Source organism: Micromonospora sp. PRAS1 (assembly GCF_059553435.1).
The window spans coordinates 1-115,343 of record NZ_JCANNB010000007.1; the positions used below are offsets into that span (position 1 = coordinate 1).

Annotated in this window: 101 protein-coding genes, 2 pseudogenes and 1 riboswitch (1 of these 104 running past the window's edge); of the genes and pseudogenes, 51 read left to right on the forward strand and 52 right to left on the reverse strand. The window is 71.5% G+C overall.

The window, feature by feature from the left end; all coding sequences use genetic code 11:
- Both AC507J_RS08675 and AC507J_RS08680 read right to left on the reverse strand, forming a co-directional pair.
- Nucleotides 1-1,170, reverse strand: a 1,170-nt coding sequence (locus AC507J_RS08675) for a helix-turn-helix domain-containing protein (protein WP_496288554.1), incomplete at its 3' end; no start/stop codon positions are given.
- A gap of 10 nt (nt 1,171-1,180) precedes the next feature.
- Nucleotides 1,181-1,378 (reverse strand): hypothetical protein, encoded by a 198-nt coding sequence (locus AC507J_RS08680; protein ID WP_496288555.1) that lies wholly within the window; start codon nt 1,376-1,378, stop codon nt 1,181-1,183.
- A gap of 271 nt (nt 1,379-1,649) precedes the next feature.
- Here AC507J_RS08680 and AC507J_RS08685 point away from each other — a divergent pair, with 271 nt between their 5' ends.
- The 4 genes from AC507J_RS08685 (at nt 1,650) to AC507J_RS08700 (ending at nt 6,836) form a co-directional block, all read left to right on the forward strand.
- The gene (locus AC507J_RS08685; RefSeq protein WP_496288556.1) at nt 1,650-1,877 is read left to right on the forward strand and encodes a winged helix-turn-helix domain-containing protein; all 228 of its coding nucleotides are present in this window, start codon (nt 1,650-1,652) and stop codon (nt 1,875-1,877) included.
- 181 nt (nt 1,878-2,058) lie between these two features.
- Nucleotides 2,059-4,098, forward strand: a complete 2,040-nt coding sequence (locus AC507J_RS08690; RefSeq protein WP_496288557.1) for an alpha-1,4-glucan--maltose-1-phosphate maltosyltransferase — start codon at nt 2,059-2,061, stop codon at nt 4,096-4,098.
- Nucleotides 4,086-6,188: a 1,4-alpha-glucan branching protein GlgB gene (gene glgB, locus AC507J_RS08695; protein ID WP_496288558.1), complete on the forward strand. Its 2,103-nt coding sequence runs from the start codon at nt 4,086-4,088 to the stop codon at nt 6,186-6,188. The genes AC507J_RS08690 and glgB overlap by 13 nt, the downstream gene beginning before the upstream one ends.
- Nucleotides 6,189-6,305: 117 nt before the next feature.
- Complete coding sequence (locus tag AC507J_RS08700) at nt 6,306-6,836, forward strand: hypothetical protein (protein WP_496288559.1); 531 nt, start codon at nt 6,306-6,308, stop codon at nt 6,834-6,836.
- Between the two features lie 33 nt (nt 6,837-6,869).
- Here the strand turns inward: AC507J_RS08700 and AC507J_RS08705 are convergent, their stop codons facing one another.
- Entirely contained in the window at nt 6,870-7,910 is a 1,041-nt protein-coding gene (locus tag AC507J_RS08705) for an App1 family protein phosphatidate phosphatase (protein WP_496288560.1), read from the reverse strand.
- 226 nt (nt 7,911-8,136) lie between these two features.
- On the opposite strand from AC507J_RS08705, the gene AC507J_RS08710 reads away from it, so the two are divergent.
- The 4 genes from AC507J_RS08710 (at nt 8,137) to AC507J_RS08725 (ending at nt 12,427) form a co-directional block, all read left to right on the forward strand.
- Nucleotides 8,137-9,726 carry a glycosyltransferase family protein gene (locus AC507J_RS08710; protein ID WP_496288561.1) on the forward strand — a complete coding sequence of 530 codons (1,590 nt, stop codon included), beginning with the start codon at nt 8,137-8,139 and terminating at the stop codon, nt 9,724-9,726.
- 60 nt (nt 9,727-9,786) lie between these two features.
- Complete coding sequence (gene yaaA, locus AC507J_RS08715) at nt 9,787-10,581, forward strand: peroxide stress protein YaaA (protein WP_496288562.1); 795 nt, start codon at nt 9,787-9,789, stop codon at nt 10,579-10,581.
- Nucleotides 10,582-10,717: 136 nt separating this feature from the next.
- Entirely contained in the window at nt 10,718-11,386 is a 669-nt protein-coding gene (locus AC507J_RS08720) for a hypothetical protein (protein WP_496288563.1), read from the forward strand.
- A gap of 48 nt (nt 11,387-11,434) precedes the next feature.
- Nucleotides 11,435-12,427: a TAXI family TRAP transporter solute-binding subunit gene (locus tag AC507J_RS08725; protein WP_496288564.1), complete on the forward strand. Its 993-nt coding sequence runs from the start codon at nt 11,435-11,437 to the stop codon at nt 12,425-12,427.
- Between the two features lie 9 nt (nt 12,428-12,436).
- Here the strand turns inward: AC507J_RS08725 and AC507J_RS08730 are convergent, their stop codons facing one another.
- From AC507J_RS08730 to AC507J_RS08750, 5 genes are all read right to left on the reverse strand, one after another.
- On the reverse strand, nt 12,437-12,691 hold the full coding sequence (locus AC507J_RS08730) for a helix-turn-helix transcriptional regulator (protein ID WP_496288565.1): 255 nt from the start codon (nt 12,689-12,691) through the stop codon (nt 12,437-12,439).
- 152 nt (nt 12,692-12,843) lie between these two features.
- On the reverse strand, nt 12,844-13,707 hold the full coding sequence (locus AC507J_RS08735; protein WP_496288566.1) for an ABC transporter permease: 864 nt from the start codon (nt 13,705-13,707) through the stop codon (nt 12,844-12,846).
- Nucleotides 13,704-14,588, reverse strand: coding sequence for an ABC transporter ATP-binding protein (locus AC507J_RS08740; protein WP_496288770.1), 885 nt, complete (start codon nt 14,586-14,588; stop codon nt 13,704-13,706). Before AC507J_RS08740 ends, AC507J_RS08735 begins: the two co-directional genes overlap by 4 nt.
- 180 nt (nt 14,589-14,768) lie before the next feature.
- A complete protein-coding gene (locus AC507J_RS08745) occupies nt 14,769-16,193 on the reverse strand; it encodes a sensor histidine kinase (protein WP_496288567.1) in 1,425 nt (474 codons plus the stop codon).
- Between the two features lie 10 nt (nt 16,194-16,203).
- A complete protein-coding gene (locus AC507J_RS08750; protein WP_496288568.1) occupies nt 16,204-16,872 on the reverse strand; it encodes a response regulator transcription factor in 669 nt (222 codons plus the stop codon).
- A gap of 94 nt (nt 16,873-16,966) precedes the next feature.
- On the opposite strand from AC507J_RS08750, the gene AC507J_RS08755 reads away from it, so the two are divergent.
- A complete protein-coding gene (locus AC507J_RS08755) occupies nt 16,967-17,509 on the forward strand; it encodes an acyltransferase (RefSeq protein WP_496288569.1) in 543 nt (180 codons plus the stop codon).
- Between the two features lie 104 nt (nt 17,510-17,613).
- Here the strand turns inward: AC507J_RS08755 and AC507J_RS08760 are convergent, their stop codons facing one another.
- From AC507J_RS08760 to AC507J_RS08770, 3 genes and pseudogenes are all read right to left on the reverse strand, one after another.
- The gene (locus AC507J_RS08760) at nt 17,614-18,897 is read right to left on the reverse strand and encodes a nucleotide sugar dehydrogenase (RefSeq protein WP_496288570.1); all 1,284 of its coding nucleotides are present in this window, start codon (nt 18,895-18,897) and stop codon (nt 17,614-17,616) included.
- Nucleotides 18,898-18,901: 4 nt separating this feature from the next.
- On the reverse strand, nt 18,902-20,458 hold the full coding sequence (locus AC507J_RS08765) for a glycosyltransferase family 2 protein (protein ID WP_496288571.1): 1,557 nt from the start codon (nt 20,456-20,458) through the stop codon (nt 18,902-18,904).
- Nucleotides 20,455-20,636: pseudogene (locus AC507J_RS08770) on the reverse strand (glycosyl transferase family 1); the annotation flags it as partial. The gene AC507J_RS08765 and the pseudogene AC507J_RS08770, both read right to left, overlap by 4 nt.
- Nucleotides 20,637-20,916: 280 nt before the next feature.
- Between AC507J_RS08770 and AC507J_RS08775 the strand changes: the two are divergent.
- A complete protein-coding gene (locus tag AC507J_RS08775; RefSeq protein WP_496288572.1) occupies nt 20,917-22,101 on the forward strand; it encodes a putative hexosyltransferase in 1,185 nt (394 codons plus the stop codon).
- 31 nt (nt 22,102-22,132) lie between these two features.
- Here the strand turns inward: AC507J_RS08775 and AC507J_RS08780 are convergent, their stop codons facing one another.
- The 5 genes from AC507J_RS08780 to AC507J_RS08800 form a co-directional block, all read right to left on the reverse strand.
- Nucleotides 22,133-23,971 (reverse strand): hypothetical protein, encoded by a 1,839-nt coding sequence (locus tag AC507J_RS08780; protein WP_496288573.1) that lies wholly within the window; start codon nt 23,969-23,971, stop codon nt 22,133-22,135.
- Between the two features lie 21 nt (nt 23,972-23,992).
- Nucleotides 23,993-26,527 carry a glycosyltransferase family 4 protein gene (locus AC507J_RS08785; RefSeq protein ID WP_496288574.1) on the reverse strand — a complete coding sequence of 845 codons (2,535 nt, stop codon included), beginning with the start codon at nt 26,525-26,527 and terminating at the stop codon, nt 23,993-23,995.
- 112 nt (nt 26,528-26,639) lie between these two features.
- Entirely contained in the window at nt 26,640-27,680 is a 1,041-nt protein-coding gene (locus AC507J_RS08790; RefSeq protein WP_496288575.1) for a Gfo/Idh/MocA family protein, read from the reverse strand.
- Nucleotides 27,677-28,786, reverse strand: coding sequence for a DegT/DnrJ/EryC1/StrS family aminotransferase (locus AC507J_RS08795; protein WP_496288576.1), 1,110 nt, complete (start codon nt 28,784-28,786; stop codon nt 27,677-27,679). The genes AC507J_RS08790 and AC507J_RS08795 overlap by 4 nt, the downstream gene beginning before the upstream one ends.
- A 199-nt stretch (nt 28,787-28,985) precedes the next feature.
- Nucleotides 28,986-29,615: a TetR/AcrR family transcriptional regulator gene (locus AC507J_RS08800; protein WP_496288577.1), complete on the reverse strand. Its 630-nt coding sequence runs from the start codon at nt 29,613-29,615 to the stop codon at nt 28,986-28,988.
- 156 nt (nt 29,616-29,771) lie between these two features.
- On the opposite strand from AC507J_RS08800, the gene AC507J_RS08805 reads away from it, so the two are divergent.
- The 5 genes from AC507J_RS08805 to AC507J_RS08825 all read left to right on the forward strand — a co-directional run bounded on the left by AC507J_RS08805 (nt 29,772) and on the right by AC507J_RS08825 (nt 35,450).
- Nucleotides 29,772-30,668: an ABC transporter permease gene (locus AC507J_RS08805; protein ID WP_496288578.1), complete on the forward strand. Its 897-nt coding sequence runs from the start codon at nt 29,772-29,774 to the stop codon at nt 30,666-30,668.
- A gap of 10 nt (nt 30,669-30,678) precedes the next feature.
- Nucleotides 30,679-31,479: an ABC transporter ATP-binding protein gene (locus AC507J_RS08810; protein WP_496288771.1), complete on the forward strand. Its 801-nt coding sequence runs from the start codon at nt 30,679-30,681 to the stop codon at nt 31,477-31,479.
- A gap of 162 nt (nt 31,480-31,641) precedes the next feature.
- Nucleotides 31,642-33,150 (forward strand): D-ribitol-5-phosphate cytidylyltransferase, encoded by a 1,509-nt coding sequence (locus tag AC507J_RS08815; RefSeq protein ID WP_496288579.1) that lies wholly within the window; start codon nt 31,642-31,644, stop codon nt 33,148-33,150.
- A 34-nt stretch (nt 33,151-33,184) separates the two neighbouring features.
- The gene (locus tag AC507J_RS08820; RefSeq protein WP_496288580.1) at nt 33,185-34,882 is read left to right on the forward strand and encodes a CDP-glycerol glycerophosphotransferase family protein; all 1,698 of its coding nucleotides are present in this window, start codon (nt 33,185-33,187) and stop codon (nt 34,880-34,882) included.
- Between the two features lie 55 nt (nt 34,883-34,937).
- Entirely contained in the window at nt 34,938-35,450 is a 513-nt protein-coding gene (locus AC507J_RS08825) for a hypothetical protein (protein WP_496288581.1), read from the forward strand.
- Here the strand turns inward: AC507J_RS08825 and AC507J_RS08830 are convergent.
- A complete protein-coding gene (locus AC507J_RS08830; protein WP_496288582.1) occupies nt 35,438-36,463 on the reverse strand; it encodes a hypothetical protein in 1,026 nt (341 codons plus the stop codon). The genes AC507J_RS08825 and AC507J_RS08830 overlap by 13 nt on opposite strands.
- A 119-nt stretch (nt 36,464-36,582) precedes the next feature.
- Between AC507J_RS08830 and AC507J_RS08835 the strand changes: the two genes are divergently transcribed.
- On the forward strand, nt 36,583-37,230 hold the full coding sequence (locus tag AC507J_RS08835) for a TetR/AcrR family transcriptional regulator (RefSeq protein WP_496288583.1): 648 nt from the start codon (nt 36,583-36,585) through the stop codon (nt 37,228-37,230).
- 67 nt (nt 37,231-37,297) lie between these two features.
- Here AC507J_RS08835 and AC507J_RS08840 read toward each other — a convergent pair whose 3' ends face one another.
- The 3 genes from AC507J_RS08840 to AC507J_RS08850 all read right to left on the reverse strand — a co-directional run bounded on the left by AC507J_RS08840 (nt 37,298) and on the right by AC507J_RS08850 (nt 40,792).
- On the reverse strand, nt 37,298-38,158 hold the full coding sequence (locus AC507J_RS08840; protein ID WP_496288584.1) for a C39 family peptidase: 861 nt from the start codon (nt 38,156-38,158) through the stop codon (nt 37,298-37,300).
- Between the two features lie 226 nt (nt 38,159-38,384).
- Nucleotides 38,385-38,527: riboswitch (cyclic di-AMP (ydaO/yuaA leader) on the reverse strand.
- 342 nt (nt 38,528-38,869) lie between these two features.
- On the reverse strand, nt 38,870-39,655 hold the full coding sequence (locus AC507J_RS08845) for a hypothetical protein (RefSeq protein WP_496288585.1): 786 nt from the start codon (nt 39,653-39,655) through the stop codon (nt 38,870-38,872).
- A gap of 12 nt (nt 39,656-39,667) precedes the next feature.
- A complete protein-coding gene (locus AC507J_RS08850) occupies nt 39,668-40,792 on the reverse strand; it encodes an acyltransferase family protein (RefSeq protein ID WP_496288586.1) in 1,125 nt (374 codons plus the stop codon).
- 258 nt (nt 40,793-41,050) lie between these two features.
- Between AC507J_RS08850 and AC507J_RS08855 the strand changes: the two genes are divergently transcribed.
- The 3 genes from AC507J_RS08855 to AC507J_RS08865 all read left to right on the forward strand — a co-directional run bounded on the left by AC507J_RS08855 (nt 41,051) and on the right by AC507J_RS08865 (nt 43,823).
- Nucleotides 41,051-41,686 (forward strand): alpha-ketoglutarate-dependent dioxygenase AlkB, encoded by a 636-nt coding sequence (locus AC507J_RS08855; RefSeq protein WP_496288587.1) that lies wholly within the window; start codon nt 41,051-41,053, stop codon nt 41,684-41,686.
- 82 nt (nt 41,687-41,768) lie between these two features.
- Nucleotides 41,769-43,112 carry a uracil-xanthine permease family protein gene (locus tag AC507J_RS08860; RefSeq protein WP_496288588.1) on the forward strand — a complete coding sequence of 448 codons (1,344 nt, stop codon included), beginning with the start codon at nt 41,769-41,771 and terminating at the stop codon, nt 43,110-43,112.
- Between the two features lie 480 nt (nt 43,113-43,592).
- On the forward strand, nt 43,593-43,823 hold the full coding sequence (locus AC507J_RS08865; RefSeq protein ID WP_496288589.1) for a hypothetical protein: 231 nt from the start codon (nt 43,593-43,595) through the stop codon (nt 43,821-43,823).
- A gap of 175 nt (nt 43,824-43,998) precedes the next feature.
- Here the strand turns inward: AC507J_RS08865 and AC507J_RS08870 are convergent, their stop codons facing one another.
- Complete coding sequence (locus AC507J_RS08870) at nt 43,999-46,482, reverse strand: DNA gyrase/topoisomerase IV subunit A (protein WP_496288590.1); 2,484 nt, start codon at nt 46,480-46,482, stop codon at nt 43,999-44,001.
- A 31-nt stretch (nt 46,483-46,513) separates the two neighbouring features.
- Nucleotides 46,514-48,571: a DNA gyrase/topoisomerase IV subunit B gene (locus AC507J_RS08875; protein ID WP_496288591.1), complete on the reverse strand. Its 2,058-nt coding sequence runs from the start codon at nt 48,569-48,571 to the stop codon at nt 46,514-46,516.
- Between the two features lie 351 nt (nt 48,572-48,922).
- Here AC507J_RS08875 and AC507J_RS08880 point away from each other — a divergent pair, with 351 nt between their 5' ends.
- A complete protein-coding gene (locus AC507J_RS08880; RefSeq protein WP_496288592.1) occupies nt 48,923-50,182 on the forward strand; it encodes an SGNH/GDSL hydrolase family protein in 1,260 nt (419 codons plus the stop codon).
- Nucleotides 50,183-50,217: 35 nt separating this feature from the next.
- On the opposite strand, the gene AC507J_RS08885 is transcribed toward AC507J_RS08880, so the two are convergent.
- Nucleotides 50,218-50,691 (reverse strand): RrF2 family transcriptional regulator, encoded by a 474-nt coding sequence (locus AC507J_RS08885; protein WP_496288593.1) that lies wholly within the window; start codon nt 50,689-50,691, stop codon nt 50,218-50,220.
- Between the two features lie 148 nt (nt 50,692-50,839).
- On the opposite strand from AC507J_RS08885, the gene AC507J_RS08890 reads away from it, so the two are divergent.
- The 4 genes from AC507J_RS08890 (at nt 50,840) to AC507J_RS08905 (ending at nt 54,222) form a co-directional block, all read left to right on the forward strand.
- On the forward strand, nt 50,840-52,054 hold the full coding sequence (locus tag AC507J_RS08890) for a globin domain-containing protein (RefSeq protein ID WP_496288594.1): 1,215 nt from the start codon (nt 50,840-50,842) through the stop codon (nt 52,052-52,054).
- A 75-nt stretch (nt 52,055-52,129) separates the two neighbouring features.
- Entirely contained in the window at nt 52,130-52,987 is an 858-nt protein-coding gene (locus AC507J_RS08895) for an alpha/beta hydrolase family protein (protein WP_496288595.1), read from the forward strand.
- Nucleotides 52,988-53,084: 97 nt separating this feature from the next.
- Entirely contained in the window at nt 53,085-53,726 is a 642-nt protein-coding gene (locus tag AC507J_RS08900; RefSeq protein ID WP_496288596.1) for a hypothetical protein, read from the forward strand.
- A 118-nt stretch (nt 53,727-53,844) separates the two neighbouring features.
- The gene (locus AC507J_RS08905) at nt 53,845-54,222 is read left to right on the forward strand and encodes a hypothetical protein (protein WP_496288597.1); all 378 of its coding nucleotides are present in this window, start codon (nt 53,845-53,847) and stop codon (nt 54,220-54,222) included.
- Here the strand turns inward: AC507J_RS08905 and AC507J_RS08910 are convergent.
- Nucleotides 54,209-55,108 carry a DUF72 domain-containing protein gene (locus AC507J_RS08910; RefSeq protein WP_496288598.1) on the reverse strand — a complete coding sequence of 300 codons (900 nt, stop codon included), beginning with the start codon at nt 55,106-55,108 and terminating at the stop codon, nt 54,209-54,211. The genes AC507J_RS08905 and AC507J_RS08910 overlap by 14 nt on opposite strands.
- 155 nt (nt 55,109-55,263) lie before the next feature.
- Between AC507J_RS08910 and AC507J_RS08915 the strand changes: the two genes are divergently transcribed.
- Entirely contained in the window at nt 55,264-56,310 is a 1,047-nt protein-coding gene (locus tag AC507J_RS08915; RefSeq protein ID WP_496288599.1) for an NAD(P)-dependent alcohol dehydrogenase, read from the forward strand.
- Between the two features lie 138 nt (nt 56,311-56,448).
- Here the strand turns inward: AC507J_RS08915 and AC507J_RS08920 are convergent, their stop codons facing one another.
- Genes AC507J_RS08920 through AC507J_RS08935 form a run of 4 tightly spaced genes read right to left on the reverse strand, consistent with a single transcriptional unit; the run spans nt 56,449 to nt 61,376 of the window.
- Nucleotides 56,449-57,384, reverse strand: a complete 936-nt coding sequence (locus AC507J_RS08920; protein ID WP_496288600.1) for a siderophore-interacting protein — start codon at nt 57,382-57,384, stop codon at nt 56,449-56,451.
- A 28-nt stretch (nt 57,385-57,412) separates the two neighbouring features.
- Nucleotides 57,413-59,521 (reverse strand): iron ABC transporter permease, encoded by a 2,109-nt coding sequence (locus AC507J_RS08925; protein WP_496288601.1) that lies wholly within the window; start codon nt 59,519-59,521, stop codon nt 57,413-57,415.
- Nucleotides 59,518-60,501: an ABC transporter substrate-binding protein gene (locus AC507J_RS08930; RefSeq protein WP_496288602.1), complete on the reverse strand. Its 984-nt coding sequence runs from the start codon at nt 60,499-60,501 to the stop codon at nt 59,518-59,520. Before AC507J_RS08930 ends, AC507J_RS08925 begins: the two co-directional genes overlap by 4 nt.
- 41 nt (nt 60,502-60,542) lie before the next feature.
- Nucleotides 60,543-61,376, reverse strand: coding sequence for an ABC transporter ATP-binding protein (locus AC507J_RS08935; RefSeq protein WP_496288603.1), 834 nt, complete (start codon nt 61,374-61,376; stop codon nt 60,543-60,545).
- A 313-nt stretch (nt 61,377-61,689) separates the two neighbouring features.
- Between AC507J_RS08935 and AC507J_RS08940 the strand changes: the two genes are divergently transcribed.
- Nucleotides 61,690-63,372, forward strand: a complete 1,683-nt coding sequence (locus AC507J_RS08940) for a hypothetical protein (protein ID WP_496288604.1) — start codon at nt 61,690-61,692, stop codon at nt 63,370-63,372.
- Between the two features lie 122 nt (nt 63,373-63,494).
- Here AC507J_RS08940 and AC507J_RS08945 read toward each other — a convergent pair whose 3' ends face one another.
- A complete protein-coding gene (locus AC507J_RS08945; RefSeq protein WP_496288605.1) occupies nt 63,495-64,151 on the reverse strand; it encodes a hypothetical protein in 657 nt (218 codons plus the stop codon).
- A gap of 324 nt (nt 64,152-64,475) precedes the next feature.
- Between AC507J_RS08945 and AC507J_RS08950 the strand changes: the two genes are divergently transcribed.
- The 4 genes from AC507J_RS08950 to AC507J_RS08965 all read left to right on the forward strand — a co-directional run bounded on the left by AC507J_RS08950 (nt 64,476) and on the right by AC507J_RS08965 (nt 69,431).
- On the forward strand, nt 64,476-65,438 hold the full coding sequence (locus AC507J_RS08950; RefSeq protein WP_496288606.1) for a helix-turn-helix transcriptional regulator: 963 nt from the start codon (nt 64,476-64,478) through the stop codon (nt 65,436-65,438).
- A 70-nt stretch (nt 65,439-65,508) separates the two neighbouring features.
- Nucleotides 65,509-68,295 (forward strand): AAA family ATPase, encoded by a 2,787-nt coding sequence (locus tag AC507J_RS08955; protein ID WP_496288607.1) that lies wholly within the window; start codon nt 65,509-65,511, stop codon nt 68,293-68,295.
- A gap of 57 nt (nt 68,296-68,352) precedes the next feature.
- Nucleotides 68,353-68,880, forward strand: a complete 528-nt coding sequence (locus AC507J_RS08960; RefSeq protein WP_496288608.1) for a hypothetical protein — start codon at nt 68,353-68,355, stop codon at nt 68,878-68,880.
- 20 nt (nt 68,881-68,900) lie between these two features.
- Complete coding sequence (locus AC507J_RS08965) at nt 68,901-69,431, forward strand: DUF3558 family protein (protein WP_496288609.1); 531 nt, start codon at nt 68,901-68,903, stop codon at nt 69,429-69,431.
- A gap of 5 nt (nt 69,432-69,436) precedes the next feature.
- On the opposite strand, the gene AC507J_RS08970 is transcribed toward AC507J_RS08965, so the two are convergent.
- Entirely contained in the window at nt 69,437-70,651 is a 1,215-nt protein-coding gene (locus AC507J_RS08970; protein WP_496288610.1) for an FUSC family protein, read from the reverse strand.
- A 279-nt stretch (nt 70,652-70,930) separates the two neighbouring features.
- Between AC507J_RS08970 and AC507J_RS08975 the strand changes: the two genes are divergently transcribed.
- The 3 genes from AC507J_RS08975 (at nt 70,931) to AC507J_RS08985 (ending at nt 74,326) form a co-directional block, all read left to right on the forward strand.
- The gene (locus tag AC507J_RS08975; protein WP_496288611.1) at nt 70,931-73,030 is read left to right on the forward strand and encodes a cellulase family glycosylhydrolase; all 2,100 of its coding nucleotides are present in this window, start codon (nt 70,931-70,933) and stop codon (nt 73,028-73,030) included.
- A 61-nt stretch (nt 73,031-73,091) separates the two neighbouring features.
- The gene (locus AC507J_RS08980) at nt 73,092-73,472 is read left to right on the forward strand and encodes a YccF domain-containing protein (RefSeq protein WP_341720120.1); all 381 of its coding nucleotides are present in this window, start codon (nt 73,092-73,094) and stop codon (nt 73,470-73,472) included.
- Nucleotides 73,473-73,531: 59 nt separating this feature from the next.
- Nucleotides 73,532-74,326 carry a polysaccharide deacetylase family protein gene (locus AC507J_RS08985; protein ID WP_496288612.1) on the forward strand — a complete coding sequence of 265 codons (795 nt, stop codon included), beginning with the start codon at nt 73,532-73,534 and terminating at the stop codon, nt 74,324-74,326.
- Here AC507J_RS08985 and AC507J_RS08990 read toward each other — a convergent pair.
- Nucleotides 74,323-76,665, reverse strand: coding sequence for a lysylphosphatidylglycerol synthase domain-containing protein (locus AC507J_RS08990; RefSeq protein ID WP_496288613.1), 2,343 nt, complete (start codon nt 76,663-76,665; stop codon nt 74,323-74,325). The two genes, AC507J_RS08985 and AC507J_RS08990, sit on opposite strands and share 4 nt — an antisense overlap.
- Before the next feature lie 139 nt (nt 76,666-76,804).
- On the opposite strand from AC507J_RS08990, the gene AC507J_RS08995 reads away from it, so the two are divergent.
- Nucleotides 76,805-77,413, forward strand: coding sequence for a DedA family protein (locus tag AC507J_RS08995; protein ID WP_496288614.1), 609 nt, complete (start codon nt 76,805-76,807; stop codon nt 77,411-77,413).
- 147 nt (nt 77,414-77,560) lie between these two features.
- Here AC507J_RS08995 and AC507J_RS09000 read toward each other — a convergent pair whose 3' ends face one another.
- The gene (locus tag AC507J_RS09000; RefSeq protein ID WP_496288615.1) at nt 77,561-77,989 is read right to left on the reverse strand and encodes a helix-turn-helix domain-containing protein; all 429 of its coding nucleotides are present in this window, start codon (nt 77,987-77,989) and stop codon (nt 77,561-77,563) included.
- A 338-nt stretch (nt 77,990-78,327) separates the two neighbouring features.
- Between AC507J_RS09000 and AC507J_RS09005 the strand changes: the two genes are divergently transcribed.
- Both AC507J_RS09005 and mgtA read left to right on the forward strand, forming a co-directional pair.
- Complete coding sequence (locus AC507J_RS09005) at nt 78,328-78,750, forward strand: cation-transporting P-type ATPase (protein ID WP_496288616.1); 423 nt, start codon at nt 78,328-78,330, stop codon at nt 78,748-78,750.
- Nucleotides 78,732-80,894, forward strand: a complete 2,163-nt coding sequence (mgtA, locus tag AC507J_RS09010; protein ID WP_496288617.1) for a magnesium-translocating P-type ATPase — start codon at nt 78,732-78,734, stop codon at nt 80,892-80,894. Before AC507J_RS09005 ends, mgtA begins: the two co-directional genes overlap by 19 nt.
- Here mgtA and AC507J_RS09015 read toward each other — a convergent pair whose 3' ends face one another.
- Entirely contained in the window at nt 80,895-81,266 is a 372-nt protein-coding gene (locus tag AC507J_RS09015) for a winged helix-turn-helix transcriptional regulator (protein ID WP_496288618.1), read from the reverse strand.
- 47 nt (nt 81,267-81,313) lie between these two features.
- Here AC507J_RS09015 and AC507J_RS09020 point away from each other — a divergent pair, with 47 nt between their 5' ends.
- The gene (locus tag AC507J_RS09020) at nt 81,314-82,072 is read left to right on the forward strand and encodes an SDR family NAD(P)-dependent oxidoreductase (protein WP_496288619.1); all 759 of its coding nucleotides are present in this window, start codon (nt 81,314-81,316) and stop codon (nt 82,070-82,072) included.
- A gap of 103 nt (nt 82,073-82,175) precedes the next feature.
- Here AC507J_RS09020 and AC507J_RS09025 read toward each other — a convergent pair whose 3' ends face one another.
- From AC507J_RS09025 to AC507J_RS09050, 6 genes are all read right to left on the reverse strand, one after another.
- Nucleotides 82,176-82,793, reverse strand: coding sequence for a vitamin K epoxide reductase family protein (locus AC507J_RS09025; protein WP_496288620.1), 618 nt, complete (start codon nt 82,791-82,793; stop codon nt 82,176-82,178).
- On the reverse strand, nt 82,790-83,458 hold the full coding sequence (locus AC507J_RS09030; protein ID WP_496288621.1) for a DsbA family protein: 669 nt from the start codon (nt 83,456-83,458) through the stop codon (nt 82,790-82,792). Before AC507J_RS09030 ends, AC507J_RS09025 begins: the two co-directional genes overlap by 4 nt.
- 82 nt (nt 83,459-83,540) lie before the next feature.
- Nucleotides 83,541-85,559, reverse strand: coding sequence for a bifunctional copper resistance protein CopD/cytochrome c oxidase assembly protein (locus AC507J_RS09035; RefSeq protein ID WP_496288622.1), 2,019 nt, complete (start codon nt 85,557-85,559; stop codon nt 83,541-83,543).
- A gap of 71 nt (nt 85,560-85,630) precedes the next feature.
- Entirely contained in the window at nt 85,631-86,545 is a 915-nt protein-coding gene (locus AC507J_RS09040) for a cation diffusion facilitator family transporter (RefSeq protein WP_496288623.1), read from the reverse strand.
- Between the two features lie 186 nt (nt 86,546-86,731).
- Nucleotides 86,732-88,108: an FAD-dependent oxidoreductase gene (locus tag AC507J_RS09045; RefSeq protein ID WP_496288624.1), complete on the reverse strand. Its 1,377-nt coding sequence runs from the start codon at nt 88,106-88,108 to the stop codon at nt 86,732-86,734.
- Nucleotides 88,109-88,283: 175 nt separating this feature from the next.
- The gene (locus AC507J_RS09050) at nt 88,284-89,180 is read right to left on the reverse strand and encodes a bile acid:sodium symporter family protein (protein ID WP_496288625.1); all 897 of its coding nucleotides are present in this window, start codon (nt 89,178-89,180) and stop codon (nt 88,284-88,286) included.
- A 123-nt stretch (nt 89,181-89,303) separates the two neighbouring features.
- Here AC507J_RS09050 and AC507J_RS09055 point away from each other — a divergent pair, with 123 nt between their 5' ends.
- From AC507J_RS09055 to AC507J_RS09085, 7 genes are all read left to right on the forward strand, one after another.
- Nucleotides 89,304-89,873: a nucleosidase gene (locus AC507J_RS09055; RefSeq protein ID WP_496288626.1), complete on the forward strand. Its 570-nt coding sequence runs from the start codon at nt 89,304-89,306 to the stop codon at nt 89,871-89,873.
- Between the two features lie 112 nt (nt 89,874-89,985).
- Nucleotides 89,986-91,029 (forward strand): Rieske 2Fe-2S domain-containing protein, encoded by a 1,044-nt coding sequence (locus tag AC507J_RS09060; protein WP_496288627.1) that lies wholly within the window; start codon nt 89,986-89,988, stop codon nt 91,027-91,029.
- Nucleotides 91,026-91,259, forward strand: coding sequence for a hypothetical protein (locus AC507J_RS09065; protein WP_496288628.1), 234 nt, complete (start codon nt 91,026-91,028; stop codon nt 91,257-91,259). Before AC507J_RS09060 ends, AC507J_RS09065 begins: the two co-directional genes overlap by 4 nt.
- Complete coding sequence (locus AC507J_RS09070; RefSeq protein ID WP_496288629.1) at nt 91,256-92,209, forward strand: PDR/VanB family oxidoreductase; 954 nt, start codon at nt 91,256-91,258, stop codon at nt 92,207-92,209. The genes AC507J_RS09065 and AC507J_RS09070 overlap by 4 nt, the downstream gene beginning before the upstream one ends.
- A gap of 10 nt (nt 92,210-92,219) precedes the next feature.
- On the forward strand, nt 92,220-93,005 hold the full coding sequence (locus AC507J_RS09075; RefSeq protein ID WP_496288630.1) for an IclR family transcriptional regulator: 786 nt from the start codon (nt 92,220-92,222) through the stop codon (nt 93,003-93,005).
- 111 nt (nt 93,006-93,116) lie between these two features.
- Nucleotides 93,117-94,001: a PaaX family transcriptional regulator gene (locus AC507J_RS09080; protein WP_496288631.1), complete on the forward strand. Its 885-nt coding sequence runs from the start codon at nt 93,117-93,119 to the stop codon at nt 93,999-94,001.
- A 174-nt stretch (nt 94,002-94,175) separates the two neighbouring features.
- Complete coding sequence (locus AC507J_RS09085; RefSeq protein WP_496288632.1) at nt 94,176-96,320, forward strand: DUF6351 family protein; 2,145 nt, start codon at nt 94,176-94,178, stop codon at nt 96,318-96,320.
- Between the two features lie 68 nt (nt 96,321-96,388).
- Here the strand turns inward: AC507J_RS09085 and AC507J_RS09090 are convergent, their stop codons facing one another.
- Complete coding sequence (locus tag AC507J_RS09090; RefSeq protein WP_496288633.1) at nt 96,389-96,856, reverse strand: MarR family winged helix-turn-helix transcriptional regulator; 468 nt, start codon at nt 96,854-96,856, stop codon at nt 96,389-96,391.
- An 84-nt stretch (nt 96,857-96,940) separates the two neighbouring features.
- Here AC507J_RS09090 and AC507J_RS09095 point away from each other — a divergent pair, with 84 nt between their 5' ends.
- From AC507J_RS09095 to AC507J_RS09115, 5 genes are all read left to right on the forward strand, one after another.
- The gene (locus AC507J_RS09095; protein ID WP_496288634.1) at nt 96,941-97,867 is read left to right on the forward strand and encodes an SDR family oxidoreductase; all 927 of its coding nucleotides are present in this window, start codon (nt 96,941-96,943) and stop codon (nt 97,865-97,867) included.
- A 20-nt stretch (nt 97,868-97,887) separates the two neighbouring features.
- Entirely contained in the window at nt 97,888-98,784 is an 897-nt protein-coding gene (locus tag AC507J_RS09100; RefSeq protein WP_496288635.1) for an amidohydrolase family protein, read from the forward strand.
- A 19-nt stretch (nt 98,785-98,803) separates the two neighbouring features.
- Complete coding sequence (locus AC507J_RS09105; protein ID WP_496288636.1) at nt 98,804-99,256, forward strand: MaoC family dehydratase; 453 nt, start codon at nt 98,804-98,806, stop codon at nt 99,254-99,256.
- 62 nt (nt 99,257-99,318) lie between these two features.
- Nucleotides 99,319-100,848 carry an o-succinylbenzoate--CoA ligase gene (gene menE / locus AC507J_RS09110; protein WP_496288637.1) on the forward strand — a complete coding sequence of 510 codons (1,530 nt, stop codon included), beginning with the start codon at nt 99,319-99,321 and terminating at the stop codon, nt 100,846-100,848.
- A gap of 179 nt (nt 100,849-101,027) precedes the next feature.
- The gene (locus AC507J_RS09115) at nt 101,028-101,687 is read left to right on the forward strand and encodes a lytic polysaccharide monooxygenase auxiliary activity family 9 protein (RefSeq protein WP_496288638.1); all 660 of its coding nucleotides are present in this window, start codon (nt 101,028-101,030) and stop codon (nt 101,685-101,687) included.
- 75 nt (nt 101,688-101,762) lie between these two features.
- Here AC507J_RS09115 and AC507J_RS09120 read toward each other — a convergent pair whose 3' ends face one another.
- The 7 genes from AC507J_RS09120 to AC507J_RS09150 all read right to left on the reverse strand — a co-directional run bounded on the left by AC507J_RS09120 (nt 101,763) and on the right by AC507J_RS09150 (nt 107,511).
- A complete protein-coding gene (locus AC507J_RS09120) occupies nt 101,763-102,644 on the reverse strand; it encodes a PaaX family transcriptional regulator (RefSeq protein ID WP_496288639.1) in 882 nt (293 codons plus the stop codon).
- A 38-nt stretch (nt 102,645-102,682) separates the two neighbouring features.
- Nucleotides 102,683-103,495, reverse strand: a complete 813-nt coding sequence (locus tag AC507J_RS09125) for an ABC transporter ATP-binding protein (RefSeq protein WP_496288640.1) — start codon at nt 103,493-103,495, stop codon at nt 102,683-102,685.
- Nucleotides 103,488-104,312, reverse strand: a complete 825-nt coding sequence (locus tag AC507J_RS09130) for an ABC transporter permease (protein WP_496288641.1) — start codon at nt 104,310-104,312, stop codon at nt 103,488-103,490. Before AC507J_RS09130 ends, AC507J_RS09125 begins: the two co-directional genes overlap by 8 nt.
- Nucleotides 104,309-105,109, reverse strand: coding sequence for an ABC transporter permease (locus AC507J_RS09135; RefSeq protein ID WP_496288642.1), 801 nt, complete (start codon nt 105,107-105,109; stop codon nt 104,309-104,311). Before AC507J_RS09135 ends, AC507J_RS09130 begins: the two co-directional genes overlap by 4 nt.
- A 72-nt stretch (nt 105,110-105,181) precedes the next feature.
- Nucleotides 105,182-106,141, reverse strand: coding sequence for an ABC transporter substrate-binding protein (locus tag AC507J_RS09140; protein ID WP_496288643.1), 960 nt, complete (start codon nt 106,139-106,141; stop codon nt 105,182-105,184).
- Nucleotides 106,142-106,397: 256 nt separating this feature from the next.
- A complete protein-coding gene (locus AC507J_RS09145) occupies nt 106,398-106,808 on the reverse strand; it encodes a DUF2071 domain-containing protein (protein WP_496288772.1) in 411 nt (136 codons plus the stop codon).
- A gap of 145 nt (nt 106,809-106,953) precedes the next feature.
- Nucleotides 106,954-107,511: a dihydrofolate reductase family protein gene (locus AC507J_RS09150; protein ID WP_496288644.1), complete on the reverse strand. Its 558-nt coding sequence runs from the start codon at nt 107,509-107,511 to the stop codon at nt 106,954-106,956.
- Nucleotides 107,512-107,737: 226 nt separating this feature from the next.
- Between AC507J_RS09150 and AC507J_RS09155 the strand changes: the two genes are divergently transcribed.
- Nucleotides 107,738-108,451 (forward strand): SDR family oxidoreductase, encoded by a 714-nt coding sequence (locus AC507J_RS09155; RefSeq protein WP_496288645.1) that lies wholly within the window; start codon nt 107,738-107,740, stop codon nt 108,449-108,451.
- A 98-nt stretch (nt 108,452-108,549) separates the two neighbouring features.
- Here the strand turns inward: AC507J_RS09155 and AC507J_RS09160 are convergent, their stop codons facing one another.
- From AC507J_RS09160 to AC507J_RS09180, 5 genes and pseudogenes are all read right to left on the reverse strand, one after another.
- Nucleotides 108,550-108,939: a nucleotidyltransferase domain-containing protein gene (locus tag AC507J_RS09160; protein WP_496288646.1), complete on the reverse strand. Its 390-nt coding sequence runs from the start codon at nt 108,937-108,939 to the stop codon at nt 108,550-108,552.
- 122 nt (nt 108,940-109,061) lie between these two features.
- On the reverse strand, nt 109,062-109,766 hold the full coding sequence (locus tag AC507J_RS09165; protein ID WP_496288773.1) for a uridine kinase: 705 nt from the start codon (nt 109,764-109,766) through the stop codon (nt 109,062-109,064).
- 131 nt (nt 109,767-109,897) lie between these two features.
- Nucleotides 109,898-110,029, reverse strand: a pseudogene (locus tag AC507J_RS09170) (prevent-host-death family protein); the annotation flags it as partial.
- A 60-nt stretch (nt 110,030-110,089) separates the two neighbouring features.
- On the reverse strand, nt 110,090-111,118 hold the full coding sequence (locus AC507J_RS09175) for a LacI family DNA-binding transcriptional regulator (protein WP_496288647.1): 1,029 nt from the start codon (nt 111,116-111,118) through the stop codon (nt 110,090-110,092).
- A 317-nt stretch (nt 111,119-111,435) separates the two neighbouring features.
- A complete protein-coding gene (locus AC507J_RS09180; protein WP_496288648.1) occupies nt 111,436-114,822 on the reverse strand; it encodes a beta-L-arabinofuranosidase domain-containing protein in 3,387 nt (1,128 codons plus the stop codon).
- A 160-nt stretch (nt 114,823-114,982) separates the two neighbouring features.
- Here AC507J_RS09180 and AC507J_RS09185 point away from each other — a divergent pair, with 160 nt between their 5' ends.
- Nucleotides 114,983-115,343, forward strand: the 5' portion of a protein-coding gene (locus AC507J_RS09185) for a cytochrome P450 family protein (RefSeq protein ID WP_496288649.1). Its footprint extends 830 nt past the window's final position; 361 of the gene's 1,191 nt are visible here — the first part of the coding sequence; the start codon lies at nt 114,983-114,985; the stop codon falls past the right edge of the window.

Here is a 115,343-nt window from a genome sequence, read left to right on the forward strand (position 1 = left end):
GCGGGACAGGGCGGCGGGCGCGACGGCGGAGCGGGCCACGGCGGCGACCAGGTCGCGGGCTGCCGGGCGATCATGTACCTCGCTGCGTGCGGCGCGCTCCGCGTCGAGCAGGGCTCGGCACGCCCGGGACATTTCGCCAGCCGAGGCGTACGCGCGGGCCACGTCGAGCAGGTGCGCGGCCCGATGCTCGGGCGGCAGCCACCGCCAACCGTCACTGGCCAGCAGCCGCTCGTGGCGTACCGTCGCCACCGGAAGGTCTCCACGCGCGGCCTCGACGAGCACGTGGGCGGCCTGCACCGCGGCGCGTCCGAACCCGCCGTTGCCGGTGAAAGCGTCGGCGACCTCGACGGCCTGGTCGATCAGCTTCCGGGCGCTGTCGTGGTCGGCCCGCTCGGCGGCGGCCAGGGCTGCCTGAATCAGCAACGTCCCGCGCAGCGACCCGACGCCGGACCCGGGCGGCGCGATGCCGGTAGCGGAGCCGGAGGGACCGAGGCTGGTAGCGGAGCCGGAGGGCCCGAGGCGGTGGGCGGCCACGGCGGCGGCTCGCAGCGCGGCCCCGTTGCGGTCGCAGCAACGTAGGGCCTGACACAGCGGTACGGTCGCGACCGCGCTCACCTGCGGGTCCTCGGAGGAGCGGGCGACGGCCATCCCCCGGTCGGCGGCCAACCACGCCAACTCTGCCTGATCCACCTTTACCAGGGTCAACGCGATGAGGCCGTACACCGGCACCAGCAGTGTGTCGGTGGCCCGCCCGGCCCGGGTGATCCGCACGGCGTCGAGCAGACCGGGCAGCAGGGTGAGCAGCGCCGGATAGCGGGCGTGCCGGTAGCTCTGCTTCGCGTGTTCGAGGCTGGCCCGCAACTGCGCGAGGTCGGGCGGCCGAGCGGCCTTCTCGACGTGGTACCGCGCCAGGGCGGCCCGGATCCGTTCCACACCGGCGTCGGCGGGTGCCGGCTGTTCGGGTCGCTCCGCCAACAGGACCTGCACGTCGATCCGGAGCGCGTCGGCGATCTCCCGCAGGTTGGAGACCCGTTCCAGCCGGCGTACCCCGCGCTCCACCTTGTCGACCCAACTCTTGGACTTGCCGAGCCGGTCGGCGAACTGCTGCTGCGTCATGTTGCGCCGGACCCGCCACTGCGCGACCCGCCGGCCCACCGGTAACTCGTTCACCGCCGGCCCCTCACCGCAGCGCCCAGACCAGGATCAGCAGGAGTACGAGCAGCGCCACGCCGACGCCGTGGGCGTACCGCCGCCGGGTGAACGCCGCACGACCAGGATGCGGCGGCATGGGCACCCGGTCACCATCGGGATGTCGCGGACGACCACCCGGAACCGGGTACGCCGGTGGCAGCGGCCCGTCATGTTGACGCTCACGCATCTGTGCCTCCTCCATTGGGTGCCTTTGTTGTCGTCAGGGCAACAAGAAACGCACCCAGAGCCGTGCAGATCAGGGGCAGATCGGGGGCAGGGCGGGGGCAGGGCGGGGCGGGGCGGCACGGGACGCCACCCCGCCCACTTTCGAAGGCGCTCCGTTGCTGACGAGAGAGCCAGACTAGAAACTAGCGTGCAGTGTATACACAGCCAACACTGCACGCACAGGATGCAGGATTGGCGTGGCATGCTCGACGGGCTGACGAGAGGCCGTTGCCATGCCCAGACAACCCGTATACGAGCAGATCATCGCCGATGTGATCGCGTCGATACAGTCCGGCGCGCTGCAACCTGGAGACAAGTTGCCGTCCATCGCGCAACTGTGCGAGCAGTACCAGGCCAGCCCGACGCCGATCAGGTTCGCGCTACGAATCCTCGATGAGCGGGGCTGGATCGAGGTGCACCAGGGCAAGGGGTCGTTTGTGGCGGCGGAGCCGCCTGCCTGAGCCTCGCATGCTCGCCCCTCGCCCGACGTGAGCGTTGATCGTTGACGTTTTTGCTGCCCTTTTCTCGGCGTGTCGAGTCGCCCCGACGTCAACGATCATGGCTGGGCGGGGCAGCCCGGGTCCAAGATCTTGTTTGCTGGTCAGACGAGCGCGAGGCGATCTCGCACAGTAGGTTGAGGCGGTGAGCGGACGGTTCCCGATCGAAGACGTCTCCCCCCTCGTCTCCTGCGGTCGCTACCCGGCCCGTGCCGTGGTCGGCGAGCTGGTGCCGGTGTCAGCAACGGCGTACCGCGAGGGGCACGACGCCCTCGGCTGCAACGTGGTCTGGCTCGGCCCGGACGGGCTGGCCCGGCCGTTCACCCGGATGCGGCCGGGCGAGCCCGGTAAGGACCGCTGGCACGCCACGATCACACCCGACGCGGTCGGCGAGTGGATCTTCACGGTGGAGGCGTTCAGCGATCCCTACCTGACCTGGCACAACGCGGTGACCAAGAAGATCGCCGCCGGCCAGGGCCCGGCAGAGTTGGCAAACGACCTGGCCGAGGGCGTACGCGTGCTCACCGCCGCCACCGACCTGGTGCCCGCAGCCGACCGGGCGAGCCTCGACCAGGCCGTGAAGGCCCTGCGGGACACCGAGCGGGCGCTGCCCGAACGGGTCGGCCCGGCGCTGGAGCTGGCCGAGTTGCTCTGGGCGCATCCGGTGCGGGAGCTGGTCACCACCGGCGAAACGTACCGGATCTGGGTGGACCGTGAGCGGGCCCTCTTCTCCGCCTGGTACGAATTTTTCCCCCGCTCGGAGGGGGCGATCCCGGCCACCGGCGCCACGCCGGCCCGCTCCGGCACCTTCGCCACCGCCACCGAGCGGCTGCCCGGGGTGGCCGCGATGGGCTTCGACGTGCTCTACCTGCCGCCGATCCACCCGATCGGCCGAGTCAACCGCAAGGGTCCCAACAACAGTCTGGTCGCCGGCCCGGACGACGTCGGCTCGCCGTGGGCGATCGGCGCCGACGAGGGCGGGCACGACGCCATCCACCCCGATCTGGGTACGCCGGAGGACTTCCGCGACTTCGTCGCCGCCGCTGCCGAGCACGGCCTGGAGGTGGCGATGGATCTGGCGTTGCAGTGCGCCCCGGACCACCCGTGGGTGACCGAGCACCCGGAGTGGTTCACCACCCGGGCCGACGGCAGCATCGCGTACGCGGAGAACCCGCCCAAGAAGTACCAGGACATCTACCCGCTCAACTTCGACAACGACCCCGAGGGCATCCGGGCCGAGATCCTGCGGGTGGTGCGGCACTGGGTCGGCGAGGGCGTGCGGATCTTCCGGGTGGACAACCCGCACACCAAGCCTGTCGACTTCTGGCACTGGCTGATCTGGGAGGTCAAGCGGACCGACCCGGACGTGCTCTTCCTGGCCGAGGCGTTCACCCGACCGGCGATGATGCACGGGCTGGCCAAGGTGGGCTTCACCCAGTCGTACACCTACTTCACCTGGCGGACCTCGGCCGCCGAGATGCGCGAGTACTGCGCGGAGCTGGTGGCGGCGGCCGACTACATGCGGCCGAACTTCTGGCCCAACACCCCGGACATCCTGCACGCCTCGTTGCAGTACGGCGGGCCGCCGATGTTCAAGATCCGGGCGGTGCTTGCCGCGCTGCTCTCCCCCTCCTGGGGCATGTACGCCGGCTTCGAGCTCTTCGAGCACGTGGCCCGGCCGGGCGCGGAGGAGTACCTCGACAACGAGAAGTACGAGCTGCGGCCCCGGGACTGGGCGGGTGCCCAGGCGCAGGGGCGGTCCCTGGCACCGTTCATCGCCACCCTCAACCGGGTACGCCGAACCAATCCCGCCCTGCACCGGCTGCGCAACCTGGTGTTCCACGACATCGACAACCCGGCGCTGCTCTGCTGGTCCAAGCGGGATCCGGTCACCGGCAACACGGTGCTTGTGGTCTGCTCGTTCGACTCGCACACCGTGCAGTGGGGCAACACCACCCTGGACATGCCGGCGCTCGGGTTGGACTGGCACGACCGGTTCACCGTGCACGACGAGCTGACCGGGGCAAGCTACGACTGGGGACAGCGCAACGCGGTACGCCTCGACCCGTACCTGCAACCCGCGCACGTCTTCACCCTGCCGGCCGCCACCGGTACCGACACCGCCGCCGCTCCCCGCAGCGACACCGACTCCGCCACGAAGGACGACACCCGATGGACCAGCTGATCTCCGGGGAGACCCACGACCCGCACGCCGTGCTCGGGGCGCATCCGGCGGACGGGCGTACGGTGATCCGCACCATGCGCCGGGGCGCGGGCGAGGTGAACGTGCTGGTCGGCGAACGGCGGTACCCGACGAAGCGGGTGCACGACGTCGGCGTCTTCGAGGCGATCGTCCCCGGTGAGGTGCTCGACTACCGCATCGAAGTGGACGGGCAGGCACACGACGACCCGTACCGCCATCCGCCGACCCTGGGCGAGCTGGACCTGCACCTGATCGGCGAGGGTCGGCACGAGCGGCTCTGGGCGGCGCTCGGTGCCCGCGTCCTCGACGGCGGGGTGGCCTTCGCGGTCTGGGCGCCGAACGCCCGGGGCGTACGGGTGATCGGCGACTTCACCGGCTGGGCACCCGACGACGGCTGGCCGATGCGTTCGCTCGGCTCCTCAGGCGTGTGGGAGATCTTCGTGCCCGGAGCACCGGCCGGTGCCCGGTACAAGTACCGGATCCTCGGTGCCGACGGGCACTGGCGGGACAAGGCCGACCCGCTGGCCGCGTACGCGGAGGTGCCGCCGGCCACCGCATCGGTGGTGCACCGCTCGACGTACCGGTGGACGGACGCGGACTGGCTGGCCCGGCGGGCGCAGCGGCAGCCGCACCAGGAGCCGATGAGCGTTTACGAGGTGCACCTCGGCTCGTGGCGGCCCGGCCTGGGCTACCGGGAGTTGGCCGAGCAGTTGGCCGCGTACGTGGTGGAGCTGGGCTTCACCCACGTGGAGTTCCTGCCGGTGATGGAGCATCCCTTCGGCGGCTCCTGGGGCTACCAGGTGACCGGCTACTTCGCCCCGACGTCCCGGTTCGGCGACCCGGACGACTTCCGCTACCTGGTGGACCGGCTGCACGCCGCCGGGATCGGGGTGATCCTGGACTGGGTGCCGGCACACTTCCCCAAGGACGACTGGGCGCTGGCCCGCTTCGACGGCACCCCGCTCTACGAGCACCCCGACCCGCGTCGCGGCGAGCATCCCGACTGGGGCACGTACGTCTTCGACTTCGGCCGCCGGGAGGTCCGCAACTTCCTGGTCGCCAATGCGCTGTACTGGCTGGACGAGTTCCACGTCGACGGGCTGCGGATGGACGCGGTCGCCTCGATGCTCTACCTGGACTACTCCCGCTCCGACGGGCAGTGGGCGCCGAACCAGTACGGCGGCCGGGAGAACCTTGAGGCCATCGCGTTCATGCAGGAGACCAACGCGACCGTCTACAAGCACCATCCCGGCGTGGTGATGATCGCCGAGGAGTCCACCGCCTGGCCGGGGGTGACCCAGGCGACAAGCGACGGCGGGCTGGGCTTCGGCTTCAAGTGGAACATGGGCTGGATGCACGACACCCTGCTCTACACCTCGAAGGACCCGATCTACCGGCAGCACCACCACAACCAGCTCACCTTCTCCCTGGCGTACGCCTGGAGCGAGAACTACGTGCTGCCGATCAGCCACGACGAGGTGGTGCACGGCAAGGGTTCGCTGCTGGCCAAGATGCCCGGCGACCAGTGGCAACGGCTGGCCAACGTACGCGTGCTGCTGGCGTACATGTGGGCGCACCCGGGCAAGCAACTGCTCTTCATGGGCTGCGAGCTAGCCGACGACCGGGAGTGGAGCGAGGAACGCGGCCTCGACTGGTACCTGCTGCACGACCCGGCCCGCGCCGGCGTGCAGCGGCTCGTCGCCGACCTCAACCGGGTCTACCGGGACGCGCCGGCCCTCTGGGCACAGGACACCTCCCCGGCCGGTTTCCGCTGGCTCGCCGGCGACGACGTCGCCAACAACACCGTCTCGTTCATCCGGATCGCCCCCGACGGAAGCACCCTGGTCTGCGTGGCCAACTTCTCGGCGCTTCCGCTGGAGGACTATCGGATCGGCCTGCCGGCCGCCGGGGCCTGGTCCGAGATCCTCAACACCGATGCCCACCACTACGGCGGCTCCGGCGTCGGCAACCTCGGCACCGTGCACGCCGAGCCGATCCCCTGGCACGGCCAACCGGCCTCCGCCGCCCTCCGCGTCCCCCCACTCGGCGCCCTCTGGCTCCACCTGACGTGAAAGGAAGGGCCCCCTATTAACGCCTCGTGTATAGGAAGGGTCCCTTATTAACGCTGAACCGTCCGCGCTCTGCGTCCGTACCCCTGGGGGCAAGTGACGCGACCGGGCGGAGGATCGATGGCAGGCAGCGGACGCACGGCCGGAAGGCGCGGGACCTCGCCGCGACAGCGGAAGATCGCGGGCGTCGCGGCGATCGGGGTGACCCTGGGGATGGCCTTCGCGGTGGCGACGGGAACCAGTTCGGCCAGCGAGAACTGCGACGGCCTGGACACCGCCGTGGGTAACAACCTCGCGTTCATCGCCGACCAGTTGGTGTTCCCGGACGCGCTCTCCGAGGCCCGCATCGCCAACCGGCAGGCCGTCATCGACCAGCTCGAACAGCGGCGCGCGGCGGCCGGCTGCACCGGCGAGGTGGAGGTGCCGGACGCGGACCCGAACGCGGCGCTCAACGGTGGCGCGGCGGAGGACTGCGACGGCCTGGACAGCGCCGTACGCAACAACCTCGCCTTCATCGCGGGCCAGCGACAGGCCCCCGACGCGCTCTCGGAGGCGCGGATCGCCAACCGGCAGGCCGTCATCGACCTGCTTGAAGACCGTCGTACGCTGGCCGGCTGCACCGGCGAGGTCGAGCTGACCCCGGGTAGCTGACGCCCCGCACAGCGGGTAGCGGCGGGAGGGGGATCAGACCAGGCCGGCGCCGCGCAGCAGGGTCCAGAGTCCGGCCCCGTCGGGCGCGGAGAGCCACTTCTGCCCCACCGGCCCCTCTTCCGGACCGTCGTGCGGAACCGGCAGGCTACCGGCGAGCACCGCCTGGGTCGGCGAGAGACGGCGGATCGCCACGCCCGCCACATTGTCCGGATGGGCGGCAGCGAACTCCCGGTAGATCTCCTGGTCGTGCTGTCCGTCGTCGCCGACGAGCAGCCAGCGTACGTCGGGGAACTCCTTGGCCAGCCGGGCCAGGGTGGCCCGCTTGTGCTCTCGGCCGCTGCGGAACCAGCGGTCGTGGGTCGGCCCCCAGTCGGTGAGCAGCAGCGGCCCGGCCGGGTAGAGGTGCCGGGACAGGAACCGGGTAAGCGTCGGTGCCACGTTCCACGCACCGGTGGACAGGTAGAACACCGGGGCACCGGGGTGGGCGGTCACCAGCCGCTCGTAGAGCACCGCCATGCCGGGCACCGCCGCCCGGGCGTGCTCGTCCAGGACGAAGGTGTTCCAGGCGGCGAGGAGCGGTCGGGGTAGCGCGGTCACCATCACCGTGTCGTCGATATCGGAGAGGATGCCGAAGCGGACCTCCGGGTCCAGAATGCGTACGGGGGCGTCCACCGGCTCGGCATCCGGCATGCTGAGCCGTACCGAACCCCAGCCTGGCGGCAGGTCCGCCGCCAGCGTGGTGTCGATGAAACCGCTGCGGTCGGCCTGCGCCTCGTGCACCACCCCGCCCGTCTCGATCGTCACGGTGACGTGCTTGGCCGGCAGGGTGGTGAAGCTGCGCCAGCCGCGGACCTTCTCCAGCCGACCCCGCTGCCGGGTGTCCGGCCGCCCCAACAGCACCCGGCACATCACCCGCACCCAACCGGGCGCACCATAACCGGTGTACGCGATGATGTTGATCCGCCAGCCGGTCCGCCGCAGCCGGCGCTCGACCAGCGAGTGCACGGCGTCCTCGATCCGCGCGGCCCGGTGCAGGTTCGGTATGGCCAGTTGGCCAGCGGCAGTGGGTGGCACGCTGCAACCCTGCCACACGCCAGCGACCTCGGCCACGCGAGCCGCCCCGGCACCCGGGACCAGCCCATCCGGCAGCTCGCCCAGGCACGACGCACCCACGCCAGGTGCGCCGGTTCGTCGCCGGTCCCGCATCCGCGCTCCCGGTACGCCAGTTGTTAAGAAGGGGCCCTTCCTATACACGAGGCGTTAAAAGGGGCCCTTCCTTACACCAGAGGTGAGGGGTGGGGTGGGTTCGGCGGGGCGGGTGGACCGGGCGGCGTTCGTCGCGCTGCTGTTCGGGCTGGTCGGGATCGGTTACCGGCTGTTCCTCGTGCTGAGCACCGTGCCGGTCTCCAACAGCGACGAGGCGACCTTCGGGCTGGCCGCGCTGCACATCGCGCAGGGCCGGGAGCACCCGGTCTTTCTCTACGGACAGCACTACATGGGCATGCTCCAGTCCTACCTGGCCGCGCCGCTGATCGCGGTGACCGGCCCGAGTTGGCCGGTGCTGCGGCTGCCGGTGCTCGTGCTCTACGCGCTGTTCCTCTGGCTGATCCACCGGCTGTCCCGGCGGATCGGCTCACCGTGGTTCGCCACGCTTGTCGTCGGGCTGCTGGCGCTCGGCTCCGAGCGGGTCATCCGCGACCAGGTGACCACGGTCGGCGGTCGGCCGGAGGTGAAGGTCGCGGTGCTGGTCATGCTGCTGGTCGTGCTGGGGTTGGCCCGGGGAACGGTCCGCCGCCGGTGGCTGGCCGTCGGCGGCTTCGGGCTGCTCGCCGGGCTGGCCCTCTGGTCGGACTGGCTGATCGTGCCCTACCTGGCGGTGGCCGGGCTGGCGCTGGTCTGGGCGGTCCGCCGGGAGTTGCTCGGCGGGGCCGGGCTGCTGCTGGTCGCCGGCTTCACCGTCGGCGTCGCCCCGATGATCTACGACAACCTGGTCGCCCCGCCCGGAAAGGACTCCCTGTCGGTGCTGCGCGCCATAAGCGGCGGCACCGGGGCCGTGCCGTCCTGGCCGCGCCGGCTGGACGGCGGGCTGCTGGAGGGCGTACCGCTGGCCAGCGGGCTCTGCCCGCTCACCGGCTGCGCCCGCTGGCAGGAGTGGTTCGGCGTGCTCTACCCGCTGCTGCTGGTCGCCGCGGCGGTGCTGGCGGTGCGCGCGTACCGCCGAGCCGGTGGACGGGCTGAACGGGTCGCGCCGGTGGTGCAGCTGGCGCTGGTCGCCGGTGCGGCGCTCACCCTGCTGTCGTACGTGCGCAGCCCGCTCGCCGCGACGGATCCGCTGGGCAACGCGCGCTACCTGTCGGTGCTGCAACTGTCGCTGCCGGCGGTGCTGTGGCCGCTGTGGCGGGCGGCGGTGGCCGGGTGGCGGGGAACGCTCGGTGTCCCGGGTCGGTTGGCCGGTGCGGCGGCCACCGCCGGGTTGGCCGCGCTGGCGGTGACCTCGCTGGTGGTGACCCTGCTCTTCGCCACCGTCGGCGCGGCACCGGGTCGCCGGGAGGAGCGGCAGGCGCGGGCCCTGGCCGCGACGGTCCGCGCCGCCGGGCTACGCGAGGTGTACGGCGCGTACTGGACCTGTAACCGGCTCGTCTTCAACACCGCCGAGGAGGTGGTCTGCGGGGTGCTCGACGACGAGCTGCGTCCCGGCCTGAACCGTTACCCCGCGTACTGGACCCGGCTGGCCCGGGCCGCGCGTCCCGGATACGTGCTGGCCACCGGCACCCCGGCCGACCGGCGGCTCCGGGAACTGCTCGGCGAACAGAGCGGCGCGGCACTGCTCGCCGAGGTCGGCGGGTATCGCGTGTACCACCCGACGACACCGCCACGACCCTGGCGCTGACGCCGCCGTACGCTGGCCGGGCCCGGTCGCGAGGTGCCGACCGGGACGTCGAGGAGTCACATGCTCATCCTGTTGCCGCCCTCCGAGGGCAAGGCCGACGCCGGTAAAGGTCGCCGGCTCGACCTGGACCGGCTCTCGCTGCCGGAGCTGAACCCGGTACGCGCGCAGGTGCTGGCCACGTTGGTCACGCTCAGCGCCGGGGCGCCGGAGGCGGCGTTGGCCGCGCTCGGGCTCGGCGCCGGCCAGCACGAGGAGTTGCGCCGCAACGCCCGGTTGGACCGGGCCGCCACCGCACCCGCCGGCCGGATCTACACCGGGGTGCTCTACGAGGCCCTCGACCTGGCCACCCTGCCGCCGCCGGCGCAACGTGCCGCCGGGCGGCAGATCCTGGTCAGCTCCGGCCTCTGGGGTGCGGTGCGGTTGACCGACCGGATCCCGCCGTACCGCTGCCCGATCTCCGCCCGGCTGCCCGACACCGGCGCGCTGCCGGCGTTGTGGCGGCCGGTGCTGGGACCCGTGCTGACCGTGGCCGCCGGCACCGGCCCGGTGCTGGACCTGCGCTCCGGCGCGTACGCCGCCGCCTGGACGCCAGGCGGCCCGCTCGCCGAGCGCACCGTGACCGTGCGGGTGCTGCACGAGCGGGAGGTCGACGGTGTACCGGTGCGCTCGGTGGTCAGCCACTTCAACAAGGCCACCAAGGGGCGGCTGGTCCGGGATCTGCTGCTCGCCGGTGCCCGGCCGCGTACCGCCGACGCGCTGCTGGCCACCCTGCGCGAGCTGAAGTACACCGTGGAAGAGCAGCCGGTCGCTGCGGGCCGCCCCCGCCAGGTCGACCTGGTGGTGTCCGAGCTGTGAACGGCGCGTGGTTACCGCGCGCCGATTTCCGCGCGGTAACCAGGCGCAAGATTTCCTCAAGGCTGGGCCGGATCGGTACCACCCGCCGGTGTCACAGGTCACCGTAAGGAGGACCGACGCCGCAAGGAGGCCTCCGGTGGTTGAACCGATCCTGCTCGACCGGCCCCATCCGTCGGCCATCCAGCCGCCACTGGACTGGACGACCCTCGCCGATGCGTTCGAGACAGCCTGCCTGCTGCGCTGCATGCCGCCGCCGGCCAGCCCGGGCCTGCGGCACGGGCATCAGCCCGGCTTTCCGGCGCCGATCGAGTTCAACCGCGAGGAGGCGGCCCGCCGGACCCGGCAGCTGCTCGACCGCCTGGAGATTCCGGTGCGCCACGAACTGGCCGTCGGCGGGCTGCGCCGCCGTTACGAACTGCACCGGCTGCACGTGCCCCGCGAGCGCCGTCCGGCGTACGTGACGATGATGGAGAACGGCTGGCGGCGCGGCCGGCGGGAGTTGCTCGGCGGGCCGGTGCCCGGCGCCTCGACGGCACGCCGGCAGTGGCGTACCCGGCTGGCCGCCGCCGCTTGGCGGGCCGCGCTACTGGCGGGTGGGCGACACGTGCGCCGGCACATTCTCGGCGTACGGATCACCGACCGGGAACTCGCCGCCGTCCTCGTCCGGGGTGCCGCACTGCTCGACGTACCGGCGCTGCTGCGTCCCGGCACCGGCTGCTACCTGGTAAGCGTCGCCCACGGACCGGACCGCGAGCGGATCCTGCGGCACGCCGCCGAGGAGAGCGCACACCGCCCCGTCGCCTGAGTACGCGAGCGCGGTCGGGCCGGGTTCCGCCACCCCGGGGGTTGCGCCATGGGGGTCCGGCGGCGCACAGTGCTGCCCGTGACCCGTACCAGGTACGCCCCCCGAGCCGGGCGGCACAACGCCCGGGTGGCCCTCCTGGCGGTCGTGCTGCTGGTCCTGCCCAGCCTCGTCAGCTGCCGGGATGATCCGGGCGAGCCGGTACGAATCCGCATCGCCACCGGCAGTCCGACCGCCGTCTACCACGCCTTCGGCCAGTCGCTGGCCGCCATCCTCAACCGGGAACTGCCAAACGTACGGGCGGAGGTCATGGTCACCGCCGCCTCGATGGAGAACGTCGGCCTGCTCAACGCCGGTGCCGCCGAACTCGGCTTCACCCAGGCCGACGTGCTGGCAAGCGATCCGGGGCCGGATCCGGCGGTGGTGGCGGTCGCCCGGGTCTACGACGACCTGCTGCACCTGGTCACCACCGCCAACAGCCCGGTGCGGACGTTGACCGACCTGCGGGGACGGCGGGTCTCCATCGGCGGGGCGGGTTCCGGGACCGAGATCACGGTGCGGCGGCTGCTCACCGTGGCGAACCTGGACGATGCCGAGGTGCAACGGCTGCAACTCGGCCTGGACGACTCGGTGGCCGCGCTGCGCAACGGTGAGATCGACGCCTTCTTCTTCTCCGGCGGCCTGCCGGTACGCGCCGTCGCCCAGTTCGCCCGGGAGAATCCCGCCCGCATCGTCGATCTCGGCGAATGGACCGCCCCGATGCGCCGGGGCAACCGGGAGGTGTACGCGCCGCGGGACATTCCTCGCTCGGTGTACGGCATCGACCCGGTCACCACCGTGGCCAACCCCAACTATCTGCTGGTCCGGGCCGACCTGCCGGAGGATCTGGTCCGCGACGTTACCCGGCTGCTGATGGAGCGGCGCTCCGAGTTGGAGGCGGCTCATCCGGCCGCCGGCCGGATGAGCCCCCGCTCGGCGATCGCCACCTCGCCACTGCCGCTGCATCCGGGTGCGGTGGCGTACTACCGCGACAGCAAGCCCTGAGCCGGCAGCTCAGGCGGGTCGGGCGGCTGGCCCGGCGACGGTGTCACCGAGTCGGGGAAACGGCTCGGCGGAGAAGACCACCTCCACCGGCACCTCGAAGTGGCGGGCGATCCGTAGCGCCAGGTGCAGGCTGGGGCTGAACTCGCCCCGCTCCAGGTAGCCGATGGTCTGGTAGTGGACGCCCAACGCCTCGGCCAGTTGCCGGCGGGAGATGCCCCGTTCCGCCCGCAGCATGGCGATCCGGTTGTACACCACCTCACTCATGTCGGCACTCCGTGCCGCCATGAGGCACCACCACACTGCGCCGATGATTCGCTCGCTGACGCTCACTCATGTCGGCACTCCGTGCCGCCATGAGGCACCACCACACTGCGCCGATGATTCGCTCGCTGACGCTCACTCATGTCGGCACGTCCTCAGGTCACCCGCTGGAGGGCCTTTTCGCGGCGGGCCGCCACGCTCGACCCGGACTCCCGGCGCGCCATGCGGCGCAGCAGCACCGGTGCCAGGGCCAGCCCGACGATCGCCCAGCCGCCGAGCACCAGCAGCGTCTCCAGGTGCCGCCACGAATCGCCGACCTCCACCGCGGACATGGCGTCGGGCAACAGCGCCGAGCGCATGCCGAGGCCGAGCCAGTAGACCGGGAAGACCTGACCGATCCCCTGGAGCCAACCCGGCAGGACGGTGATCGGGTAGAAGATGCCGGAGATGGCGATGAGACCCATCATCGGAAGCATGATCAGCCCCAGGTTACGGGGGTTGGAGATCAGCGATCCGAGGGCCGCCCCGATCGGCATGGTCGCCACCATCCCGAGCACCAGCACCCAGATCAGGGTCAGCCAGGCCCAGACGCTGCTCAGCATCAGCCCGTCGAAGAGGAAGATCCCCGGTACGAGCAGCAGGGCCACGCTGACCAGGGTCATCCCGGTGACCAGCACGATCTTGCTGATCAGGTAGCCGAACATCCCGTTCGGGGTGGCCTTGGCCCGCAGCAGGGTGCCGTCCTCCCGTTCGACGGTGAGGATCGACGCCACGCTGACCAGCCCGCCGAAGGCCACAGTCATGCCGAGCGTGCTGGGCAGGGTCTGCGCCCCGAGTGAGAAGTCCGTGCCGGGCACCTGCGCGTCCCGGAGGAAGAACATCACCACCAGCAGGACGACTGTCGGGAACAGGTAGCCCCAGAGCGTCTCGGCGTTGGTGAAGGTCTGTCGCAACTCGATGCGGCCACGGGACAGCCCCGCCTGGGCCGCCACCAGCAACGGCCGGACCGACGGGTTCATCGGGCCACCTCCTCGAAGGCACGGGCCGCACCGTCGGCGCGCCCGGATTCGTACTCGCGGACCAGGGCCATGTAGGTGTCCTCCAGGCTGGCCCGCCGCACCTCGAGGTCGGCGATCTCCTCGCCGTGCTGTGCGAACAACTCCCGGACGAAGCCGGTCGCGTCGCTGGTGGAGTGCACGAACCGCTCGCCGCCCCGGCTCCACCGCACCTCGGCGTCGATGGAGATCCGCCGCGACAACTCGTCTGCGGAGCCACTGGCGATGATCCGTCCACCGGCCAGGATCAGGATCCGGTCGGCCAGCTTCTCGGCCTCGTCCAGGTCGTGGGTGGTGAGCAGGATGGTGGTGTCGTCCAGGTCGGCCAGCCGATGCACCAGGTCGTGGAACTCGCGCCGGGCGGCCGGGTCGAAGCCGGCGGTCGGCTCGTCGAGGAAGAGCACCTCCGGCCGACCGACGATGCCGATCGCCACGTCGACCCGGCGACGCTGGCCGCCGGAGAGCTGGCCGACCTTCTGCTGCGCGTGCGCGGTCAGACCGACCATCTCGATCAACTCGTCGACGTCCCACGGCCGGCGGATCCGCTCCGTCGAGTAGGGCGCGTAGAAGGTGCCCAGGTGGGCCAGCAACTCCCGGATCCGCCACCGGCTGTGGTCGCGCCAGGACTGGAGCACCACGCCGAGTCGGGCGCGCCACCGCTCGTCGCCGTGCCCGGGATCGACGCCCAGCACGGCGACCTGGCCGCCGGAGCGCATCCGGAAGCCCTCCAGGATCTCGATGGTGGTCGTCTTGCCGGCACCGTTCGGGCCGAGCAGCGCCAGCACCTCACCGCGCCGGGCGGTGAACGACACCCCGTCGAGCACGTCCTTGCTGCCGTAGCGCATCCGCAGATCGCGTACGTCCAAAGTGATCCCCGGCCCGGCCGGTGACCCGGCGCCGGTCGGGGCGTCCGCCTTCGCGTCCACCGTCATGGCCCCACCTCCCCCGTAACAACAGTGCACCAGAAGATAGCAGTCATACTACATTTCACCGCACACGTGCACTACCGGTGCTCTCCGATGTGGTCAGCCCACGACGACGGTGGAGGGTGCCGGCTCCGGCGCGGTGGACTCCTCGGCGGCGTCGGCCGACGGGAACCACAGGGCGGCGACCAGCCCGCGCGGCGAGTTCGAATGCATGGTGAGCCGGCCGTCCGAGGCGTCGACCAGCACGGCGGCGATGGTCAGCCCCAGGCCGGCGCCGTCCACGTTCTGCACCTCCGGCGCCCGCCAGAACCGCTCGGTGGCCTGGCCGAGCTGACTGCGGGTCATCCCGGGGCCGGTGTCCCGCACCTCCAGCTCGACCCCGTCGTCACGGGCCGCGACGGTGACCGTCACCTCGCCGCCCGCGCCACTGAACTTGACCGCGTTGTCGATCAACGCGTCGAGCGCCTGGTCGATCGCGGTCGGCACGGTCCGGGCGTACGTCGGAGCCGGCTCGGCCGCCAACCGCAGCGTCACCGACCGGTGCCGGGCCAGCGGCTCCCAGGCCGCCACCCGGGACGCGGCCACGGCCGCCGCGTCCACGATCACCCGCTGGTTCTCCCGGCGCTCGGCGCGGGCCAGGGTGAGCAGCGCGTCCAGCAGCAGGGCCAGCCGGTCGGTCTCCTCCAGCGCGAGCTGATGCTCGGCGCGACCCTGCGGGTCGGTCAGGCTGGGCCCGAGTTCCTCCACCCGCAGCCGCAACGCGGTCAACGGGTTGCGCAGTTGGTGACTGGCGTGCGCGACGAACGCCCGCTGCCGGTCCATCACGTCGGAGACCACGTCGGCCATGTGGTTGAAGCTGGCCGCCAGGCGGCGTAACTCCGGCGGGCCCAGCCGGTGCTGCACCCGGGCGCTCCGATCCCCCTCGGCGATCTCGTGGGTGACCGCGTCCAGCTCGGTGATCGGCCGCAGCACCCAGCCGGCCAGCCCGAACGCGGTGAGCACGCAGGCCAGCACGGCGAGCAGCCCCAGCGCGGCAAGGAGCAACCACCAGGTGGTGACCGTCCGGCGGACCGCGTCGGCGGGGCTGACGGTGACCACCGCCCCGAGTACCTCGCCGCCGTCGTTGATGGGTACCGCCACCACGATCGACTCGTCCACCCAGGGCCAGACGGAATCGGGCGCGCTGCTCTGCTGCCCGGACAATGCGACATCCAGCGCCTTGTAGGTGCTCAGGACCGGCCGCCAGTCCGGCGAACCGACCACCACCGCCCGGTCCCGGTCGACCACCGCCGCGCCGATGCCGTACAGCTCCTGGTAGCTGCTGAGTTCGGTGACGAGCGGGCCGTACGTGCCGCTGCGCAGCGCCGGACCGGCAAGCGAGGCGAACCGGGTGGCGTCGGCGACCCGATCGGCCCGGACCCGGTCGGTTTCCCGGGTGGCCAGGGTCGCCGCCAGTGGCGTGCCCAGTGCCACCAGCACCAGCACCATCAGGAGCAGATAGCTGATCACCAGGCGCCGACGCACCGCTGGCCCCTCACTCGGCCCGCAGCCGGTAGCCGACACCGCGTACGGTCTCCACCAGGCGCGGATCGCCGAGCTTGCCGCGCAGCGAGCCGACGTGCACCTCCACGGTGTGCCGATCGGCGAAGGTGGTTCCCCACGCGTCGAGCAGGATCCGGTCCCGGGGTACCGCCACACCGGGCTGGCGGGCCAACGAGAGCAGGACGTCGAACTCCTTGCGGGTCAGCGAGACCGCGCGGTCGGCCACGGTCACCGTACGGGCGGCCACGTCGACGCGTACCGACCCGACCTCGATCAGGTTCCGTTCCGGCGCGGCGTGGGCGGCCCGGCGCAGCACCGCCTCGATCCGGGCCTGCAACTCCACCATCGAGAAGGGCTTGACCACGTAGTCGTCCGCGCCGAGCCGCAGCCCCAGCACCCGGTCCCGTTCCTCCCCCCGGGCGGTCACCGCGATGATGCCGAGCTGGTTGCTGCGTCGCCGCAGTTCCCGGCAGAGGTCGGTGCCGTCGCCGTCGGGCAGGGTCAGGTCGAGCAGCACCAGGTCACATGGGGCGGCGGAGATCGCAGCCGCGACGGTGGCGGCGTGCTCCACCTCGTATCCGCGCCTGGTCAGGGCGGACGACAACGCGGCGGCCACCCGACGGTCGTCCTCGACCAGCAGAATGCGCACCCGGGCCCCCATTCGTCACTCTGTCGCTGTCGAATGGTGGCAGAACATCGCCCGTGACGACAGGTCGCTAAGCTACTCCGAGTTTCCGTCCGCGCGAAGGAATCCGATGACTGACACCAACTCCCCCGCCCCCGCCGTCTTCGTCCATCCCACCGCCGACGTCGAGGAGGGCGCCCGGATCGGCGACGGGACCAAGGTCTGGCACCTGGCCCACATCCGGTCCTCCGCCCAGGTGGGCGCCGGCTGCGTCATCGGCCGCAACGTGTACGTCGACGCGGGCGTGACGGTCGGTGACCTCGTGAAGATCCAGAACAACGTCTCCGTCTACCAGGGGGTGACCCTGGAGGACGAGGTGTTCGTGGGCCCCTGCGCGGTCTTCACGAACGACTTCCGGCCCCGCGCCCAGAACCCGGACTGGAAGATCACGCCGACCCTGGTGCGTCGGGGCGCCTCGATCGGCGCGAACGCCACCCTGGTCTGCGGCATCGAGGTGGGCGAGTACGCGATGATCGCCGCCGGTTCGGTGGTCACCCGGGACGTCGCGCCGTACCAGCTGGTGGCGGGCAACCCGGCCCGGCCGAAGGGCTGGGTCGACGAGCGGGGCGAAGTCGTCTCGCGCGACGTGGACAACCCGCCCCGGCGGGACTGACCGGCCGCGCCGGGACAGCAGCCGTCCCGGCGGGAGGCTGGTCCGGAACGGAAACGAAGGGGCCCGGCACGCTGTGCCGGGCCCCTTCGTTTCGCAGCTGCCGGTCAGCCGCCGATGACCACCCGGCGGACTCCGGCCCAGCGGGCCGGGTCGGTGACCCGACGCCCGTCCACCAGCACCGTCACGCCGGGCAGGTCGGCGGGGCCGAGCGTCCGGTACTCGGCGTGGTCGGCCTGGATGACGGCGGCGCCGACCGGCTCACCGTGGTAGCCCGGCAGACCGTGCGCCACCAGTTCCTCGTTGCTGTACATCGGGTCGGAGACGTACGGCGTGGCGCCCCGCTTCCGCAGCGCCTCCACCGTCGGGAAGACACCGGAGAAGGCGGTCTCCTTTACGCCACCCCGGTAGGCGGCGCCGAGCACCAGCACACCGACGCCGCTCAGGTCGCCGTACGCGGCGGCCAGCAGGTCGACGGCGTACTCCGGCATGGCGGCGTTGGCCTCGCGGGCCGAACGCACGACGGTGGCCGCCGGGTCGTTCCACAGGTACATCCTGGGGTAGATCGGGATGCAGTGCCCGCCGACCGCGATGCCGGGCGAGTGGATGTGGCTGTACGGCTGGGTGTTGCAGGCCTCGATCACCCTGGTCACGTCGACGCCCACCGTGTCGGCGAACCGGGCGAACTGGTTGGCCAGGCCGATGTTGACGTCCCGGTAGGTCGTCTCGGCGAGCTTGGCCAGCTCGGAGGCCTCGGCCGAGCCCAGGTCCCAGACGCCGTTCGGGCGGTCCAGGTCGGGCCGCTCGTCAAAGTCCAGCACCGCCTCGTAGAAGCGCACGCCGTGCTCGGCCGACGCCTCGTCGATGCCACCGACCAGCTTCGGGTAGCGGCGCAGGTCGGCGAAGACCCGGCCGGTGAGCACCCGCTCCGGGCTGAAGACCAGGTGGAAGTCCCGGCCGGCGGTGAGCCCGGAGCCCTCCTGGAGCATCGGCGCCCAACGGTTGCGGGTGGTGCCGACCGGCAGGGTGGTCTCGTAGCTGACCAGGGTGCCCGGCCTGAGGCCGGCGGCGATCGCCCGGGTCGCGTCGTCCATCCAGCCGAAGTCCGGTACGCCCTGGGCGTCCACGAAGAGCGGCACGACCACGACGACCGCCTGGGACTCGGCCACCGCGGCGGTGGTGTCGGTGGTGGCCGAGAGCAGCCCGGCGGCCACCGCCTCCTTCAGCTTGACGTCCAGGTCCGTCTCGCCCGGGAAGGGCACGGCCCCGTCGTTGACCAGCTGGACGACCCGCTCGGAGACGTCCGCGCCGATCACCCGGTGTCCCTTCGAGGCGAACTGCACGGCCAGTGGCAGGCCGATCTTCCCGAGGGCGACGACGCAGATGTTCATGGAACTACTTTCCTGCTGAGGGCCGTATGCGGGCCAGACGGGCAATGATCCGGCGGGGCGTGATCGGCGTGATCGTCACGAGCACCTGGCCCTTGCGGTCCGTGCTCGGTGTGACCAGGAAGCACCGCGATCCGCGCCACGCCAGCCGGCGCGGCCCGGCGAGGCGCCGCTCCGCCCGCAGTGTCGCCGAGGCGGCACCGCCCAGCGCAACAACATTGATCTTGGTCTGCCATCGTTTCTCACCGGAGGGAACGGCCGCGAGCAGTTGATCGACTGGGAACTCCGCCGCAACGACGGTACCCGGTCCACCCGGACGCGACGACACGACGGCCGCCACGCCGCCGGCCTCGACCCGCAGCGCCTCGGCGGTCAGCTGCGCCCAACGGCTCTGCGCGGTGAGCACGAGGGTCCGCGCCCCGGCGTCGCGGCCCCAGGCCGCCTCCGTCGCGGTGAGCTTGACCGAGAGCTTGGCGGCCCGCTCGGTCACGTCGTACCACTCGTCGGGGAAACCCAGCTCCGGGTCGCGGAAGCCGGCGTAGTGGGCGTAGCAGCGGTCACCGACGACGGTCACCGCCGGCAGCAGCTTGTCGCCCTGCTGGCGGATCAGCTCCCGGAGCCGGCCCAGGCCACCGTCGCGGGCGAGCAGCAGGCGCAGCCGTACGTCGGCGGCGAGCCGGGCGATGATGGCGTCGGTCAGGTAGCTCTGGGCCAGCTCGCGGATCCGCTGATGGACCTCCTCCTGCATCGACGGATCGAGGTCGAGGAAGTCGGCCTTGAGTAGCTTGGCCACCTCCCAGCTGAAGTTCCGCAGCAGGACCGCGTCCCGCTTGGGGCCGGGCTCGATCAGCCCGGCCGCGAAGCCGATCAGCTCCTCGGCGCAGCGCAGCCGCTCAGCGAACCGGCTGGCGTAGGTGATGTTCTGCGCGTTGTCCCGTTTGACGGCGTAGTAGTAGACGTAGTCGGCGAGCACCGAGATCTTTCCGGCGCGGACGCAGGCCTCCAGGGTGAAGGGCTGGTCGCTGCCCATCGCCATGTCCTCGCGGAACCGCAGGCCGTGCCGCTCGATCAGATCCCGCCGGAACAGCTTGGTGTTCGACAGCGACCAGGGCAGCTCGCTGTCGAACAGGTCGACGCTCTCCTCCGTGCTGGCATAGATGGCCTGGTGCACGTAGCGCTTGTTGGTGCCGACCATCCGGCCGAGCACCACGTCCGAGCCCCACCGGTCGGCCGCGTCCACCAGCCGCTCCAACGCCTCCGGACCCAGGTGGTCGTCGGAGCCGATGAAGAAGACGTAGCGACCCCGGGCGACGTCCAGGGCGCGGTTGCTCGGTGCCGCCGGACCGCCCGAGTTGGGCTGGTGCAGCACGGTGACCGTGCCCGGGTACCGCTTGGCGAAGCGGTCCAGTTCTTCGCCGCTGCCGTCAGTCGAACCGTCGTCGACCGCGACCACCTCCAGCCGCTCCAGGCCGATGCTCTGCCCCACCAACGACTCGAGGCATGAGGTCAGGTAGGGCATGGTGTTGTAGACGGCGACCACCACCGTCACGTCTGGCGCGATCATCCGCCCACCCCCGTCGAGGTCGGGGCCGGGTCCGCCGTCAGCGCGGCCGGCCGGAGCCGCGCCGGGCGCAGCCGAAAGTAATTGTCGTCGAGCACCTGCGCCTGCGCCTCCCAGGTCCAGCCGGCCCGGGGACCGGGCCGGTCGTACGCGGCGCGTAGCGCGCCGGATCGGCGAGCACCTGGTGCCCGCCCCAACGAAGTCAACCGTGCGTGGGCCCGCAGCATCCCGCCCTGCCCGTCTTCGGACAGCCTTCTGCGCCTGTGGACCCGAGCGAGTCTACGACAAGAGTTCCGGTCGGAAATGCCCGCTGCCGGTGGTCCGCGACCGGCCGCGTCGATTGATACTCTCCATCCGGTTCACCTACCGATGGCCGCGTCCGGTTGGTGCAGTGCCGCCCCGCCGGTGCCCGCGCGTGTCGTCCGATCATTCCAGCTCAGCGCGCGTATGGGGATCGCACGATGAACGTGGTGAGGACCGATGACCCGAACGGACCGGCACCGGCTCCGCCGTCGGCGAGCCACCGGCCGAGCCGGTTCGACAAACTCCGACGATCAGGTGCGGCCGCCCGTCAGGCCCTCCCCGCGCTTACCGCCTACGCGGTGATCCGCCTGGTCGGGGTGGTGACCGTATACGTCTGGGCCCAGAGCACCGACCGCTCCCCCGGCGCGCGCCTGGCCAGTTCCGACGGGATCCGATACCTCAAGATCGCCCAGGAGGGCTACGACGGGTTCGCGGAGTTGCAGAGCGACCTGGCGTTCTTCCCGCTCTACCCCGGGCTCGTCGCCGCGCTGGACCGGATCCTGCCGCTGAGCACCCGGGAGTCGGCGCTCGTCGTGGCCTGGCTGGCCGGCCTGGCCACCGCATGGGCGCTCTTCGCGATCGGCGCCCACCTGTACAACCAGCGCACCGGTGTGCTGCTCGCCGCGCTCTGGGCCGCCCTGCCACACGCCGTCGTCCAGTCGATGGCGTACAGCGAGACCCTGTTCACCGCCCTCGCCGCCTGGACGCTCTACGCCCTGCTGCGCGGCCGCTGGCTCACCGCCGGCGTGCTCTGCCTCTTCGCCGGCCTGACCCGGCCGACCGCCTGCTCGTTGATCCCGGTGGTGGGTCTCGCCGCGCTGACGGCGATCGTCCGACGCCGCGACGGCTGGCGCCCCTGGGCCGCCGCGCTGCTCGCCCCCGCCGGTTGGCTCGGGTATCTGGCCTGGGTGGGCAGCGAGGTCGGCCGGCCGGACGGCTGGTTCCACATCCAGTCGGCCGGCTGGGACAGCACCTTCGACTTCGGCGCCGAAACCCTGCGCCGCAGCCGGGAGGTACTGGCGGACCCGACGATTCCACCGCTGTTCGTGGTGACCGTGGTGATCCTGCTGGCACTGATGTTCTTCGTGCTGAGCCTGCTCGACCGGCAGCCGTGGCAACTGCTGCTGTACAGCGGGCTGTTGCTGGTCACCACGCTGGGCGCGGCCGGCTACCACCACGCCAAGGCCCGGTTCCTGCTGCCGGCCTTCCCGCTGCTGCTGCCGGCGGCCGTGGCGCTGGCCTGGGCGGGCTGGTCCCGGGCGATCACCGTGCTGGTGACCATGACCGCCTTCGCCGCCTACTTCGGTGGTTACCTGCTGCTGGTATGGAAATGGTCGCCCTGACCGCGGGTGACCGGAGGCGAGCGGGTGGTCGTCAGGTGAACGGGCGGACGTCCCAGAGCCAGACATCGTCGATTCGCCGCCCTGGGCCGTACAGGGCGTCGAGAACGGTCTTCAGCGCGTCGTGCCGCCGGGCTCCCCGGTCGGGGAGCACCACCGCGTCGGCCTTCCAGTAGCGGGCATCGGCCCGCGCCTGCGTGATCTCGCCGGGGCCGATCGTGCTGTCCCGCTCGCCCTTCGACACGGCGGTGAGCAGGGCTGCCGTCGGCTGTGGATCCACTCCCCAGCGGCCGGTGGGATCGGTCGCGGAGACCGGCCCGAGAAAGTAGCCCTCGGGCACGGCGAAGCCGGCCAGCGCGGCGGAACCCCAGTAGACCGAGGTCATCTGGGCGACCGGCACCGGCACCAAAGTACGGCCCGGCGCCACGTGATCGCGCCAGGCGCCGCTGGTGACGAAGTCCGGCACCGGCACCCGGCCCTGCGCCGGCAGGGGCACCGGCAGGATGGGTAGGAGCGCGGCGGCCACGGCCACCGCGCCCACCCCGAACGCGAGCCGACCACCTGGCTCCTGCCGGCGGGCGGCGGCGAGTCGATCCGCGGCCACCGCCAGGAACACGCCGAGCGCCACGGTGGTGATCAGGGCGAACCTCGCCACCACCAGGGCGTCGAACACCGGCAGGTGCTGCACGAGCGCGAACGGTGCCGGCACGCCCGTTCGGTGGGTGCCGACGGTCCAGGTTGTGCCGATCGCCAGCAGCGCCGTCGTCAGGCCGACGATCCCGAGCACCCACGCGACCACCTCGCGCCGCAGCCAACAGAGCGCGCCGAACGCGAGCACCAGCATCGGCCAGCCGTAGAAGCTCGCCTGCTCCGTGGTGTTCGGTGCCCAGCCCACCGCGCTGGTCGGGCCGCCGGCGATCGACTGGGTGGCGAACCGGAGGTACGAGCCGAGTTTCAGGGCGTACATGTCCGGGGTGCCCGGGTGGCCGACCCGGTGCTGCGGGCCGGCGAAGTGCATCCAGAGCGGATACGCGGCCACCACCGCCACCAGGGCGGCGGCGATCGCCAGGCCCGACAGCAGCGGACGCCAGCGTCGCAGCGCGTTCCGGGGCCGGACGGCGAGATACGCCAGGACCAGCAGCAGGCAGCCGAGCGCGGTGAGGAAGAGGATCTCCAGACTGACGAAGAACTGCGCGGTCACCAGCGCGCCCAGCACCAGGCCGTCGCGGACCACGTGGCCGCCCCGGCAGAGCACGACCACCCGCCAGACGATGAACGGCACCAGCCACTGTGCCGTGATGTGCGGGTGACCGTTGCTGTGCGACACGAGCGCCGGGGCGAACGCGCAGAACAGGCCGCCCAGGAAGGCCGCCACCCGGGAGCTGACCAGGTGCCGGGAGAGCACGTGGTACCAGGCGTAACCGGTGCCGGCCAGGTTCAGGGTGATGAGCAGCAGGTAGGCCACCGGCGCGCCGAAGAGCAGGGTGACCGGGCTGAGCACCAGCCCGGGCAGCTGCATCCCGACGTTTGCCATCAGGTTCACCCCGTCCGGGGCGTTCTGGAGCGTGGTGAAGAAGGGGTTCTCCAGATGGCTGACGGCATGTGCCGCGTACGCCAGCATCCACTCGTTGAAGCCCTGGTCGTTCGGGCGGCTGCCGAGCAGGCGACCATGCGGATCGAGCCACCCGCGCCCGGTGACCCAGAAAGCGCCGGCAAGGAAGACCAGGGCGACCAGCGCGTCGACCGGCCAGCGCCGGGTGGCACCGAGGCGGGCACTGGCCGCCGGCCCGGTGCCCGTCGCCGGGGCGGAGGTGTCCTCCGTCGCCCCGGCGACCCCGGCGGGGACCGGCTCGGCGTCACGGGTGTCGGGCATCGTCATGCCGGGTGGGGCAGGTCAGCTCTTGAGGAACGGGGCGAGCTGACTGGCCGTCCAGGTGCCGTCGTGGTACCTCCGGGCGTACTCGGCGGAGGCCAGTGCGATCTTGACGGTCGCCTCCCGGTCGTCGAGCAGCGATTCCAGCACCTCGCCCAGGTTGCTCGGGTTCGCGTTGACAATGGGCAGGTCCTCGCCGACGGTCGTGATGACCTGATCGGACAGGTACGCCACCACCGGCTTGCCGGCGGCCATCGCCTCCACCGAGAAGGTGCCGAAGCTGCCGCTGGTGAACTGGTCCAGCACGATGTCGCAGCTCTGGACGAGGCTGCGCATCTCGGACCACGTGACGCCCTCGGCAAGGCGCAGCTCGATGACGCCCCGGTCGTGCAGCGCCTGCACGATCGGCAGGATCCGGTCGGTGCCCTTGGTCCACCGCTTGGAGGGCGCGTGCAGCACCAGCGGGCGGCTCCGCTCCATCACCGGCCGGTCACACGCCCAGGCATCGACATCCACCACGAGCGGCGCCCAGGTGGCCCAGGGCAGGTCCACCAACAGGTCCGGCGTGGTCACGAAGGCCGGTAGACCGGATTCCTCGGCCACCCGCCGGTTGCGTTCCGCCTTCTCCCGCAGCTTGTCCACGAAGCCTTCCGGCGCGTCCGCGAAGAGCGAGAAGCGGTGCCGCTCCAGGTGCCGGTCGGGGTGGCGGATCTCGCTGCCGTGCGCCAGCAGCGCCACCTTGATGCCGGCCCGCAGCAACGCCGGCAGGTCGCCCCCGATGTTGTCGCCGTTGAGGTGCCCGAACAGCGGCAGGAAGGCGTCCGCCAGCACGTGCGTGTAGGAGCTGAGCACCCGCTTGACCTGCTCAAGCTGGTAGTCGAGTTCCCGCTGCCGGGACGCGTCGAGGTAGATGTCCGCCGGGTAGTTGAAGGATGCCGGCGGCTTGTTCATCACCACCTCGATCGACACGTCCGGGTTGTCGCGGCTGATCGCCTTGGCGAACCCCGCGGCCTGTCCGGCGTAGTTCGCCGGGCCGATGCCGAGCCGGACCGGGGTGTCGGAGAGTGGCTTCCAGTCCGGCAGCTCCCGCCGTGCGACGGCCTGGCCGGTCACCACCCCCGCCGGACGCTCCTGCACCGACCACGGGACGTCCGTGCGGGGGGTGGCCGGCGCGAGACCGGAGATGTCCCGGTAGAGCTGGAGCAGCTTGCTGCTCTGCCGCTCCCAGGAGAGGTCGTCCAGGATGGGCTCGCCGATGTTCGCGCTCAGCTCCTGCCGGCGGGCGGTGGCCCGGCTGACCGCGGCCACGAAGCTGGCCACGTCACCGGAGGTGAACACCTCGCCGATGTCGTGCTGCCTGACGTACGCGCTGACCACCCGCACGTCGCTGGTGACCAGGGGCAGCCCCGCGTGCACGTACTCGGAGACCTTGGTCGGCAGGGAGAGTTCGCAGTTCGGCGTCCGCTGGAACGGGATCAGTCCCAGGTCGGCCGAGCTGAGGTAGTCGGCCACCTCGTACGGCGGCACATAGGGCAGCAGGTGCACCCGGTCGCGTACGCCGAGCGTCTCCGCCTTGGTCAGCAGCTCCTCCAGCAGCGCGGTCTGTCGCCCGGTGACCAGAGCCAGGTGGTGCTCGGGCAACTCGGGAAGGCCGCCGATGACCGTGTCCAGGCCCCGCTCCGGGCCGATCCAGCCGGCGTAGACCATCAGCGGCACGCCCTCGGCGAGGCCGGCACGGGCCCGAACGGACGCCTCGACGTTGCCGCTGCGGATGCCCTCCCGAACCGGGGAGTTGCCGACCACGAGCGGAGTCGTCGGCAGCTTGTAGTTGGTGCGGAGCAGGTCGGCGATCTGGTCGGAGACCGTGACCACCGCGTCGGCCCGGCCGATGAACTCCTCCTCGGCGGCCTTGACGCCGCTGGCCTGCTGCGGCTTGGGCCACTCCACGCCCTGGACGTACTCGTGGGCGTCGTAGAGCCAGACACACTTCTTGCCGCGAGCGAGCAGCCGCGCCGCGCTCATCGCCGCGGTGGGGATGGTGTTGATGTCGTTGGCGTGGATGACGTCCGGCTCCAACTCCTCGAGCACCGGCCCGAAGGCCAGGTCGATGTCGAGCAGGAGCGGCCAGTCGGTCCGCCAGTCACCGGTGGGCGGGCCCGGCTTGCTGCCGTGGAACTGCTCCCAGCCCCAGGCCCTGACCCGCAGCTCGTGCAGGGCCTCGTGTGCCTTGATCCAGGCTCTCGGCGGCGGGTTGTCCTTGCCGGTCTGCATGCGCAGCCACGCCTGGTGCCGGGCCCGGTAGCGGTTCAGCGCCGACTTGTCGGGGATCCGGAACTGGGTCAGCGCCCGGCGTACCCGATGCCGGTCAGCGTGCGAACGGGACAGCACCGTCGACACGGGCACCCGGATCACCTCGATCGGGCCCATCGTCGAACGCTCGAGTTCCTTGCCCTTCTTCGTCGAGCTGCGGCCCATCAGGATGACGTCCCAGCCGTCGCGAGCGGCGGCGATCGCGGTCTTCTGGACCCGGGAGTCGCCGGTAATGCCGTTCGTCACGAGGACTACCAGTCTCGGCGGGCGGGAGTGCGATGGCATACGCGGTCCTTCGTGATGGGGTGCGGGTCGGGAAGGTGCACGGCCGTGGCAGAGGCGAGCCGCGGCTACCCGGTCAGTGGGTCGGGACGTTCTCGGCCGGAGCAGCGTGCGGTACCTCGAAGGTGATCGTGCTGCCGTCGGAGGCCGAGCGCAGCACCATCCCGGCCACCTCGACAGTACGCAGGCCCTGTCGCAGGGTGACGATATCGCTTTCCTTGCCCTCCACGGCGTCCCGGAAGCGCTCATGTTCGACAAGTAGCGGTTCCCGCTTGGGAATGGCGTAGCGGATCATGTCGCCCTCGGCCACGCCGCGGAAGGCCCGCAACGCCTCCCACTCGGTGCCGACGGCGCCGTTGGCGTAGAAGGTCAGGTCGGCGGTGAGCGTGTCGGCGACGAAGCAGCCGCGGTCACCGGTGATCACAGTGGACCGCTCCTTGAGCGGGCTGAGCCAGTTGACCAGGTGGTTGACCATGGTGCCGCCGGAGAGCACACCGACGGCCGCCACCATGTCCTCGTGCAGCCGGCCGCTGCGGGAGACCGTCCGGGCCGACACCGAGGCGTACTCCTGGCCGGTCACCCAGCTGGTCAGGTCGATGTCGTGAGTGGCCAGGTCCATCACCACGCCGACGTCGGCGATCCGGTGCGGGAACGGGCCCTGCCTCCGGGTCACCACCTGGTAGACCTCGCCCAGCTCGCCCGCCTCCAGGCGGGTCCGCAGGTTCTGAAGGGCGGGGTTGTACCGCTCGATGTGGCCGACCCCGGCCACCAGCCCGCGGCTCTCGAACGCCTCGACGAGTCGGGTGGCCGCCTCGACGGACTGCGCGAGCGGCTTCTCGATAAGCGCCGACACCCCGTGGGCGGCGAGTTCCAGCCCGACCTGCTCGTGCAGCGCGGTCGGGCAGGCGACCACGGCGTAGTCGATGTCCAGCGCCAGCAGCTCGCTCAGGTCGGGCAGGACCGGTGCCCGGAGCAGGCCGGTGGTGTCACCGATCGGGTCGACGATCCCGACCAGCTCGACACCGTCCAGACCGGAGAGCACCCGGGCGTGGTTGCGACCCATCGCGCCCAGGCCGATCAGGCCGGCGCGCAGCTTGCCACCCTGTCGCGCGCTCATCGGGCACCACCGGCCAGGTTGGCGGCCTCGGCGATCCGCTCGAGGTCGGCGGGGCTGAGCGAGGGGTGCACCGGCAGCGAGATCACTTCGGCGGCGGCCCGCTCGGTCTCCGGCAGCTCCCACGGGCCGGGCTGGCCCTCCTTGTCCAGGTACGGCTTGAGCCGGTGGATCGGGGTCGGGTAGTAGACCGCGTTGCCGATGCCCAGCTCGGTGAGGCGCGCCTGGGCCGCGTCCCGGTTGCCCCGGACCCGGACGGTGTACTGGTGGTACACGTGCCGGGCGGCGTCGGCGACCGGCGGGGTGACCATGCCGGTGATCTTCGAGTCGAGGTACTTGGCGTTGGCCCGGCGCTGCTCGGTCCACTCGGCGAGCTGGGTGAGCTGCACACGGCCGATCGCCGCGGCGACGTCGGTCATCCGCATGTTGGCCCCGACGATCTCGTTGGCGTACCGCTGCTCCATGCCCTGGTTGCGCAGCAGCCGCAGGGTGCGGGCGAGCCCGGCGTCCGCGGTGCTGATCATGCCGCCCTCCAGGGAGTGCATGTTCTTGGTCGGGTAGAAGCTGAAGCAACCGGCGGTGCCGAACGCGCCGACCGGGGTGCCGTGCAGGCTGGCGCCGTGCGCCTGGGCGGCGTCCTCGACGACGGCCAGGCCGTGCCGCTGCGCCACCGCCATGATCTGGTCCATCGCGGCCGGGTGGCCGTACAGGTGCACCGGCATGATGGCGACGGTCCGCGGGGTGACCGCGGCGGCGACCGCCTCCGGGTCGACGCAGAAGCTGGCCGGCTCGATGTCCACGAAGATCGGCTCGGCACCGACCAGCCGCACCGCGTTGGCGCTGGCGGCGAAGGAGAACGACGGCACGATGACCTCGTCACCCGGGCCGAAGCCGAGCGCCAGCAGGGTCAACTGGAGGGCGGAGGTGCCGGAGTTCACGGCGACGCAGTGTCGCCCGGCGACCAGCTCGCCGAACTCCTCCTCGAACGCCGCCACCTCGGGCCCCTGCACGACCTTGCCGCTACGCAGCACCCGCACAGCCGCTTCGATCTCGGCTTCGCCGATGATCGGCCGGGCTGGCGGTATGAAGTCCGGGTGCTGCCCAGCCATAAAGATCCTCCTGTGTCGCAAGACTGTTTCGTAGGGTGTCGGGGTGCGATACTAGTCGGTTGGAAGCGGAAGACGAGACCGGCGCTCATGTGCGTTGGTCGGGATTTCACCGCCAGTTCGGCACCCGGTCGCCCGGGCAACTCGCGGTCGCTCCGAGGCTCGGCCGTCCGGGCAGCTCAGGGCCGGTGGTCCGGCCGACTCAAGCTTGTGGCTCGTCGCCCGGGTCGGCACAGGCCACCCGGAGAGCGGCTACCGCGGCGTCCGCCATCCGGGCGAGTTCGGTCGGCTCCAGCGGCACCCGGGCGATGGCCAGCCGCCAGTAGACCGGCCCGACGATCAGGTCGGCGGCGACCCGTGGGTCGGCACCGGCGGGCAGTTCTCCCCGCTCGACCGCCCGACCGATCACGATCTTGCCGATCCGGTCCTGATAGTCGTTCAACGCACCTTGCAGCGTGCCGGCGATCTGCGGGTTGCGTGCCGCCTCGGCAAGCAGGTCGGGGATGATCTGCGAGGCCAGCGGGTGACCCAACGCCCCGGTCACGACGAGCAGCAGCAGCCGCACGTCGCCGTCGAGGGTCCCGGTGTCCAGCAGTGGCAGCTTGCGGCGCGCGACGGCCGAGACCACGTCCAGCACCAGTTCGAGCTTGGATCGCCAACGGCGATAGACGGCGGTCTTGCTCACCCCGGCCCGACGCGCCACCGCCTCGATCGAGAGGCGGCCGTAACCTACTTCCGCCAGTTCCTTGGTGACCGCGCGGCGGATCGCCGTGGTGATCTCGTCACGGAGCACCGCGGCACCGGCCGGCGCCCGCCTCTTGTCGGTCTTCACGTGCGACAATGTACCGCAACGACGCTACGGTTGCGTCCCGACGTGTTTCGGACTACTGTCCACGCAGCGACGGGGGCGGCGCTCCACGCACGGGCCACGCTAGATTCCACGTCGCGAACTTCCCGCCCGGCTCGATAGATCGGAGCGCCCTTCCCCATGGCCAACGCGCTGGCCGACCCCGAATCCGGCCTCACCCCGGCCCAGCTGGCCGCCCGGCACGGGCTGCGGGTAGCTGGCGAGCGACCCTCGCTCAGCCGTTACGCCCGCCAGCTCTGGCAGTACCGGCACTTCATCAACGCGTACGCCAGCGCCAAGCTGAGCGCTTCGTTCAGCAACGCTCGGCTCGGGCAGCTCTGGCAGGTGCTCACCCCGCTGACCAACGCGGCGGTCTACTACCTGATCTTCGGTCTGGTCCTCGAACAGAGCCGGGGCGTGGACAACTTCCTCGCCTACCTCACCACCGGCGTGTTCATCTTCAACTTCACCCAGACCAGCGTGCAGAACGGCACCAAGGCGATCAGCGGCCAGCTCGGCCTGATCCGGGCGCTGCACTTCCCCCGGGCCTGCCTGCCGCTGGCCATCACCACCACCCAGCTCCAGCAGCTGCTCGGCTCGATCCTGGTCCTGCTCGTGATCGTGCTGGCCACCGGAGAGCCGATCACCCTGATGTGGCTGATGCTGGTGCCGGCCGTCCTGCTCCAGGCGATCTTCACCGCCGGGCTGACCATGACGGTGGCGCGGCTGGGCTCCAAGGCCACCGACCTGAAGCAGGTAATGCCCTTCATCCTGCGGGCCTGGATGTACGGCTCCGGCGTGCTCTACAGCGTCGAGCTGTTCGCCCGGAACCTGCCCGAGTGGGCCACCACGGTGCTCCAGTTCAACCCCCTGCTGGTCTACATCGAGCTGGCCCGGGTCTCGCTGCTGGAGAGCACCCCATTGCTCAACGAATCCCTGCCGCAGGCCTGGCTGATCGCGCTCGGTTGGGCGCTGGTCATGGGCATCGGTGGCTTCCTCTACTTCTGGCGCGGCGAACAGGAGTACGGCCGTGGTTGATCAGGTCGCGATGTCCAATGATGTGACGGTGACCCTGCCCCGGATCCAGGAGCGGATCCCCACCGTCGTGGTGGACGACGCGCACGTCGTCTACCGGGTGCACCGGCGGCGCGGCGGCAGCACCAGTGGGGCGACCGCCTTCAAGCGGCTGCTTACCCGTGCCTCCGCGCCGAACGTCCGGCAGGTGCACGCGGTGCGCGGGGTCAGCTTCACCGCGTACCGGGGTGAGGCGATCGGGTTGATCGGCACCAACGGCTCCGGCAAGTCGACCCTGTTGCGGGCCATCGCCGGGCTGCTGCCGGTGGAGCGCGGCGCGGTCTACACGCAGGGCCAACCCTCGCTGCTCGGGGTGAACGCCGCACTCCTGAACGACCTGCCCGGCGAGCGCAACGTCACGCTCGGCTGCCTGGCCATGGGCATGCACCCGGTGGAGGTGCAGCGCAAGCTGCCGGAGATCATCGAGTTCTCCGGCATCAACCAGCGCGGCGACTTCGCCTCGCTGCCGATGCGTACCTACTCCTCCGGCATGTCGGCCCGGCTGCGGTTCTCCATCGCCGCGGCCAAGCAGCACGACGTGCTGCTGATCGACGAGGCCCTCGCCACCGGCGACAAGAAGTTCCGCAAGCGCAGCGAGAAGCGGGTCCGGGAGCTACGGGAGAGCGCCGGCACCGTTTTCCTGGTGAGCCACCAGCTCTCCTCGGTGCGGGACACGTGCGAACGGACAATCTGGCTGGAGTCGGGCGAAATCCGGATGGACGGCCCGACCGATGAGGTAATTCGCGCCTACGAAGCATTCACCAACGGCAAGTAGTGCCGGTCGCGGCCACCCGGGCCGCGACCGGAGGCCGCCCGCGCCGCGTCGCCCTCGTGGGGGCGACGCGGTCCGCGCGTTACTGTTCATCCCGTCGCCACCTCGGCGCACCCTTCCTGGCACCATCACCGCGAGCGATATCCCCGAGAGCGAGGACCGGCAATGACGCAGGACCTGACCACCGAACCGGGCACCCGGCGGGAGAACCCGGCGCCGTGGCGACCCTCCCGGACGGTGGCCGTGGTGCTGGCCGGCGGCACCGGCACCCGACTGGGCCTCGGCATTCCCAAGCAGCTCCTGAAGATCGCCGGTAAGCCGATCATCGAGCACACGCTTGCCGTCTTCGAGGCCACGCCGGAGATCGACGAGATCATCGTGCTGATGGCCAGCGGCCACGTCGGCGAGGCGCGACGGATCGTCGACAAGGCCGGCTTCCGCAAGGTCACCAAGGTCATCGAGGGCGGTGACACCCGCAACGCCACCACCCGCATCGCCCTCGACGCGGTCGGCGAGGCGGACTGCAACATCCTCTTCCACGACGCGGTACGACCGCTGCTCAGCGGCCGGATCGTGCGGGAGTGCGTGAACGCCCTCTGGACCTACTCGGCGGTCGACGTGGCCATCCCGTCGGCCGACACGATCATCCAGGTCGACGAGAACGAGTGCATCACCGACATCCCGGTCCGGGCCACGCTGCGCCGGGGCCAGACCCCGCAGGCCTTCCGCTCGGGGACCATCCGGGAGGCGTACCGCCGGGCCGAGGGCGACCCGAACTTCGCCGCCACCGACGACTGCGGTGTGGTGCTGCGCTACCTGCCCGAGACCCCGATCAAGGTGATCGACGGCTCGGACGAGAACATCAAGGTCACCCACCCCGTCGACGTACACCTGGCCGACAAACTGTTCCAGCTGGCCGCCGCCAAGGTGCCCCGGCTGGCCGATACGCGTGCCTACAGCGAGGAGGTCGCCGGCCGGACGATCGTCGTCTTCGGCGGCAGCTACGGCATCGGCCACGACCTGACCGAGCTGGCCCGCCGGCACGGCGCCCAGGTCTTCCCGTTCAGCCGCTCCAGCACCGGCACGCACGTGGAGCGGCCCGAGGACGTCGAGGCGGCGCTGAAGAGCGCCTTCGAGGCCACCGGCCGCATCGACCACGTGGTGGTCACCGCCGGCATCCTGGAGAAGGGCGCGCTGGCCGAGATGGACCAGGACACCATCGACCGGGTGCTCCAGGTCAACTTCGTCGGCCCGGTGACCGTCGCCCGGCAGGCCCTGCCGTACCTCCAGCACACCAAGGGCCAACTGCTGCTCTACACCTCCAGCTCGTACACCCGGGGCCGGGCCGACTATGCGCTCTACTCGGCGACCAAGGCGGCTCTGGTGAACCTCACCCAGGCGCTGTCGGACGAGTGGGCGGAGCAGGGCGTCCGGGTGAACATCATCAACCCGGAGCGGACCGCCACCCCGATGCGGACCAAGGCGTTCGGCGAGGAGCCCGAGCACACCCTGCTCGCCGCCGAGACCGTTGCCCAGGCCTCGCTGGACGTACTGATCTCGGACCTCACCGGCCAGGTGATCGACGTCCGCCGGCCGCCCGGCGAGGCCGCGCCGCTCGCCGTGCCGGCGCCCGCCCAGGCCGACCGGCCGATCGACACCGCACCCGTCGGCTGACCGGCCGGCAACGTAGCGCGAAGGCGACACCGAGATGCGTGGTGACCTGGTCACGAAGTTGGCCGCCCGGGGCCTGGCCACCGGCGGGGCGGTGCTGGCGTTCGGCGTGGTCGCGCTCACCGACGCGACCGCCTGGGGGCTCGGCCTGGCGGTCGCCGCGCTCGCGGCCACCGTCTGGGAGCGCCGGGTCCGTCCCGGTGCCGACAGCGTCGCGGAGACCACGCTGATCGCGGCCGGGGTCCTGGTCGGCTACGCCCGGCAGCTCGACTCCGGTTTCGATCCGGCCCTGGCCGCCGCCGCCCTGGTGCTGCTGGGGCTGCTGTTGTTGGCCGGCCCGCTGCGGGACGCCGGCAACCTGGAGATCCGCGCCGCCAACCTGCCGGTACGCACCTGGGTACCGCAGGTCGCCGCCGGTCTCGGCGACGTCCTGGCCGGCCTGCTCGCGGTCCTGGCGCTGGCCGCCCTGGCGGCGCTGCCCGCGGTACTCGCGCTGGTGGCGGTGCTGCTGGTGGGTGCCGTCGCCGGCGCGGTCGCGCTCGACCTGGCCCGGCGGCGGTTCCGGCCGGCCACCGGTGGCTCGCCGGTCACCCGGGCGCTGCGCCGGCACCAGCCGGAGTTCGTGCTGCACTTCTCCGCACCGCCCGGCTCGGAGTACCAGGTCACCATGTGGCTGCCGTACCTGGCGCGGATCGGCCGGCCGTTCGTGGTGATGGTGCGCGAGCCGGAGTCGCTGGCCGCGATCGCGGCGGCCACCACCGCCCCGGTGCTCTACTGCCCCACCCTGCGCAGCATGGACGAGGTGCTGGTGCCCAGCCTGCGGGTGGCGTTCTATGTCAACCACGGCGCGAAGAACAGCCACTGCCTGCGCTTCACCCAGCTCACCCACGTCCAGCTGCACCACGGCGACAGCGACAAGGCGTCCAGCGCCAACCCGGTGTCGGGGATCTTCGACCGGATCTTCGTGGCCGGCGAGGCGGCCATCGACCGGTACGCCCGGGCCGGGGTGGAGATCCCGGCGGAGAAGTTCGTCGTGGTCGGCCGTCCGCAGGTCGAGACGATCGAGGTACGCACCGAGCCGGCCACCGGCCTGCCGAACCCGACGGTGCTCTACACCCCCACCTGGACCGGGCACCACGCCGACGCCGACTACTGCTCGCTGCCGATGGCCGAGCCGCTGCTGCGGCGGCTGCTCGACCGGGGCGCCACGGTGATCCTGCGGGCGCACCCCTACACCACGCAGAATCCGGGCTCGGCCCGCTACCTGGCGCGGCTGCACGACCTGCTCGCCGCCGACCGGTCCCGCACCGGCCGGCAGCACCTGTTCGGTGCCGCGGCCAGCCGGCTGCCCCTGGCCGAGTCGGTGAACCGCGCCGACGCCCTGGTCTCCGACGTCTCCGGGGTGGTCTCCGACTGGCTCTACTCGGGCAAGCCGTACGCGGTCACCGACACGGGCGCGGACGGCGACCGGTTCACCGAGCGGTTCCCGCTGGCCGCCTCCGGCTACGTGCTGCGTCGGGACCTGACGAACCTGGACGAGGTGCTGACCGGGCTGCTCGACACCGACCCGCTGGCGACGGCCCGCTGGACGACCCGCCGCCGCTACCTCGGTGACTTCCCCGTCGAGTCGTACGCCGAGGCGTTCCTGACCGCCGCCCGGCGCGAGCTGGACCCGGCCTGGGCCCCGCCCACGCCGCGCGCCGCCAGCACCGCCCCGCTATCCCCCACCACCTGAGGCCGGTTGTCGGGCGCGTCCCCGCCGCCGCCCAATCCACTTTAGACTCGCGGGCATGTCGCAACCCACGCCCGACCCGCCGCCGGCCCGAAAGCTGGTGTGGGCCCCCGACGAGGTTCGCGTCAACCTCGAACAGCAGGTCCAACCGGAGATCAGCCTGGGTCAGCGGGTGGCGCGGGCCGGGATTCTGGCGTTCCTCTTCACCGGGCTGCCGGCCTTCGTGGTGTTCGCCGCCACCACCGCCGTCGCACCAGCGGTGACCGACGGGGCCGGCATCGGGACCACCGCCCGCTGGGCGGTGCAGGTCGCCGGCCTGATCGCGATCGCGGCGATGGTCACGTCCCGGCCGCCGGAGGTCGCCGAGCCGGACGCGCCGCAGTCGACTCGACGGACCACGCTGCGGCTGGTGCGGCACGCACTGGTCACCGGCGGCTGCGCGGCGCTGATCCTGGCGGTGGAGGGGCTCGCCGTGGGCCAGGTCGCCGTGCTGGTGCTGCTGCTCGTCGGCGTACTGCATCTGCTGCCGCTGACGGCGGCCCGGCTGCTGGCCCGCCGTCAGGCGCGGTAGCGGTCGGCGACCGCGGCGAAGGCGGCCTTGGGCTCCCAGGGCAGCCCGGGATAGGTGTCGCCGTCCCGGCCGTCGAGGACCTTGACGATCCCGAGGCTGGCCAGGTCAAGGTCGTCGGCGGGGTCGCCGTCGGGGCGGTGCGGCAGGCTGTAGAGCGCGAACAGGTGCACGAAGGCGCTGTCCACGCCCTCGCTGTCGAAGATCTCAAGCAGCTCACTCAGGTAGGCCGCCTGGCCGGCCTCGTCGCGCTCGTACCGCCCGTTGAGTCGCACCGGTTCGCCGGTGACCGCGTCGTATTCGATGATCTCCATGCTGCGCGGCGCGACGTCGCCCGCACCGCGCCAGGTCGCGGTGCCGAAGCCGGTGACGGCGACGGGTCTGGGCTGGGCGACGAGTTCGCGTACGCCGTCCCGGAACCGGTCGGCGACCTCGGCGGAGCGGATGAGTTCGAGGGTGACGAAGTCGAACAGCTCCCAGTCCACGCCCTCGAACGGGATGGCGGCGTAGGTGACCTTTCCGTGGAAGCGGTCGCGGATCGCCGCCACGGCGGTACGGAGGAACCGGTCGAGCCGGGAGCGGACCTCGGCGATCCGTTCGGCTCGGCCCGCCGGGTCGGCGAAGAGGTTGCCGAGGCGGTCGTCGATCCGGTCGCCGTCGACGAAACCCCGGTTCATGAGGCTCAGCTCGACGCCGGCGACCAGGACCACCTCGGCCCCGGTCCCGCGCAGCCGCTCGGCCCGCTCGGCGCAGTCGAGGAGAAGCGCGAGGGTCTCGTCGACCGACAGGTCCAGCGGGTACGGCGAGAACCAGACCTCCAGGCCGAGTTCGGCGGCGATCCGGGCGGCCAGTTCCAGGCGCTCAGGGTCGCCACCGACGAGCTGCACGGCGGTGCAGTGCAGGTCGTCGCGGATGATGGTCAGCTCTCGCCGGACCAGTTCCGGGTCGAAGCGCGGCACGGAGGTGCGGCCGTCCCGGACGAAGCCGGTGTCGTAGGTCATGCCCTTGGCTCGCATGGGCTGTCGGTCCTTCTCCCTCGGGGACGCCACCGAAGTGGGGGCTCGTCATGACGCTAGGCACAGTTCTGCGCGCACGCAAGTTTGCGGCCACGCAGAGATTGTGCGATGGTGAACGGGTGACAGCAGGCCGCCCCTCCTTGCGGGAACGGAAGAAGCAGGCGACCAGAGCGGCGCTCCGGACAGCGGCGCTGCGGCTGGCCCTGGAACGTGGGCCCGACAACGTCCGCGTCGACGACATCGCCGAGGCCGCAGGGGTGTCGCCGAGGACGTACAACAACTACTTCGCAAGCCGCGAGCAGGCGATCGTCGCGGCGGTCACCGCAGAGCGCACGGCACAGGTCGCGGCGGCCGTCATCTCCCGACCCGCCGAGATCGGCCTCGCCGACACCGTGCTCGACGCCGTCGTCGGGCAGTACGCCGACCAGGGCGACCAGCCCGGCGCGACGCTGCTGATGATCACGACCAGCCCCGCCCTGCGCGCCTGCTACGTCGACACGGCCAGCACGATCGAAGGCCCGCTCGCCGACGCCATCATCGAGCGCCGCCCGGGCATCGACCGCCTGACCGCCCGGGTGCTCGCGGCCGGTGTCGGCGCAGCCGCCAAGGTCGCACTCGGGCAGTGGTTGGAGTCGGCGAACGTGGCACCGTCGATGCCCGGTTTCGTCGTACCGTCCGGGTCGCTGCCCGACCTCGTCCGGGCCGCGTTGACGCCGCTCGTGCCGGCGCTCGACGCGGCCGACGCGGCAGGCGGGGCCGGACGGTAGGGCGTACGACGACAGGGCGCCGGCCCCCCAGCGGGGAACCGGCGCCCGGTCAGGTCGGTCAGGTCGGTCAGGCCGAGTAGCCGCGAGTGGCCGCCCAGTTGGCCAGGTCGATGGTGCTCATCCAGTACGAGTAGTAGGACGCGTCGGCCGAGTCGGCGATCTTCACCATCCGGCCCTCGTCCTCGTAGCCCACCACGGCGATGTAGTGCCCGCCGGGGAAGGAGTGCCAGCGGCCGTCGGTGTCGGTGGCGCTGCCGGCCACGTTCACCACGACGCTGCGCCCGTCGGTGACCGCGGCCACGACGTCGGCCTGGAGCTGGTCCATCTGAGCCGGGGTGGCCGAACCACCACGGATCCACCTGGTCTGGTAGGGGCTGCCCTTGAGCACGGCGTTGAGTACCCGGGTGGTGTCCTCGGCCGAGTTGGTGCCGGCGAAGGTGGTGCCGAGCTGGCTGGCCAGGGTGTCCTGGTCGCGTTCGACGCCGGCGGCGCTGAGCGCGTTACGCACGGCGGCCGGGCCGCAGTAGTAACCGTTGATCTGGGCCTGGTAGTCGTAGTCCAGGACCTTCTTAGCCGGCGGCTTCGGTGCGGCCTTCTTACTTGTCACGTCCGGGTCCGGCGCGGCCGAGCTGGCCTTCGGCGAGGGCGACGGCGAGGCGGCGACACTTGCCGCAGCCGATTCGCTCGGCACGGACGACGGGCTCTGCGCCACCCGGGCGTCGCTGCGGGAGACCGCCGCGTCGCCGCGCAACTCGGCGACGGTGGTGGTCTGGGCGGTGACCGGGGCGTCCCCGGTGCCGGCGAGCGCGGCACCCGCGCCGGTCGCCAGGACGAGCGCCGCCGCCGATCCGGCGACGATCTGGTACGGACGCTCCGTCGCCAGGCGGCGGAGCTGACGCTTGACGGTGTGCTTCACGGAATCCTCCACGAGGGCTGGGGCGGACGCCGTACCGGCACCGGCGGTCGGGTCGGCAGGGGACACCGACGACCACGCGGACGCGGACGGGCCGTTCGAGGGATCCGCCCGGGAACACCGGGCGGTGGCGGTGGGTCCGGTATTCAGCTCGCTGTCGGCGAGCCGGCGAACGCGGACACCGCGATGCCGTGGAGGCGTGGGAACAACTGGGGGATCGGTACGTGCTGCACGCGGATGGAACTCCTTCCGACGCCGCCGACCGGGTTAGCTGACGGATTCGGGCGGGAAGATCGCCCTACCGCGGGCCGAGGCTCGCGGATTCACCCCAGGTAATGCGGTGGGTCCCCGGTTCGTGAGATCACGATTGAGCGGGTCGATGCGGCGTCGCCTTTTGCGATCGGTAACCGCACCGGACGGGGCGACATTACTGGTCGGTCAAACCGCGCGCCAACCCCTCATTCCCTGCACAAACATGATCCAGCTCGATTATTTTCGGGTATTCGGCGACTGGCGTCGCTCAATGGGATTCGGGGAATCGAGTACGCCGAAAGGCGACAACCGGACCGAGTGCACAAAATGTCCCGGAGATTACGTAGCCGATCCACCCCGACGCGCACGGTGACCGTTTCCTGCGGCGGCGTGACCGGGGTCACCCAATCCGGGTCACGGTGACCGGCACCCGAGACGAGGTCCGTCCGACCACCCGAGCGGGCGGTCATCCGATCAGCCCACCCGCGCCGGCCGCCAGCGCCTGATGACCGCCGGGCGACCGAGAGCGGCCCGGCGCCGCGCCGGCAGCCGCTCCGGCCGGAGCCGCTCCGCGGCGGCGTACGCCTCGGCGGCGAGCGTACGGGCCGCCTCGGCAGCGAGTCCGGCCACCCGCCACGCCTCGCGCTCGCGCGCCTCGGCCGTCCGGTACGCCGCCAGGCGGCTGTCGCGCAGCAGCCGGGCAAGGGCGATCTCCTGCTCGGCCGGGTGCCATCGGGGGTGCCAGCCGGCCCGCCGAGCGAAGACCTCGCTTAACTGCCGGGCCGTCAACTCGCCCCGCCAGTGCGCGAGCATCGCGGCGCGGTGCAGCCACCGTTCCCGGGCGGCGTACTCGGCCGGGCTCCGCACAGCACCCGGCACGGCGAGCGGCACCGTGGCGGCGAGCCGCCGGGCAGCCCGCTCCGCCTCGTCGTACGCGGTCCAGGCACGCCCGAGTTCCTCGTGCGCCACCCGCCAGGCGTCCCGCCACCGCCTGGCGTTGCGCTCGGCACCGGCCGCCGCCACGGCCACCTCACCGGCGTACCTGCTCAGGTCCGCGGTCGTGGCGACGGCGGCATCCTCGGCCGGGGCCACGGCGGGGTCCTCGGCCGGGGCGGGCAGAGCATCCTCGGCCGACCGGGCCCGCTGCGGCCGGGCGACCAGGGCGGTGAGCACTCCGAGCGCGAGCAGCAACAGCACCGACCAGATGGCGACCGCCCGGGGCACCTCGGTCAGGAACTGGTAGAGGACGGACTGCTCCATGATCGGCCGAGCTTACCGTCCGGAGTGGAGAGTCCTGCCGCTCGGGCGCGACGGCGCGAGCCGACGCATCATGGGTTGCTCGACGTACCGGTGCAGCAGCGCGGCCAGAGCCAGGGTGAGCAGCAGGAACCCGATCACCGCGAGCGGCCCCCACCAGCCCGGGAAGCCGGTCCCCCAGTCGCCGGTGAGCCGCAGGATCGTCATGATCACAAACACGTGAACCAGGTAGAAGGCGAAGGAGACCTCACCGAGCCAGACCATCGCTCGGGACCGCAGCGGCGAACGGCTGCCCCGTACGTCGGCGTCGGCCGCCGCCGCGATCAGCACCACGTACGCCGCCGACAGGATCGCCGCCCACATCTCGGCGCGGATCCACTGCGAGGCCAGCACCCAGGTCGCCACGAAGATCAGGCTCGCCACCGGCAGGCGCGGACCGCGCCAGCGACCACGCAGCATGAGTTCGGCGGCGGCCACGCCCATCCAGAACTCCAGCGACCGGACCAGCGGGAACACCTGCGTGAACCACCACCGGTACTGCTCCGGCACCAGCGTCTGCGCCGGCCAGAGCGCCAGGATCAGCAGCGGCACCGCGATCACCACGGCCCACAGCAGCCACGGCCGGGCCCGTCGTACGAACGGCAGCGCCAGCGGCAGGCACAGGTAGAAGAACAACTCGCAGGAGAGCGACCAGCTCACGTTGTTGACGCTGTAGAAGTAGCCGGGACGGGGATCCCAGGCCTGGAGCAGGAACAGGTTCTCTAGCGCGGCCACCGGGTTGATCGGGTCGGCGAACCAGAGCGCGGCAAGCATCGCCACCGCCCACATCAACAGGTGATTCGGGTAGATCTTGGCGAGCCGGCGCCGCCAGAACCGCCTGCGGGAGTCACCGGGTCGAGCCGACCAGACCAGCACGAATCCACTGAGGACGAAGAAGAACTGCACCCCGGAGAGGCCGAGGGTGAAGATCTTGCCGACCACCGCCTGGTGGTCCGGCTCGGCGATGATCCGCATCGTCCCGGCATGGAAACCGAAGACCAGCAGCGCGGCGACCCAGCGCAGCCCGGTCAGCGACGGCAGCCGGCTCGCCGCGCCCCGTCCGGTCGAGGCGGTCGGCCGGTCGATGGTCGTGCTGGTCATCCTGGTACCTCGATCGTCCGCGGCGTCACCAGCACTCTGTCTCCTCCCAACGGCCGGGCGGCCGGATCCGATCAGCCACCAGGGACGGCCCGATCGACGCCGCCCGCCGGGCACCCTACCCGCCCGGGACCGACCCCTCGCTCCCCCATACCGGCCGCCAGCACCACGACGCGGGCCGCCCCGGAACACCCGGAGGAACCCCGGACACGACATCACTCGGTCGCACACATGTACTAACGCCCCTGCTAGGGTGGGCTCATGTCGCAGGCCGCGTACCAGCCGTCGATGCTGGAGGTCACCGAGGCCGCACCCACCCTCGGGCCGCTGCCCGGCCAGTTGCGCCGACATCCACTCGGCGACGGCGCCTGGGTCGACCACCTGCCGGGCTGGGTGCACGGCTCCGACCAGGTGCTAGACGTGTTGCTGCGGGAGGTGCCCTGGCGCGCCGAGCGACGCACCATGTACGACACCGAGGTCGACGTGCCCCGCCTGCTCTGCTGGTACGGCGCCGGCCGGCCGCTGCCGCACCCGGTGCTGGCCGCCGCCCGGCAGACCCTGACCCGGCACTACGCCGACGAGTTGGGCGAGCCCTTCGTCACCGCCGGCATGTGCCTCTACCGCGACGGCCGGGACAGCGTGGCCTGGCACGGCGACACCCAGGGCCGCTCCGCGCACACCGACACCATTGTCGCCATCGTCTCCTTCGGCTCGCCCCGCCAACTCCTGCTGCGCCCGCGCGGCGGCGGTCCCAGCCTGCGCTTCCCGCTGGGCCACGGCGACCTGATCGTCATGGGCGGCTCCTGCCAACGCACCTGGGAACACTCCGTGCCCAAGACCGCCCGCCCGGTCGGACCCCGGGTCAGCGTCCAGTTCCGCCCCGACGGCGTCGCCTGAGGGTAGGGCCCCGGGGGCCCATGCTAGAAACAACGTTCAGGGTCGACCGTGCCCCCGCCACCTCGGATGCGAAGGGCCAACCATGACCCAGTCCCCCACCCCCACGCGCTCCCGCTGGTCCCCCTGGTCGGTGCACGGCGACGGCCGGTCGATCCGCCCCGGCGACGTGGTGCACCCCGACGAACGGCTCTCCTGGCCGCGCACGCTCGGCGTCGGCGTGCAGCACGTGGTGGCGATGTTCGGCGCCACCTTCACCGTGCCGCTGATCACCGGCTTCCCGCCGGCCACCACGCTGTTCTTCTCCGGGCTCGGCACCCTGCTCTTCCTGGTGATCACCGGCAACCGGCTGCCGTCGTACCTCGGCTCGTCGTTCGCCTTCATCGCCCCGGTGCTGGCCGCCAGCTCCGGCGGCGACATCGGCCCGGCGCTCGGCGGCATCGTGGTGGCCGGCGCCGCACTGGCCCTGGTTGGCCTGGTGGTGCAGATCGCCGGGGCCGGCTGGATCAACCGGCTCATGCCGCCCGTGGTCACCGGCGCCATCGTGATGCTGATCGGGCTGAACCTCGCCCCGGTCGCCTGGGACGGCGGCGGCAACGGCGGGGTCAAGGCACAGCCGCTGATCGCGGTACTCACGCTCACCGCGATCCTGCTCTTCACCGTGCTCTTCAAGGGCTTCCTGGCCCGACTCTCCATCCTGCTCGGCGTCCTCGTCGGCTGGCTGGTCGCCGCGACGACCGGCGGGCTGGCCCCGGCCGCGGTCACCGGGCTGCGCGAGGCCGCCTGGGTCGGGCTGCCCGAATTCCACGCCCCCAGCTTCAGCCTGCGCGCCATGGTGCTGATCATCCCGGTGGTCCTGGTGCTGATCGCGGAGAACGCCGGCCACGTCAAGGCGGTCGCCGCGACGACCGGCCGCAACCTGGACCGGGACATGGGCAAGGCGTTCATGGGCGACGGCCTGGCCACCGTACTCGCCGGCTCCGGCGGCGGCTCCGGTACCACCACGTACGCCGAGAACATCGGCGTGATGGCCGCCACCCGGGTCTACTCCACCGCCGCGTACTGGGTGGCCGGGCTGGCCGCGGTGCTGCTCGGGCTCAGCCCCAAGGTCGGCGCGCTGATCCTCACCGTGCCGGCCGGCGTCCTCGGCGGCGCCACCACCGCGCTCTACGGGCTGATCGCCATCCTCGGCGCCCGGATCTGGCTCGACAACCGGGTCGACTTCCACGACCCGGTCAACCTGCTGACCGCCGCCGTCGCGGTGATCATCGGCGCCGCCGACTACACGCTCAGCGCCGGCGACCTCTCCTTCCACGGCATCGCCCTGGGCACCGCCGCCGCCCTGCTGGTCTACCACGGCATGCGCCTGGTGGCCCGCCTACGCGGCACCACCCCGGCGTCCCGTCAGGGCCCCGAACCCGAACTCTGACCATCGGGCCGGTCACCGGGTCAGAACTGGGCGAAGAACCGCCAGACCTCGCCCTTGGTCCAGGTCCTGGCGCCGCTGTCCCCGCCGTCGCGACGAGGGTCGGCCGCCGGCAGATCCACCGGTTCGCCGTCGGCCGTCGCACCCGAGCCGCATGATCAACCCCGGCCGACACTTGTGGATAGACCCATGGCTACAGTAGCCAGCGCCAGGGGTGGGACACGTGCCGGCTGGCCGCTGCTTGTCCGGCCTAAACCACCCAGCGCCTCGCACCACAAAGGAGTATTTGTGGCCCTATCTGCACGAAGAATGGCCTTGTCGATGCCGGCGCTTGCCCTGCTGGCGACCGCCGCGCTGGTGGTCCCGACTGCAACAAAGGCGGAAGCAGCGACCTGTGTACGCTCCTGGAGCGCCTCGGCGGGCGACTCGGTCGGGGGTGGACTCGGATTCGGCTACTCCGGATGGCCGGGGGGAAATGCACGGGTGAAGGCCACGTACAAGATCTCCGGAACGGTCAAGTCGATCCGGGTTCGGATGGCACAGGGAGGCACCAGCACCTCCACCACACTGCTCGGCACCTCGGGCAAGAAGGTCACGAAGGACGTCAACGTGGGCTACCGCCCCCGGGGCAACGGCACGCTGTGGTTCGAACCACGGGGTGACAGCACGAAGACCGGTCGCACCCTCTACTCCTTCTGCCTGTACCGGGCCTGATCTTCCACTCAAGGCGCGCGGCTGCGGAAGCCTTCCGGAAGGCTTCCGCAGCCCCTCCGACCGAGTTCGTCGACTTCAGCGACAGGTTCCGCCGTCGACCGTGCGGCTGTTGCCACGATCCACCGAGCGTAGTGACGACAGCCTCCAGATCAACCGGCCAGTTCGAGGATCAGGGTCAGTCGCGATCGATCTGGTGACCCACCACGGTCGGTCCGAGCATCACCGCGAAGCCGGAGCCGTCGCGGCGCGGATCCGCCGCCGGCAACTCCACCGCCTCGCCGTTCGCCGTCGACCCCACCGGCCGGGGACCGACCCAGCCCACCACCACATCGGTCTCGCCCTTGAGGAACCGCTGCGCGCGCACCCCGGCAGTCGCCCTCCCCTTCGTCGGGTACGCCGCCAGCGGCGTCACCTTCACCGTCGCACCGGTGGAGGTGACCACCATCGGCTCACCGTGCTCCGGATCGTCGGTGCGGACCGCGCCGAAGAAGACCACCTGCGCCCCGGCCGACAGGGCGATGCCGGCCATGCCGCCGCCCTTGAGCCCCTGCGGCCGCACCAACCCGGCCGGAAAGCGCAGCAGCGACGCCGCGCTGGTGAGGAAGGTGAGCGACTCGTTCCCGTCGGTCAGCCAGGTCGCCCCCACCACCTCGTCGCCCTCGCGCAGCCCGATCACCTCGAACTCGTCGGAACGCACCGGCCAGTCCGGGGCGCAGACCTTGACCACGCCCTGCCGGGTACCCAACGCCAGGCCGGGCGAGCCCTCGGCGGCCGAACCCAACGGCGCCAGGCCGACCACGCTCTCCCCCGGCTCCAACGGCACCAACTCGGCGGCGGACATCCCACCGCGCAGCGACACCGTGCCGACCTGCTCCGGCAGCACCGGCAGCGGCAGCACATCCACCTTGAACGCCCGCCCGGCGCTGGTCACCAGCAGCACCCGCCCCCGGGCGGTGGAGTGCACCACGGCGCGTACCGCATCGTGCTTGACCCGGCCGTGCCGGCGGCGCCCCTCGGCGGCCTCCTCCGACTCCGCGGCGGTACGGGCGACCAGCCCGGTCGCCGACAGGATCACCTGGCACGGATCATCGGCCACCTCCAGCGGACCGGCCGGAACCGACGCGGCCAGCACCTCCTTCAGGTCGCCGTCGACCAGGGTGGTGCGCCGAGGCGCGTTGAACTGCTTGACCACCGCCGCCAACTCGTCGGAAACGAGCTTCTTCAGCACCTTCTCGTCGTCCAGGATGGTGGACAACTCGGCGATCTCCGCACGCAGCTTCTCCTGCTCGGCCTCCAACTCCAGCCGGTCGTACTTGGTCAGCCGGCGCAGCGGCGTGTCCAGGATGTACGCCGCCTGGATCTCGGAGAGCTTGAACCGCCGCATCAGGCCGTCCTTGGCGTCCTGGGCGTCCTCGCTGGCCCGGATCAGCTTGACCACCTTGTCGATGTCGAGCAGGGCGACAAGCAACCCGTCGACCAGGTGCAGCCGCTCCTCCCGCTTGCGCCGGCGGTACGCACTGCGGCGGGTCACCACCTCGTAGCGGTGCGACAGGAAGACCTCCAGCAGCGCCTTCAGCCCGAGGGTGCGCGGCTGCCCGTCGACAAGCACCAGGTTGTTCACGCCGAACGACTGCTCCAACGGGGTGAGCCGGTACAGGTCGGCCAGCAGCGCCTGCGGGTTGACCCCGACCTTGCACTCGATGACCAGGCGGGTGCCGCTCTCCCGGTCGGTGAGGTCCTTGACGTCCGCGATCCCGGTCAGCCGCTTGGTCTTGGTGACCTCGTTGGTGATCGCCGCGATGACCTTCTCCGCACCGACGCCGTACGGCAACTCGACCACGGTGATCGCCTGCCGGCCCCGGCTGCCCTCCAACGGGCCGATCTCCACCTTGCCGCGCATCCGCACCACACCCCGGCCGGTCTCGTACGCCCGGCGCACCTCGTCCAGACCGAGCAGCAGGCCGCCGGTGGGCAGATCCGGACCGGGCACGAACTCCATCAGCTTGTCGAGGCTGGCATCCGGGTGCCGGATCAGCCAGCGGGCGGCGGAGACGACCTCACCCAGGTTGTGCGGGATCATGTTGGTCGCCATCCCCACCGCGATCCCGGACGTGCCGTTGACAAGCAGGTTCGGGAAGGCGGCCGGCAGCACGGTGGGCTGGGTCAGCGAGCCGTCGTAGTTGGGCTCGACGTCGACCGTCTCCTCGCCCAACTCGCCGACGAGCAGCATCGCCTCCCGCGACATCCGAGCTTCCGTGTAACGCGCCGCAGCCGGTCCATCGTCCGGAGATCCAAAGTTTCCATGCCCGTCGATGAGTGGCACGTTGAGCGAGAAGCCCTGCGCCATCCGGACCATCGCGTCGTAGATCGCGGTGTCACCGTGCGGGTGGTAGCGCCCCATCACGTCGCCGACCACCCGGGCCGACTTGACGTGCGGCCGGTCCGGCCGGAAACCCGCCTCGTGCATCGAGTAGAGGATGCGCCGGTGCACCGGCTTGAGGCCGTCCCGGGCGTCGGGCAGCGCCCGGGAGTGGATCACCGAGAAGGCGTACTCCAGGTAGGAGTCGGAGACCTCGGTGACCAGCGGGTTGTCGAAGACCCGCGCACCGGCCCGGTCGAACGCGGAGTGGTCGACCTTCGTTTCCTTGCGGCGTGCCATTACTGGGCTGTCCTTCCGAAAGAGCCGGTGCTCAGGCGTCGATAGCGTCGCGGTCGACCCGGTCGGCGGAGTCGATCAGCCAGTTGCGGCGCGGCTCGACCTTCTCCCCCATCAGCAGGTCGAGAATCCGCTCGGCGGCTTCGACGTCGTCCAGGGTGATCCGGCGTACCGCGCGGGTGGCCGGGTTCATCGTGGTCTCCCAGAGCTCGTCGGCATCCATCTCACCGAGGCCCTTGAACCGCGGGATCGGGGTGACGATCTGCTTGCCGGACTGCTCCAGCTTGCGGACCGTCGCCTCCATCTCCGCCTGCGTGTAGGTGTAGACGGTCTGCGGGTTGCGCCCCTTCGTGGTGATCTTGTGCAGGGGCGGCATCGCGGCGTAGAGCCGACCGCCCTCGATCAACGGCCGCATGTAGCGGGCGAAGAGGGTGATCAGCAGCGTCCGGATGTGCGCGCCGTCGACATCGGCGTCGGCCATGATGAGTACGCGGCCGTAACGCATCGCCGACAGGTCGAAGGTACGCCCGGAGCCGGCACCGAGCACCTGCACGATCGCCGCGCACTCGGCATTGTCCAGCACCTGCTGGAGGCTCGCCTTCTGCACGTTGAGGATCTTGCCGCGAATCGGCAGCAACGCCTGAAATTCGGCAGAACGGGCAAGTCGACCCGTTCCGAGGGCGCTGTCGCCTTCCACGATGAACAATTCACTTCTATCAATGCCTGATGAGCGGCAGTCGACCAGTTTGGCCGGCATGGCCGCGCCCTCCAGGGCGGTCTTGCGGCGGGCGGCGTCCTTCTGCTGTTTCTGGGTGAGCCGGACCCGCGCCGCGTCGACGATCTTCTGGAGGACGGTCCGCGCCTCGGTCTTGGTCTTCCGGTCCTCCAGCCAGGACTTGACGTGCCGCTCGACCAGGCCCTGCACCACCTTGGTGACGCCTGCGGTGGAGAGCTCGTCCTTGGTCTGCGACGTGAACTGCGGCTCGGGCACCCGGACGTGCACCACCGCGGTCATGCCCTCCAGGACGTCGTCCAGGGTGGGTGCGTCCTCCTTGGCCTTGAGCAGGCCACGGGTGTTGCGTACGGCGTCGGCGAGGGTACGCGCCAGGGCCCGCTCGAAGCCCTTGCGGTGGGTACCGCCGTGCGCGTTGCGGATGGTGTTGGTGAAGCACTCGACGGTGCGCTCGTAGCCGGTGCCCCAGCGGAAGGCGATCTCGATCTCGGCCCGGCGCTGCACGTTGGACTGCATGACGCCGTTGGCGTCGGCGGCGTTCTCCCGGTACGTCCCCTCGCCGGTGACCAGCAGGGTGCCGGAGACGGGACGGTCGCCGGCCGGGGCGAGGAACTCCACCATCTCGGTGAGCCCGTCGGGGTAGTGGAAGACCTCTTCGGTGGGCTGCTCGGCCGTGCGGTCGTGCAGGGTGTAGCTGACCCCGGGCACCAGGAAGGCGGTGTGCCGCAGCTTGGCGCGTACGGCGTCGTGGTCCAGGGTGGCGCCGGTCTCGAAGTAGCGGGGGTCGTGCCAGTAACGGATCGAGGTGCCGGTGCGCTGGCCGCGCTTTGTCGCGCCGATGACCTGGAGCCCGGGGCCGGGGGTGAACGGCGCGTCCGGCCCGTCGCCGTCGAAGATGCCCGGTACGCCGTGCCGGAAGGACATGGCGTGCACCTTGCCGCCGCGCCGGACGGTGACGTCGAACCGGCGGGAGAGCGCGTTGACCGCCGAGGCGCCGACGCCGTGCAGGCCGCCGGAGGTCTTGTAGCCGGAGCCGCCGAACTTGCCGCCGGCGTGCAGGCGGGTGAGCACCAGCTCGACACCGGAGATGCCGGAGCGGGCGTGCACGTCGGTGGGGATGCCCCGCCCGTCGTCGTCGACCTGCACCGAGCCGTCGGCGTGCAGGATCACCGCGATTTTCGTGGCGTGGCCGGCGACTCCCTCGTCGGTGGAGTTGTCGAGGATCTCGTTGACGAGGTGGCCCACGCCACGGCTGTCGGTGGAGCCGATGTACATGCCGGGCCGTTTGCGGACGGCGTCCAGCCCTTCGAGGTGCGTGAGGTCGTCGGCTCCGTACAGGGTCTCAGGCTCTGCGGTCAACTGGTCGTACTCCCGGGTCTCGGCGATGTGCTGCCCCGCACCGTCGGCGGTCGGCCCAGCGTGGGCACGCCGCAGCGAGCGTAGCCGTACGCCCCGACACGCGACGCGGACACCCGTACGGCACGCCGCACGGGGCCGCTGCTGGTTGCCCTGCCGCGGTCAACGCCCGGGTGTCCGGCGTTATGCCCCGGCTGCGGCGAGGGGGTGGGCGGCGGGGTCGTCGTGCGGAGATTCAACACCCAGCTGACCCACATGTCACATCCGTTTCCCCCGGTTGACGTGCGTCACACCCGCGTGATTCCATCACGCCACCAGAGGATCTTTCACATTTCCATGAACGGATGTGATGCCATGTCCGGGTTGCGTCGTACCGCCGCCGCGATGGCCCTCGCCGTCGCCGCAGCGACCCTCTCCACCGCCGTCGCGGCACCCCTTCCCGTCTCGGCGGCGCTGCCCACCGCGGCCGTCGCCCTCGGCGACAGCTTCATCAGCGGCGAAGGCGCCGGGGCGTACCAGCCGGTGGTCGACTCGACAGGCGTCGCGCGGGCCTTCCCGGGGTGGACCGCGCCGAACAGCAACGCCTTCTTCTGTCACCGTTCGGCCAACGCCTCGCTGCACCAGGCCACGCTGCCCGGCATCCAGGACCGGTTCAACCTGGCCTGCTCCGGCGGGCAGCCGCACGACATCGGTGCCGCCTCCTCGGCGCGCGCCAACGGCCGCCAGGTCGCCGCCCAGCTCGACCAGCTCCGCGCGGCGGCCCAAACCCACGACATCGACCTGGTGCTCATCGGCCTCGGCTCGAACAACAGCTCGTTCACCTTCGGCGGGGTCGCCGAGAAGTGCGCCAACCGGTTCATCGCCGACGCCTGGACGGGCTGGTGGGAGTTCTGGGCGTACCTGAACGGGCCGGTGGAGCAGAAGCCGTGCAGCGACGCGGACCTGGCCACCGCCGCTCAGCTCGACGCCGCGACCGCCGAGACCACCGCGGCGGTACGGCAGATCCTCACCACCCTGCGCGAGGTGGACGCCGACGGTCAGCACCGGGTGGTGTTGCAGGACTACACCAACCCGCTGCCGCTGGAACTGGAGGCGTCCTACCACTCGGAGGACAGCCGGGACGACACCCGGGACAAGTTCCGTGCACTGGGCGCCGAGCGGTACGCGGCGGGCTGCCCGATCCACCGGGCGAGCCTGGCCCCCGGGCACCGGTTCTCGCAGGGTCTCGGCACCATCGTGCGCTCCACCCGGGACACGCTGGCCGCCGAGTTCCCCGGTGCCGATCTGGTCTACCTGAACGTCCAGCGGGCCTTCGACGGCGCGCGGCTCTGCGAGTCCTCGAACAGCCCGACCGGCACGCTGGCCACCCCGATCCGGCTGATGGACAATCCGCCCAACGGCACCTTCGTCACCAGCCTTGCCGGCAAGGACAAGATCGCGATTCAGCGGATCGCCAACACCTGTGTGACCTACTTCCAGACCTGCCAGGAGTCGTGGCACCCGAACGCCGCCGGGCACCAGGTGCTCGGCCGCTGCCTGGCCGGCGCCGCCACCACCACCGCCCGCTCGCTGGCCTGCGTACGCACCCCCACCGGCACCATCACCTTCTCCTGACCACCCCCAGAGGGTCGATCATGAGGTTGGCGGCACTAGTTGATCTTCAAACTGCCGCCAACCTCATGATCAACGGGGTCAAGGGGGTGGGGTGGGAGGGTGAGGAGGAGGGGGCGGGCGGGGTCGTCGGCCAGGTCGGCCAGGGTGACCTGGTCCAGGGCGGCGAGGAAGGCCTGCTGGGCTCGCCGCAGCTCGGCGCGGAGCCGGCAGGCCGCCCGTAGCGGGCAGGCCGGCGTCTCGCAGTCGACCACCTCGCCGTCCCCCTCGAACGCCCGGACCACCTGCCCGACGGTGTACGTCGCGCCGTCCGCCGCGACCGCCACCCCGCCGGAGCGACCCCGGATGGTCACCAGCACCCCGAGGTGCTGCAACCGTTGCACCACCTTGGCCACGTGGTTGCGGGGCAGCGCCAGCCGCTCGGCCAGTTCGTCCACTGTCGTCCGCCGGCCGGAGGCGGCGGTGAACATGGCGATCCGCAGCGCCATGTCGGTGGACCGGTTGAGCTTCACCTTTCGACCCTAGCCAGTCGCCATGCCCCGGACGGTCCGTCGTGTGACCTGCGCGACCGGCGATCCGGGACCTTCGACCCTAAAGAGGTAATACAGATACCTGTTTTGGTGAGCGGGTCCGTAAGGTCGTTCCCCGAAGGAGAACATCGTGCTCACCCAGTCCTCAGCAGCGGTGGTGACGGCGACCCTGCCCGCCGTGCGGGCGCACGGCGAGGCCATCACGCGCCGGTTCTACAAGCGGATGTTCGCCGCGCATCCCGAGCTGCTCGACCTGTTCAACCGGGGCAACCAGGCGAGCGGCAGCCAGCAGGCCGCCCTGGCCGCGGCCGTGGTCGCGTACGCCGAGCACCTGACCGATGCGCACGCGGCGCCCTGGGGTCCGGTGCTGGACCGGATCGCGCACAAGCACGCCTCCCTGGGGATCACCCCGGCGCAGTACACCATCGTCGGTCGGCACCTGCTCGCCGCCGTCGGCGAGGTCCTCGGCGACGCGGTCACCCCGCCCGTCGCCGCCGCCTGGGACGAGGTCTACTGGCTGCTCGCCGTCGAGCTGGTCGCCCGGGAGGCGCGGCTGTACGCGACCGCCGGGCTGGCCGAGGGCGAGTCGGTGTGGCGTCCGTGGCGGGTTGCGGCACGCCGGCAGGAGACCTCCGACGTGGTCTCGTTCACCCTGATCCCGGACGACGAGGGCGGGGTGCCCACCTTCGTGCCAGGCCAGTACACCTCGGTCGCGGTCGACCTGGACGGCGGTCGCGGCCAGCAGATCCGCCAGTACAGCCTCGCCGGCCGTCCCGGCGCGGCGCACTGGCGGATCGCCGTCAAACGGGTACGCGGAGTCGACGGCGCCCCGGACGGGCTGGTCTCCACCTTCCTGCACGAACACGTGGCGGTCGGTGCCACGCTCCGGCTCAGCCCACCCTTCGGCGAGGTCAACGCCGTCGCCGGCGAGGGTCCGCTGCTGCTGGTCAGCGCCGGTATCGGGCTGACCCCGGCGATGGCCGCACTGGAACACCTGGCGGTCACCGCGCCGCAGCGCCCGGTGGTGCTTGTGCACGCCGACCGGACCGGCGCGGCCCACGCGCTCCGCGACGACCTGCCGCGCCTGCACGCCGCGCTGCCGAACCTGCGCACCCGGCTGTGGTACGAGGACGCCACAGGCGTCGCCCTGCCCGGCGTCGCCGCCGAGGTGACCGGCGGCCGGGTGGACCCCGAGTTGATCCCGCTCTCCCCCGACGCCCACGTGCACCTCTGCGGGCCGCTGCCGTTCATGAACATCGTCCGGGGCGGGCTGCTGCGCCGGGGCGTACCGGTGGAGCGGATCGCCTACGAGGTCTTCGGTCCGGGCATGCTGCGCGGCCAGTAGTTCGGTGTCCCGGCGGGTCGGCGACCCGCCGGGGCCTGCCCCCCGCGCGTTCCTACTGATCGGTAACCTGGCCTGGTGAGCGCGAGTGTGGAATACGTGCAGGAGTTCGTCCAGGTCGACGGCGCCCGCCTCGGCATCCAGATCTACCCGGAGCCGCCGGGCCGGTCGGACGCGCCAGTGGTGCTTGTCGCGCCGGCGATGGGCGTACGGGCCCGCTACTACCGGCCGTTCGCCGCCGCGCTGCGCGACGCCGGGCTGGCCGTGGTCGTCGCCGATCTGCGCGGCACCGGGGAGAGCACACCGCGCCCGAGCCGGGCCTGCCGGTACGGGTACGCGGAGCTGGCCGCCGACGTCGGTGCGGTACGGGCCGCGCTGAAGGAGCGGTTGGACGGGCGACGCACGCTGCTGCTGGGGCACTCCCTCGGCGGCCACGCCGCCGTCCTGCATCTCGCCCTGCACGACGAGCCGGAGGTCGACGGGCTGGCGCTGGTCGCCGTCGGCCTGCCGTACTGGCGTGACTTCACCGGCCCCCGGCGCTACGGCGTGCTGCCGTACACCCAGGGCATCGCGGCCACCACCCGGCTGCTCGGCGTCTGGCCCGGCTGGGGATTCGGCGGCCGGCAGGCCCGTGGGGTCATCCGCGACTGGGCGCACACCGCCCGGACCGGCTGCTTCCCCCAGTTGGACGGGGTCGACGCGGAGGCGGCGGTGGGCCGGATCCGCACGCCGGTGCTGGCGGTGAGCGTCGAGGGCGACCAGTACACCCCGCACCCCACGCTGGACCGGCTCTGCGCCAAGCTGACCTCGGCACCGCTGCAACGCGAGCGCTACCACGTGCCGGGCAGCGCAGTGGACCACTTCACCTGGGTACGCGCCGCCGCCCCGCTGGCCGCCCGGATCGCCGACTTCACCGCCGGCCTGCCGCCCCGCTGAGCCCCACCCCCACCCCCACCCTCGCGCTGCTCGGAGCGGGAATAACCCCTGGTCACCGGGGTAAGCCGGGACGCCCGATTCGGCGGAGGGAGACCAGATGTCTGACAGTCACACCGCACTACGCTCGATGCACGACCTGGGCCTGGCGGCCTGGTTCGGCGGTTCCCTGATGGGTGCCTTCGGTGTCAACGGCGCCGCGGCGCGGGTCGGCGACGCGACCCAACGGCTTCCGGTCGCCTCGGCCGGCTGGGCCCGGTGGACCCCGGTCAACGCGGCAGCCATCGGTGCCCATCTCGCGGGTGCGGTCGGTGAGCTGGTCACCGAGAGCCCTCGGATGGCCGCCCAGCGGGGCGTCGGACGGGTGAGCACCGTGAAGACGGCGCTGACCGTCGGCGCTCTGGCCGTGACCGGCTACAGCCGGCTGCTCGGTAAGCGCCTGGAGCGGGCCGGCATGCCCTCGGTCGAGGGGATCACCGAGCCGAACCAGCAGACGCCGCCGCAGGTGGCCTCCTGCCAACGCCAGCTGAGGATGCTCCAGTGGGCGATCCCGGCGCTTACCGGCGCGCTGATCGTGGTCACCGCGTACATGGGCGAGCAGCAGAAGCCCGGACAGGTGCTGCGTGGCATGCTCGGCCGGGCGAACGGGCTGATGCACGCCCCAGGGATGGCGGGCAAGGGCGCGGCTCGGGTCGCGGCGATGAAGGCGGCCCGCCGCCACATGGCGATGTCGGGCCGCTGACCGCAACCGGCGGCGGCAGGCCCGGCGGCGCAACCGGCAACAGACCCGGCGGCAGAGGCCGGGCGGCGCAACCGGCGGCAGTGGGGCCGGTGGGGACGCATCCAGCAGTGAGGTGGTCATGACCGACAGGCAGCGGCAGGACCGGGGACCGGAGGAGGTCGCGCCCTGGGGGACCACGGACGGCTTCGACGCCGACCCGCCGTGGGGCGCCGGTGCGGACTCGCCGATGAACGAGGGCAGCGAGGAGACCGCCGTACCCGAGGGGCGGCGTGGCGAGCGGCGGGCGGGTGAGATCCCGACGGAGCACCCGCCCGCCGGCCGGCACGGGCTCGGCTCGGTGGAACCGACCGCCACCCCGGCCGCCGGTCCGGGCGCACCGCCGGACCCGGCACCGGCGCGGCGTCCGTTCCCGAACGAGTTGGCCGATGAGGACCTGCCGGACAACGCGCTGGAGGAGGCGACCGGCATGCGACCGGAGGGGGTCACCCGGGACTGACCGGCTGCCCGGACACGGGGACGGCGAGCAGCCCGGACAGTTTCTCCGCGTCGCGCTGCGCCTGCCCGGCGCAGCAGTTGTTGAACAGCACGTGCAGTTCCTCGGCCTGCTCGGCGAGTTCCACAAGCAGCTGCGACCAGCAACGCAGTTCGTCGTCGCCGTAGGCGTAGCGGAACCGGTCCTCCTTGTCGCCGCCGGCCCAGGCGGTGCTGTGCCCGTGGAACCGCACCATCGCCAGGTCGGCGGTCGCGACCAGGGCCGGTGGCACGGAATCGGGATGGCCCTGCGGCATGTCGACACAGCAGAAGGTCAGCTCGTGTTCGCGGAGGAAGGAGAGCGTCTCCAGCGCCGCCCGACCGTCGAACCAGGACGCGTGCCGCAGTTCGACAGCGACCCGCCAGGGCCGGCAGCGGGTGGCCAGCTCCACGATTCGGCGCCGGGCCGCGTCGCCACGGGCCAGCCACGGTGGGAACTGCAACAGCACCGCGCCGAGCCGGTCGACCGCCGCGATCGGCTCCAGCGCCGCGCGGAACCGCCGCCACAGCTCGTCGTACGCCTCCGGCGGCAGGTCCCGGCGGCGGATCCGGTCCGGCCCGCCGGTCGGTCGCAGATCCGCCGGAAGCGCGGCCACCGGGGTCGGGTGGCCGGTGAAGAGGCTGAACGCCTTCACGTTGAAGGTGAAGCCGTCCGGTGTGGCGTCGACCCAACCCTGGACCGTCTCCGGTGCCGGCACCGCGTAGTACGACGTGTCCACCTCGACCAGCGCGAACCGGTCGGCGTAGTAGCCGAGCCGCCCGGCGGGGGTGTTCACCTGCCGCGGGTACCAGCCGGAGCGCAGCAGCGTCCGGTCGGCCCAGGAGGATGTGCCCACCTTGATGACAGTCATGTAATTCAGTGCACCGCCGAGCGGTCGGATCGGCAACCGCTGGGCGGTGACCCGACGGGCGGCCCGCGGCGAGATGGTGCGGCAGGCGGCGGGTTTGGTTCCGACCGGGACGGGGAGGCCGGGGTCGAGAGGCCACCGGGACGAGGAGGAATGGCATGCGTGCGCTGCGGCTACCCGACTGGAAGACGGATCCGGAACTGGTCGAGGTCGACGAGCCGACGCCGGGCCCCGGCCAGGTGGTGGTGAAGATCGGCGCTGCCGGTGCCTGCCATTCCGACCTGCACCTGATGCACGACTTCGAGGCGGGCGCGCTGCCCTGGAATCCGCCGTTCATCCTCGGCCACGAGAATGCCGGCTGGGTGCACGCGGTCGGCGCCGGCGTCACCTCGCTTGAGGTGGGCCAGCCGGTCGCCGTGTACGGCCCGTGGGGCTGCGGCACCTGCGCCCGCTGCCGGGTCGGCGTCGAGAACTACTGCGAGAACCCGGCCGCCGCGCCGGTGCCCAGCGGCGGAGGTGGACTGGGCCTGGACGGTGGCATGGCCGAGTACGAGTTGGTGCCGGCCGCCCGGCTCGTCGTGCCGCTACCCGAGGGGCTGGATCCGCTCCAGGCGGCACCCCTGACCGACGCGGGACTGACCCCGTACCACGCGATCCGCCGGTCCTGGTCGAAGCTGCCGCCCGGCAGCACCGCCGTGGTGATCGGTGTCGGCGGGCTCGGGCACGTCGGCGTGCAGATCATCAAGGCCACCACCGCGGCCCGGGTGATCGCCGTGGACACCCGCGACGAGGCGTTGCGGCTCGCCGAGGAGTGCGGCGCGGACCTGACGCTGCGCTCGGACGAAAAAGCCGCCGAGGAGATCAGGTCGGCCACCGCCGGTCGCGGTGCCGATGTCGTGCTCGACTTCGTCGGGGCCGACGCCACCCTGCGACTCGGCGCCGCCGCCGCGCGTACCCTGGGCGACCTGACCATCGTCGGGATCGGCGGTGGCAGCCTGCCGGTCGGTTTCTTCTCCGTGCCGTACGAGGTGAGCATCCAGACCACCTACTGGGGCAGCCGGCCGGAGCTGATCGAGGTGCTCGAACTCGGTGCCCGGGGGCTGGTCCGGCCGAAGACGACGACGTTCAAGCTGGACGACGCGTTGCGCGCGTACGGCCAGATGCAGGATGGCACGCTGGAGGGCCGCGCCGTCATCGTGCCGTGAGCCCTAAGCTGCTGGCGCAGCGCCACCGACCCACCTCCGCGATCTTGCAGTTCCGGTCGGCCATATGCACCCTTTGAGGAGTTTGTGGCGACAAGAAGTGCAAGATCGCGAGGGCTGGGGAGGGCGGTGGAGGTGGGTTCAGGTGGGGGTGGAGCGGCCTTGGCGCCAGTAGCCCATGAAGGCCACCGCGCGGCGGTCCAGGCCGCGCTCGGTCACCAGGTGGCGGCGCAGGGTACGGATGACCGCCGCCTCGCCGGCCAGCCAGGCGTAGAGCGGTGCCGCCGGAAACGGGTCGGGCACCTCCCAGAGGATCTCCCGGTCCACGTCGACGTCGTCGACCGGCTGGCCGGTCGAAGCGGCGACCGGCACGGCCGCCGCCAGGGCGGGCACCCGGCCGGCCAGCAACTCGCCGGCCGCAGCGGCCACGGCGCCGACCAGCCGGGCACCGTACGGGTCGGCCTGCCGGGGCAGCCAGGTCACCTCCACCCCGGGCGGGGCGGCCAGCGGCAGCACGTCGGCCGCCTCGGGCACCTCCAACAGCACCCGACCACGGGCGTGCAGCGGCAGCCGGGCACAGATGCCACTGATCGCCGGCACGGCCGTCTCGTCCCCGGCCAGCAGCAGGCACCCGGTCGACGGGGGACGGAACTCGACCCCGCCGTGGTCGCCCTCGTACGCCGCGTTCGGTCCCAGGATGGCGATCTCATCGCCGGGGCGGACCCGTCGCGCCCACCGGGTCGCCGGCCCACCGTCGCCGTGCAGCACCAGATCGACGTCCACCTCGTTGAGCTGCGGCCGGACCGCGCGGGCGGTGTACGTACGGATCGGGCTGCGCAGCTGCTCCGGCAGCGCCCGCCAGCGGGCGTACCAGTCCGGGCCCTCGGGCAGGTGGACGCCGTGCTGGCCGGGCAGCGGCAGGGCCAGCTTGATCCGCTGGTCGTAGCCGTTGTCGGCGAAGCGGTCCAGGTCCGGGCCGGTGAAGGTGACCCGGACGAAGGAGGGGCTGAGCCGGCGTACCGCGCGGACCTCGACGGTGAACAGCCGCCAGGGCGCGACGGGCAGGGTGGTGGTCATCGTGTCTCTCTCGTGGGAAACCGGTGCGTCACCGGGCTTGTGGGGCGGCGGCGCGGGAGCGCCACAGCAGCCAGACGAAGTACGGGGTGCCGATCAACGCGGTGACCAGACCGGCGGGGACCTGTGCCGGGGCGATGACGGTGCGGCCGAGGGTGTCGGCGAGGCTGACCAGGGCCGCACCGAGCAGCGCGGCCACCGGCAGCACCCGGGCGTGCCGACCGCCGACCAGGGCACGGGCGGCATGCGGGGCGACCAGGCCGACGAAACCGATCACGCCCACCGCGGAGACCGCGGTCGAGGTGAGCAGCGCCGCCGCGCCGAGCGCGACCAGTCGGGTGCGCTCCAGCCGGACGCCGAGCACCCGTGGGGTGTCGTCGTCCAGTGCCATCAGGTCCAGCTCGCGGCGGGCGGCGACCACCGCCGGGGTGAGCACCAGCAGCGCGATCGCCACCGGCAGCACCTGGCCGGCGGTCCGGCCGTAGGTGGAGCCGGAGAGCCAGGTCAGGGCCTTGCCGGTGTTCCACGGGTCGAAGGCGACGATCAGGTAGGTGATCAGAGCCATGCCGCCCTGCCAGGCGCCGAAGCCGATCAGGACCAGCCGGTCGGAGCTGAGCCCGCCGCGCCAGGCCGCGCCGTAGACGAGGGCGAAGGCCAGCATCGCGCCGAGCCCGGCGACGCCCGAGACGGCCCAGACGCCGGCCAGCGGCACGAAGGTGAGCAGGCAGACCGCGCCAAGCCCGGCGCCTGCGGTGATGCCGAGGATGCCGGGCTCGGCCAGCGGGTTGCGGCAGACCGCCTGCACGGTGGTGCCGGCGACCGCGAGCGCCGCGCCGGCCAGCATCGCCGCAGCCACCCGTGGCCACCGCTGGTCCAGCACGAAGGTGTACGCCGGTCCGGTGCTGCCGTTGATCCAGTTCACGATGTCGCCGAAGAGCACCCAGGTGTCCCCGGCGAGCATGCCGGCCAGCAACGCGGCGGCGGTCACCGTGCCGGCGACGGCCAGCACGGTGCGGTGGAAGGCCGCCGTACGCACCGCCGCGTGCCCGCCCGGCGGGCGGCGGGTCGGGCCGGCGTCGCGGTGCCGGCGGGCCAGCCAGATCAGGATCGCCGCGCCGAGCAGGGTGGTCACCACTCCGGTGGGGATGTCGACACCGGCCTGGCCGCCCATGACGGCTCGCAGCAGCACGTCGGCACCGAGCACGATTACCACTCCGGCGATGCCGGAGAGCGGCAGCAGTACCCGGTGCCGGTGCACCTCCGGCACCAGTGGGCCGAGCAGCCGGACGATCACCGGCGCGCAGAGGCCGACGAAGCCGACCGGTCCGGTGAGGGTGACCGCCGCGGCGGAGAGCAGCACGGCCAGGACCGTCACGAACAGCCGGGTACGCCGTACGTTGAGGCCGAGCACGGTTGCGGTGTCGTCGCCGAGGGCGAGGATGTCGAGGCGGTGACCGAGCAGCATCAGCGCCACGAGCGCGGCACCGATCACCGGGGCGAGCTGGGTGAGGGCGACCAGGTCGGCCTGCACCAGCGAGCCGTTGCCCCAGGCGAACAGGCCGATGGTGGCCTGCTCGAAGAGCAGGAGCAGCAGCATGGTCACCGAGCTGAGCGCCAGGGCGGTGGCCGAGCCGGCGAGGATCAGCCTTGTGGTGCCGGCCTGCCCGCCTGACGACATCGCCAGCACCAGGCCGGCCGCGGCGAGCCCGCCGCCGAAGGCGAGGCCGCCGGCGGGCAGCGCGGGCAGCGCGATGCCGAACGCGGCGACGGAGACGATGGCCAGGTGGGCACCGGCGTTGACGGCGAGGGTGTCCGGCGAGGCGAGTGGGTTGCGGGCGACCGACTGAAGGGCGGCGCCGGCGAAGCCGAGGGCGATGCCGATGGCCAGCCCGGCGAGCAGCCGGGGCACCCGGGAGGCGACCAGCACCCGGGCCGCCTCGTCGTCACCGCCGGTGAGCAGTCGTAGCAGGTCGAGCGCGCCGACGCCGGAGGTGCCCTGGGTGAGGTGCACCGCCGCGACGACCAGGGAGAGCGCGGTGGCAGCGAGGAAGACCCCGGCCACCCGGGTACCGGAGGGGCGCCGGGCCGGAGCCGGCGGGGCGGCCGGCTCCGGGCGCGTGGGCGCGATCAGCGCGGTCACCCCGCGTACGTGGCGACGAGCTGGTCGATGTACTGCTTGCCGGAGAGCGGCCCGCCGAAGGTCCAGATGCCGTCGGGCATCCGGTGCAGGTTGCCCTGCTGCACGAAGGGCAGCGAGGTCCAGATGGCGTTGCCGGCCAGGCCGTCAGCGAAGACGTCGGTGCCGTCCGAGGCGTTGTAGAAGAAGTGCAGGTCCGGGCTCTTCAGCCCGGTCAGTCCCTCGACGTCGGTCTGGCCCAGGCCCCACACCTCGTCGGTCTTGCCCTGCCAGGCGTTTGTGAGGCCGAGCTGGATGCCGAGCTGGGAGACGAGTGCACCCTGGCCGAACATCCGGATGCTTACCGTGCTGCCTTCCTTCCAGCCGTCGGCGATGGCGAACGGCCGGCCGGTCGCGCCGGCGTCAGCGATCTTCTGCTTGCCGTCGCTGATCGCCGCGTCGAAGTCGGCGAGCAGCTTCTCCGCCTCGGTGGTCCGGCCGACCGCCTGGGCGATCATGTTGAGGTCGTTGCGCATCCGGCCGAGGTTGTCCGAGGCGTCACTGCTCTTGGTGACGAGCACCGGGACGTACTTCTCCAGTTGGCTGACCAGGTTCGGACCGCGACCGTCGGCCATGACCACGAGGTCGGGCTGCAACGCGACGATCGAGTCGACGCTCGGCTCGCCCCGGGTGCCGACATCCTTGACCTCGGAATCGAGCTTGGCGGCGGTGACCCAGGTGGCGTAGCCCTTGGTGTCGGCCACGCCGGCCGGCATGACGCCGAGGCTGACAAGCATCTCGGCCTCACCCCACTCCAGGGCGACGACCTTGGTGGCGGGGTTGTCGAGCTTGATCTCCTTGCCGCGGCTGTCGGTCACGGAGACCGGCCCGCCGGCGGCGGGGGTGGCGGCCGTGGGTTCGGCGGTGTTCTCGGTGGTGCCGCAGGCGGCCAGCGCCAGCGCGGTGACGGCGGCGAGCAGGGCGGTGACACGGGTACGGGACATGACGTTCTTTCTCTGGTGCGGGTGTTGACTGGGTTTGGGGTTCAGACCGGGATCCGGGTCAGGTGCCGGCCCACGGGGCGGGTGGTGACCAGCCCGCTGGTCGGATCGACGGCGACCTCGATCCGGATGCCGTAGGTCTCGGTCAGGTCCGGCTCGGTGAAGACCTGGGCCGGGACGCCGGTGGCGCGGACCCGGCCGTTGTGCAGCAGCACCACCTCGTCGGCGACGGCGGCGGCCTGGTTCAGGTCGTGCAGCACGACGCCGACCGCGACGCCGTGGTCGTCGGCGAGGTCACGCATCAGGTCGAGGATTTCGACCTGGTAGCGCAGGTCGAGGAAGGTGGTCGGCTCGTCGAGCAGCAGCACCGGGGTGTCCTGGGCCAGGCAGGTGGCCAGCCAGACCCGCTGCAATTCGCCACCGGAGAGTTCGTCCACCGGCCGGTCGGCCATCGCGGCGACCCCGGTGACGTCCATCGCGCGGGCCACGGCGGCGGGCCCGTCGGGATCGTCGGCGCGCCAGCGGCCCCGGTACGGGTGGCGGCCGTAGCCGACCACGTCGCGGACGGTGACCCCGCTGGGCACCGGTCGGCTCTGCGCGAGCAGGGTCACCCGGCGGGCGAACTCCTTGGCCGGCAGGCCGGCCGCGGCGGTGCCGTCGGCGAAGTGCACCGTGCCGCCGTCGATGGGGTGCAGCCGGGCCAGCGCCCGCAGCAGCGTGGACTTGCCGCTGCCGTTCGGCCCGACGAGCGCGGTCACCGTGCCCGGTCGCAGGGCGATCGTCGCACCGTGCACCACAGGCGTGCCGTGGTAGCCCAGCCGCAGGTCGACCCCGCGTAGACTCTGCTCGGCGCTGTCCGACGCCGATCCGCTCAACATGCGGTTAGGTTAACCTAACCTAACTTGATGTCAAGGCGCGGGTCCCGGCCGCCATCCCCGCCCTCCGCGACGACGTCGCCGCAGGTAGATACGGGTCGATGGAGTCGGCGGTGATCGACCGTTGCCACCGCCGGAGCGTCCACACCGGAGGGGTACCACCGCTCGTCGGCGTCGCCGGGTGGCACCGCCGGTCAGACGGGCGGAAACGGTACCGGGGTGGGACGACAGAGCATCGCGAGCAGCGGTAGCGTTGCGCGTCATCGCCGCCGGGCCGCCCCGGTGTGGCGACTCGCGACCGTACGGAGGATGAGGCATGTCCATCGGCGAGGAGCCGTTCGCAGCCCGCGACGACCTGGTCTTGCGGCCGAACTTCGAGGTCACCCTGCGCGGTTACGAGAAACGGCAGGTCGAGCGCTACGTCGAACAGATCGAGGGCCGGCTCAGCGCGGTGTCGACCGAACGGGACCGGGCCGCCTCCCAGGTCCAGGAGATGGTCGGCAAGCTGCACGCGTTGCAGGCCGAGGTGACCGAGTTGCGCCAGCGGCCCGCGCAGTTGGACAAGGCGGCCTTCCAGGACGTGGGGCCGATGGTCGGCCAGATCCTGGACCTCGCCGAGAAGCAGGCCGCCGCCATCATCGAAACGCACACCCAACGGGCCACCAAGCTTCAGGCGGAGGCGGAGAAGATCCTCGCCAACGCCCGCGAGCGGACCGTCAAGGCCCTCGCCGATCTCGAAGAGGAGCTGGCCGGTCGGCGGGCCGAGCACGAGAAGACGTACGAGGAGCTGCGGGCGGCGGCCGATGCCGAGCTGGTGCAGTCCCGCGAACGGGCCGACCAGTTGCGGACCGAGGGCGAGGCCGCGCACGAACGTGCCCAGCAGGAGGCGCAGCGGATCGGCGAGCAGTGCCGCCAACAGGTCGAACAGGCCCGCGCGGCGGCGGAGGCGCTGACCACCTCCGCGCGTACCCAGATCCACCAGGAGATCCAGGCGGCCCGGTCGAAGAACCAGCAGGAGATGGCGCAGTGGCGGTCGAACGTCGAGGAGGAACTGGCGGAGCGGCGGACCGCGGCCGAGGAGGACCTGGCCGAGCAGCGGGCAGCCGTCGAGCGTGAGCTGGCCGCCCAGCGGTCCGCGGCGGAGCAGCGGGTCAGCTCGATGATCGCGGATGCCCAGCAGTACTCGGCGGAGATCCGCAAGCGCGCCGACGAGCAGGCCGCCGAGGTACGCAAGCACAGCGACGAGCAGGCCGCGGCCGCCGAGGAGCAGCTGCACGCCGTACAGCTGGCCGTCGGCGAGCAGCAGGACGTGCTGGCCCAGGTCCAGGAGCAGCTGGAGACCGCCCGGCAGCAGCTCGACGAGGTGCGGCGCGACAAGGAGAACACCGACGCCGAGCTGACCCGGCTGCGGCAGCAGCTGGCGGAGACCCGCCGGGACCTCGAGGCGGAGAGCCGACGGCTGGACGAGGTACGCCGGGCCGCCGAGGCGGCCGAGCGGCACGCCAAGGAGACCCGGGCCCGGGTGCAACGCGAGGCCAAACGGGTCGCCGACCTGGCGGCGGCAGCCGTCATGGCCGCCGCGGCCGGCGGCGGCGAGACCGCCGAGTACCCGGTGGTGGCCGCGCGTGCCGGCGAGCGTCCGGCGGCCCGACCCGGCGAAGCGGCGACGCTCTCGACCGACAGCGAGAACCAGTCCGGCGAGGGCGATCCGGCCACCCCGGCGGCCAACGGGGTCGGCGCCGGTCCGACCGGGCCGAGCACCGACGGGAACGCGGCCGGGAACGGGGCGGGTCCGGACGGGGGTACGGCTGAACCGTCCGAGCAGTCACCGGCCGGTGCCACCACCCGCCCGCCGACGGATCCGGTGGCCCGGGCGGCGGCGGCCGTGGCGGCGGGCAAGCCGGGCGGCATCGACTGGTTCGCCGGCCCGGCGGCCGGGGAGGAGTCCCTCGACCGTCCGGCCGCCGACGACCGGGCACCCGAGCCAGCACCGCACTGACAAGCATTTTCCCCGGATCGCGGTCCGCCGAGCCGCACCAGGTGCCCCGCAACCGGGGCGGCTCGGCGGAGCGCGTCCCGGTGGAGCGCGACCCGGGCTGGCCCGGCGGGGCCGCGGCCGGGTCAGAACGGCCGTCGCGGCAACCAGCCGAGGAACCGGTTCCGGGCTCTGGCCAACGGCAGGCCGGGCAGGTCGCGGGCAGCGGCGAGCAGGCACGAGCCCAGGTAGACCGCGAGGGCCGCGCGGGCCCCCCCGAACTCGGCCAGCAGTTGGCTCTGTTTGACCGCACACGGCCACTCCTGGCCGCAGCCAGTGCAGGTCCAGGCCGGCGGCGAGGGCAGGTGCTCCGGCGGCTTCGCCGAGCGGTAACGCGTCGCCGCACTGTTTCGCCGGCCGGGGTGCGCACCGACCCGGATCGGCTCGCCGGACGGCGGACCAGCGGGTGTGAACAGCTCCCGACGGGCGAGCCCGAGCGCACCGCCGACCCGTACCAGAGCGTCCGGACCCGGCCGGTAAACGACCAGGGCACCCAACAGGTGATGCCCAAGCAAATCGAAGGCGTCGGGTCCAAGACCCGACTCCCGGCACAACGCGATGAGCCGGGTCGGTGCGGCCAACCGCTGCGTCACCAGGGCGACGCGCAGCACATCCCGGAGACCGCCGCCGAGGGCGGCCATCCGGGTACCCAGGATGCCGGTCAGGAGTGTCTCCCCGGCGATCCGCCGAAGCGCTTCAGCCGACGCCAACCGGACGATGTCAGTCGGATCCTTGCTCTCCAACACTCCACCCCTATTCACCCGCTCGGTCGAATAGCTACCTCTCGCTCGACACGCTTTGCATGATCATGGCCACGATCGGTCATCGGCTAGTCCGGCGGGCGCACGGGAACATGCGGCTCTAGCCCGAAAACGAAGCCCTCCCCCGGTCGGCAACGAGCGACATTTGGCCCACGTCATCGCATACAACCCCTTGCATCGACGGGAATCCCTCTTTTGTGGATTAGCATTGGCGGGAATCCTGAGGCAACGCTGCCGGGCTGGCCAGAGCACACCGGCAGGCCACCCGTGACGACAGACCACTCCGTCCACTGTGATGGAGCCGCCGTGAACTCGAATGTTCCGACCGCACACCGGTTCGACAGCCGCGATCCGGACACCATCAGCGCCTTCCTGACGAGCGCCTACGGCACCGAGTTGACCATCCGGTCGACCGAGGGCTACCGGCTACGTCATCACCGCGTCGATGCCGGACCATTCTGGTTGGAGACGGTGGAGCAGACCACCCGGCTGGATATCGACATCGGACGCATCGAGGCGCTGGTGATCGGCCAAGTGGTAAGCGGTCGGGTCGACCGCAGCTGCGCCGGGGTGAACGACCGGCTCGGTCCGGGCGACGTGTTCCTGGCCGCCGCACCGGGCCTGCCGTTCTCGGTGCGCTGGCGACCCGGCAAGCTCGTCGGATGTCTGCTCGACCGCTCCGTACTGACCAAGGTGACCGGCGACGCCGCGGACGACCGGGCGGGTGCGACCAGGTTCACCGGGTTGACTCCGATCTCGCCGGGCCTGGCCCGGCTCTGGCGGCACACCACGAGCTACCTCAACCACGTCGTACTGGGCAACCCGTCCGCCTACCGGCAGCCGCTGGTGCTCGCCAACGCCGCCCGGATGCTGGCCGCCGCCGCCCTCGCGGTCTTCCCCAACACCACCGCCGGCTGGCCGACCGCGACGGAACGACGCGACGCGACGACCGCGACCCTGCGCCGGGCGACCGCCTTCATCGAGGAGCACGCAGACCGGGACATCGGCGCGGCCGACATCGCCGCCGCCGCCCAGGTCTCGCTACGGGCCCTGCAACTGGCGTTCCGCCGTCATCTGGACACCACACCAATGGCCCACCTGCGCCGCGTCCGGCTCGACCGCGCCCACCACGATCTGCTTCAGGCCGATCCGCGACGGGAGACGGTCTCGGCAATCGCCTCGCGTTGGGGATTCCTCAGCCACAGCCGGTTCACCGCGCGGTACCACGCCATCTACGGGATCCCACCCAGCCGGACGCTGAACGCCTGACCGACCGCCGCCGGTGGCTCACCGTCCGCACGATGGTCACCCGTTGTCAGCCGGTGCCAGAATCCTGACCATGCGGCGAGCGCTCGTCGGCCGGGACGAACTGTTCGATCAGGCTTGGCGCTCCCTCAGCGAGCCCGGGCCGGTGCTGTTGGAAGGTCCGGCCGGGATCGGCAAGACGGTGTTGCTACGGGCGTTGGTCGCCGAGGCGACCCAGGCCGGCTGGTGGGTACTCTCCTGCGCGCCGACCGAATGCGAGACGGAGCTGCCCTTCGCCGCCCTCGCCGACCTGCTGCGCCCGTTGGCGGAGCTGGCCACCCAGCTACCGCGCCCACAACGCGTCGCGGCCGAGATGGTGCTGCTCACCCGCGACGGCGACGAACCGGTCGACGAGCGGGTGATCGGCGCGGCCACCCGCTCGCTGCTGGAGGCGGCGCTCGGCGCGGGCGGCCCGGTGCTGGTCGCCGTGGACGATGCGCCGTGGCTGGACCGGCCGAGCGAACGTGCCCTGCGGTTCGCGCTGCGGCGGGTCGGCCCGGGACCGGCCACACTGGTCAGCTGCCGTAGCGACAACGGAAACCCGCTGCGGGCCGCACCACTCGGGCTCGACGCCGTCCCCGGTCGGCTGACCCGGCTTCCGCTGGCGCCGCTCGGCGTGAACGCGCTGCACCACGTCCTGCGGGAGCGGGTCGGCGGCACGCTGAACCGCCCGCTGCTGGCCCGGATCGCCCGGGAGGCCGGCGGCAACCCGCTGGTCGCCATCGAGGTGGCCCGCGCCGTGCAGCGCCTGCCGGAGCCCCCGGAACCGGCGCAGGATCTGCCGGTGGCCTCCTCCATGCACCAACTCCTCGGCGAGGTGCTCGCCGGGCTGCCCACCCGGTGCCGGGACGCGGTACGGCTGGCGGCCCTGCTCGGCGTACCCCTGCTCCGGGATTTGACCGCCGCCGGGGTCTCGCCCGGCGCGTTCGACCCGGCGGAGGAGGCCGGGCTGCTGGTCGTGACGCCGCTGCGCGTCGAGTTCGCCCACCCGGTGTACGCCGCGGCGGTCCGCGCCGGCATCCCGCCGGGCGTCCGACGTGGCCTGCACCGCCGGCTGGCCGAGGTGGTGGCCGATCCCGACGAACGGGTCCGGCAGCTGGCCCTCTGCACGATCGCCGCCGATCCGGTGGTGGCCGACGCGCTCGCCGCGGCCGCCGCCCGTCAGCACGCCCGGGGCGCGGCGGAGGCCGCCGCCAACCTCTACGAGGCGGCCGGCCGGCTCACCCCCGCCGACGACCGCGTCAGTCACGGGGAGCGGCTGTTGGCGGCGGCCCGCTGCCGGTTCGACTGCGGCGACCATCCGGGGGCCCGTACCGCCGCCGAGGCGGTGGCCGCCGGCTTCACCGGCGACATACGCGCCGAGGCGCTGCTGCTGCGGGCCGTGGTCGCGTGGAGCGCCGACGAGCCGGGGGGTACCGCGGTCGAGGCCGCGAACCGGGCCCTGGCGGCGACCCCGCCCGGCACCCTGCTCGCCGGTCGGATCCACGCCCACCTGGCGCTCTTCGTGGACCTGCCGGAACCGGCCCGGGCGCACGCGGAGGCGGCCATCGCCCTGCTCTCCGGCCCCGGCGGCGACCGTACCCTGCTGGCCGCGGCACTGCTGCACCTGTTCTTCAACGAGGCACGGGCCGGCGAGCCGCCCCGCACCGAACTCCTCGACCGGGCCCTGACGATGGAAGGCCCGGAACCCTCGTGGTTGGCCGGCACGATCCCGGCGATCTGGTGGAAGGCGATCGACGATCCGGCCCGGGCCCGCGACCGGCTGGCGGCCCTGCTGGACCGGGCGGCGGCGCGGGGAGACGAACCGTCGCAGTACGAGCTGCTCAAGCATCTCGGCGAGACCGAACTGCTGGCGGGGTGCTGGTCAGCGGCCGAGCGGCAGATCGCGGCCGCCCGTGACCTCGGTGAGCTGCTCGGCACCGAGCTGACCGCGGAGACCTGGCTGGCCGGGCTCCTCGACGCCCTGCGCGGCCGGCTCGACGCGGCGGCGCGGGTGGCCGAGGCGGGCGTACGGCTGGGCGAGGAGCTCGACGACGACTGGTGCCGGCGGATCCATCTTCAGCTGGCCGCCTTCGTCGACCTCTGCGCCGGGCGGATGGCCGAGGCGGCGGCCGGGTACGGCCGGCTCGCCGAGACGGTCGACCGGATGGGTCTGACCGAGCCGCTGGCGCAACGCTTCGAGCCGGACTGGATCGAGGCCTGCGTGGGTGCGGGTCACCTGGCCACCGCCCGAGCCGCCCTGGACCGCCTGGCGCGGCGGCACCGGCGCCTGCCCCGGCCCTGGACGCTGCTGGGGCTGGCCCGCAGCCGGGCCCTGTTGGACAGCGCCAGCGGGGTCGACCCGTCGGCCGCCCTGGACGAGCTCGCCGCGGCGCGCGCCGCGGTGGCACCGGACGTCCTGCCGCTGGACCGGGCCCGCTGCCTGCTGGTCGCCGGCGTGGTGCACCGCCGGCTGCGCCGCAAGCGACCGGCCCGGGAGGCGCTGGAGGCCGCCGCGGCGGAGTTCGACACGCTCGGCGCCGCGGCCTTTGCCCGGCGGGCCCGGGCCGAGGCGGCCCGGCTCGGTGGGCGTCCGCCCGCGCCCTCGGACCTGACCGCCACCGAGGAGCGGGTCGCCCGGCTCGCCGCCCAGGGCCGGACCAGCCGGGCCATCGCCGACGAACTCTTCGTCAGTCCCAAGACCGTCGAGACGAACCTCTCCCGCGTCTACCGCAAGCTGGGCATCTCCCGTCGGGCCGAACTCGGCGCCGCGTTGGCCCGGGCCGGCCACGGCGCAATGGTGGGGGAAACGCCGGATTCCTTTGCGGGCGGCCGACCGTAGCGTCGAGACGTCACCTGCCGGCTGTCCGAGGCCGGGCGGAAGAAGGGAACAGAACACGTGCGGCGACTGATCCTGCCTGCGGTCTTCGTGGCCGCCCTCGCCCTGACCGGCTGTGACCGGACCGAGCCACCGTCGCCGAACGCCGGCGCGGACGCCGATCAGTCCGCCGACGACACGGACCTCGACCTGCCCGCCGACGGCGCCGACACGGTACGCCCGGACTGCCCGTTCACTCCCGATCAGGTCACCGACCTGATCGGTCAGCCAATGGTCGACCAGGGCAGTTGCAGCTTCGGCGACGGCAACGGGGTGGCCCTGTTCACTGTGACGACGGCGTCCCGGCTGGCCGGTGAGACGACCTACGACTACCAGCGCCAGCAGGCCGACGAGCTCTATCAGGAGGTGACCGATCTCGACGGTGGCGGCAAGGGCTACCTGGCCGTCAAGGAACTTGGCGCCGAGGCCGTGGTGATCAACGGCGCGGGCAGCTTCACGGTGACCCTGAGCAGCTTCCAGCGTCTCGGTGCCGAACCCGACGGCTACCAGCGGACGCTGCGTCGAGTGCTCGACGCCCTGCCCAGCTGAAGCGGACGAGGGAGATTCCGGTGAGCTACCTGACCTCTGCCCGGCTCGCGGTGGCGGTCGCCGCCGTCGCCGCCCTCGCCGCCTGCGGCGATTCGGCACCCACGGCGGCACCACCGCCGCCCGCCGCTACGACGGACGCCGCGCCGCCGACCGAGCCGGTCGACGCGCCCGAGCCGTCCGTCGCGCCGCCGGTGGACGCCTGTGCGCTGGTCTCCAAGCAGGAGGCCGAGAAGCTGGCCGGTACCCGGCTGGAGGAGGCGGTGCCGGGTGGGGAGAGCTGTTCCTACACCGGGCCGGTCTCCGGCCCACTGGCCCAGGTGGAGGTCTACGTCGGGGACGGGGCGAAGAAGATCCTCGACATCGACCGCGACCTCGACCACGAGTTCGAGACCCTTCCCGGCATCGGCGACGAGGCGTACCTCGAGGACGGCGCGGTCTTCGTCAACGCCTCCGGAGTGTGGGTCGCCATCCGGCTGGTCCGGCTGGAGGACCCGGCCGCGTACCGCAAACCCCTGACCGAGTTGGCCCGGACGGTGGCCGGACGGCTCTGACCCGGTCACCCGCGATCCGGCTCGGTGGAGTGCTCCGCCGGGTCGGCCCGCATCCGGCTCTCGAACCGCTCCCGCACCCGGCCGCTGGCCTCCTCCTCCTGGTAGCCCAGGGTGCGCAGCAGGTCGGTGGCGACGGTGCGGACCTGCGCCACCACCACGTTGCCGGAGAAGCCGACCCCTTCGTGGTACGCCTCGGCGGCCCGCTCCACCGCCTTCAGGATCAGTTGCTCGGGGCGGTGCGTGCGGCGCCCGCCCTCCACCTCCATCTGGATCAGGGCGAGCGCGTCGCCGAAGTCGTGCACCGCCCCCGGCAGGCCGGGTGGCACCGGTTCGTCGTCGCGGACCGCGGTGGCCGCCCGACGCAGCATCTCCTGCGCACCCCGGACGGCCAGGTCCAGGTAACGGGTGCCGCGCTCGTAGCGTTCGAACTCGGCGCGTCGATGCCAGCGCAGCGGCGAGACCGCCACCGCCTCCTGGGCGCCGGAGACGGCGTCTTTCAGCAGTTGGATCTGGGAGTTCACGTCGGCCAGCCCGTCCCGGGCCCGGTCGGCCAGGTCCGCGTCGCGGCTGGCCATCCCGTCGGCGGCCAGGTGCAGCTGCTCCAACGTCACCGCGAAGAGCGGGCGGGCGGCCCGCTGGACGATCCGGACCGGGTTGACCGGCAACGCGGCCACCACCACCACGGCGGCTGCCGCGCCGATGGTGGCGTCGATGATCCGGGGCAGTTCGAGCCCGCGCTGCACCGGCGCCAGCGTCACGATGAGCACCGCGGTACCGCCGGCCTGGGTCACCACCTGCCCGCCCCGGCTCAGGGTGAGGGCGAGCAGGATGGCCATCGTGACCACGGTGGCGATCTGCCACGGACCGGTGCCGATGACCACGATCAACGCGTCGCCGGCCAGCAGTCCGACCAGCACGCCGCCCAGCAGTTCGAGCGTACGGCGGGTACGGCGGCCGATCGCGGCGGCGATGGTACCCACGGCGGCGCTGGGCGCGAAGACCGGTGACGGGTGCCCCAGCACTTCGTGCGCCACGACCCAGGCGAGGGCGGCCGCGACCCCGGCCTGGACGGCGAGAATCGCGTACAACTCCAGCGTGCGCCGCCGTTTGCGCCAGTTGACCCGACTGCTGATCCCGCCGACCCCGGCCCCGACCACGGCCTGCACCCGGCCGGCGGTGTTGCGCAACCGCCCGCCGTTCCGCTCGTCCGCCGTCGTCACGCCGCGGACTACCCGCCCGGGCAGCGGTCATTCGTCGCGTTCCGGACGACCTCCGGCATAGCGCTCGCGGTGTGCCCACCGAACCCGCTCGGACACTCGGCGATCGAATCGGACTCATCCGCCACCGGCTCCGAACTGCAACGACACCCTCTGCATCGCAATGCATCGATTGACAAAGTTGTTGATCCCAACTTATGGTGCGAGCCGGCCGGACGTTTCCGGTGCTCCCGGCTACGCCCGGCCAGCCACCCGTCGACACCACCACCCCTGAGGAGCGTCATGGCCGGGCTGCGCGGCACACTACGAAGGACACGATGGCGATTCGGCCTGGTCACCAGCGGCATCGCGGTGCTGCTGGCCGGTGTCGGGTTGATCAACGCGGGCGCCGCGCACGCGGCTGCCGGATGCCGGGTGGCGTACGCGGCACCGAGCCAGTGGCCGGGCGGGTTCACGGCCAACGTCGACGTGACGAACCTGGGCGATCCGCTCAACGGTTGGCGGCTGACCTGGACGTTCCCCTCCGGTCAGCGGGTGACCCAGGCGTGGAACGCCACCGTCACCCAGTCCGGCAACGACGTCACCGCCAGCAACGCCGGCTACAACGCCGCGCTCGGCACCAACCAGACGGCCTCGTTCGGCTTCAACGGGTCGTGGTCGGGTGCCAACAACGCACCGACCTCGTTCGCGCTCAACGGCGTCACCTGCACCGGCAGCGTGGGCCCCACCACCCCGCCACCGACCACCCTGCCGCCGACCACTCCGCCGACCACGACGCCGCCGCCGACCGGCGACCCGATGGCCTATGTCGCCGCCATGCAGCCCGGCTGGAACCTCGGCAACACCTTCGACGCCGTCGGTGACGACGAGACCGCCTGGGGCAACCCGCGCGTCACCCAGGCGCAGCTCGACGCCATCCGGGCCCAGGGCTTCAACAGCATCCGGATCCCGGTCACCTGGACCAACCACCACGGGCCGGCGCCGTCCTACACAATCGACGCGGCCTGGCTGAACCGGATCAAGGAGGTCGTCGGCTGGGCCCTGGACGACGGCTTCTACGTGATGATCAACCTGCACCACGACTCGTGGCAGTGGATCAATGCGATGCCTACCGACCGGACCAACGTGCTCAACCGGTACAACGCGCTCTGGACCCAGATCGCCGCGGCGTTCCGGGACGCCTCGCCGCGACTGCACTTCGAGAGCGTCAACGAACCGCAGTTCGCCAACAGCTCCGGGGACGCCCAGAACGCGCAGCTGCTGCACGAGCTGAACGTCAACTTCCACCGGATCGTCCGTGCCTCCGGCGGTAACAACGCCACCCGGATGCTGGTCCTGCCGACCCTGCACACCTCTTCCGAGCAGGCCCGCATCAACGAACTGACCACGACGATCAACCAGCTCAACGACCGCAACCTGATCGCCACCGTGCACTTCTACGGCTACTGGCCGTTCAGCGTGAACGTCGCCGGCGGCACCCGCTTCGACGCCACCACCCAGCAGGACCTGGTCGACTCGTTCGACCGGGTCTACAACGCCTTCGTCGCCCGGGGCATCCCGGTCGTCATCGGCGAGTACGGGCTGCTCGGCTTCGACCGGCACACCGGCACCATCCAGCAGGGTGAGAAGCTCAAGTTCTTCGAGTTCCTCGGCTACTACGCCAAGGCGCGGAAGCTCACCACCCAGCTCTGGGACAACGGCCAGCACTTCAACCGGACCACCTTCCAGTGGCGCGACGCGGAGCTGTTCGCGCAGATCAGGTCCAGCTGGACGACCCGCTCCGGCACCGCGTCGTCCGACCAGGTGTACGTGCCGCGGACCGGCTCGATCACCGCCAAGTCGCTGACCCTGAACCTGAACGGCACCACCTTCGCCGGGCTGCGCCAGGGCAACACGAACCTGACGCAGGGCACCGACTACACCGTCTCCGGCAACCAGCTCACCCTCACCGCGAGCGCGGTGACCCGGCTGGTCGGCAACCGGGCGTACGGCGTCAACGCCACCCTTCAGGCGCGCTTCTCGGCCGGCGTGCCCTGGCGGATCGACCTGATCAGCTACGACCCGCCGGTGCTGTCGAACGCGACCGGTTCGACCGCTTCCTTCGCCATCCCGACCCAGTTCCGGGGCGACCAGCTCGCCACCATGGAGGCGAGGTACGCCGACGGCAGCAACGCCGGGCCGCACGACTGGACGTCGTACAAGGAGTTCGACGTCGCTTTCAGCCCCGACTACCCCGGCAACCGGATCACGCTTACCGACACCTTCTTCGGTGCGGTCCGCGACGGCGCCCCGGTGACCCTCACCTTCCACTTCTGGAGCGGTACGCAGGTGACGTACCGCGTCACGAAGTCCGGTGGCAACGTCACCGGAGTCACCGGCTGAACCGTCGGGCGCCACCGGCCGCCCCCGGTGGCCGGTGGCGCCCACCAGTCATCATTGGTTCATGATCCGATTCGTGCTCAATGTGCTGTGGCTCATCTTCGGCGGCGGGATCGTGCTGGCCATCGGCTACGGCATCGCCGCACTGATCTGCTTCGTACTCGTCGTCACCATCCCGTTCGGGGTCGCGTCGCTGCGGCTGGCGTCGTACTCGCTCTGGCCCTTCGGCCGCACCCTGGTACCCAAGCCCGGCGTCGGCGTCGCCTCCGGCATCGCCAACGTCATCTGGGTGGTGCTGGCCGGGTGGTGGCTCGCCCTGTCCCACATCGTCGCCGGCGTCGGCCTCTGCCTCACCATCATCGGCATCCCGTTCGGGGTGGCCAACTTCAAGCTCGTGCCGGCGGCGATCTGGCCGCTCGGCCAGGAGGTCGTTCCCGCGCCATAGTGCCCGGGGACGGGACTGATCCCCGCTACGACGGGTATCCGCGCCGGATGGTGACCGGCGTGACCCGCAACCGGCGGCGGGATCTGCTGCGCGGCGGCATCCTGGTCACGTTCGGTGCCGGGCTCGGCGTGGTCGGCTTCGCCGAGGCGGCGGAGCTGGCCGATCGGAAGTTGCCGCTGCGCGGCGGTGCGGCGAGCGGGCTCCCGCCGGGCGGGCCCGACCTGCTGGGCACCGGACGCCTGGAGGTCAACTGGTTCGGCCGGACCGACCGCAAGCTCGTCGCGCTCACCTTCGACGACGGGCCCCGGCCGAACTGGACTCCGCAGGTGCTCGACATCCTGCGCCAGCACGACGTACCGGCCACCTTCTTCATGGTCGGCGAACGGGCCCGGCAACACGCCGACCTGGTCCGCGGTCGACTCGCCGGCCACGAGGTGGGCAACCACAGCTGGGCCCATCACGACCTGGCCCGGATGGACTTCGACGAGGCGTACGAGGACCTGGCCCGGACCCATCGGGAGTTGGTGGCGGTCACCGGCCAGCAGCCCCGGCTGCTCCGTCCCCCGTACGGTCATCTGGCGGGCAGCACCACGGCGGCGGCCCTGCAACTGGGCTACCAGGTGGTGCTCTGGTCGCAGCAGATGCGCGAGGCGGAGTTCCCCGGCGATCCGGCCGGACACGCCCGGCGGATCAGCGCCGACGTCCAACCCGGCACGATCCTGCTCGCCCACGACGTCGGCGACGACCGGCGACTGGTCACGGTGCGCGGGTTACCGGAACTCATCGACCGGCTACGCGAGCGCGGCTACCAGTTCGTCACGGTCTCCGCGCTGCTGGCCGTCCGGCAGCCCTAGACCAGTTGGCGGCGCGCCAGCCACCGCAGGGCGACGTAGCCGAACGGGGCGGGTAGCCAGAAGGTCGCGAGCCGGTAGACCAGGACACCGGCCACGGCGGTGTCGACGGGCACGCCGTAGAGCAGCAGCCCGGAGACCAGCGCCGCCTCGGTGGCGCCCAGCCCGCCGGGGGTGGGCGCGGCGGAGGCGACCCCCTCGCCCACGACGGACACCAGGATCACCGGCGGCAGCAGCGCGAGGCTGACCGGCTCGCCGACCGCGAGCAGCCCGAAGTAGAGGCTGAGGCCGTAGGCCAGGGTGAGCGCCACCGCCGCGCCTACCAACCGGGGCAGCCGGTGCTGGCGGGGCAGCACCCGCAGGGCACCGAGAACCTGCCGGGCCACCGCCCGTCCCCGGTGCCGCAAGCGGGGTACGGCGAGCACCGCGGCGACGACCAGCAGCACCGCCAGGACGCCGAACAGCAGTGGCAGCGCCTTGCTGGTGGCGGCGTGTTCGAGGGTACGGACGGGTTGCCGCGCGAAGGGCAGCAGCACCGGCAGCAGCAGCACGACCGACACCACGCCTGCCGTCCGGGAGATCGCCACCACGGTCGCCGACTCGGCGGTGCCGAACCCCTTCTGGTGCAGGTAACGCACGCTCAGGGCGGCACCGCCGACGCTGCCGGGAGCCAGCCGGTTGGCGAAGGAGGCGGCCACCTGCACGACTGTGGTCTCCCCGAGCGGCACCCGGTTGGCGGCGGCCAGCCGCAGCACGAACGCGCTGAGCAGATAGGTGGCGACCGAGCCGAGCAGGGTCGCCACGAGGGCCACCGGGTGCGCGCGCAGCATCAGCCGCAGCGCGGTGCGTACCTCGCCGACCTGCGGCAGCAGGACGTACACCAGCAGGCCGAACGCGACAAGCAGCAGGATGCCGCGCGGCGTGATCCGGGCGACCCGGGCCAGCCGACGCTCCCGCTCCGGGCAGCGGCGCAGGATCTCGGCACGCAACTCGTCCAGCAGGCCGGGGGTCCGGCGCAGGGCGTCGCGACCGGCCCGGGAGAGCACCGGCCGTTGCAGGTACGGCAGGCTCTCCGCGACCTGCGCGGCACCCAGCTGCGCCATCGCCACGCCGACCACGGTCGCCGGATCGACCCGGCTGGCGAGGGTGACCAGCAGCTCGACGAGATCCCGCGCCTGCTCCTCGGCGGCTGCGCCGTCGATACCGAAGCCGAGGTCCACCAGGTACGCGATGTCGCCGGCCAGCAGAATGTTGGCCGCGCGCAGGTCCCGGTGCGCGATACCGGCCCGGTGCAGCAACGCCACCTGCCGGCACACGTCCGTGACCGCCGCGATCGGCAGCGGCCCGACGGTCGCGCCCAGTGGCGCGGCGGGAACGAACTCCTGCACCAGCACCGCGTCGCCACCGGAGAGGGTGGCGGTCGTGACGACCGCCGGTACGCGTACCCCGGCCCGCTCCGCCAGCAGCGTCAGGTACGTCTCGTGTTCGCTCTGCTGCTTGGCGCTCAGGTACGGCGGCTCGTCGGCGACATGCCGGAACCTCAGCCGCCGGTAGAACTTGTACGCCCAGTCCGCGTCGCGCTGCTGACCCCCGCTCACCTTCACGAACAGCTGCCGCCCGTCGGCGGTCCTCGCCCGCCAGGGCCACGAGCCCCGGGCGTCGCCGGTCACCGGCTCCAGGCGGGTCACGTCGAGTCCCCGGTGCCGCAGCGCCCGGCGCAGGCGGCCGGTGGAGCGTTCCGGGCCGACCTCCCCCACGACGAGCCGGGTCAGGCACACCGCGAGCCAGCCGACCAGGAGCCCGCCGACGACGTCCAGCGGCAGGTGCGCGCCGACGTGCACCCGGGCCACGGCGACCACGACGATCACCGCCCAGATCAGGCGCCGCCACCGTGCACCGCCCGCCCGCGCGGCCACCAGGGCCAGGGCGGTGGCGACCGCGACGTGCCCGGAGGGAAACCCCAACGAGCCGGTGATCGTGTCGTGCACGGCCACCTCGGCCAGCAGGGCGGCGGGTCGCTCCCGCGCCACCGCAGCCTTGTTGGCGATCGCCAGCCAGTAGGCCAGGTTGCCGGCCAACAGCAGGTCCCGCGCCACCGTGTACCGCCGCAGCAGGGCGGCGACAGCAGCGGCCCCGAACACCGCCAGGTACGAGCCGACCTGCATGATCACGACCAGCACCGGCGTCGCCGCCGAGGGCAACCGGTTGAGCAGGGTGAACAGGTCCCGCTCCCAGGCCGCGACCGGGTGCTGGCGTACCAGCAGACTCGCCACGACCAGCAGGACGGTCGAGACGGCCAGGCTGACCAGCAGTGCCGGCGACGGGCGATGCGTCCGGGCCACCACCAGTCCTCGCCTCCACCGGACTAGGCCGTGGACTTGCTGCCAGGTCGAACCCTACGGGCTCCGGCGGTGCCGTTCGGTGGTTTCCCGCCGGAGCGATCACCGGTTCCGGACCGGTTCCGGCGGTCACAATCAGGAGGTGGAGCGGGTCCTGGACATGATCGCCGCGTTGCCGCCGCTGCTCGTGCTGATCCTGGTGTTCGCCCTGCCCGCGCTGGAGTCCTCGACCCTGCTGGGCCTGGTGATTCCCGGGGAGACCGCTGTGCTGGTGGGCGGGGTGGTGGCGCACGGCGGCGGGCTGCCGCTGTGGGCGGTGGTCGTCGCGGCGACCGTCGGCGCGTGCCTCGGTGACCAGGTCGGCTACCTGCTGGGCCGGCGCTACGGGCCGCAGGTGGTGGCCCGGGCGCCCGCGGTGGCCCGCCGGCACCTGGACCTGGACCGGGCCCGACGCCTGGTCGCCCGCCGGGGCGCGACGGCGGTGCTGATCGGTCGGTGGGTGGCGGTACTGCGTACCGTCGTGCCGATCATCGCCGGGGCCAGTGGGATGCGCCGGGCCGCGTTCGGGTGGGCGAACCTGGGCGGCGGGCTGGTCTGGGCGGCCGGAGTCGCGCTGCTGGGCTACCTCGGCGCGGCCTCCCTGCGCTATCTGGAACGGGAACTGGGCATCGGGAGCTACACGCTGCTCGCCGCGATCGTGGCCGTCGCGCTGATCTCGCTCTGGCGCCGCCGCATTCGGCGGCAGCGCTGACCGATCGTGGCACGAGAACGAGTGGTGGATCTTGGAGCCGACCGCGAACGGGATCATGGCCGCTGCGGGCGACGGGTGCCAGGAGCACATTGGCGAACAGACGTGATTTCAAGGTGAAATCAAAATTTCAGGGTGAAATCAGGCTTCTCATGGCCATCGCTCCTTGATGCCAGCCCAGAACAGCACTGGCCCCTGCCGGTCCTTGCTGTCGCGAACCTGGGCGGTGTGGTCGGCGAATCGGGTCTCGACGGTCTCGAAGTTATGGATCTCCGATGCGGCAGATTCCAGGCCGATGAACTGCCGGTAGGAGCCGGGCAGGTCGCCGTACTTCGCCCACCAGCCGCGCTGCTTGCCGCTACGCGCCATCGACAGCAGAGTTGTGCGCAAGTCGGTGTCGGTTACGCCGTACAGATCGAGCAGAGCGTTCAGGGCCGGACCTTTCAAGCCGACTCTGCCCTGCTCGATGCGTCGCAGGGTGCTCGGGGATACCTCGATCACGTCGGCTGCGTGTTCGGTAGCTACGCCGGACTCCTCGCGCGCTCGCCGAAGCTGCGCGCAAATGCAAGGGAGCGGCATGTCTCGGCGGGCTACCAGATCGACAACAGGGGAGACGCGGTGGACCGGCGGTCCATCTTCGTGATGAAGGCCGGGCTGCGCGTAGCCCCAGCACCCGTCGTGGGGAAACCGGGGCAACAGAGGCGCTTGAGATCCCCTGCGCGGGCTGAACGCTCGACCCAGTGATCGCTGCCGAAGCCCCGAAGATCAATCACTGGATGCCGACGTACGAATGCATCGCCGGCCCGGTGAGGTCGACAGTTGCTCGCCGATCGTGGCGACCCGCCGCGCGGCCTGCTGATGCTCGGTAGCGTCAGCTTCGCGGCGGGACGCGCCGGCGCGAGGCTGACGGAGGGTGGGTGGGGGCACGGGTCGGGCCGCAGGGGCGCACCGGGCGGTTCTGGGCCGGTCAGCTGCCCGAGGCGCTGGCTGCCGTCGGTGCTCCGGGTCCGGGTCTGACCGGCGAGCAGGCCGCCCGGCTGCTGCGCGAACGCGGCCCGAACCGGGTCCAGGTGCCCCGCCGCCGTGGCTGGCGGCTGCTGATGACCCAGTTCACCAGCCCCATCGTCGTGATCCTCATCGCGGCGACGGTGCTGTCGATGGCCGTCGGCGACCTGATCGACGGTGCCATCATCCTGGCCATCGTCGCGGCCAGCGGTGGGCTCGGGTTCTGGCAGGAACGGGCCGCCGGGCGGGCCGTCGACGCGCTCCAGGCGCGGGTGCGGGTGAACGTGGAGGTCATCCGCGACGTCACCAGGTCTCCGTGCCGGTCGAGGAGGTGACGGTCGGCGACCTGGTGGCGCTGCACGCCGGTGACGTGGTGCCCGCCGACTGCCGGGTCGTCGAGGCGCACCGGTTGCAGGTCGACCAGGCCGCCCTGACCGGGGAGTCGTTCCCGGTCGAGAAGAACCCGGATCCGGTACCCGCCGACGCGGAACTGCCCGGGCGGACCAACGCGCTCTGGATGGGTACGCACGTGGTCAGCGGCACCGGCCGGGTGGTGGTCATGCGGACCGGCCGGGACACCGCGTACGCCGAGGTGGCCGCCCGGACCGGGGCCCGGCCCGCCGCGACCGGGTTCCAGCGGGGTCTGACCCGCTTCGGATTGCTGCTGGTCCGGATCATGTTGGTGCTGCTCGTCGGCATCGCGGTGGTAAACCTGCTGATGGGCCGGCCAATAATCGACTCCCTGCTGTTCTCCCTGGCCCTCGCCGTCGGGCTGACCCCGCAGATGCTCCCGGCGATCGTCGCGGTCAGCCTCTCCGCCGGAGCCCGGGCGATGGCCGCGCACCGGGTGATCGTCAAGCGCCTCGAAGCGATCGAGGACTTCGGCGCGATGACCGTGCTGCTGACCGACAAGACCGGGACGCTTACCGCCGGGACCGTCACGCTCACCGACTGCCTCTCGGTGGACGGCGAACCCGATGCCGAGAGCGCCCGCCTGGCCCGGCTCAACGCCGGCCTGCAACAGGGCTTCACCAACCCGATGGACAGCGCGATCATGGCCGGGCAGCCACCCGCCGATCCGGCCCGCCGGCTCGCCGAGGTCCCGTACGACTTCAGCCGTCAGCGGCTGTCTCTGCTGGTCGACGACGGCGGCAGCGCCACGCTGATCACCAAGGGGTCACTCGCGGCCGTGCTGGGCGTCTGCGCCACGGCACGCACCCGCGACGGAGTCGTACCGCTGGACCAGGTCCGCGACCGGGTCCAGCAGCGCTTCACCGAGCTGAGCGAGCGCGGGCACCGGGTGCTCGGCCTGGCCGTCCGGCCGCTGCCCGGGGCACGTACCGCCACCGCGGACGACGAGACCGGGATGACGCTGGTGGGCCTGCTGGCCTTCCAGGACCCGGCCAAACCCGACGCCGCCGAGGCGATCGACCGCCTCACCGCGATGGGCGTCGCCGTCCGGTTGATCACCGGCGACAACCGGCACGCCGCCGCACACGTCGCCGCGCAGGTCGGTCTCAGCGGCGAGCCGATGCTCGGCACCGACATCGCCGCCTGCTCCGACGCGGAGCTGCCCGACCGGGTCGGCGGCACCGAGGTCTTCGCCGAGGTCGACCCGGTCCAGAAGGAGCGCGTGCTGACCGCGCTGCGGGCCCGGGGGGCCGTGGTCGGGTTCATCGGCGACGGCATCAACGACTCCCCCGCCCTGCACGCCGCCGACGTCGGCATCTCCGTCGACACCGCCGCCGACGTGGCGAAGCAGGCGGCAGCGATCGTACTGCTGGAGAAGGACCTCGACGTGGTCGCCGACGGCGTCCGGCTCGGCCGGCAGACGTTCACCAACACCCTGAAGTACATCCGGGTCAACACCAGTGCGTCCTTCGGCAACGTGGTCAGCATGAGCATCGCGACCGTGCTCCTGCCCTTCCTGCCGCTGCTGCCCCGGCAGGTGCTGCTGCTCAACTTCCTCTCCGACATCCCGTACACCACGATCTCCACCGACCACACCGATCCCGAGCAGTTGCGCCGCCCCCGCACCGTCGACGTCCGGGCGATCCGTCGGTTCATGCTGGTCTACGGCTCCATCAGCATCGCCGTCGACCTCGCCGCGCTCGCCGTGCTGCACTGGTGGTGGCGTACCCCCACCGACGTCTTCCGCGCCGCGTGGTTCATCCAGTTCACCGCGACCGAGATCATCGTCCTGATGGTGCTGCGGACCAACCGGACCTTCCTGCGCAGTCGACCATCGCGGCCGCTGCTGATCACCGGGGCCCTGCTCATCGCGGTCACCGTGGCCCTGCCGTTCAGTCCGCTGGCCGGGCCACTCGGCCTCGGCCGCCCGCCGCTGCCCGTCCTGGCCACGCTCGCCGCACTGACCGCCGCGTACGTCGCCGCCAACGAGCTGGTCAAACGGCGGGTGCCCCCGGACCCGCTGACCGCCGAGCCGAAGCACGATCCGCGCCGCAGGACACCACCCTGATCACGGCCGCGCGTCAGTCACCCGCCGTCGGGCTCTGCCGATCTCCGAAGCGTGGACGACCGCCCATTCGCCGATCGAGATCACCAGCGGGAGAAACGACCGGCCAAGATCGGTAAGCGCGTACTCGACGCGGTGCGGCGTCTGACGGCGACTTACCAGGCCGTCGCCCTCCAGCACCCGCAGCGTACGGACCAGGATCCGCCGGCTCAGGCCCTGGATGTTGCGGTCCAACTCGTTGAAACCGTACGGGCGCTCGTGCAACAGCGCGAGCACCAGCACGCTCCACTTCTCGCCGACCCGGCGCAGCACCTCGGTCGCGTCGCAGCGCTCGCGGTCGGCAGGTGTGACGGGCAGCGGGAGTACCGGTGACATGAATGTGCCTTCTTTCCGATGCCGGACCACGTGCGCAGGATCCAAGTATGCGCACAGTGGTGATCACAGGCGGTACGCGTGGAATCGGCGGTGCCCTCGCCGCCCGGCTACGGGCCGCGGGAGACGAGGTGATCCCGATCGGCAGCGCCGACGCGGATCTGACCTCCGTCCGGCAGACCGCGGAACTCGCCACCCGGCTACCGGATCGGATCGACGTCCTGGTGCTCGCGGCCAGCCGCTTCGATGTGCGGCGGGTGGTCACGGCCGAGGGCCTCGAGCAGACCTTCGCGATCTATGTGTTGAGTCGTCACCTGCTGGCCGAGCGGCTGCGGCCAGCGCTGGAGCGGGCAGCGCAGCCGGTGATCCTGAACCTCTGCGGCACCGGCGTCCGGGCCGGCCGGATCCACTGGGACGATCTCCAGCTCACCCGGGGGTACGGCCTGTTCGCGGCCACCATGCAGGGGACACGGGCCAACGACCTGTTGGGCGTGGCCTTTGCCGACCGTGACCCGGGCAGCCGGATCCGGTACGTGCTCTACAACCCGCTCTTTGTCGACAGCGGGATGCACCACCAGTTCCGGCAACCAGTACGGGGGGTGGTCGGCGCGGCGGCCCGGCTCCTCGGGACCACCGTCGAGACCACTGCGCGACACCTGACCGACCTGCTGGCTGTTCCCCCGGTCGCACCACTTACCGCGTTGCGGCGGGGCAAGCCGGTGCCGCTGGCCGGGCCGGAGTTCGAGCGGGCGGCGGCGGCCCGGCTCGACGCGGCCCTGCGCCAGCTGGTCGCCGAGCTAGCCACGTAGATCTTGGTCGGAAAGTGCCCTCGGCAGGGCCCTCGGCAGGGCGCTTTTCGACCAAGTTCGACCAAGATCTGGAAGGTTGACCAAGATCTGGAGGGCTCGGACGTCAGAGCAGGGTGGACCAGTAGTCCCAGAAGCGGACCAGGATCGCCAGCCCGATCAGCACGTACCAGGTGACCAGGAGGAAGCTGTGGTAGCCGGCGAGCCCGGCCAGCCGCGACGTCGGCCGCCACCGCCGGAGGTTGTGCAGCGTGGTGTAGAGGAAGATCGCGATGGTGACCACCCAGACCACCATGCAGTACGGGCAGAGCGCGCCGATGACGTAGAGGCTCTGGTAGATCAGCCAGTGCACGAAGACCACGCCGAACGTGGCGCCGGCCTGGAGGCCGAGCCAGAACCAGCCGGGCAGCCGTACGCCGGCGAGCAGGACGACGCCGAGGGTGGTGACCACCGCGAAGCCGGCGATGCCGAGCAGCGGGTTGGGAATGCCGAAGGCGGCGGCCTGCGGGGTGGTCATCACCGATCCGCAGGAGAGGATCGGGTTGATGCTGCACGTCGGCACGTAGTCCGGGTCGGCCAGCAGGTTGATCTTCTCGACGGTGAGGGTGGCGGCGGCGAGCAGGCCGACGCCACCGCCCACCGCGAGCACCCATGCGGTGACCCGGGCGAGGAAGCCCGCCTCCGGGACGGCAGCCTCCGGGCTGCGCTCCAGGACGGCACTCATCCGGCGAGCGCGGCGTCGATGGCGGCGATCATGTCCGCCTGGGTACGAACCTCGGTCAGCTGCCGACCGTTGAGGAAGAACGTCGGGGTGCCCCGCACGCCCGCGGTCTCGCCGTCGGCCCGGTCCTTCGCGACCCGGGCGGCGGTGGCGGGATCGTCGAGGTCCCGCTGGAAGCGGTCGACATCCAGGCCGAGGGTGCGCGCGTACCCGACGAACAGCTCGGTCTGCGGCGTGCGCTGGTGTCCCCACGTCTCCTGGTTCTCGAAGAGCGTGGCGTACATCTCGGGGAACCGGTCCTGGTTCGCCGCGGCCTGCGCGGCCCGCGCGGCCAGCTCGGCGTTGGGGTGGCTGGGGATCGGGAAGTACCGCACGACGAAGGTGATCCGGTCCCCGTAGGTGTCGCGGATCTCCTCGATGGCCGGGTAGACCGCGCCGCACGCCTCGCACTCGAAGTCGAGGAACTCCACCAGGGTGACCTTGCCGTCGGCGGCCGTGGAGAGCCGGTGGCTGTCCTCGCGGACCAGCACGGCCGGGTCGACCGGCTGTCCGGTGTCGCCGGTGGCGCGCGCTGTGTCGTCGCCGTTCCGGTTGACGGCGAACAGGCCGATCATGGCGAGGATCACCACCAGGATCATCGCCAGCGTCAGTCGGAGATTCCTCGTCATTCGGGTGTCAACCTTCCCTGCGGGTGTCGCCAATGCTGTACCGACCGGCTGTCAGCTTCCTGGGAGCCGGCTGGACGCCAGCTCATCGGCCCACCCGGCGGTCGCGTTCGGCCAGCTCGGCGAGCATCCGGTTGTACGCGGCCAGCTCGGGGTCCTCGCGTCCCTCGGCCTCGGCGCGGTCGGCGGCCCGATCCCGGCGGCGGGCCTCCCGACGATCGGCCTGGATCCACTGGTACAACAACGCGCCCATGACGATCACCGTGGGCAGCTCGCCGAAGGACCAGGCGATCCCGCCGGCCGCGCGCTGGTCCTCCAGTGGCGTCGGCCCCCACGGCCGGGCCAGCGCCGTCCACCAGTCCGCCGCCAGCAGGGTGGCCGACTGCATGAGGGCGACGCCGAGGAACGCGTGCAGCACCATGCTGATCAGCACCAGGACCATCTTCAACGGGTACGGCACCCGGCGCGGGGCGGGGTCGACCCCGATCACCGCCCAGAAGAAGAGGTACCCGACGCCGAGGAAGTGGGCGACCATGGCCAGGTGGGCGGCGTGCGAGCGGACCGCCAGCTCGTACAGGCCGGTGAAGTAGAGCACGTAGAGGCTTGCCACGTAGAGGACGAGCGCCACGACCGGGTGGGTCAGCGCGCGGGAGACCGGGGAGTGCAGGGCGCTCTGAAGCCATTCCCGGGGGCCGGGCCAACGCGGATCCGGCGAGGGTCGCAGGGCCCGCAGTGCGAGGGTGATCGGCCCGGCGAGGACGAGCAGGATCGGCGCGACCATCATCAGCAGCAGGTGCTGCACCATGTGCACGCTGAACAGCACCGGCCCGTAGCGGGCCAGACCGCTGGAGGTGGCGATCACCAGCACGGCGCAGCCGGCCAGCCAGAGGGCGGTACGCGCCGGCGGCCAGGCGTCACCGCGTCGGCGCAGCCGCCACACCCCGGCGACGTAGAGCCCAGCCGCGACCAGGGCGGCGGTGATGAGCAGCGGCTCGGGCAGCCAGAGCCGGAACACCGACTCCACGCTCAGCGGCGGGGGCATCGGGAACCCGAGCAGTGCGGCGGCCGGGTCCAGTTCGTCCTCGCCGATCGGGGCCGGCGTCCGGGACAGCGCCACGGCGGCACCCACCGTCGCGCCGAAGAGCAGCGTCTCCACGACCGCGACCCGCAGGAACGGGCGGCGCCGGCCGGCGGCCAGGGCGGGCAGCGCCCGGCGGCGGTGCAGCACTCCGGCCACCGCGATGGCGACCAGTGCCGCCGCCTTGACCAGCAGGAGTTGCCCGTACCGGGTGCCGGTCAGGTCGGCCGGACCGGTCAGCCGTACGCCCGCCGACAGCAGGCCGGAGCCACCGACCGCGACCAGACAGGCCAGGGCCAGCGGCGAAAAGCGGCGGACCGCGACGGCGAGGTCGGCGGTGCTGCCCCGGGCGGTGACCGCCAGGGCGAGCAGGCCGCCGGCCCAGACGGTGACCGGCACCACGTGCAGCAGCATGCTCGACACGGCCAACTGGTGGTTGCTGGCCGACGCCGCGTGCCCGGTGAAGACCGGCGGCACCACCGCCGTCAGCGCGGCCAGCAGCGCCACCACGGCCCCCGCCGGGCGCAGGCTCCGCGCGGCTATCACCGCCGCGACCAGCGCGAGGCCACCGCTGAGGGCCAGCGACTGCCCCAGCGGCACGGTGAGGGCGAAGTTTAGCACCGCGCGGACCGACAGCACCCGGGAGGCGGGCAACCCGAACAGGTCGACGAGGGTGTAGCAGAGCGCGACCCCGGCGGCCACCGACCAGAGGGCCGCCGCCAGCGCGGCGGCGCGCAACCGGCGGTAGCCCAACGCGGAGAGCCGGCCCCCGTCGTCACGCGGGGAGAGGATGGCGACCGCCAGCAGCAACCCGACGGTGCAGACCGCGGCGATCTGCATGCCGAGGCGGGCGGCCGGCAGCAGCCACGCGGCGGTGCGGTCCGGCTCCGGCAGCCCCGGCGGCGTCGGCGGGGTGCTGCCACCGCCCCACCACAGCAGCGCCGCCCCGACCCCGGCCGCCACCAGGATCGTGGCGATCGGTACCAGCACCGGACGGTGCGAAGTGCCGGCTCGGCTCGTGTTCACGGACGGCTCCCGGGTGTTGGACGGTTCGCCAGGTAGTCGCCGGCGACCGCCCGATGGTTCCGGGAGGAAGGTCACCATTGGGCGCCGTCACAGACGCCCTCGGCGTCCTGGGGCTCGACCTGGATGGTGGCGTGCTCGATGGCGAACCGGTCGTGCAGGATCCGCCGGGCGGCCGCCAGCACCCCGGCGAGATCCGCACCGGGATCGAGGATGAGGTGCGCCGAGGCCACCTCCATCCCCGAGGTCAGGGTCCAGACGTGCAGGTCGTGCACGTCGGCCACACCGTCGACCGCGCGCAGCCCGTCGCGGACCGCCGCGACGTTCACGTGCGGCGGCGCGGCCTGCACGAGAACCCGCAGGGCGGCCCGGCCCAACTGATAGGTCCGGGGCAGGATGAACAGGCCCACCGCCACGGCGATGATCGGGTCGGCGTACCACCAGTCGGTGATCGCGATCACCCCGGCGGCGACGATCACGCCGACCGAGGCGAGCAGGTCGCCGAACACCTCCAGGTACGCGCCGCGAACGTTAAGGCTCTCCTGCGCGCCACTGCGCAGCAGCAGGAAGGCCACGATGTTGGCGATCAGGCCGGCCACCGCGATGGCCAGCATCGGACCGGCCATCACCTCCGGCGGCTCGTCGAGCCGGCGCAGCGCCTCGATCAGGACGTAGACGGCCACCCCGAAGAGCAGCACCGCATTGGCAAGCGCCGCGAGGACCTCCATCCGGTACAGCCCGAAGGTGCGCTGGCCGTCGCGGGACGCCCGGCTCGCCGCGGTGATCGCGGCGAGCGCCATGCCGATGCCGAGCACGTCGGTGAACATGTGCCCGGCGTCCGAGAGCAGCGCCAGCGAGCCGGTCCACCACGCCCCGACCGCCTCCACCACCATGAACACCGCCAGCAGGGCGAAAGCCGCCCACAACCGGCCACGGTGCTTCTCCCCCGCGCGCAACACCTGCTGCCCATGGTCATGTCCGGCACCCACCGCTCGCCCCTCTCCGCTGTCGACCGCCACGCACAACATATGCGGACATTGCAATAAGTGCAATCATGCTGGCGGATCCCGCCCATGGCGGTGTCCGGCCGGGTAACATCCCCACGATTCCGGCCAGACGCCGGCGATGACGAACGGGTGCGGGCCGGGCGGGCAGCCGCGCAGGAAGGTCAGCCGTCAGCGGGCCCGGCGGTTGGCCCGCAGGGCGTCCAGGAGCACCCGGGGCCTGGCCAGCGAGCTGGGGTGGGCACGCATGGAGACCACGTCGTTGAAGCGCCGGGCGGTGGTCACGTCCGTGATGGTCGCCGCGACGATCTGTCGGCTGATCCAGCTGGCGAGCCGATGGCCGCGCGGGTAGGGACCGGCCACGTGTGGCAGCGCCAGATCGGCGGAGGTCGACAGGGACCAGGCGGCGTCGACCACCACCTGTTGCAGGGCGAGGAACTCCCGCGCGGGCCGCCGCAGGTCCGGCCCGGACCGCAGGTAGGTCGAGAGGCAGGCCGCGTGCAGCGCCGCCGCGGTGATCCCCTGCCCGTACACCGGGTTGAACGACGCGACCGCGTCACCGACCGGGACCAGCCCGGCGGGCAGCCTGGTCAGCGCGTGGAAGTCCCGCCGCCGGCTGTCGGCGTGGTGGTAGGTCCGGACCTCGCCAAGCATCTCGCAGCCGGCCACCGCACCGAATTCCGGCGGGAACTGCTCCCGCAGCCGGCGGACGAAGTCCTCGGCGGTCTGCCCGGGACGGTGGTCGGCGTAACCGGCCATCATCGCCATCCAACGCCCGTCCTCGATCGCGAAGAAGGCGGCCCCGGCCACGTCCGACGAAAGTCGCGGGCTGTTCAACGCCAGGACCACGGTGTGCTCCGGGTTCGCCTCCCGGCGCCGGAACAGGGCCGTCGCGTAGTTCAGGTGCACGGTCATCCGGCGCATCGCCGGCCGCTCCCAACCGGCCTGCTCCAGCCAGTCGGAGAGCCGGCTCGACCGGCCCATCGCGTCCACCACGAGATCCGCGTGCTCGACGCCGGGCGCACCACCGACGTCGTACCGGACCCCGGTGGTCGCCGCACCGTCGAACACCAGACCCGTGGCGCGGGCGGTGACGGTCTTGACGTTTGGCAGTCGGAGCACCTGCTCACGGATCAGCCCCTCAAGCAGCGGGCGGCTGCCGGCCAGGCTGTCGGCGTCGTCCGGCACCGTCACCTTCAGCCGGCCGTCGAGGTAGTTGCGTCGCGCCGCCGGGGGCGCCTCGACCGCCCCCTGGGCCAGGGCCCGCTCGCGGAAGCCCGGAAAGAGGTGCTCCAACTGGAGGAACCCACCGGGCAACAGCGCGTGCAATTGGGTCCCCTGGGGTACACCCGGCCGGGGCCCGCTCACCCGTAGGTCGTCCCGATCGATCACGACGACGGACTCGGCGTGATCGGCCAGCACCCGAGCGGCCAACATCCCCGCGACGCTGCCGCCCATCACGACGGCCTTCCCCAGCACCGGAGACGGCTGGGCGGGCGGACGCACCGCGTTCAGGTCGGCGAAGACCCGGGCAGGGGCGAGGGACATCGTGCTCTCCAAGGGGTACGAGGTGGGCGGGGGCCAGCCGGCTGCCGGAGGGTGGACAGGCCGACGGACCGGACGGCCGGCAGAACGCTCAACGATCGTTGCACGGGCGGGGAACGCCACCCGGCCGAAGCCCACACGGCGACCGGGTACGGCAGGCCGCGCGTCGAGGCGTACCTCAGGTCGTGGCCGCCCCGCCCCCGGCGGAGACGGGCCGGGCACCGACGCGGTTCACCAGGTAGCCGAAGGCCGCCGCGGTGAAGAACATGACGATGCCGTAGACCGCGCCGGGAATCGCCATCTGCGTGCTGTCGAGCAGCGCGGGGCTGAGCGCGATCGTGATGGCCAGCGTGCTGTTGTGGATGCCGATCTCGAAGCCGGCCGCCTTGGCCGCGCTGGGCTCGACCCCGGCCAGCCGGGGCACCCCGTACCCGATGGCGAGACTGAGCAGGTTGAACGCGAGCACGGCCAGGCCGACCGAGACGAAGTAGTCGGCGATGTTCTCGCGCTCACCGAGCACGGCGCCCGCGATCACCGCGACCAGCACCACGACGGAGAGGATCCGCACCGGACGGTTCAGGCCCTCGGCGAAACGGGGCAGCCGGGCCCGGATGAGCATGCCGATCGCGACCGGGACGAGCACGATGGCGAAGACCTGGAGCACCTTGTCGAACTGGAGGCCGATGCTCCGCGCGTCGCCCAGGAAGTGGGCCGCCGACAGGTTGACCACGATGGGCAGGGTGAAGACGGCGAGCACCGAGTTGACGGCGGTCAGGGTGATGTTCAGGGCCACGTGCCCACCGAAGAGGTGACTGTAGAGGTTGGCCGTGGTGCCGCCGGGCGAGGCGGCCAGCAGCATCATCCCGACGGCCAACTCCGGCGGCAGGTCGAAGGCGAGCACCAGTCCGAAGCAGAGCGCGGGCAGCAGCAGGATCTGGCACGCCAGCGCGATGACGGCGGCCCTCGGGTGCCGGGCGACCCGGCGGAAGTCCGCGACGGTCAGGCCGAGACCCAGACCGAGCATGATGATGCCGAGAGCGACGGGTAGTCCGATCAGGGTCAGGGCGGAGTCCATGACACGACATCGTTACCACCTGGTAACGCCCTCGCCATCCTCCATGCGGCTGGCTCCGAGGGTGCCGCCACCACCCGGCGGACGCGGCGGCTCCGCCGAGCGAGTTGCCGCTACCATCGCCCGATGGATCTGCGCGGCACGATCAGCCCGGACCGCCCCTTGCTCGTCCTGGCGCTCGCCGGGGAGGCCGCCCACCTCGACTCGCGACTTCCGGTGCTGCTCACCGGCATGGGAAAGGTGAACGCCGCGGCGGCCGTCGCGGCGGTGCTGGCCCGGGGCGCGCTGCCGGCGGCGGTGGTCAACCTCGGCACGGCCGGTGCGCTGCACCCGGGCTGGACGGGCACCCACGAGGTGGGCAGCGTTCTCCAGCACGACCTGGACACCGAGTTCATCCACCGGCTGACCGGGCAGACCGTCGGGGCGCCGCTGGCGCTGACCGACGGCGGCCCGGTGCTCGCCACCGGCGACCAGTTCATCGCCGACGACGAGGCGCGCGCCGCGCTGGCCGCCCGGGCCCAACTGGTGGACATGGAGGGCTACGCGGTGGCCTCGACGGCGCGCCGGTTCGGCGTACCGGTCCGCCTGGTCAAGCAGGTAAGCGACGAGGCCGGCGCCGGGGCCGACCGGACCTGGCAGCAGTCGGTGGACGACTGCGCCCGACGGCTCGCCGGGTGGGTCGCCGACCGTCTCTGATGGGTGGGTGCCCGCCCCGGCTTTCACTCAATGAAAACGTGACTCCCGCCACCGGCGTCCGCGCGGGATGATCCGACGACACCCTCGCCCACCCATCGGGAGGTTCGGTCGGATGGCCTTCGCACGTGATCAGTGGTATGTGGCGGCCTACGGCAGCGAGGTAGGGCGGGACCTGCTCGCCCGCACGGTGCTGGGTGAGCCGCTGGTCCTCTACCGGACCGAGTCGGGTGCGCCGGTCGCGCTCGCGGACCGGTGCGTACACCGCCGCTATCCGCTCTCCGAGAGCCGCCTCGACGGCGACACCATCGTCTGCGGGTACCACGGCTTCACCTACGACCCGACGGGCAGCTGCGTCTTCGTCCCCGGGCAGCAGCGCATCCCGCGTACCGCCCGGGTCGCCGCGTACCCGGTGGTGGAACAGGACTCCTTCATCTGGGTCTTCATCGGCGACAAGAACCTGGCCGACCCCACCACCATCCCCCGAGCGCCCTGGCTGGCCGACCCGTCGTACGCGGTGGTTCGCGGGATGGCACCGCTCAACGCGCGCTACGAACTGCTCGTGGACAACCTCATGGACCTGTCCCACGAGACCTATCTGCACGGTGGCTACATCGGCACGCCGGAGGTGGCGAACACGCCGATCACCACCGAGGTGGACGAGGAGCGGGGCATCGTCTACGTCAGCCGGCACATGGACGACGCGGAGTGCCCGCCCTTCTACGCGCGCTCGACAGGCATCCAGGGCCGGATCACCCGCTGGCAGGACATCGAGTACCACCCGCCCTGCCTCTACCTGCTGCACAGCCGGATCGCGCCGCAGGGCGTCTATCCGCCGGCGGAGGGCCCGGACAGCGACGCCTTCCACGCCGAGATCGTGTACGCGATCACCCCGTCGACCGAGCACACCACCTACGACTTCTGGGCGGTGGCCCGCGACTTCGCGATCGACGACGAGTCGGTGAGCGAGTACCTGCACAACAGCAACCACACAGTGGTCATGCAGGACGTGACGGCGCTGAACATCCTGGAGCAGGTGATCGCGTCCGAGCCGGAGAAGTACCAGGAACTCAGCATCAACATCGACACCGGCGGGCTGGCCGCCCGGCGGTTGCTGGCCCGGCTGATCGAACCGGGATCGGTGGGAGCGGCCCGGTGACCGCCCCGACCGGCATGCTCACCGGCGACCGGATCTACCGGATCCACTGGCTGCCGGGCACGGACACGCTGCGCGGGATCTGCCACTGCGGTGCCGAACGGACCGCCGAGGAGCCGGTGGAGCTCTGGGAGTGGTTGCTGGCCCATCCGGACGGCCATCAGCCGTCGGCGGCTCAGTCGCCGTCTGGGGCCAGGGTGCCGTCGTCGCCCCGGCTGGCGGTGCCGGCGTGACCGGCGGCGACCCGACCGGCATCGAACTGATGGTCGCCGGCCGGGAGGAGGCCGCAGCGGGCGTGGTCGTGCTGACCCTGTGCCGCCCGGGCGGCGGCGACCTGCCGGGCTGGGCCCCGGGCGCGCACGTCGACCTGGCGCTCGGCGACGACCTGGTCCGGCAGTACTCCCTCTGCGGCGATCCGGCCGACCGGAGCGGATGGCAGGTCGCGATCCAGCGTGAGCCGGAGGGGCGCGGCGGCTCCCGGCTCGCGCACGAGCGGCTGACGCCCGGCGCGACCGTGCGGGTGCGCGGGCCACGGAACAGCTTCGAGCTGGTCCCGGCGCGGCGGTACCTCTTCGTCGCCGGGGGCATCGGCATCACCCCGATCAGGCCGATGGTCGCCGCCGCCGACGCCGCCGGTGCCGACTGGCGGCTGGTGTACGGCGGGCGCAGCCGCACCACCATGGCCTTCGCCGCCGCCCTGCGGGAGAAGTACGGCGACCGGGTGAGCCTGCATCCGCAGGACGAGACCGGGCTGCTCGACCTGGACACTCTGGTGCAGCCGCCGGGCGACGGGCTCGTCTACTGCTGCGGACCCGAGGCGCTGATCAGCGCGGTGGAGCAGCGCTGCCGGACGTGGCCCGCGGGCATCCTGCACGTCGAGCGCTTCGCCCCGGTGTCCATGGTGGACGGTGCCGAGACCACCGTCGAGGTCGAGCTCGCGCTCTCCGGTCGGACCCTGACCGTACCGCCGGGCACCTCGATCCTGGCGGCGGTGGAGCAGGCCGGCGTACCGGTGCTCTCCTCCTGCCGGGAAGGCACCTGCGGCACCTGCGAGACCACCGTGCTCGCCGGTGAGCCGGAGCACCGCGACAGCCTGCTCACCGAGGAGGAGCGGGCCGCCGGTGACACGATGATGATCTGCGTCTCCCGGGCCCGCAGCGCCCGGCTCACACTTGAATTGTGACTCTGCCGGAGTGAGCAGGGATGATGGGCGGGTGCAGGCGCCACCCGGCCGGTCGGTAACCAGCAAGGTGCTGGCCCTGCTCGACGCGTTCTCTCCCGCCACCCCGGCGCTGACGCTTACCGAGCTGGCCCGGCGAGCCGACCTACCGCTGCCCACCGCATCCCGGCGGGTGGCGGAGCTGGTCGCCTGGGGGGCGCTGGAGCGCGGGGCCGACGGCCGGTACCGGATCGGCCTGCGGCTCTGGGAGGTCGGCTCGCTCGCCCCCCGCGGCCTGCGACTGCGCGAGCTGGCCCTGCCGATCATGGAAGACCTGTACGAGGTGACGCACGAGAACGTCCAGCTCGCCGTCCGGCAGGACCTCGAACTCGTCTTCATCGAACGGATCGCCGGGCGGCACGCGGTGCCGGTGCTCACCCGGGTCGGTGGTCGCTTCGCGTTGCACGCCACCGGGGTCGGGCTGGTCCTGCTCGCGTGCGCGCCGGCCGAGGTGCAGGAGCAGGTGCTGGCGGCGCCGCTGGAGCGGTACACCGAGCTGACCATCACCGACCCGAGGCGGCTGCGGCGCTGCCTGGCCGAGGTGCGCCGGATGGGTTACGCGGTAAGCGACCGGCAGGTCACCATGGATGCCCTCTCCGTGGCGGCGCCGATCCGCGCGGCGGACGGGACCGTCGTCGCCGCGATCTCGCTGGTGGTCGCCCACGATCGGGCCGATCCGGTGGCCCTGGCGCCGCTGGTCCAGGCCGCGGGCCGGGCGATCTCCCGGGCGCTGGGCACGGCGTACGGGCCGCCGGGTTGAGCCGCCGGCATCGATACCGCCTGGTCACCGGAGGCAGTAACGTATCCGGGTGTTCGTTCTCCGCACAGCTTCCGACCGGCCCGACACCCGCGTACCGAGCGGCGGCGGACAATGATCGACGACGGCCCCGACGGGCTCACGGCGGCGGCACCGTCGAGCCGGGCCGCGGCGGTGGGGCGGGCCCGGGCCCAGCGTCTGCTGGTGACCCTGCTCGGTGACCACTGGCACGCCGGCCGCTCGCCGCTGCCGTCCGGGGGTCTGGTCGCGGTGCTGGCCGAGTTCGACATCGCGCCCGCCAACGCCCGCGCGACGCTCGCCCGGCTGACCCAGCGGGGGATGCTGACCCGGACCAAGGAGGGCCGGCGGACCAGCTACCGGCTCACCGAGCCGGCGTGGCACATCCTGCAACGGGGCGCCCGCCGCATCTTCGCCACCACGGACGAGGACGCCTGGGACGGCATCTGGACGCTCATCGCGTTCACCCTGCCCCTGGACGACGCGAACCAGCGCCGACTGCTGCGCGCCCGCCTGCGCTGGTTGACGTTCTGGCCGTTGTACGACGCCACCTGGGTGACCCCGCACGACCGGTTCGACGAGGTACGCGAGCAGCTCAGCGAGCTCGGCATCTCCGATGCGGTGGTGCTGCGCACCCGGGACCTGGAACTGCTGCCGAGCGGGCTCGCCCGGCTGGAGGCCGCCTGGCACATCGACGAGCTTGCCGCCGGCTACCAGGACTTCCTGGACCGCTACCGCGACCTGGCCCGCCGGGCGGTCGCGGGCGAGGTGCCGCCGGCCGAGGCGCTCGTCCAGCGCACCGAGCTGGTCAACGACTGGCGGGCGCTGGTGGGAGCCGATCCCGACCTGCCGGCCCGGTTCCTGCCGCCGTCCTTTCCGCGCGCCGAGGCGCGGGCGGTGTTCCTGAACGCCTCGGAGGCGCTGGCCCCGCTCGCCCAGAAACGCTTCGAGGCCCTGGTCCACACCCCCGACCACCCCTGATCCCGAGGCCTCCCTCCGGCCACCGGGAAGAGCCCGCGACGATCGCGCCGGACCACCGCCAGAGGTAGATACACTGCAAAATCATTGACTCGTGGTCTGATTTCGCATTACGTTGCCGGTACGCACTTGACCAGGAGGTCCAGCCGCCCGTCCCCGGCTGAGAGGGGTTCCCCCATGCACTTCCATCACTCCCCCGCGAAGACCAGGAAACGATCCGCGCGGATGCTGCTGACCGCGTTCGTCGTGACGACGCTGATCAGCGGCTCCGCCACACCCGCCGGTGCCACCGGCGGCAAGGGCAACAACCACGGCTTCGACGTGGCGGTCGTCTCCGGCCGCGCGGACACGATCAGCGGCGGCGACGCCCTGGTCCGCGTCGGCGTGCCGCGCACCGTGCCACCGCACCAGGTGCGGGTCCGCGTCGACGGCCGCGACGTGACCGGCCGGTTCCGGGCAACCGGCGACCAGCGGACGCTGCTCGGGCTGGTGGACAACCTCGCGCTGGGCCGCAACCGGCTCGAGGTACGCGCCAACGGGCTGGGCAAGGGCCGGCCCACCGCCACGTTGACGCTTGTCAACCACCCGGCCGCCGGCCCGGTCTTCTCCGGGCCGCACATTCCGCTCGTCTGCACGGCGGCGGACGCCCCCTGGCACCTCGGGCCGGTCGACCGCGACTGCCACGTGGCCGAGCCGCAGGTGACCTACCAGTACCGCAACACCGCGGGCCGCTTCGTCGGCCTGCCCGCCGGCCCACTGCCGAAGGACGTGGCCAGCACCACCACCACGGCCGGCCGGACCGTGCCGTACGTGGTCCGGATCGAACGCGGCACCATCAACCGGGCGGTGTACGAGATCGCGCTGCTGCACCAGCCGGGCACGCCCACGCCCGACCCCTGGACGGCGCCCCGCGGCTGGAACAACCGGCTGGTCTACACCTTCGGCGGTGCCTGCGGCATCGGCTACACCCAGGCCACCAGCACCGGCGGGGTCATCAACCACACGCTGCTCAGCCGGGGCTACGCGGTCGCCAGCGCCACCTTCAACGTCTACGCGCACAACTGCAACGACGTCACCTCGGCCGAGACGGCCATGATGGTGAAGGAACACTTCACCGAGACGTACGGCGTACCGGACTTCACAATGGGTTGGGGTGCCTCGGCCGGCACCATGCAGCAGTTGCTTATCTCGAACGCCTACCCCGGCATCCTCGACGGGGTCATCGGGCACGTCGGCTACCCGGACGAGCGCTCCACCACGATCAGCGGGCACGAGTGCCGGTTCATCTCCCAGGCGGCGACCGCCGCCGGGCTCTCCACCGCCCAACGGCAGGCCGTGTCCGGCTTCGGTAGCCCCGACACCTGCGCCGGCTACCAGTTCTTCGACAGCGTCGACTGGCCCACCGCCTGCCCGAACCACGTTCCCGCGCAGCTGCGCTACCACCCGGTCACCAACCCGGACGGCATCCGCTGCGCCATGGCGGACTTCATCTCCAACGTGTACGGCGTCGACCGCAACGGCGCGGGCCGGCCGATCATCCCGGACACCGTCGGTGTGCAGTACGGCCTCCAGTCGCTCCAGGCCGGCGTCCTCAGCCCGGAGCAGTTCGTCCGGCTCAACGAGGGCATCGGCGGCCTGGACGTCGAGGGCAACCGGACGCCGCACCGCACCTCGGCGAACGTCGACGCGATCAAGGTGGCGTACGCGACCGGCCGGGTCAACCAGTTCGACGGTGGGCTGCGCTGGACCCCGATCATCGAGACGCGCAACTACACCGACCCGACAGGCGACTTCCACGACCGGTTCCGGTCCTGGACGATGCGGGAGCGCCTGCTGAAGGCGAACGGTCACGCCGACAACCACGCCAGCGTCACAAGCCCTTCGGGTGCCGCCACCACGGCGACCCAGGAGCAGGCACTGGCCGACATGGACGCCTGGCTGACCACCCGGACCAGGCTGGCGGCGGACCGTCCGCACCTGGATCCGGTCGCGCTCACCCGGCTCTCCCGACCGCGCGGGGTGGTCGACAACTGTGTGGCGCCCGACGGAGAGCGGATCGTGGAGAAGCTGACGCTGAACCCGTCCGTCCGGTGCAACCAGCTCTTCCCGTACCACGGCAATCCGCGGGTGGTGGCCGGCGGGCCGACCACGTCGGCGGTGCTCAAGTGCCAGCTGAAGCCGCTGAAGCGGGCGCAGTACGGGGTGGCCTTCACCGACGGCCAGTGGCAGCGCCTGCGGGCGGTCTTCCCCGGCGGCGTCTGCGACTGGTCGAAGCCCGGCGTCGGTCAGGTGCCGCTGAGCCGGACCTGGATCCGCTTCTGATCAGTCCACACCATCCGGCCGGGCAGCGCTTCGCCAGCGCTGCCCGGTCCGCTGTCCGGAGCGGCCCGTCAGTCCGGGAAGGCCAGCAGCCGCAGCAGCTCGGCGAGCCGCTCGTGGTCCTCGGGCGTCACGGTGGCGAGCAGGCCCAGCTCCACGGCGCGCGCCGATTCCTGCGCGCGGGCGAAGAGATCCCGGCCCGCGTCGGTGGCGACGAGCACGTTCGCCCGCCGGTCGGCCGGGTCGGTCTGGCGCTCGATCAGCTTGCGCTGCTCCAACCCGTCGACGAGGGCGACGACCTGGCTCGGGTCCAGGCGGAGGAACTCGGCCAGCTCGCGCTGGGTGGGGCGGGCCTCGTCGGCGGCCAGCGCCAGCACGGAATAGGAGCGCGCCTTGAGCCCGTGCTGCGCGAGGGCGGCGTTCGCCGCCGCGAGCGTGAGCGCGTTGGCGCGGGCGAGCAGGAAGATCAGGTCCCCGCCGAGCACACTGTCCCGCAGGCCGTCGCGTCCGGTCGGCCGGGTCTTCTCCGTTGGGGACATGGCGACGATGGTATCAAGCTTCACAAATAATTGACAATTTCAACGATTCGTGCTCAGATCTGGGTCAGACGCAAAGGAGCTTCCATGTCCCTGGACGGCAAAGTCGCGATCGTCACCGGGTCCGGGCGAGGTCTCGGCCTCGCGTACGCGCAGGAACTCGCCCGGCGAGGCGCGTCCGTCGTGGTGAACGACGTCGATGCGCAGACCGCAGCCGACGCGGTCGCCGCGATCCAGGCGCTCGGCGGGCAGGCCGTCGCAGTGGTCGCCCCGGTCGGCCCGACCGAGACGGCGGAGCAACTGGTCGGCACGGCGGTCGAGAGCTTCGGACGGCTCGACATCCTGGTCACCAACGCGGGCGTGCTGCGCGACACCGTGCTCTGGAAGATGACCGACGACGACTTCGACACCGTGATCAACGTGCACCTGCGCGGCACCTTCACCACGGTGCGTGCGGCGGTGCAGCACATGCGGGCGGCCGGCGAGGGCGGGCGGATCATCTGCATCGGCTCCCCCACCGGCCAGCGTGGCACCTTCGGCCAGACCAACTACGCGGCGGCCAAGGCGGGCATCGTCGGCATGGTGCGTACCTGGGCGCTCGAACTCAAGCGCGCCGGCATCACCGCCAACACCGTCGTACCGGTGGCCGCGACCGCCATGACCGCCACGGTCCCCTACTTCGCCGCCGCCGTACGGGCCGACGCGAACGGCGAGCCGATGCCGGCGTTCTTCCGGCACGATCTCGGCTTCGGCACGGCCGACGACGTGTCCGGTCTCATCGCCTTCCTCGGCTCCGACGCGGCCGCAACGGTGACCGGGCAGGTGATCGGGGTCGGCGGCGACCGCATTCAGATCTGGACCCACCCGGAGGCGGCACTGACCGCTTACCACGAGGACGGCTGGAGCTACGACGCGCTGGTCGAGGCATGGCCGGTACAGTTCGCCGGCGCGCTGCAGAGCGTCGGCGAGCGCTTCCCGGAGCTGCCCGAGGAGTTCAAGGCCGAGGCCTCCTGAGCCACGGAGGTTCCCGAGTCATGTACCAGCCCGCCATCGACCTCGACGCCATCACGGCGATCGACATGCATGTGCACATCGAGGTCGACGACCACGGCCACAACTCGCTGCCCGACCCCCTGGTGGCGGCGGTGTCGAAGTACTTCCGGACAGACGGGCCGCGCCCGGCGATCAACGCGGTCGCGCAGTACTACCGGGAACGCCGGATGGCGGCGGTGGTCTTCACCGTGGACGCCCGCACGCAGCTGGCACACCCACCGCTGTCAAGCGTCGACCTCGCCCGCGCCGCCGCCGAGCACGCCGACGTCCTGATCCCCTTCGGGTCGGTCGACCCGCGCACCGGCCCGGCGGCGCTCGACCTCGCCGCCCGGCTGATCGAGGAAGAAGGGGTACGCGGCTTCAAGTTCCATCCCACCGTGCAGGGATTCGACCCGAGCCACGAGGAGTACGCACCGCTCTGGCGCCTGCTGGAGTCCGCGGGCGTACCGGCGCTGTTCCACACCGGACAGACCGGCATCGGCGCCGGGATGCCGGGCGGCTACGGCTTCCGGCTGGGGCTGTCGAACCCGATGCTGCTCGATCCCATCGCGGCGGAGTTCCCGCAGCTACAGATCATCATGGCGCATCCCTCCGTACCGTGGCAGGACGAGGCGCTGTCGGTGGCGACGCACAAGCTGAACACCTGGATCGACCTCTCCGGCTGGAGTCCGAAGTACTTCCCGGCCGCACTGGTGCGCTACGCCAACACGATGTTGAAGCGGCGGGTGCTCTTCGGCACGGACTTCCCGCTGCTCACCCCGGACCGCTGGCTACGCGACGTGGAGACAATCGATCTCAAGCCCGAGGTGCTCCCCGGCATCCTGAAGGACAACGCCGCCCGGCTGCTGCGCCTGGCGGACCCGGCCACATCCGTTTGACGACCACGGGAGGAAGCCCATGACGACGACCATCGCGTACGACCAGCTTCCCGACCTCGCCGGCACCGACCTCGGTCAGACCGAGTACCGGACGGTCACCCAGGAGCAGGTGAACACCTTCGCCGACGCGACCGACGATCACCAGTGGATCCACGTCGACCCGGAGCGGGCGAAGAACGGCCCGTTCGGCGCACCGATCGCCCACGGCTTTCTCACCCTCTCGCTCGCCGTGCCGTTCTGGACGGAGCTGCTTGAGGTCAAGGGCGTGACGACGAAGGTCAACTACGGCCTCGACAAGGTGCGCTTCCCGGCGCCCGTCACGGTCGGGTCACGGGTACGCATGCGGGCCGTCGTCGCCGAGGTCGCCGAGATCCGGGGCGGCTACCAGATCACCGTCGACCAGACCATCGAAATCGAGGGCGGCGCCAAGCCCGCCGTCGTGGCACGCGGCGTCTACCGCTTCTACGCCTGAGGACGCTCGCCTGAGGGCCCTCGCCGTCTCGCACCACCGCCTCCGTCCCCCGGGAGATGATGATGCACCAGCAGGGAATCGGTGCCTGGCTGGCGAAACGCCGGCTCAAGTCACCCGACAAGGTCGCCCTCGTGCACGACGAGTCGACTGTGACGTACGGGCAGTTGGCCGACGGTGCGGACCGCCTCTCGGCGCTGCTGCGCCAGCATGGCGTCGGCAAGGGCGACGCCGTCGCCTATCTGGGCGAGAACAGCCCCGAGTTCCTGCGGGTGATGTTCGGTGCCGCGCAGCTGGGTGCCGTCTTCGTACCGGTCAACACCCGGCTCGCGCCGCCCGAGATCGCGCACGTCCTTACCGACTGCGCCGCCCGCGTGCTGATCCACGATGACGAGTTCGCCGAGCGGGTGGCCGGCGCCGTGGATCAGGCCGGGACCGCACACGTCATCGTCACCGGCGACGGCACCGCCGACCGGCCCGGGCTGGCCCGGTTGGCGGGTACGACCACCGCCGAGCCGGTCGACACGGCGGTCACCCTCGACGACCCCGCGGCCATCGTCTACACCTCGGGCACTACCGGCAAGGCCAAGGGCGCGGTGCTGACCCACGGGAACCTCACCTGGGTCGCGCTCAACTGCATCGTCGACTACGACGTCGTCTCGACCGACGTCGCGCTCATGATCTCGCCGCTGTTCCACGTCGCCTCCCTCGGCATGGGTGCGCTGCCGGTGCTCCTCAAGGGCGCCACAATCGTGCTGGAGAAGGGGTTCGAGCCGGGGCGGGCGCTGGCGCAGATCGAGCGGCACGGGGTCACCATGCTCAGCGGCGTACCGACCACCTACCAGCTGATGGCCGACCATCCGGCCTGGGCCAGCACCGATCTCTCCACACTGGTCAAGCTGACCTGCGGCGGCTCGGCGGTGCCGGTACGCGTGCTCAACGCGTACGAGGAGCGGGGGTTGTCGTTCTCGCAGGGTTACGGCATGACGGAGGCCTCCCCGGGGGCGACCGCGCTGCCACCCGCGATGACCCGCGCCAAGCAGGGCAGCGTGGGTCTGCCGCACTTCTTCACCGACGTGCGGATCGCCGACTCCGCCGGTGAGCCGGTTCCGGCGGGCACCATCGGCGAGATCGAGATCGCCGGGCCGAACGTCTTTCCGGGCTACCACGGGTTACCGGCGGAGACGGCTGCGGCGTTCACCGAGGACGGCTGGTTCCGTTCGGGAGACCTCGGCTACCTCGACGACGACGGTTACCTCTACATCGCCGGCCGACTGAAGGACATGATCATCTCGGGTGGGGAGAACATCTACCCGCCGGAGATCGAGCGCCTGCTCAACGAGGTGGACGGGGTGACCGGGGCGGCGGTCATCGGCGTTCCGGACGCGCGTTGGGGAGAGGTGCCCTGGGCGGTGCTGACCGTACGGGAGGGCGTCACCGTCGACACCGAGAGCGTACGGGAGTTCCTCGACGGCAGGATCGCCCGCTACAAGCTGCCGAAGCACGTCGTCGTGGTGGACGAGCTACCGCGCACCGCGTCGGGCAAGGTGCGGAAGGCGGATCTCCGCGCCCACTTCACGACGATTGATCAGTAACCGAAACTTTCGGTCAATCCGCCGTAAAAACGCGCCTGACCTGCACTCGGGCAATCCACCCAACCTCGACATCGTGGATTACGAATCGACAGCAGTTGATGCCTTCTATTTACCGGTGTAATACTCCTGGAAGCGCTCCCACCCACCACCGATCCTGAGCGCTGAACGGAGGACACACCGTGCGTACACCGAAGCTCCGACAGTCCGGCCGTCGACCCGTCCGGGCGCTCGTGCTGCTCTTCAGCCTGATGGTCGGGATGGTGACCTGGACCGGCACCGCCCAGGCCCACGGCACCATCGTCAACCCGGCGTCCCGCGCCTACCAGTGCTGGCAGAGCTGGGGCAGCCAACACATGAACCCGGCCATGCAGCAGCAGGACCCGATGTGCTGGCAGGCCTTCCAGGCCAACCCGGACACCATGTGGAACTGGATGAGCGCGCTCCGGGACGGCCTGGGCGGCCAGTTCCAGGCCCGCACCCCGGACGGCCAGCTGTGCAGCAACGGCCTCTCCCGGAACAACAGCCTGAACCAGCCGGGCGCATGGCGGAAGACCAACGTCAGCCGCAACTTCACCGTCCAGCTGTACGACCAGGCCAGCCACGGTGCCGACTACTTCCGGGTCTACGTAAGCAAGCAGGGGTTCAACCCGGCCACCCAGAGCCTCGGCTGGGGGAACCTCGACTTCATCATGCAGACCGGACGGTACGCCCCGGCACAGAACATCTCGTTCAACGTCTCGACCTCCGGCTACACCGGACACCACATCGTCTTCGTCATCTGGCAGGCATCCCACCTGGACCAGGCCTACATGTGGTGCAGTGACGTGAACTTCACCTGATCCACCCGACCGACAGCACGGCACCACTCCGGCCCAGGGCACCAACGCCCTGGGCCGGAGCCCTGTCCGCTCCGGTCAACCAGCACCGGTGTCCGCCGTGGCCGGCCCGCCACGGGAGACGCCCGGGCGGCTCAGGAAACGCGTTCCGGCCGAGCCGCGCGCGACCAGCGCGGTGAACTCGGTAGCGGACTCCTCGGCCAGGCGCTCGTGCATCCGCCGGTAGACCTCTGCCGACCGGGTGGCGGGCCACTGCGCGTCCATGAACTCGCCCGGCAGCCGAGGATCGGCGCGCAGCAGCGCGAGCCAGTCCGCCACCAGCATCGTCCGCACGGTCAACGCGCTCGGCGCCAGCGACGCCGCGGCCGGATCGTCCCAGATCTCGATGAAGGCGAGATGTTCGCGCCGGATCGCCTCGATGTCCCAGGCGGCGCGGACGCTCTCCGCGATCGGGAACCCGGACAGCTCGCGTGCGTGGAAGGCGACGACCGCGTTGGCGGGGAGGTCCTGCCGCAACGGTCCCAGCGATCCGGCAAGGTCGACCTCGCCCGGGGCCAGCCACAGCCCGTCCCGGATCGGCGCGAAGCCCTCCCAGGTGAGGGTCGACCGCAGCCGGTGCCGGAGCATCCGCTGGTTCTCGGGGATCGAGAAGGTGACAAGCGTCCACCCCGTGCCCTGCGGTTCGAAGGGCCGGGGTCCGCGTACCCGGTGCGTCGCCTCGCGCAGCACCGCCATGCCGTGCTCGGTCAACGAGAAGAGGATCTCCCGCCCGCTCCGGCTGCGGGCGAGGACGCCGCTCTGCACCAGGCGGTCAAGGGTGGCCCGGGTGGCCGGGGCGGCGACGCCGGCTCCCTCGAGCACGCCGATCAGCGCGCTCGCCCGGATCGGCCCGGCGGCGGCATCGACCACGTGCTCACCGAAGAACGCGAGCAACAGTTGCTTCGGCTGGCGGCTGCGCACAAGTCCCCCCTCTTGGCGATTATCCTCGTCGACGAGGATCACGGCGCCGATCGGGCGGCGACGGTCCCCCCACGCTTGGCCCGCTGGATCTGGTCGTAGACGTGGGTCCGCAGTTCCGTGAAACGGGGCAGCGCCCGGGTGGTGATCTGGTCTCGCTCCGGCGGAAGGTCGATCGCGAGATCCTCCTGCACCCAGGTCGGCGACGCCGACAATACTAGGACGCGTTCCCCCAAATACACCGATTCGTCGATGTCGTGCGTGACGAAGACGATTGACATGTTTCGGGTCACATGCAGCTCGCGTACCAGATCCTCCAGGTCCGCGCGGGTCTGCGCGTCGACGGCCGCGAACGGCTCGTCCATGATCATAACTTCGGGCTGGTACGCGATGGCCCGGGCGATCGCCACCCGCTGCTGCATCCCACCGGAGAGCTGCCACGGGTGGCTGCCCGCCGCGTGCGCCAGGCCCACCGCCTCCAGGGCGTCGGTGACGAGTTTCTCCCGCTCGGTACGGGAGAGCTTCTTGTGGCGCAGCGGCAACTCGACGTTGCCCCGCACGGTCAACCACGGGTAGAGGCTGCGCCCGTACTCCTGGAAGACCACCGCCATGGCCGGGCTCGGACCGGTCACCGGCGCGCCGTCCATCTCGACCACACCGCTGGTCGGCCGGAGCAGGCCGGCGAGGCACTTCAGCAGCGTGGTCTTGCCACAGCCCGAGGGTCCGACGATGCAGACGAGTTCGCCCGCGCGCATGGTGAAGGTGATGTCGCCGATCGCCTCGACGTCGCCGTTTGTGGATTCGTAGACCTTCCGCAGGTGTTCCACCCGCAGCAGGGTGCTCCGGTCAGGCACGGGAAACCTCCCTGATTCCGTGGTACCAGCGCAGCACGCGCCGCTCGACGAGGCCGAATGCCACGGCGAGAAAGACACCGACGAGGCCGAGCAGGAGAATGCCGCTCCACATCTCGGCGACGAGGTAGTTCCGTTGGAAGTACGCGATCCGGTAACCGAGCCCGGAGGAGGAGGCGAACATCTCGGAGATCACCATCAGGATGAGGGCGACCGAGAGCCCCTGCCGGACGCCGGCCATGATGCGCGGGCTGGCCGCCGGGAGCACGAGGTACCGCAGCCGCTCCCACCAGGTCACCTGGAACGAGCGCGCGGTTTCGGTCATCACGCTGTCGGTCGCCCGGACACCCTCGATGGTGTTCAGCAGGATGGGCCAGACCGCGCCCGAGATGATGACCACGACCTTCATCGTGTCGGTGATGCCGAGCAGCAGCATCACCACGGGGATCAGCACCGGCGGCGGGATGGCCCGGAAGAACTCCAGCAGCGGTTCGAGGAGTTCCCGCAGCCAGTGGAACAGCCCGATGACGGTGCCGGCGGCCACGCCGATGACGATCGACGCGAGGATACCGAGGCCGAGACGGTAGAGGCTCGGCAGCACGTCCTCGACGAAGGCGGGGCCGACCCAGGTGTCCACGAAGGCTTCGAAGATGGTGACCGGGTCGGGGAAGAACCGGTTCGTCGACCTCGTCGCCGCCAGCGCCCAGATCACCAGGAGCAGGAACGGCAGCCCGAGCGCGTAGAGCAGACTCGCGGCGATGCGGGCCCCGACGCCGCGACCCCGCCGCGCCGTGGCGATGTCACCGGTACGCGTGGTCACCGGACATCCTCCCCTCGTACGGACTGGTGCCAGGAGAGCGAACGACGCTCGATGAACCGGAAGACGAGGTTCACCAGCAGCCCCAGCAGGCCGGTGACCACGACGAAGGCGTACAGGCCGACGGAGTCACCGGCCGAGCGGGACAGCTCGATCATGCGGCCGAGGCCGGGATTGCCGATCACCATCTCCGCGGTGATGGCCAGGATGAGGGCGACCGCCGCGGCGAGCCGCAGACCCGTCATGAGGTACGGCAACGCGGTCGGCAGCACCAGGTGCGACAGCTGCTCGCGGCGGGTGAGCCCGAAGCTGCGCGCGGTGTCGCGGGCGACCGAGTCGACATCGGCGACGCCGTAGATCATCTGCACGAACACCTGCCAGAACGACGCGTAGATGATGATGACGAGCGCGGCCTGCCGCTGGATGCCGAACATCAGCACCGCGAGGGGAATGAGGGCGACCGACGGGATCGGCCGGAGGAACTCGACAATCGTGTGGGTCGCGCGCCGCAGGACCGGCACCAGACCGACGATCGTGCCGAGGACGACCGCGGCGAACGCCGCCACCGCCAAACCGATCGCCCAGGACGTCATGGTGGCACCCAACCGCCGCCAGAAGGCGAGGTCGCGGGACTCCTCCAAGAGCCGCGCGACGACGTCCGTCACGTACGGCAGGTACTGCGGGTTGATCAGGCCCAGCGTCGGGATCAACTGCCAGATGACGAGGAACCCGGCAAGGCCGACGGTGCCCAGCAGTGCTTTGCGCACCGCGCGCAGGTGACGGGCGGATGACACGCGCATATCACTCCCGTGGTCGGTCGGTGGCGACCTCCTCCCCGCTACCGGGTACCGGGGAGGAGGTGCGCGTGCCGGTTACCGCTGCTGGATGAGGCGATCGAAGTTGGGCTGGTTGTCGAGGACCTTGTACTTCTGGGCGAGCTCGACGAGCGTCTGCATGCTCGCCCGGTCCAGTTCCCAGCTGAAGGCCGGCAGCTTCACCGAGTCCGCGACCGGCTCCGGCAGCTGGAGGTTGTCCTTGATCGCCTGTCGGACCGCCGCCTCGTTTGCGGAGTCCTGTGCCCAGGCGAGCGTCTCCTTCATCGCCGCCGCGAAGTCGTCGACCAGCTTGGCGTCCGACTCCGCCTTCTTCGTGGTGGTGAAGGTGGTGAGGGTGGTCAGGCCCGGCACGACCGCCTGGTACGGCGCGACGATGAAGGTGTCACCGCGGCTGGTCAGCTGCGTGACGAAGGGCTCCGGTACCCAGCCGGCGTCGATGTTGCCCGCCTCGAGCTGGGCCGGCACGTCGGGGAAGGCGACCTCGACGAACTTGATCGTGGACGGGTCGCCGCCGTCCTTCTCCACCGCGGCCATGATGGTCACGTCGCCGGCCGCACCCAGGCTGTTCACCGACACCCGCTTGCCCGCGAGGTCGGCGGGGCGCTTGATGCCGGACTTCGCCGACGCCACGACGGCGTTGATGTCGTCACCCTCCGCGTAGGACGACGCGTAGTTTCCGATCAGCACCACGCCGAGGTCCCGGAGGTCGGCCCGGAACGGACCGAACGGCTGGCCGATGGCGAAGTCGATGTCGCCGTTGATCAGCGCAGGGATGGCCTGCGCGCCGCCCTGGGCGGGCAGCACCTCGACCTGAAGCCCGTGCTTCTCGAAGAGCCCCGCCTTGATGCCGCCCCAGAGGGCTGCGGTCTCGGTGATGGGGAGCGCTGCGACCCGGACCTGGCGCAGGTCGCCGTCACCCTGTTCGGTCGGGGACGCATCGGAGTCAGTACATCCAGTGAGGGCGATCGCGGTGGCCGCGATCAGCCCGAGAGCCATGACCTTCTTCATTGACGAGGCCCTTCCTGGGCAGAGGGGGTCGGTGCGTCAAACCGGCGGATGCCTCGGACCTGCAGGTGTGGTACCGCTGCGTGAGGGGCACGCCGCTGTGTTGTTGGTCATGGTTCGGCACGATGAACTAGATGTCAAGAAATTCTGACGCCCGTCATGGATCGGTTAAATAACGCTTCGCTGCGGGCACCGGCGAACCCTGTCACCAAGCGCGGGCGAGCGACCGCCGTCACCGTCCCAGGGGTCAGCTCAGTGGACCGAAGCCGACCGGCACGCCGGGCGAGTAGAGCACGCTGGCCGGCGGGCCGACCGGCGGCGCGAGACCGGCGGCGGTGACCAGTTCGTCGTCAAGCGACAGCAACTCAGCCCGGTGCAGCGGCCAACGGGGATGCCAGTTCGGCAGGTGCCGCGTACGCCCGAACAGTCGGGTGTGCAGGCCCCACCGGGCGGTGAGGAAGTGTTCCAGCGGGCTCGGGTCGGCGATGGCCTCCCCCACCCGGACCTCCATCCGGCTCGTCGTGCCGGCGGGCAGCAGGGGTGCCACGGCCGCCGGCTGCACCGCCCAGTGCAGGAAGACCAGATCCTCCCAGCGCTGCCGCAGCCACGTTCGCCGGAACGGTTGTACCGGCGCCGCGTCAACCGGCTCGATGTCCACGTACCCGCCCACGTGCCCATCGTGCCCGTCCGGTCGGGCGCAGACCAGAGGCGACAATCGATCCCGCCCGCCCGGCACGGCCTGCGGTGAGCCGGACCGTCGTCCGGGTCCGACCCCGCCGCAGGCCGCGCCACCGGCCCGGCGCTCAGCGCAGCACGTCGTACACCGCCAACTGGACGCCGTTGCCGTACGTCGCGTGCTCGACCAGAGCCAGCTTCTGCTTTTCGGCGTCCTCCGGCGCGAAGAGCCGCTTCCCGCTGCCAAGCAGGAGCGGGAAGATCAGCAGGTGGTACCGGTCGACGAGCCCGGCGGCGGCGAGGTTCTGCGCGAGGGTGGCGCTGCCATGCACCAGGATCGAACCCCCGTCGCCCTGCTTGAGTTCGGCGACCTCGTCGAGCGAACGCAGCACCGTGGTGTTGTGCCACTCCGGGTCGGTCAGAGTGGTGGAGACGACGTACTTCGGCATCGCGTTGTACTCGGCGAACTCCTCCATCTTCGGCCAGACCGGAGCAAACTCGTCATAGCTCACCCGGCCGATCAGCAACGCGCCGGCCTCCTCCTGCTCCCGGCCCTTGATCTCGTACGCCGCCTCGTCCATCGGGACGTCCTTGAACGTCCAGCCGGCGTGCGGGTGGTCGCCACCGCCCGGGGAGTCGATGACACCGTCGAGGGACATGAACTCGGTGACGATCAGCTGACGCATCGTGGTTCTCCTTCATCGGTCGTGCTGTCATCAAAACGTCGAACGGCCACCACCGGATTCGACAACCCGACCACAAAAAAATCAGCCGGCTCCGCCTCCTTCCACGTCAAGCGCGGCCCAAGGATCCCGAGCCCCGCCGGACCGTTACGGCGCGATCCACTCCTGAGCCCGGGCCGGGAGGTGTCCTGTTGACCTCAACCGGGGTGCAGGTGCTTCGCTGTTGGTCATGAATCTCGACGGTCTGAACGTTGCCATCACCGGCGCCGCACGTGACACGGGTCGGCTGCTGGCCGGGGCCTTCGCGCAGCGCGGTGCTCAGGTCTTCCTCTCGGCCCGTGACCTGTCGGCCGCCGAGCGGGTCGCGGCTGAGATCAGCCGGCGGGGGCCGGGCCGGGCCGAGGCGTTCCGTTGCGATCTCGCCGTACCGGATTCGGTACGGGCGTTCGCCGCCGCCCTGGCCGCCCGGACGGATCACCTCGATGTGCTGGTCAACAACGGTGCGCCCTATTCCCACGGCGACGACCTGGCAGACGCCCCGGACGACGAGATCGAAGCGGTGCTGGCGGCGGGCGGGACCGGCACCCTGTTGGTGACCAAACACCTGCTGCCGCTGCTGCGGGCATCGGCGCGGCCCGACATCGTCAACATGATCTCGGCCTGCGGCGAGGTGGGGCACCGCCGATCGGGTGCGCATCCCGCGTTCTACGCGGCCAAACACGCCCACGCCGGTCTGGCCGAGATCCTGTCGTATCGGCTGCGGCCGGCCGGGATCCGGGTGATCTCACTGTTTCCACCGGACTTCGTGCCGGACGGCCCCCGGCGGGCGGACCACGATCTCACCGCCCGGTCGGTTGTCGACTGCGTGCTCTTCGCCGTCGGTCAGCCACGTGACTGTTTCATTCGCGAGTTCCACTTCGAGCAGGTCCGGCCCACCGGGTAAACGGGTGCGGGTCGCAGCTGAGCCGGGCTACAGGGCCGCCAGCCAGGCATGCCCCGGATGCACCTGCCTCAGCAACCGGGTGAGTGTTTCGCGTTGGGCTAGGGCAGCTTGATCGTTTCGGCTCGCCGGCAGATCCACCCGTTGCCGTCGTGCGGCTCACGGAAGACATCGAGCAGGTAGCGCCCCGTCTTCGGGTCGCGCAGCCAGGTCTGCCGAGTGGCGGCCAGCACCTGTGGCGTCGCCGATTCCCAGATCCGATCGGCGCCGACCGCGTCGAACGTGAGATCGGCGAAACGCTCACGGATCTCTGGAAACCGCCCGGCCGGCACCGCGATCTCGATGTCGTGGTGTTCGCGGGTCTGCTCACCACGGCACAGGTCCAGCGCCCAGCCCGCGGCGACGTACCAGGGCACAGAGATCCCGGCCAGGCGGCGTGCGACGTCGCGCGGTTTCCAGCATTGCGCCCAGCGGGCTTCGAGTGCCGGCACGTCGCCGGGCCGTACCTCGATACCGCTGTCGGGCAAGGTACCGGGCCGGCTGACGGGGCTTCCCGGTGGTCGTTCATGGACGGACGACCCCCGGGCTGGTGGCGACGCGCCGGGGTCGTGCTTCACGAGCGTCGGTGCAGCAGCCGCGGCTGGCCGAACGAGGTGTTGTCGATGATCACATCGACCATCGGCAGCGGATCCACCTCGGCCAGGTAGAGCCGTTCGGCGACCAGGTAACGGTCCCGGTGCAGCGCTTCGGCTTCCGCGCCGGCCCAGTCCTGATCCCGATGGGTTCCCCGGTGCACCGACGTCTGCTCGTCGATGTCGAGCCAGATCCGGAAGTCCCAGTAGTCGTTGATCTGCGGGCGAAACGCAAAAACGCCGTCGACGATCAGCACCGCGTCCGCTGCCGCACGGGTGATCACGTCACGATGCTCGCGCTGGGTCAGTGGGTCGATGCTGCACAGCACACACGCACCTGAGCCGTCAGGACCGGCCGGTTCCAGCAACAACCGCGCGACGGCGTCGTAGTCGAAGGCGTTGCGGTAGTAACCCTCACCCGACTCGCGGTCGTACAGATGCCGGTCCCGCCACGGCTGCTTGAAGTCGTCCAGACTCGCCCGCAGCACCGGCCGACCACGCGAGCTGATCTGCTGCGCCAACTCGTGGCCGAAGCTGGTCTTGCCAGCGGCGGTCAACCCGTCGATGCCCACCCGCAGGCGCCCGGCACCGCACGCCAACACGCGCTCGGCGACGTCGGCGACCAACGCTGAACGGTGCACCGAGGCGGGCACCGGCAGCGGCTGCTGCCACGTCGACACCGACATCAGCACCGACCCGTGACCACCGTCCACGCTCTGGAACCTATCCCAGCAGAGCATCACCAGGGCAGTGGGCACCACCTGGCACCCGAGCGGCTCGTGGGTGCCATCGCCCACCCCCTCACCTCCCGGTGGCATCAGGCCGCCCTGCCGCAACGCCGTTCCAGCTCGGCGCGAACCTCGTCCATGGAAAAGGTGTCGCCGGCCGCGAAAACCTCCCGCGACTGGCGCAGATCCTTGAGGGCCTCGTCGTCGGAGAGTAGATCCAGCTATAACAGCCAATCTAGCGACCGGTCAGCATTGTGACCGGCAGGTCGGGCTGAAGGCTGTCAGCCGGCGGGGAGCGTCGACTCGCGCATCACGACGCGGCCGGGGAACTTCTCGGAACCGGGCACGGCACCACCGATGGCGGCGAAGAGCCGTTGACCGGCGACCGCGCCGAGGTGTTTGAGGTTCATGTCGATGCTGGTCAGCCGGGGGCGGGAGTCGGCGGCGATGGCCTCCCAGTTGTCGAAGCCGATCACCGCCATGGTGCGCGGCACGTCGCGGCCGAGTTCGCGGAGCGTGTCGAGCACGCCGCGGGCGATCTGGTCGCTGCCGCAGAAGATGGCGTCGGTCTCGGGATGCCGCTCGACAACCATGTGGGCCGCGGCCCGGCCCCAGGACTCGTCCCAGGAGCCGAAGTACGGCCGCTCGCCGATCATCTTCAGGCCGGCGTCGGCGAGCGCCGCAGCCGCACCCTCGGCCCGGTCCCGGGCCGCCTGGAAGCCGGCCTCACCGGTGATGTGGGCGATGTTGCGCCGGCCGCAGGCCAGCAGGTGCTCGACCGCGAGTCGCCCGCCACCCACGTTGTCGACGGTGATCGAAATGTCGTCGGGGTTCGCGGAGGGATCGTAGACGTACACGACGGGCACCGGGATGTTGCCGGCCAGCGGCGGGCGGGGGTCGGTGCGGGAGCCGACCACGATCAGGCCGTCCACCCGGCGGGAGAGCAGCGCCCGCACGTGGTGCTGTTCCCGGATGGCGTCGCCGCGCGCGTCGCAGAGGAAGACCGACACCTGCCCCGCCCCGAAGGCGTCCTCCACGCCCATCAGGATGGGGATCGAGAAGCGCCCCTCCAGGTCGCTGGTGAGCAGGCCCACCGTCCCGGTCCGGCCGCTGAGCAGCCCGCGGGCCAACGCGTTCGGCGCGAAGGAGAGCAGTTCCGCGGCTTCCAGCACGCGAACCCGGGTGGCCGGCCGGACCTCGCCACGCCCGTTGATCGCCTTGGAGGCGGTGGCGACCGACACCCCGGCGAGCCGGGCGACATCGGTGAGCGTGGGCGGCCGGTTGGCGGGAACCTCGGGCTCGGTGCTCATGCGGTGCTCCCTCTCCAGCGCGACCGGCACGGGTGACGCGCGGCGACAGACCATCTCCGGAGTGAGCTGAGCACTCCTGGCGGAAGTAAATCTATAAAACCTTTTCGGCGGAGTTTCGGCGGGGTTGCGAGCCAGTGGCAGCCGCCGATCCTCGCGCCTGGCCCGAACACTACACCGATTGAGCACCCCTTCCCGAGTCGGGAAGTGGTGCCGCAGCGGCGGCCGGTGCGAAAACGATCTCGAAACCGCGACAGGCGGGGAGGAAGCGTCGTGGCGGTGCCCGAACGGACACCGCCACGACGCCTCACGGGCCGGTCTCAGCTGCTCGCGTCGTACGACGCCTCGATCTGGGCGGTCACCGGATCACCGTCGACCGTCCCGGTGATCCGGACGGTCACGGTGCCGGCCGGTACGGCCGCGCTCCGGGTGTTGAACGACTGGTAGGCGGACCTGCCCGGGGCGACGTCCGGCACCGTACGCGAGCCGTACGAGGTGATCAGCTCGATGGTGAGCGGCACGGTGTCGTCGTTGCGGACGTTGACGCCGAGGTAGACGTTTGCGCCGATCCGCTGGGTACGCAGCTCGGTCTCGACCTGCCAGGCGGGCTCCGGCGCGAGTTCCCGCCTCGCCTGTGCGGCGCGCGAGACGACGAGGCTCTTCTCCGCCGCAGTGAAGACGCCCGCCTCGACGAACTCCGTCGCGAGTTGGGTGACGGTCGAGACGAACTGGCCGTGGTTGGCGAACGGCGCCCGGTCCCAGAGGAGGTCCAGGAAGGTCGGGCCGTCGGTGCCGGGCGAGGGGATTCCGGTCACCGGTACGTCGTAGTTCGGCAGGCCGTCGTTGCGCTTGCGGTTGGGCACCCCGGTGTCGATCGAGCCGAACACGATCGTCGGCTCGATCCGGCGGAAGTACGACGAGGCGGCCTGGGTGTCGCCGATGTAGTACGGCCGCAGGTTGAAGCCGTGCGTGGTGAAGAGCGGGTCACCCGCCGCCGTGGCGCTCGTCTGGGTGATCGCCGCCCGGGCGTAGTCGCCGTCCAGTTTTAGCTGGTGGTACATGGTCAGCTCGCGGTAGTTGCCGTCGCCGGGGTTGCCCAGGATCTGGAGGATCACCGGCCCCCAGAAGATCGCCTGCGTGTCGGGGCGGTCGGGCGCCCGCTCGACCCGGACGCTGAACGGCATCCGGATGTCGATGACGTCGCCCGGCTGCCAGCTCCGGCTCAGCGTCAGGTAGCTGCCCGGCCGGGCGTCGACCTGCTGCGCGGTGCCGTTGATCGTGACGAAGAAGCCCTTGCGCACCCACCCCGGCACCCGGAGCTTGATGTCGAGCGGGCCGCTGCCCTGCACGGTGAGCCGGGTGCGGTCCTGTCGTGGGTAGTCGGTCTCCTGGACGATCGTGAAGTCCTTCTCCGCCCAGTCGAGGGTGGCGGAGGCGTACAGGTTGACCCAGAGGGTGCTGCCGTCGGCCGACTTGAAGTAGATGGTCTCCTGGTACTTGGTGTGGTTCTCGATCCCGGTCCCACCACAGCAGGTGCCGGTGTTGCCGTAGCCACGGTTCGCGCCCGGGGTCAACGGCTGGAAGTAGGTGACCTGCGGGTTGCTGACGGTCGTGGTGTCGGCCCGCGAGCCGGCGATCTGGTTGAGCAGGCCCCGCTCGTAGTAGTCCAGGTAGGCGGCGTCGTGCTCGTGCAGGAAGAGGTTGCGCGCCAGCTTGAGCAGGTTGTACGTGGTGCAGGTCTCCGCACCGCCCTGGGCGATCGAGTTGGCGATGTTGCCCCGGTTCTGGAACAGCTCGATGTTGTTGTTGGAGCCCGGGTAGTTGCCGCCGGTGCCGCCGTTGGCGTACATCCGGTGCGGAACGACCATGCCGAAGAAGTTCTTGGCGGCCTGGAAGTACTCGGTGTCGCCGCTGTGCTCGTAGACCCGGAGGTAGCCGACGAACTGCGGCACGTGCGAGTTGGCGTGCAGCCGGTCCGGGCGGCGGCGGCCGGGGTTGGTCTGCGGCGTCGTGACCAGGATGTCCCGGTTGGCGACGCAGGCGTCGAAGAGCGACTCCCGGTTGTCGAAGAGCTTCGCGGTGGCCAGGTGCTTGGCGTCCCCGGTGAGCGCGTAGATCTCGGGGAAGACCTCGTTGGCTCCCCCGGTCTCGCCGGCGATGTAGAGGTCCCACATGTAGTTGAGGTTGTCCCGGGTGATCGGGCCGGGGTACGCGGGATGGTTCTTGTCTCCCACGGTCAGCGCCAGGTGTGCCCAGCTGGCCATCTTGACCACCACGTCGAGGGCCTTGGCGTTGTCGGTGTGGTAGTACGCGTCCAAAAGGCCGCGCATGATCTTGTGTTGGGTGTACCACGGGGCCCAGGTGTTTGTGGCCGCGTTGCTGCCGTAGACGGCCCAGCGCGGCGGGCCGAGCCGGAGCACGGCGTCCTCCGGGATCGCGCCCAGGTAACCGGGGTGCGTCGGCACCCACAACGCACCGCCGTCGCTCTGGGTCGGCACGATGCCACCGTCGCGGCCGTTGGGCGAGGCGTCCCGGATGGTCGTGCCGCCCTCCTCCTCGAACCGGTACCAGGCGATCGAGCCGCCACCGGTGCTGCCGGCCGGGGAGTCCAGCAGCGACCGCACCTCCTGCTGGCTGAGTGCCCGGTCGAAGATGTGGAACTCGTCGATGGTGGCGTTCAGCATCGCGTCGCCGTACTGCGACCGCCCGATCCACCGGTTTCCCGGGTTGCCGAGGTTGGCCGGGCTCAGCGTCATGTTGGTGTTCTGGCCGGCCTGTTCACCGTTGACGTAGAGGGTGCCGGTGTTCTGGGTGAGCGTCACGGCCAGGTGCACCCACTGGTTTGTGGGCAGGGCCGAGGAGCCGTTGATCTGCTGTTCCCCGCCGCTGCCGCTGACCGTGATCGCGAACCTCGGCGCGTTGCCGGTGACCCCGGCTCGCGGGGTCAGGAACATGTTCACCGTGCTGTTCTGACCGAAGTCGAACAGCCGGCTCCAGTTCTGCGTGGCGGCGAGGTTCACCCAGGTGGCGATTGTGAAGTCGGCGAGCTGGCTGATCGCCTCCTGCGGCAGGGTGACGTGCTCGGCCCGGCTCGGGCCGTTCAGCCGCAGGCCGCTGCCGAACCGGCCCGGCACCCGGTCGATCTGCGGCTCCTCCGGCTCCTCTTCCTCCGGATCGCCGTCGCCCATCCGCGCGGTGATCGCGGCCTGGCACGCCGCGAGTTCGTCGACCATCCAGTCGAGCTTGCTCTTGAAGATCGGCTCGCCGTGGTCGGCGTAGCCCTGCGCCAGGGCCGTCATGAAGTGCCCGGCCCAGTGGCCGCTGAGCAGCCCGCCGTCCTCCCAGCCGCCGGGGGTGGTGACGCCCGGCGGGTTCGGGCGACCGGCCTGGTTGTTGAAGAGTACGAGGAAGCGCCGCTCGTCGAGCTGTCGCAGGTAGCTCTTCATCCGGTCGCGCTTTTCTTGGAGCAGCCCGTTGCCAAGGGTCACGTCGCGAAGCGGGAACGGCCGGACCGGGGCGGTGCCGCCGGGGCCGGGGTCGGGCGGGACCACGGCGAGGCCGGCCGGTCCGGTGGTGGCGCCGGCGGCTGGGGCGGCCTGGGCTGCGCCCGCCGGTAGTGCGCCCGTGGCGGCCGCGGCGGCCACCCCGATCGCTGATGCCTGGAGAACATGGCGTCGAGTGAGGGGACGGGTCTCGGTTTCGGCCACTTGGATCGATCCTTCCGCGGAGGTGGAGGGCGGTGGATGTTAACGCTCACCCTAGGCAGGACGACGACGTCTATCAAGGACAGAGGCGTGTTTGACACATTCTGGAGTCATGTTTATGTTAGCGCTAACTATTGGTCGGTCGGATGATCGAGGAGGCGATGTGGCAGTTGCGTTCGGCGTCTCGGAGTTGTGGGATCCGGCCGTCCGCCGGGATCCGCACCCCTTCTACGACCGGGTACGCCAGGCCGGCGCGCCGGTGCTCCAGATCGACCCGGCGGGCAACCGGTGGTGGGTGATCGCCGGGCACGCCGACGTGCTGGCCGGGCTGCGACACCCGCGGATCGGTCACGAGATCAGCCGGCACCTGCCGGGCGCCCGGTGGCCTGCCCCGCACGAGCTGTCCGAAGTGGCGAGACTCGAGGCCCGCCAGCTGATCAACCTCGACCTGCCCGATCACACCCGGCTGCGCGGGCTGGTCAGCGGCGGCTTCACGGCGCGGGCGATGGCCCGGCTGGAACCGT

Bases quoted from the DNA above. Each gene is read 5' to 3' on its own strand.
- AC507J_RS08680 (WP_496288555.1), bottom strand. From the start codon at position 1,378: ATGCGTGAGCGTCAACATGACGGGCCGCTGCCACCGGCGTACCCGGTT.
- AC507J_RS08685 (WP_496288556.1), top strand. From the start codon at position 1,650: ATGCCCAGACAACCCGTATACGAGCAGATCATCGCCGATGTGATCGCG.
- glgB (WP_496288558.1), top strand. From the start codon at position 4,086: ATGGACCAGCTGATCTCCGGGGAGACCCACGACCCGCACGCCGTGCTC.
- AC507J_RS08700 (WP_496288559.1), top strand. From the start codon at position 6,306: ATGGCAGGCAGCGGACGCACGGCCGGAAGGCGCGGGACCTCGCCGCGA.
- yaaA (WP_496288562.1), top strand. From the start codon at position 9,787: ATGCTCATCCTGTTGCCGCCCTCCGAGGGCAAGGCCGACGCCGGTAAA.
- AC507J_RS08725 (WP_496288564.1), top strand. From the start codon at position 11,435: ATGGGGGTCCGGCGGCGCACAGTGCTGCCCGTGACCCGTACCAGGTAC.
- AC507J_RS08730 (WP_496288565.1), bottom strand. From the start codon at position 12,691: ATGAGTGAGGTGGTGTACAACCGGATCGCCATGCTGCGGGCGGAACGG.
- AC507J_RS08735 (WP_496288566.1), bottom strand. From the start codon at position 13,707: ATGAACCCGTCGGTCCGGCCGTTGCTGGTGGCGGCCCAGGCGGGGCTG.
- AC507J_RS08740 (WP_496288770.1), bottom strand. From the start codon at position 14,588: ATGCGCTACGGCAGCAAGGACGTGCTCGACGGGGTGTCGTTCACCGCC.
- AC507J_RS08750 (WP_496288568.1), bottom strand. From the start codon at position 16,872: ATGGGGGCCCGGGTGCGCATTCTGCTGGTCGAGGACGACCGTCGGGTG.
- AC507J_RS08755 (WP_496288569.1), top strand. From the start codon at position 16,967: ATGACTGACACCAACTCCCCCGCCCCCGCCGTCTTCGTCCATCCCACC.
- AC507J_RS08760 (WP_496288570.1), bottom strand. From the start codon at position 18,897: ATGAACATCTGCGTCGTCGCCCTCGGGAAGATCGGCCTGCCACTGGCC.
- AC507J_RS08765 (WP_496288571.1), bottom strand. From the start codon at position 20,458: ATGATCGCGCCAGACGTGACGGTGGTGGTCGCCGTCTACAACACCATG.
- AC507J_RS08775 (WP_496288572.1), top strand. From the start codon at position 20,917: ATGAACGTGGTGAGGACCGATGACCCGAACGGACCGGCACCGGCTCCG.
- AC507J_RS08780 (WP_496288573.1), bottom strand. From the start codon at position 23,971: ATGCCCGACACCCGTGACGCCGAGCCGGTCCCCGCCGGGGTCGCCGGG.
- AC507J_RS08790 (WP_496288575.1), bottom strand. From the start codon at position 27,680: ATGAGCGCGCGACAGGGTGGCAAGCTGCGCGCCGGCCTGATCGGCCTG.
- AC507J_RS08795 (WP_496288576.1), bottom strand. From the start codon at position 28,786: ATGGCTGGGCAGCACCCGGACTTCATACCGCCAGCCCGGCCGATCATC.
- AC507J_RS08805 (WP_496288578.1), top strand. From the start codon at position 29,772: ATGGCCAACGCGCTGGCCGACCCCGAATCCGGCCTCACCCCGGCCCAG.
- AC507J_RS08810 (WP_496288771.1), top strand. From the start codon at position 30,679: ATGTCCAATGATGTGACGGTGACCCTGCCCCGGATCCAGGAGCGGATC.
- AC507J_RS08815 (WP_496288579.1), top strand. From the start codon at position 31,642: ATGACGCAGGACCTGACCACCGAACCGGGCACCCGGCGGGAGAACCCG.
- AC507J_RS08820 (WP_496288580.1), top strand. From the start codon at position 33,185: ATGCGTGGTGACCTGGTCACGAAGTTGGCCGCCCGGGGCCTGGCCACC.
- AC507J_RS08825 (WP_496288581.1), top strand. From the start codon at position 34,938: ATGTCGCAACCCACGCCCGACCCGCCGCCGGCCCGAAAGCTGGTGTGG.
- AC507J_RS08830 (WP_496288582.1), bottom strand. From the start codon at position 36,463: ATGCGAGCCAAGGGCATGACCTACGACACCGGCTTCGTCCGGGACGGC.
- AC507J_RS08845 (WP_496288585.1), bottom strand. From the start codon at position 39,655: ATGGAGCAGTCCGTCCTCTACCAGTTCCTGACCGAGGTGCCCCGGGCG.
- AC507J_RS08850 (WP_496288586.1), bottom strand. From the start codon at position 40,792: ATGACCAGCACGACCATCGACCGGCCGACCGCCTCGACCGGACGGGGC.
- AC507J_RS08855 (WP_496288587.1), top strand. From the start codon at position 41,051: ATGTCGCAGGCCGCGTACCAGCCGTCGATGCTGGAGGTCACCGAGGCC.
- AC507J_RS08860 (WP_496288588.1), top strand. From the start codon at position 41,769: ATGACCCAGTCCCCCACCCCCACGCGCTCCCGCTGGTCCCCCTGGTCG.
- AC507J_RS08870 (WP_496288590.1), bottom strand. From the start codon at position 46,482: ATGGCACGCCGCAAGGAAACGAAGGTCGACCACTCCGCGTTCGACCGG.
- AC507J_RS08880 (WP_496288592.1), top strand. From the start codon at position 48,923: ATGTCCGGGTTGCGTCGTACCGCCGCCGCGATGGCCCTCGCCGTCGCC.
- AC507J_RS08900 (WP_496288596.1), top strand. From the start codon at position 53,085: ATGTCTGACAGTCACACCGCACTACGCTCGATGCACGACCTGGGCCTG.
- AC507J_RS08905 (WP_496288597.1), top strand. From the start codon at position 53,845: ATGACCGACAGGCAGCGGCAGGACCGGGGACCGGAGGAGGTCGCGCCC.
- AC507J_RS08910 (WP_496288598.1), bottom strand. From the start codon at position 55,108: ATGACTGTCATCAAGGTGGGCACATCCTCCTGGGCCGACCGGACGCTG.
- AC507J_RS08915 (WP_496288599.1), top strand. From the start codon at position 55,264: ATGCGTGCGCTGCGGCTACCCGACTGGAAGACGGATCCGGAACTGGTC.
- AC507J_RS08920 (WP_496288600.1), bottom strand. From the start codon at position 57,384: ATGACCACCACCCTGCCCGTCGCGCCCTGGCGGCTGTTCACCGTCGAG.
- AC507J_RS08930 (WP_496288602.1), bottom strand. From the start codon at position 60,501: ATGTCCCGTACCCGTGTCACCGCCCTGCTCGCCGCCGTCACCGCGCTG.
- AC507J_RS08935 (WP_496288603.1), bottom strand. From the start codon at position 61,376: ATGTTGAGCGGATCGGCGTCGGACAGCGCCGAGCAGAGTCTACGCGGG.
- AC507J_RS08940 (WP_496288604.1), top strand. From the start codon at position 61,690: ATGTCCATCGGCGAGGAGCCGTTCGCAGCCCGCGACGACCTGGTCTTG.
- AC507J_RS08955 (WP_496288607.1), top strand. From the start codon at position 65,509: ATGCGGCGAGCGCTCGTCGGCCGGGACGAACTGTTCGATCAGGCTTGG.
- AC507J_RS08975 (WP_496288611.1), top strand. From the start codon at position 70,931: ATGGCCGGGCTGCGCGGCACACTACGAAGGACACGATGGCGATTCGGC.
- AC507J_RS08980 (WP_341720120.1), top strand. From the start codon at position 73,092: ATGATCCGATTCGTGCTCAATGTGCTGTGGCTCATCTTCGGCGGCGGG.
- AC507J_RS09000 (WP_496288615.1), bottom strand. From the start codon at position 77,989: ATGCCGCTCCCTTGCATTTGCGCGCAGCTTCGGCGAGCGCGCGAGGAG.
- AC507J_RS09015 (WP_496288618.1), bottom strand. From the start codon at position 81,266: ATGTCACCGGTACTCCCGCTGCCCGTCACACCTGCCGACCGCGAGCGC.
- AC507J_RS09020 (WP_496288619.1), top strand. From the start codon at position 81,314: ATGCGCACAGTGGTGATCACAGGCGGTACGCGTGGAATCGGCGGTGCC.
- AC507J_RS09025 (WP_496288620.1), bottom strand. From the start codon at position 82,793: ATGAGTGCCGTCCTGGAGCGCAGCCCGGAGGCTGCCGTCCCGGAGGCG.
- AC507J_RS09030 (WP_496288621.1), bottom strand. From the start codon at position 83,458: ATGACGAGGAATCTCCGACTGACGCTGGCGATGATCCTGGTGGTGATC.
- AC507J_RS09045 (WP_496288624.1), bottom strand. From the start codon at position 88,108: ATGTCCCTCGCCCCTGCCCGGGTCTTCGCCGACCTGAACGCGGTGCGT.
- AC507J_RS09050 (WP_496288625.1), bottom strand. From the start codon at position 89,180: ATGGACTCCGCCCTGACCCTGATCGGACTACCCGTCGCTCTCGGCATC.
- AC507J_RS09055 (WP_496288626.1), top strand. From the start codon at position 89,304: ATGGATCTGCGCGGCACGATCAGCCCGGACCGCCCCTTGCTCGTCCTG.
- AC507J_RS09060 (WP_496288627.1), top strand. From the start codon at position 89,986: ATGGCCTTCGCACGTGATCAGTGGTATGTGGCGGCCTACGGCAGCGAG.
- AC507J_RS09080 (WP_496288631.1), top strand. From the start codon at position 93,117: ATGATCGACGACGGCCCCGACGGGCTCACGGCGGCGGCACCGTCGAGC.
- AC507J_RS09085 (WP_496288632.1), top strand. From the start codon at position 94,176: ATGCACTTCCATCACTCCCCCGCGAAGACCAGGAAACGATCCGCGCGG.
- AC507J_RS09090 (WP_496288633.1), bottom strand. From the start codon at position 96,856: ATGTCCCCAACGGAGAAGACCCGGCCGACCGGACGCGACGGCCTGCGG.
- AC507J_RS09095 (WP_496288634.1), top strand. From the start codon at position 96,941: ATGTCCCTGGACGGCAAAGTCGCGATCGTCACCGGGTCCGGGCGAGGT.
- AC507J_RS09100 (WP_496288635.1), top strand. From the start codon at position 97,888: ATGTACCAGCCCGCCATCGACCTCGACGCCATCACGGCGATCGACATG.
- AC507J_RS09105 (WP_496288636.1), top strand. From the start codon at position 98,804: ATGACGACGACCATCGCGTACGACCAGCTTCCCGACCTCGCCGGCACC.
- menE (WP_496288637.1), top strand. From the start codon at position 99,319: ATGCACCAGCAGGGAATCGGTGCCTGGCTGGCGAAACGCCGGCTCAAG.
- AC507J_RS09135 (WP_496288642.1), bottom strand. From the start codon at position 105,109: ATGCGCGTGTCATCCGCCCGTCACCTGCGCGCGGTGCGCAAAGCACTG.
- AC507J_RS09140 (WP_496288643.1), bottom strand. From the start codon at position 106,141: ATGGCTCTCGGGCTGATCGCGGCCACCGCGATCGCCCTCACTGGATGT.
- AC507J_RS09150 (WP_496288644.1), bottom strand. From the start codon at position 107,511: ATGCGTCAGCTGATCGTCACCGAGTTCATGTCCCTCGACGGTGTCATC.
- AC507J_RS09155 (WP_496288645.1), top strand. From the start codon at position 107,738: ATGAATCTCGACGGTCTGAACGTTGCCATCACCGGCGCCGCACGTGAC.
- AC507J_RS09165 (WP_496288773.1), bottom strand. From the start codon at position 109,766: ATGTCGGTGTCGACGTGGCAGCAGCCGCTGCCGGTGCCCGCCTCGGTG.
- AC507J_RS09175 (WP_496288647.1), bottom strand. From the start codon at position 111,118: ATGAGCACCGAGCCCGAGGTTCCCGCCAACCGGCCGCCCACGCTCACC.